The sequence below is a fragment of the Flavobacterium oncorhynchi genome, from assembly GCF_002217355.1.
Taxonomy (GTDB): Bacteria; Bacteroidota; Bacteroidia; order Flavobacteriales; family Flavobacteriaceae; genus Flavobacterium; species Flavobacterium oncorhynchi.
Map to the genome: position 1 here is coordinate 1 of NZ_MUHA01000011.1, position 104442 is coordinate 104442.

Here is a 104442-nt window from a genome sequence, read left to right on the forward strand (position 1 = left end):
AAATTGACCGGTTTTTCCAGCATGGTTCATTGTCTTTAAATTAGGTTATCCTTTTGTTCCCATTACGGTTTCGAATCTGTATTCCACCGCATCGTCCTTGATGACTGGCGCTGAAATTTTGCAGGTTGTCAGGATAGGGTATGTCGGGGCGTAGAAATTCAGCACCGCCTCGACGCTCCATCTGGGTTCGGGGTCGCTCAGCCTTATCTGCTGACCCTTTTCGATGATTATAAAAACCCGCTGTAAGTGTGTTGCTAGTAACATATCGCTGTATTTTTAGTATTAGTATTGCTCTTGGTCTTCTTCGTCTTCCTCATATTCCTGCTCCTCAAAGGACATTTCCTCATCGGGCTGAATCTCTGCATGTTCTGGATAGAGCGCCTCTTTGGGCGGTTCAGGCTTTTCCTGCCCAGCCTCGAAGAGGCTTGGAGTTGAGAACCTGTCGGACAGGGAGGTTCTCTTTCTGCGTATCTCGTCGGCTTTGTCGGGAAACTCCGCCGCTTCGGGAACTTTCATCCATGCCTCACGGAATCTTCCCTGCTTCTCGAGTTCCTCTGCCTTTGCCATTGCATCGCTGAACTTTTTGTCTTTTGCTTGGTGCTGTTTTCTCTCCGCATCGGCTTTTTCCTTCTCCTTTGCAGAATGCTTTTTTGCCTGCTCCAATTGTTTCATAAAGGATTCCATATCGGTCATCAGTCCCGAAGCGCTCTGCATCGGGGCGGTGATGGTCTGAAAGAAACCGCTGTCGAGTTCTTCTGCTGTTCCCCTCAGGTTGAGCGGGGGGATGAGGTCTTTAGCATTGTCCCCGCAGGCTTCGTTTTTAAGCATGACCGATACGACAAGGATGCCGTCGGTCGATTTTGCGATGGTCAGGTGCAGATCCCCTGCAATGTCCATCTGTCTTATCTGATTGAAAAAATTGCTGTTCATGGCTGTAGATTTTTAATGTCCGTATTTTGTCGGCTTCACATATTGAGAAACTGTAAGGCGGCCGCTTTGCAGGCAGTCGCCCATCTTTTTTTAATTCAGCATCAGCGCCTTATCGCCGTCCACGGCAAAAGAGGTGCATAGTTCGAAGGCTTTCTGCGATTTCAGCTGTGCTGTTCCGCCCATCACGATGGACTGCAGTTTGGCTTCATCGTCCTTGTAGGTGCGCACGTTCTGATAATATCCCGTCACGGCATTGTAAGCACCGTAGAGCGTGCCTTTTGTGGTTTCCATCTGTTGGGTGTCGCTTGCCATGGCATAGGCAAAAGCATCTTCCACGGTGTTTCTGAAAATGGCGGAGACGGCATCATCTGCGCCAGTTTTAAGCATTTCCAGAGTTTCCCTGTTCGGGCATAATGCCAACTGAATCAGCTTTTTGACCTCTGAATCCGTAACTTTTACTTTAGCCCAATGGTTGAAGATGTCCTGCAGCTGACTGCTTAGCGTGTTTGCCAGTCCCATGACCTTGTGCGCATCATCAAGGCGCTGTTTTGCTCCCGAAGTGTGTCGGATGCGCACCACGTTGCTCATGTTGCGGAGCGAGGCGTTAAGGGTGTTTTGGCATACGATTCGTATAGGCGTGAAGGCTGCGGTAATGCTTCCGCTTCCATCGTGGGAGGTGGTCAGGAAAATATACTTTTCTGTCACATCATCCCCGCTGCCGACCCTTATGTAATCGGGAAGCTTTGCAGTTATGAAAATGCGTTCCCCGTTGCCCAACGCTCCTGCGGTCTCGTACAGGATGCCTTCGCCACCGCCGACTATGGCGTCAAAGAAGCTGAACGCTTCACGGTTCTGTACGATATGGTAGTCTTTGCCGACTACACCCAAAACCGTATTGCTGTCGGTGCGGATGGTGGAAAAATAATCGGGAACGTGCAGTTCTGCGCGTGCCGTCACAGTACCGTCCTGCATTTCCTCCTTTGCCAAGGCTTTGGTGTATAAAGGCGTTTTGGCGACCTCGTAATCCAATTGGGCGTGCCTGATGGCTTCTGCGCTTGTCGGATAGTCCTGCACCGTCTTTCCGAGATTGTGCCATGCTTTCTGCTTTACGCTGAAAAATGAATAATTCCCTGTGCTGCTGTTGTAATTGATATTGTGTGCCATGATAATTGATTTAAAGTTAAACTTGATATTAATTCCTATGTGCGCCTTAAAATGGAAGGTCTTCCTCAGGCTCCTGCACCGTAGGTTTACTGCTTTGGGTCTGCGTTGTCGTTTCCGCGGTCTGCGCTTTTTTTACTCCTCCGTGCAGTTTAATCTGCGAGGTGTTGAAATTCAGACCCGCATGCAGTTCCCCGTCGCTTCCTTTCCACGCTCTTGCGCTTACCCTGCCTGACAGTTCTACAAGCGTGCCTTTGGTCAGGATGTCCGCTACCTTCGGGCTAATCCAGTAGGCGCAGTCGAAGTAGGTCGTCTGTTCCACTCGTTCTCCCTCTTTGCTTCTGTAGCTCTCATTTGCTGCTATTGAAAAATTCACGACCTGTCTATTTCCTGACAAGGTGCGTACCTCTGCGTCTTTTGTCACTCTTCCGATGATGTTCATGATTTCTAATTTTTAAGGATTAATTTTTTTTTTGAAATTTTATTTATTCGGCAATGACGAGGTGGTGCTGTTTTGTTTCATTTGCCGCTTTCAATATTTGATTTTTCATTGCTGACATTTTTTTTATTCGTTTAAAGAGCCGGTGTATGCTATGTTTTGTTTCATGAGCATAAAAAGGTTAGTGTTTAGCAGGAGCAAGGCTTTGATAAAAAATACGACCCGTACGGGTGGAGATTTTATAGCAAATCCGAAGGACACGGCCTTGCTACTGGGTTAAGAACACGGGGTTACCTTTGCTCGTGAAATAAGACAGAAGCATACAGGCTGTTGGCAAAAAATAAACGGGAAGCCATGTGAATTGGATATAAGAGCGGGAATAAGATGCAATATGAAATTCTCAATTAGATAAATTGTTGTATATTATTGAAAAACAGGTATTTGTACCTGTTGTCTGTTTGAGGTTTTCTCTATATTTATTGTGTGTTTTGTGTTTACCATTTTTCTAGATTTAGAATTATGAATAATTGGGCGCATAAGAGATTCTATACCTGAATCAAACTACAGGTGAGTATTGGTTGCATCATAAATTTTAAATGTCATTTAATCTGATTTGTTATGGGAGAAAATTATAAAATTGAACTGGCGGAAGCTGTTGAGATGGCTAAGCAGGAACTTTATGGTATTCCTGGCGTCATAAATATTGAGCAGGGCTTTAGATTTAAAAATGGATGGATTACGGACGAAGAGGTCATCTCTGTGGAAGTTGCGGAAAAAATTAATGAAAAGACGCTGCTTGAACTGGCGGTGAAACCTCTGCCTGCAGAGTTCATGGGATACGGAATCGATGTGGTGGCTGCGGGATTCGAACAGCAGCTTGAATATCTCGGTGTGGATGTAAGCTTTTGGGCTGCGCCAAAGCCAGGCAATTATCGTGAGCCTGCAAATATTGGGCTGCCCCGTGTAGTTGGAAGCGTTTTTTCATGTAAGCCCTGATTCGGGATGGCCAAATCTGAAGGATTTTCTTAAAAGAGTAAGCAGTAGGCTTACTGCAACCATGTACGAGTGGGAGGCTGAGCACATTAGTTCGGCAATTTTTGAGGCTGTGCAAAACTGCAACGGGAGCCTTAGAATGGTTACCCAAAACGATGGCACTGATAGAGCGGTGAATAATATGAAGAGCCGTCTAGGGAGTAAATTTGAGCATGTCTGGTCATCTGTAGGAAGCGGCAAATTAATTGCGAGCGACTATCATATAAAAGTAGCAGCGCGAGATGATGAGGAGTTCTGGCTGAGCAGCGGAAATTGGAAGAATTCGAACCAAGCCGATATTGATCCGGCAGGCAAGGGCCAGACTATTCCCGGACCGCTTGCGAAACATAACCGGGAGTGGAATGTGGTAATAAAAAATGCGACGTTGGCTACCATTTTCAGAAAGTACATAGATTGGGATTATCAGGAAGCGCTGCGTGTGCCTTTCGATGTTAAAGAAAAGCTAGCAAATTCCTATGTCTTTATCCCTAAAGGGCTCTGTCCTCCAGTACCTCCGATAGTAAGATATTTTAAGCCGTTGACAGTTAAGCGGATACTTGATGTGCAGCCTCTGCTGACTCCGGATAAAAATTCTGAGGGCCAGCGCATGTTCCTTTATCATGCGACAGAAATGGTTAAAAGTGCAAAGGTTAGCATTGACATTGAAAACCAGTCTTTTTCATTATTGGAGAACAACGATCCTGTTTATGAAAGCTTTTACACGGCGGTTGTCGAAAAGCAGAACAATGGTGTGGCGGTGAGGATAATTTTCAGGGATCCGCGTGAATTTGGGCCTAAAGGCCAGGCTGGTCTGGTTAAAACACTCACAAGGCTTAAAAAATTTGGCTTTAATACTGATAATATAAAAGTACAGTGCCGATGCCATACCAAAGCAATAATTGTTGATTCTTCAGACCAAGCCAATGCTCAGGTTTTGTTCGGAAGCCATAATTTAACCACGACGGGAGCCATGTACAACAGGGACGCCAGCTTATTGATAAGAGACAGGCCAGTGGCGCTCTATTTTCAGGAGATTTTTGATTTCGACTGGAGTACTTTAGCGGTTCAGCAAACTGGCGAAAGCCTGACTGCTGTAAATCTTGCTTTAGCATCAGAAGCGGCGCCGGAAGGATTTAGAAAGGTTCTGCTTTCTGAAATTTTAGGAGAAGCTTAGGTAAATTAAACAGATTTATGATTTTTCAAAATCTAAAACTTCGCAAGACGATTACCTTTACTATAAAAGCCTGGCAAAATCCAGGATCTTGCCGCCGTTTATAGCTGCTCCAAGGTTAATTGGCAACTGCGTCTTTACAATCTTTTTCTTTTTGATCGGCACTCTTTCTATTTCTCCTTCAGCGGTGTATTGCGGTCCCTCGTATAAAATCCCAAGCAGGATTACCCGATATTTTAGAAGATAATGGTTTTCATTTCGATCCATATATTGGCCGATATTGTAGATAATGATTGGCGAACCGCTTGAACCGGGAAAGCACGCTGCGTCAATTAAAAATTCATCACAGCCAAGATAAGGGAGTCTGGGGCTGGTTGCAGTAATTCCTTTTCTGACAATGGGTTTATTGTTATGGTCATCCCAAATGTTTTCAGGATATCCTACCATAATTATTTCTTCGATGGCGCATAAGTTTTCAATTTCCTGTTTAGAGGGGATATGGCTGGAGTCGAAAGCTCCGTAAAAAAAATCTTCTTTTAATAAGTGTTTGATTGATTTTATCGGCAGTATGCATAAATCGACCTCAGGGTCGGGATGGGCAATCCAGTGCGATTGGAAGTCTTCAAGGAAAATTGTCAAATGTTCAGTGTTAATTGGATCTCCATTTTGGTCTTTTTTGGTTAAGGTAAACTGACCGTTCTGGACTCCATCTACCACATGCCAGTTGGTTACTATTGCCAGGCTGTCCAGTGTTTCTGGAGTTTGCGGATCGAAATCAAAGAAAAAACCGGTACCGGTTCCGCCATTTTGGTCAAAAGTTTCTATTCTGACAGTTGCAGACGTGATTAGATCGGCAACTGAAAGATCGTTGGAATTCTTGTTTGAAGTTTCTTTTGTCATTTATTTTAAAATTTCATAGGGATTGGTTATTTGCAAAACCGCTGAAGCGATCAGCTGTAAGCAAGCTAGTTGTGGCTGGAATATTTAATGTAGGCTTCAACTTCATGATGGAGCCTAATTATATCTGCGATGAATTTGGATGCTGTTGAATTCCGCTTTCCGAGCAGTGATCTGGCTATTGAACCTTCCGCAGCGCCTCCTTCACCTTGTCCGCTGTAAAGCAGATTCTTTTTTATCTTATTTTTCAAAGATATTAATTCATCTGGAACAGGAGCGCGCAGAGCGCACCTTATCTCAAGTTCAGATTCAATTAATCTTTCCTTTGCGTTGCCTTTTCCAATGCAGATTTTATAAATTGCTGCGGAGCTTTTGCCAATAAAATAATTAAAACTCGGATTCATAATACCATAGCTATTCCGTTTAAAAAAATAAATTGCTGATTATTGTGTTTTTAGAATCGTTTAAAGATATTAAGCAACAATTCGGGCCTGCATTATGTATTGATCATGAGCCGCAGCTTGGCCAAAACTCAAGAGGCTGTTTATCTGCTGGATTCTATTGTAAATATACTTTTTTAAATTACAAAAACAGCTATCTCTCGTTCATAGACAAGAACTTCCGTATTATGCCAGAGAAAGCCGCAATAGGCATCATCTCATTTTATTAAAATAAATTTCTTCCTAGTGTATTTATAATCTAAACGGATAGGAAGATGGAAAATGAGACTGGTTACAATGAATCGAAAATTACAACAGAAAAAGCACTACAAATGCTTAAATCTGAAGGCTTGGAGGTTACTTTTGAACAGGCGGAGGAAATCTTGTATTTCTTGAGAAAAATTGCTAATATCGCTGTGTTGAAACATTTAAATAAAACAGAATGAGTAAGATAGCAGATTTATATATCAGAGTGAGCACCGATGAGCAGGCTGAGAAAGGCTTCTCGCAGCGCAATCAGGAAGAGATGCTTAGAAAGTACTGCAGCATTAACAGAATTCAGATACGCAATGTGATCTACGAAGACCATTCGGCAAAAACTTTCAACAGGCCGCAATGGAAAAAATTTCTCGCCGACATAAAAAAGCACAAAAATAAAATAAGCCTGGTTCTTTTTATGAAATGGGACAGGTTCAGCCGCAATGCGGGCGATGCTTATCAGATGATAAATCAATTAAGGGTTTTAGGGGTCGAACCGCAGGCAATTGAACAGCCGTTAGATCTAAGCGTTCCGGAAAACAAAATGATGCTCGCCTTTTATCTCGCTGCGCCTGAGGTTGAAAACGACCGCAGGGCATTAAATACGTTTCAGGGGCTAAGAAGAGGAAAAAAAGAGGGCAGGCATATGGGGATGGCGCCTTACGGTTATGCAAATAAGGTAACCGAAGATGGAAAAAAGTACATTGCAGTTGTGGCGGAAAAAGCTGCGAACGTAGTTTGGGTATATGAACAGATTGCTAAGAATATTTTCAGTACCGAATCAATATATCAGACTGCCAAAGAAAAGGGCATGGGAATCTCCAAGAATAACATGTGGCTGATTATAAGAAATCCGCTGTACTGCGGAATGATAGTAGTTCCAAAGTATCGCGATGAGGAGGAAAGGCTTGTTAAGGGGCAGCATGATGCAATAATCAGCCAAGATCTGTTCTATAAAGTTCAGGATATACTCAACAGTAAAGCACGGACCTACAGGCCAAAAATCAAGACAATTGAGAATTTTCCGCTCAGGGGCTTTTTTGTCTGTCCTGAATGCGGGCAGAAATTGGGAGGCAGCAAGTGCAGGGGGAGAAGCAGAGACTACTACTATTACCACTGCGATAAATTATGCAAGTGGAGGGTAAATTCCGAAATGGCCAATAGTGTATTTAAAGGGCATTTAAATAAGTTCAAGCCCTTGGTCGAAGTAAGAAAATTATACAGTGCAGTTCTGCTTGAAGCATACAGGGAACATACAGGATTAGTTATAAATGAGAAAAAGAAATCCTTGGAACAGATTGGGGTTTACGAAAAAAAACTGGCTGTTGCCAGAAACCTGCTGGTTACCGAGAAGATAGATGCCGATGACTATCATTTAATGAAGACAGAATACAATGCTGAGATCAGCAGGCTTGAAAATGAGATTGGAAATGTGGATGAAGACAGAGCCAATATTGAATCTTTAATGAACACAGGACTGCAAAACCTAATAAAACTCGGCGAGGCCTTTGGTGACGGGTCTTTAGTGGATTCCAGAGAGATAATCGGTTTAATTTTTCCTGAAAATTTCACATTTCAAAACAATAAAATCCAAACCGCTAGGGTCAACGAAATGTTCAAGTGTATCTATCTGGTAAACAATAGATTACGGGCAAAAAAAAACGGAACAAAAGATGATATTTTTCTTTTGTCCCGAGTAGTGACCTCTACGATACAATTTACAAACCGCCATCTTTTGGACGATTTAAAAGCGCTTTCGAGTATAAATAAATTGAATGATAATGTGCTTGAATGCAGTTGCTTAAGTGTTGCGGCTTAAAAGTTTTTTCTTATTTTGGGTTTAAAATTCGCAACATAAATCGCATAAATTTCTTACAGAAATTTAAAGAGTACAATTGGGTACAATAAAAATTGTACTTGTAGAGATTTTTAGGTATTTGTTCCTTTGTTTGAAACTAAATCATAAAGTTCTGTTTCAAATTAAAAATAATATGAATACAGTAAAAGTGTATAATGAATTATAAAAATAAATGATGAGTGATGATGTAGTAACAAAAGAAGATTTAAAACAGTTTAGTCTTCTTTTATTGGATAAAATAGAAAGCCTTTTAGAGAAATCTAGTTTTGTAAAAAGCGAGACAAATGATCCTGAATGGATTAAAAGTAAGTCAGTGAGAAAATTACTTGATATTTCAGCTGGTTCGGTTCAGAATCTTAGAACTACTCAAAAAGTGCGTTTTAAGAAAGTGCTTGGTTCGTATTATTATAATAGAGTGGATCTTGAAAAACTTTTTACAGATGAAAAAAGATAGTGGATTAAAACAAAGAAATATTATGAGTTACTTATCGATGTATATTGATGATCCCCAACTTAATGTCTGGCATTTATCAATTTTGACAGCGATACTGGGGTTAGGGTATAGGCAGGGGCAGAGTAAGAGGATAAAAGTCAGTCGTAGCAAAATTATGGAGTTGTCGCACGTGAACACGTTACCGACTTATCATAAGTATTTTAAACAGCTTCAGGATTTAGGATACATTAAGTACACTCCATCTTATCATCCCGGCTATAAAAGTGAAGTAAAACTATGTAAGAAGAGGTTGTCTCTGAATATTTGAGACAGCCTCTTTTAGTTTAGAATACACTTTGAAATTATTTATCAAGAAGGAATGTTGTATTTCTTTTTAATTGCCTGAATTTCTTTTTCCAGCCTGCTGAGAACTGCTAGGTCTGGCTTGGACATTTTGGATTCAGTTTTATTTAATTTCTTGTTCAGAATTGACATTTCACGTCCAATTGTTGCCTGCTCTGTTATCGCGTATGCTTCAGTCTGTTTTACTGATGCATGGCCTAGAAGTTCTTTAACTACGTTTATAGGAACGTTATTGTTAAGTGTGACAGTACTGCCAAATGTGCGCCGGGCTATGTGAGTATTAAGTGTAAATGGAAACCCACACAAGACCGCAACCTCTTTAAGGTACTCATTCATTTTCTGATTCGATGAGACAGGCAATACAGATTTGCGCTGTATACATAACGGATGCTCTTTATATTTTTCAACTATTTGCAGTGCCTGAGGAAGAAGTGGTACATTGGTGGTGGAATTTGTTTTCTGTCTTTCAGACATAATCCATAAATTGCCGTCAATGCCCTCTTTTATATCCGTTTTCTTTAATTGATAAGCATCGATGTAGGCCAGTCCAGTGTAGCACTGGAAGACAAAAACATCCCTTACGACATTGAGCCTGTCCGTTGTGAAATAATGCCTTTCTAGTTCATGCAATTCCTGAGCGGTGAGTGGTTTTTTTACCAGTTTTGTTTTACGTCCTTTAAAGTTCTTAAAAGGATCTTTAGTGATTAATTCCTTATCGATCGCGCGGATGACAATCTTTTTGAAATTTGCAATGTATTTAAGGGTGGTGTTATTACTGCAGTCGCGCACGGTTCTAAGGTAAAACTCAAAATCCTTAACAAACTCGAGATTCAAATCCGCAAATTCAAGGTCATCTTTTTTAAGTTTGAATTTGATAAAAGCGGTTAAATGGTTTTTAGTGATTGTAAATCTGTCAAGAGTACCTTTTGCATAGCCTCTTCCAAGCAGCGCTTCCATTTCGTCATTATGCTTTTGAAATTCTTCCAGCACCTTAATCTTAGGTGCTGATCTTCCCAGAACCTCGTCCATAATTTTCTCAGCGGTTATAAATTTGCCGCTGTACATCATTTCGGTTTTGATTTCATTGATTTTTAAAGTCAGGGAATCCAAAAAGAAGTTTATCGACTTTGCATCTTCCTTTGACCCGACTGCTCTTTCAAACCTTTGATCCCATCGTGTATTATCCCATTTTCTTTTAGTTGAACTTTCCTTACGGATACCGTCAACAGTGATTCTGAAATATACGATCCATTCTTTACTTTCTATTTTGGGTCTTTTTAAAAAGAATCCCAAACCAAAACTGCTTTCCAACATAATCCTACTTTTTAAATTAATAAATGTAGAATAATATTACTGCCAAATCAAGTCGTTAACCTCGTTAACCCCTGTATTATAAGGGATTTTTGCGGTTTCTGGTGCACTTTTCTGCGTGCCTGAAAGTGCACCGATTCTGCACCTTTAATTTTGTGAGCTTTTATAAATATTGAAAAAGGTCTAAAACGAAAAAAACCTGCAAATAGTTGAATTTACAGGTCTTCAGACATTTTTTATGGCTTTTTGAAAAGATTGAAAACTTTAAGTTTTCAGGCTTTTCGGCCTTTCCGTGGGGAGAGCAGGATTCGAACCTGCGAAGTTCACACAGCAGATTTACAGTCTGCCCTCGTTGGCCGCTTGAGTATCTCCCCGAAGCTTTGTATTGTTGCGCTTTGTTGTTCTAAGCGGTTGCAAATATAGGAACGTTTTCTACATCTACAAACAAAAAACGAACTTAATTTTAAGTTATTTTTAAATTATTTTTTAATTGATTGGAATTGAATAAAATAAAAATATTCTAAAATGTGTTTTTTTTTAAATATTTTCAAAAGTAAGAATATTTTTATGCAAAATTTACGGTTTTTACTTTTGATTTGATCCTTGATAAAGCTGTCAGTCCTTGCTTTTATGGATATATTAATTAAAATTAAGGGAAGAATATTTGTTTAGTGATGTACTTTACAATTGGCTTATTCTAAATTTTTATTGATAGGTAAAATTTAAGTCATTAGTGCATCACTCTTTTTTTGATTGAATTTTAACTTCTGCTTGATGAAATTTCAATTTTAAATGGGAATGCTGTAAAACAAAAAAAATCTCCACTAGGGAGATTTTTTTATTCTATTTTAAGAATAGTATTATTTAGCTAAAAGCTCTAATACTTTTGCTCTCAATTCTGGGCCTCTTAAGTCCTGAGCAACTACTTTTCCTGATGCATCAAGAATAAAAGTAGCTGGAATTGATTCCACATTATATTGTTTTGCAATTGGTTCGTCCCAAAATTTCAGGTTTGAAACGTGTGTCCAAGTTAAACCATCTTTTGCGATAGCTTCTGTCCACTTGCTTTTGTCTTTGTCTAATGAAACTCCAACAATGTTTAATCCTTTTGAATGCAGTTCTTTGTAAATAGCTACAACATTAGGGTTTTCTTGTCGGCAAGGCCCGCACCATGAAGCCCAAAAATCAACGATAGTTACTTTACCTAAGCTTTCTTTAAGCGAAACTACTTTTCCTTCTGGATTTGGCGCAGAAAAGTCTGCTCTTCATTTAGCGTTACCAACTGCTGGAGCTGTAGCACCAACTGCAGGCATTTTCGCTTGACCTAATTTTGTTTTAACCTCTTTACCAGGAGCAGTGTTTTTTAATGACTCATCTAAAGCATTAAATAAGCTTTCTGTTTTTTTAATATCAGCGCTTGGGTCAGCAGCCATACCTTGAACAATTAAAACTGAGATAAACGATTTTGGATGACCTTCAGCATAAGCTAAATATTTCTTTTTGCTGTTTTCTTGTACTTCTGTTTGAATAGTCATGTATTGTTTCATCAAGCCATTGATAGTTGCTGTATCTTGAGCTTGTTGAGCTTGCTGCATTTTCTGAGTATTTTTTTTCTGAAAATCAATTAAGCTTTTTTGAGTTTTGTTAAGATCTTCTTGGAATTTCACATACTCATCGTTGCTGTAAGTTCCAGAAATTTTTGATTTATGGATACTGTCTTTATCAATTGCAATGTTGATTTCTCCTGTTTCTAAGATAAAAGGAATTGGCCCGTTTGCACCTTGAAGAATTAATGTATGGAAAGCTGGTTCAGCAACTTTTCCTTTTATTTCAAATTTTCCGTTTTCAACTTTTACTGTATCAAGAGCTAAAGGCATTCTTGTAGCTGGGTCTAGACCTTGAAGGATAATGGTTTTTCCGTTTTCAATTCCAGTTGCGGTACCAGTAATTAAGTATTCTCCGTCTTTAACTTTACTGCATGAAATGATAGCCGCAGAAGCTGTAAGTAAAAAAAGTATTTTTTTCATTATAAAAAATTAATTAGTTAATTGATTTGTGCAACAAAAGTATCTAAAATTATAAAACATACAGAATTTTGTAACCTAAAATTTTGTTATAGTTTTTTAGTGGTTAATTTGCCTGTAATCAAGGTGTTTGGTGCTTTAATTTGATTTAAAACTCTAGTTTTGGATTTATTCTGAGGGGTGATTTTGATTTTTTCTAATTTTTAAGCATAAAAAAAGCACTCTGTAAAAGAGTGCTTTTTAGAATATTTTTTAAGAAATCTATTCTTGATTTGTTTTCTTTCTCCAAGTAAAAGAGTTCAAAATGTGTCTTTTTGCAAATCTTCCAGGAGAATCTGCGTTTACCATTTTTACATAAGTTGCTTTAGGAACACTAATGTATTCGTAAACACTTCCGTTAGAAAAATCGATAATTAAACGACCTTCAACAAATTTATAATCAGTAATTGATGAAGTTGCGATAGTTTCAGTGTATTCTGGTAAATTTAGTTTAATCGTTTCAGGATTAATACTTACCAAGAAATGGTACGCTTCAATGATAGCTTTACTTTTTTCTTCTGCCGCTTTTAAACCAGCATCATCACCTTGAAATTTATCAGGATGAGCTTCTTTCATCGCATTACGATAAATGGTTTTCAAATCTTTTAATTCAGCAGTTTTGTCTACGTTTAGTAACTTGCGGTATTCAACTATTTTTTTCATAAATAAAAGGTAACTTCTTGTCTATTAGTTCGAAATGAGTGTTTTTACTTCAAAACGACAAATTTTTTGCAAAGGTACACTTTTTTTTAACTTTTCAGTTTTCATCTAAAAAATATTCCAGAAAGTTATCTGTAAAATGTAAAGAATCATAGAAAGTAATACTGATTTTAACCGCAAAGTTCGCAAAGCTTTGTGTAAAATACAGCTTTGCGAACTTTGCGGTTAAATTTTTCTGAAACTAGAAATAAAACTTACTTGTTTTCTGGTTTATGATTTGCTTTATCAAAATTCCTAGATTTCTTCGGGTATTTATCATAGCTGATATCACTTGGATTTTCGATTATTGATTTTATTGTGATCCAATCACCAACATTAAAATTAGAATGTGCTATTTTATAATCTAAAAGATATTCACCACAGAAATAATTATTGTTTTCATCTTTTTCGATAATACCTGTATAAACTCCTTTTTGAGGCATTCTTTCTTGCGAATCTTTAGACATGATTTTTTTGTTTTAAATTTAAGAGGCAAAGTTAATCAATTTATGTTTGTTTTAGGGAGTTCGAGACAATCTGAGTATATTTGCACATGCAGAAAAACTTTAAGCCACATCCAAATTCTTTTAAAAATACCTTTTGTGTTTTTCATGAAGTGCTTCCAAATGAAATTGAAGGTTTAAAAAAACAGTTCGAAAGCAAAGCAGGAAGTTCTTACTATTATACAGAAGAAGGGATGTACCGCGTTTCGAACCATTGGGGAAGACTGGCAAACAGCAAATGGCGTTTAGTGGCTCGTGAACCTGAGACGGAATCAAAAACAAAAATTGGATTTGCAGCATGGAACGAATTTTATCCTGATAATGCTGAGGAAAAACTATATTATTTAGAAGCAGACTTTGATAAAAACTTAGCAACTTATCAGCATAAGAATAATCCAAAATATGATAAAAAAGCAATTTTAAGAACAAGTTTTGAAACTGCAAAAAGATTAAAACAAATTAGAAATTTGCAGCAATTAACTTCGTGGGCGAAGTATTTTGATTATGATGATCTTGCCGATTTGCGAAAGCAGATTATTGATGAATTGATCTATACAGAGAAAACATTAGAAGAAATTAAAAGAGAAATATAATGGGACGGAATAACGAAAAGAATATTAAAACTCATAATGACAAGTTGCATAAAGCTCAAGCAAAGAAAAAGCAGGCTGAAATCGCTCGTAAAGAAAAGCTGAAAGAAATTGTGAAAAAATTCAACGAAGATAAAAAAGAAGAAAATTAAATATGTTTTGCCTCGAATTTCGCGAATTAGCACGAATTAAATTTTAAGATTTGAGCTCAAATCAAATAAAAACTAGTGTCAATTTGTGAAATTCGTGGTAACTAAAAGATAACAATTATGAATTCAAAATTTGAAACCCTAAAAGCAAACGTTCAAGAAATTATTGATTTGATTGCTGCAAAAAACGACAGAGAAGCTAATAATAAACTGCTTGAAGTAAGTGATGAATTAGACGAAATGTTAGATCACGCTGAAGAAGATGAAGAACTTAGAGAAATCAGCAGATATCAAGTTTTATTGAATCAGCTTCATGTGAAAATTAACGGTGAAGAACAAGTTGACGGCGATGCATAAATGTTATTGTGATACAGGTTTACAGTTTGAAAACTGCTGTGGTTTGTATCTTGAGAAAAAACAAAAAGCGCCAACAGCTTTGGCATTAATGCGTTCTAGATATTCAGCTTATGCGACTCATAATGCTGATTATCTTTTGCAAACCACTTATGTTTCTGAAAGAGGATATTATTCTAAATCAGAAATTTTAAAATGGGCAGCCGCTAATAGATGGCAGAAATTAGAGATTTTAAGTTTCACAGAAAATACTGTCGAATTTAAAGCTTATTTTTTGGATTCGAATAATAGACCACAAACACATTACGAATTTTCTACTTTTAAATTGGAAGAAAACGAGTGGTTTTATGTCGATGGAAAGTTTGAATAATTGACATAATTTGGATAATTTTTGAGTTGTTGTGCCATAATACTTTAACTAAAAATTAATAAACGTTTCGTTTTTCATAATTCTAAAAAACCTTAATTTTAGAATTATGAAAAACGAGTTTAAAAAAGGTTTTTATTTTAAGTCATACGAAGCTCCATTTCAGTCTCCGTTTGAGAAACTTTTTGGTATTTTCAAAGAGTTAATTACCCATACTTCGGGTGATTTTGATGAAGCTATAGATTGGCTTCGGGAACTGGATAAAGAATATAAGCTTACCGACGAAAACTACACTATCGATGATTTTATCGAAGATTTAAAAAAGAAAGGTTACATAAAAGACGAAGTAAAAGGTGATGGTACAAATGGTTTTGGTATTACAGCTAAAACAGAACGTGCAATTCGTCAGCAGGCTTTAGAGCAGATTTTCGGAAATTTAAAACGTTCAGGAAATGGAAATCATAAAACGAAATATGCAGGAAATGGTGATGAGCACACGGGAGAATTTCGAGAGTTTAATTTTGGTGACAGTTTAGAACGTATTTCATTGACGGAAAGTCTCAAAAACGCTCAAATCAATAATGGAGTTGAAAGTTTCCAGTTGACCGAAAATGATTTGGTAGTTGAGGAAGCGCAGTACAAAGCACAAATGAGTACCGTTTTGATGATTGATATCAGTCACAGTATGATTTTGTACGGCGAAGACCGAATTACTCCGGCAAAGAAAGTTGCAATGGCTTTGGCCGAATTAATAACGACCCGTTACCCAAAAGATACGCTTGATATTTTAGTTTTTGGAAATGATGCTTGGACAATTCCAATTAAAGATTTGCCGTATTTGCAAGTTGGTCCTTATCATACCAATACCGTTGCCGGATTGCAACTGGCAATGGATATTTTGCGTCGAAAACGAAATACCAACAAACAGATTTTTATGATTACGGATGGGAAACCAAGCTGCGTGCGCGAACGCGACGGCTCATATTATATGAACAGTAACGGACTAGATGAATATATTGTTGACAAATGTTATACACAAGCACAGCAAGCTAGAAAATTACATATTCCAATAACAACCTTTATGATTGCAAATGATCCTTATTTGCAGCGATTTGTAAATCATTTTACCGAAGCCAATCAAGGAAAAGCATTTTATACCGGATTAAAAGGTCTAGGAGAAATGATTTTTGAAGATTATGAAACGAATAGGAAGAAAAGGATTAAATAAAAGTTGCTAAGGTTCTAAGATGCTAAGATACTAAGGTTTCTTTGTGCCTGAATATACTTTGCGTTTATATTGTAGAGACGCACTGCAGTGTGTCTAACACCACAATTGTCACGCTGAGCGAAGTCGAAGCGCCGCTTCAATTGGGTTTGAGAAAAATTAAAGACAACGTAATCGTAGAAACGCACTGCAGTGCGTTTAGCACAATGTATGACACAATGCTTATTATCTACAGAAAATAATAAAAACAACAAAACACATATTTCAATAAAATGGAAATAACAACTATAAAAACATTAGGGCAGTTAAAAGCCTCGGGATATAAAAGTATTAGTATTAAGGATGAATTAAGAAATAATCTACGAGAGAAGATTAAATCAGGAAAACCCGTTTTTGAAGGTGTTCACGGTTTTGAAAATACGGTAATTCCAGAATTAGAACGTGCCATTCTTTCTCGACATAATATTAATTTGTTGGGACTTCGCGGACAGGCAAAAACTCGCTTAGCGCGTAAAATGGTAGAATTATTAGATGAATATATTCCGTATGTTTCTGGTTCAGAAATTAATGATGATCCATTAAATCCGATTTCGCATTTTGCTAAAGATTTAATTGCTGAGAAAGGCGATGAAACTCCAATTTCATGGCTTCAGAGAAATGATCGTTTCTTTGAAAAATTAGCAACGCCAGATGTTACTGTTGCAGATTTAATAGGAGATGTTGATCCAATAAAAGCGGCAAATTTAAAATTATCTTACGCAGACGATCGCGTAATTCATTTCGGAATGATTCCAAGAGCAAATCGCTGTATTTTTGTTATTAATGAACTTCCAGACTTGCAAGCCCGAATTCAGGTTGCTTTGTTTAATATTCTGCAAGAAGGCGATATTCAAATTCGCGGATTTAAATTAAGAATGCCGCTTGATATGCAGTTTATATTTACTGCAAATCCAGAAGATTATACCAACAGAGGAAGTATTGTAACGCCGCTTAAAGATAGAATAGGTTCGCAGATTTTAACGCATTATCCTGAAAGTGTTGCCATCGCAAGAACAATTACAGAACAAGAAGCAAAGCTGGACGCAAATCAAAGCGACATCGTTTATGTGCCAAGTTTAGCCAGAGATATTTTAGAACAAATTAGTTTTGAAGCCCGAGAAAGCGAATACATCGATAATAAAAGCGGTGTAAGTGCCAGAATGAGCATAACAGCTTTTGAGAATCTAATTAGTACCGCAGAACGTCGTGCCTTAAAATCTGGAACAGATAAAACCATTTTGCGTTTATCAGATTTTATGGGAATAATTCCGTCGATTACAGGTAAGGTCGAATTAGTCTATGAAGGAGAGCAGGAGGGAGCTGCTGTCGTTGCACAGTATTTGATCGGTTCAGCAATTAGAACATTGTTTTCAGAGTATTTTCCAAAAATTGAAAAATTAGAAAAACCAGGCGAAAAAACACCTTATTCAGATTTAATTGAATGGTTTTTTACAGAAAGCGGTTTCGAGTTATTAGACGATGCGTCAGATGCTGAATATAAAGGTATTTTAGATGAAATTACGCCATTAGATATTTTATTAAAAAAATATCAGCCTCAATTAGACAAACAAGATATGCATTTTATGAAAGAGTTCGTTTTGTGGGCATTAGTAGAGTATAAAAAACTAAGTAAAGATCGTTTTGCGCAAGGTCATCAATTTAAAGATATGTACGGAAGTTATATTAGCAAATTATAGTTTATAACTCATTTTACAATCTAACCCGATAGTTATTTTTAATTGTCGGGTTTTATTTTGTGTATTATATTGATATATCAATTATATTTGTATCAAATAAATGAATCATGAAAATTGAAAATCCAACAGGAACAGCTCTTTATTCTATAGAAAAAGCAATTAAAGAATATCGAAAACTGGCGCAAAAAAACATTGCCAAAGTGGTAAAAGATATTACAGTCGATCAATGTTTGGTGCTAATAATACTCCAGCAAAACGAGAGTATTTCTCAAAACGAATTGGCAAATCTTGTTTTTAAAGACAGTGCTTCTATCACAAGAATGATCGAATTAATGGTAAAAAATGATTACCTGACCCGAACAATTCACGCAGAAGACAGAAGAAAATTCAATCTTGTAATTACTGAAAAAGGTTTGAAAACTATTGAATTAATAGAGCCTGTTATTCAATCAAACAGAGAAACAGCTTTGCATGGTTTATCATTAAAAGAAATAACATTATTGGATCAAACGCTGCATAAAATAATAAGTAATTGTAAAAAATGATTGGTATGAAATCAAAATTAATCTTAGTAATGTTTTCGGTATTTGCTATTGGGTATTCGCAAAACGAATTGAGCAGCAAACTAGAAAAGTATATGGATGCGCAATTTGCTGTTAATGATTTTAGCGGTACCGTTTTAGTTTCTAAAAATGATACAATACTATTAAAAAAAGCCTATGGTTTTGCTGATTACGAATGGAAAGTAAAAAACACAATAGATTCAAAGTTTAGTTTAGCATCCGTTTCAAAACAGTTTACAGCGGCAGCAGTTTTACAATTGGCTAAAAATAAGAAACTTTCATTAGAGGGTCCTATAAATGAATATTTTACTGATTTTCCAAAAGGAGAAAAAATAACGATAAAAATGCTGCTGGCTCATAATTCAGGTTTGCAAATGGATTTTGATGAATTGTATTTATCAAAAACAGATTTAGATAAAGATTCTGTTTATCAGTATATCATAAAAAAGCCATTTCTGTTTGAACCTGGCACAAGTACGGCTTACAGTAATATAGGATATTATTTACTAGCAAGAATTATAGAGAAAGTATCAGGGCAGACTTATGCAGCTTTTTTAAAAGAGCAATTGTTTGATAAAGCCAAAATGTACAATTCAGGCATCACAACAAATAGTACAATAGTTGAGAAAATGGCTAAATCATATTATCTCGAAAATGATAAACTGGTAAAAAATCCTTATATCAATTGGAATTTTAATATAGGTCACGATGGTGTTTATTCGACTGTTGATGATTTGTATTTGTGGAATAAAGCCTTGTTTGACAGTGAGATTATTTTGTCGAAAGAATCAAAGAGAAAAATGTTTACTTCATACAACGATCAAGATTTTGGTTTTGGGTTTTTGGTTAATCCATTCTACAGTCAAAATCATCAGTTAATTGCGCATGACGGCGGCTTTTTTGGTGCCATGACATCATTTAATAAATTTACAAACGATAATATATTAATTACTGTTTTATCTAATAACCAGTCAAAGTCTTATTATATTGCGTATGGTCTTGCCGGAATCTGTTTTGGAAAAGAAGTTGAACTTCCGTACAAACACATTCAAACTGCTGTAGATGCAAAAATCTATGATCAGTATGTGGGAGAGTATGAAAATATTAAAATTTTAAAGAAAGATAATAAGCTGTATTATATAGATGAAGATATTGAGTTATTGCCAGAATCTCAAACCAAATTTTTTCGTTCAGACAATAACAATACTACAGTCGAATTTGTAAAAGATAAAAAAGGAAAAGTTACGCAGCTGGAAATTAGAAAGGCAGGAATAAAAGAGGTAAAAGTTAAAAGTAAGAAGGTATAAGTACTATTTTTGCATTCAAAATTTAATTCTATGCTGTTTTTAATTCTAAGTATACTTTGCAGTGTTACCGTTGGTGTAATCTTTAAAATTACCCGTAAATACAATGCTAATCCCATTCAAATTATTGCGTTCAATTATATAGCGGCAATAGTACTTTGTTTTTTTACTTTTAGTCCGGATCTTACTATAGTTCATGAAGATGCTCCGTGGAATATTTATACAGCAATTGGTATTTTGCTTCCTATTGTTTTTCTCTTTCTGGTATTTTCAATAAAACATATGGGAATTGTAAAAACTGATGCAGCACAACGATTGTCATTGTTTATTCCCATACTTGCGGCATGGTTAATTTTTAAAGAAGAGTTTAATTCTTATAAAGTAATTGGTCTTGTAATTGGGTTTATTGCGCTTTTGTTCATTTTAAGAAAACAGATGCAGAACGAGCAAAACAAGTGGGTTTTTCCTGTCGCTGTTTTTGTAGGTTTTGGAGTGATTGATATACTTTTTAAACAAATAGCACTTTATACCACTTTGCCTTATACAACATCACTATTCATTGTTTTTAGTATTGCATTAGCAGTCTCTTTGTTAATAGTGCTTTACGATGTTATTTTTAAAAAGAATGGATTTAGTACTAAAAATGCTTTGTTCGGAGCTTTAGTTGGGATTTTTAATTTCGGAAATATTCTATTTTATTTAAAAGCGCATAAGGCATTTGCTGAAAATCCGTCAACAGTTTTTGCAGGAATGAATATGGGCGTAATTGTATTAGGAAGTCTTGTTGGTCTTTTCTTCTTCAAAGAAAAACTATCCAAGATTAATATAATTGGACTTCTTTTAGCGTTAATCTCTATTGTTTTCATTGTTAGGTCACAATTTTAGTGCATTTTTCATTCTTTTAAAGCTTTAATATTCAGTTAGTTTTGAGTTGAATTGAAAGTTTTTTAAAATAAACTCTACTAATTCTATAGAATTTATAAAATATATTTTATAGATTTGCATTAACAATGAAAAACTCTAGTCTAAATATCATTCCGTTTATGTGCAGCTTGACGATGTGCAGCATGATGAACAATGCAATGAAATGGCGTTAATAGAAAGTACTTGTTAGTTATTTTTTTTTTTAGCCTTTCATGCACCATGAAAGGCTTTTTTTAGAACTAGTAAAAAACAAACAAAATGAGATCAAATAGAAATATCAATATTATGATGCCATACTGCTCAACGAAAGTTCCGTGTTGTACATGCATCAGCTGCTGATTTTTATCAGAAACAAAACAATTTAGTAAACCCAAATTAAGTAAATCATAAAAATTAAAAGTAAATATTATGAGTACAGAAATTATAAAACAGAATCCCTTTCAATCTATGATTGATCGTTTTAATATAGCTGCAGATATTCTAAAGTTAGATGAATCAATCAGGCAAAAGCTGCAGCGTCCTGAAAAACAAATTGTAGTAAATTTTTCGATAACATTAGACAACGGAACCGAGCAGAATTTTGAAGGTTACCGCGTAATACATAATACAGCTTTGGGACCGTCTAAAGGTGGTATTCGCTATGATAATGCCGTAAACCTTGATGAAGTAAAAGCTTTAGCCGCTTGGATGACTTGGAAATCTGCAGTGACTGGAATTCCTTTCGGAGGAGCAAAAGGAGGTATTATTTGCGATCCAAGAACACTTTCAAAAACAGAGCTAGAACGTATTACGAGAGCTTATACGAAAGCATTATCGGATATTTTTGGTCCGCAAAAAGATGTTCCTGCACCAGATATGGGAACTGGCCCAGACGAAATGGGCTGGCTAATGGATGAATTTTCAATAGTTCACGGTAAAACAATTCATGCCGTTGTAACTGGAAAACATCTGCATTCGGGAGGTTCATTGGGCAGAGTAGAAGCAACAGGAAGAGGAGTGAGTATTATTAGTTTATTGGCACTTCAAAAACTAAAAATCAGGCCGGCAAGAGCAACAGCTGCAATTCAAGGTTTTGGAAACGTAGGGCTGCATTCGGCTTTATTTTTATACGAAAAAGGACTAAAAATTGTTGCAGTAAGTGATGTGTCAGAAGCATTTTATAATCCGCAGGGAATTAATATTCCAGAGCTTATTTTATATTATAATTTAAATAATAAAACGATTAAAGGTTATCCAAATTCAGTTGCAATTAAACATGAGGATTTGCTGCTTTTAGATGTTGATGTATTGATTCCTGCTGCCAAAGAAGATGTAATCACTCAGAAAAACGCACATGACATTCGTGCAAAAATTATAATTGAAGCTGCAAATGGACCAGTTTCTTCAGATGCTGATAAAATTTTGCATGAAAATAATGTTTTGGTAGTTCCAGATATTTTGGCGAATGCAGGCGGTGTGACCGTTTCTTATTTTGAATGGCTTCAAAATTCTTTATTAGAATCATGGAGAATTCATCAAATAAACAAACGTTTAGAAGATATTTTAGAAAAAGGATTTGAGACGGTGTTCAGAATTGCTGCAAAACACAATGTAACGCCTAGAATTGCGGCCTATATTATTGCTTTGAAAAAAGTAGCCGAAACACAATCTGTAAAAGAAGTGGCAGCCGAAGCGCCAAAATTCAAACAGAACTAATTCTATTTTAGGCAAGACTAAGATTATTTTCATCGATAGAAAGCCAGTGAGGGTTTTTTATTGGTGAAAATATCTTTTTTAATTTCATATCAATTCATATAATTTTTAAAAATGAAAAACATTAATTTTCTAGCATTTGCAATGCCGGCTTTTTTTCTTTTTTTATTTCTCGAATATAAGCTGGCACAACGAAAAAAAAGACCTGAAATTTTTAATTATGAAAGTTCTGTTTCTAATATAAGCATTGGTATCGCAGAGCGATTGATTAATTTGTTTATTGCCAGCAGTTTTTATCAACTGTATTATTTGATTTATGATGAATATAGAATTTTTGATATTCCGAGTGGTGTATTAGTTTGGATTGCCTTAATTCTCGCTACAGATTTTGTTTGGTATTGGTACCATAGATTAGGGCACGAGGTCAATTTTTTCTGGGCGGCACATATTGTAAATCATCACAGCGAAGAGTTTAATTTTACGGCGGCTGCCAGAATTACAACATTTCAGGCAATAGTTCGAACAGGATTTTGGTGTGTACTACCTTTTATTGGTTTTCATCCCTCAATGGTAATCACAATGCTTATTGTGCATGGAGCCTATTCGTTTTTTACACATACGCAGCTTATAGGAAAAATTAAATGGCTCGAATATGTTTTTGTTACGCCGTCTGTTCATGGTGTTCATCATGCTTCTGACGAGAAATATTTAGACAAAAATTACGGGGATATGTTTACGTTTTGGGATCGTCTTTTTGGTACTTTTCAGGAGGAAGAAGAAAAACCAAAATACGGTTTGACACATCCTTTAAAAAGTTATAGTTTTCTGTGGCAGCACTTTCATTATTATTTTGAAATTTTTGAACTATGGAAACGCTCAAAAGGTTATAAAGCAAAATGGAATGCCATTTTTGGAAGCCCGGCACATATGGATCAAGATATTCGTCCAACATTAGAAAAGCGTTTTTTACAAGATAAAAGCAATCCAAATCAAAGGCTTCGTTTCAGGAATTATCTTTATATTCAATTAGGAATCTGCACTTTATTGTTGACGGTTTTTACCTATTATTTTGATCGCTTAAATGTGTTAGATAAAGGTTTTGTTCTGTCGTTAATACTTATAACATTAATTAACTGCGGAGCACTTTTAGAACAGCGAAAATGGATTTATTACCTTGAATACGCTCGCATTTTAATGATAACCACTTATTTCTTGTATGAAGAAAATCTAACGATATTTTTCTTTGTTCCGCTGGCAATTATGATTTTTGCAGAGCAATTGTTTTCACTTAGTAAATTGTATCAAAATATTATTTTACAATTAGAGACAGCAGATTAAAAAGAACAAATAGTCAACGAGATTCATTATAACTATGACATATTTTTTCATCTCGATTAACGGATATATATTTTAAAACCTGTGCGGCATTATTTAATTAAGTTAATTTTTAGATCATTAATATTTATTCCAATCAATAAATAATTTAGTTGTATCTATCTTGAATTGAGTTTTAGCAATAAACCCGATATCTTTTGGAAGATATCGGGTTTATTATTTTGTTTTAATTCTAAAATTTGGAATTTAAAACTCTAATGCTTGTAAAGTTTAACATGATTACCAAAAGAGTATGTTGCGGCGATAGTTGGACCGTTATAACCCCATTTCAAGAAGCCATTTAAGCGTTCTCTTGTAGTATCGACTTTAAAATTCAAACCAGTGTATCCAGCGGTAATGCTTAAATTTTGATATATGTTATATAAAAGCGATAAATTATAACTGACAATTCGGCCATCGATATTATCGATTTTTACTGCCAAGTAATTGGCATTTACATACAAACCAAAACGTTTTCCAAGTACAAATTCTCCCCATATTCCAACATCAGGTAAAGGAGCTGTAAAATTAAAGCTGTCGTGGTATTCAAGACTGGCTTGGTTGGCATCTAAACGTAAACCTAAATCTGCAAAAAGTACGTGAGCACCAATCAACAGACCGGCTTCATACTTAGGTTTAGATAAAAATGCATATCCGTAAGCGATACGAGCAATTTGTACGTCGAAATTAGCTGATACTCTAGAATTCACGTTATAAGTATGATCGCCAAAATTAATGTCTTTTTGCAGGGTTTTTGAAGAACTTCTATTAAGCGAAAAAAATTCAAATCCTAATCTTGATCGTCTTGAAATACGCCAATCAAAAGTTCCCATAAAGGAAGAACTTGATTTAGAGAAACCTAAATCATCTTCTAAATCTATTTCCGTAGCTCGATTACCATTGTTAGTGCCAACCTCAATTTGTGTATTGTTTACTGGGAAAAAAGCTCCTGCAGTTACTTTAAATCGTCTTGCATGCCAAGGCAAATCGTCAGCGTAATCTTGCAGGTCATCGAAGTTGTTTTGTACGGCGGTTAAAGTGTCTTTTGTTGATGCATCTGCTACAATTTGTGCATGAGATGAAAGATACGAGAACGGAATTATCAAAAAATAAAATAATCTTTTCATGAGGTTTATCTTTAAATTTATTGATGAATTTTTAACAATTAAAGTTAACAAAAAAAATCATTCATTTTGATTTTAGAGCCTTATTATTTGATTATCAGTTATATATTCTGAGGGTTTTGTTAAATACAGCCCATTTGAGGGATAATAACAATCCTGAACTTGCTGGTGCGAATAGCCAGGCGGCATATAGAAAAAGCCCCAATTAACGCAATGTATATTGGGGCTTTTTTTATATGAGACCACGCCCATAGTTTTAAAATTTTGAAACTACTTTTTCTCTTAAACTCTGTGATAATCTGCCCGCCAATGTACAATGGCTTTTTTGATAGAATCGCCCGAGAGGTTATTTTTAAGAGCATCGTCTATTAAAGTGAGAACTTCGTCGTTTGGAGCAAAACGAAGTGCAAATATTTGATCATCGGTAAACTTATATTCAATTTCTTCAAACCTTTTTCCAGTGAGTGTAAAATAGCGATAGCGAAGTTCTAAGCGTATAATTCGGTTTTGTAAAGTAAGTGCGTAATGCTGGCGCAGCATATAAGCGAGAAAAATAAGTAAGCCAAAAAGAATACTTATAAAGGACCAAATAAGCGTATCTGCTGAGGTAAAAGCAAAGTACAAACTGCTGAGAAAAAACAGAACTGCAAGCGGATAAAATACAAAATGATGTGGGGTATAAAATCGTATATGATTGTAATAGGTTTGAATTTTCATGATGAAGAATGTTTGTATGAAAATAAAAAAAATAAAGCTACTCTAAAAGAATAGAATAGCTTTTTTTCTCAAAAATAAACTAACATAACCAATGTCTCCTTTATCGTAAAAACTTTTTACAGTTTTACTTAGTAATATATTTATAAGTCTTATTAAGTGTCAAATTGTCAATGTTTTGACTTTTATTTATACTAGTAAAATTAGGTTATGTGCAGTCATTGTTTGTTATATCTTGAGTATCAAATGTTATATGATTTCAATATAAAAAATTACAGAGTTCTTATAATTTTCCATTCTTCAAGCTTTGACTGCAGTGGTTTACTTGCATTTGCAGGACTTGTTGAGGGCAGTGTTATAAGTTGATAGGGATCTTCAAGTTTAACATATTTCTTGAAAAAATGTGCCGCTTTTTGACCGTTAAACAGTATGGTTTTTATGTTAGGATGTTGTTTTAGAAAGGTTTCAAAATCATTGGCAATTTCATTTTTTATAGCACTGTCTAAACTTCCAACTCGGTCGCAATGTTGTAATACATCCCATAAAGCAATTTTGTTTTGAAGTAAAAAAGCTTTCTTTATTTCGTAATCATTGCTGAAATCTTTACTGAAAATAGTAAATAAAAACTTCCAGAAGTTATTTTGATTATGCCCGTAGTACTGATTGAGTTCTAAAGATTTTGTTCCAGGCATTGTTCCTAAAATTAATATCGTCGAATTTATTGAGCTGATAGGAGGGAAGGAAAAACTTTTCATTTTATAAAATTAGTAAAATAAGGTTCTAAGGAGCTAAGATTCTAAGAAAAAAGCTTAGAACCTTAGCGTCTTAGTTTCTAAGAACCTTCCTCAACGTCCAAATCGATAATACTCTAAATCCTGATTTTTTTTGTTATTGATCGAGTCTAAAATAGAATTCATTCCCATCACGCTGAAAGTAATTCCATTTCCTCCGAAACCTAAAATATAATGCTCGTTTTTTTTCGCGTTTGGTTTCCCAAAGTACGGAAGACCATCTTTGGTTTCTCCAAAAGTTCCTGCCCAAGAATAATCTAATTTAAAGTCAGAATTCGGGAATCTCTTTTGAAATTGTTTTAGCAAAAGCAATTCTTTTTTAGGAAGCAGATTATCTCTTTTTTTAGGATCTTTAAATTCTTCGTCGCCTCCGCCCATTATAATTCGGTTGTCTGAAGTGGCGCGATAGTAAAAGTACGGATTTGCTGTATCCCACAGTATAGCATTTTTTAAGCAAAGCGGAATCTCCTCAATAGATTCAGATGCAATTGCATAAGTACTTTTTAAGTCGACTATTTTCTCATTTAAAGTCTCGGTACTTTCGTAACCTGTACAATGTATAACGTGATCTGCTGTAATGGTATATTTATTTTCTGTTTGAGCAATACATCTTCCTTTTTGATTGCTAATACTGACGATATTGGTTCGATCAAAAATCTGCATGCCATTCTGCTCACAGTAATAAAGTAAGTCACCAGCCAATTTAAAAGGATCAATAACTGCAGCCGTTTTCGATTCTAATGCAGCAAGAGCATTTAACTCTATTTTTTCTAAATCCTGCTTGTTGAGCCAGCTCACGTCAAAACCAAATTGCTTACGAACTTTAAATTCGTTTTTTAAAAATGGAATATCTTTTTTGAGTGACGTAAAATAAATACTCTTTTTAAATTCAAAACCACAGTCGCTTTTAATAGAGTCAATTATTGTTCGAAGATCAAAAATCGCTTTTTTTCCATTGTTGTAACTATCTACAGCGCATTTTTCGCCTCTAAGTTTTATTAATTCATGCAAAGGCACATCAACTTCATATTGAAGTAAAGCAGTACTTGCAGCCGTACTTCCGTTGCAAACATCACGACGATCTGCGAGGACTATTTTTTTTCCTTCAGAAATTAATTTATATGCCATTAAAGCCCCAGTTATTCCGCTTCCAATGATAAGAATCTCAGTGTTGATATCAGAATTGATAGAAGGATAACTAATATTCATGGCATTTTTTAAAGGCCAGAAAGTTTCTGTCGAGCGTAATTTCATTTTTTAGATTTATTTTGTGCTGTTTGATTTGGCTTTTGAGCTAGTTTTCGAGCACCTCTATTTTTATCTTTTTGTTCGTGCTGCTGATGTGCTTCGGCTATAGAATGCGAAGTTCTAATGCTTTCATCTTTTTTAGCAAGTTCACTAAGTCGGCGATAGTATTTCTGAATAATAACCATTTCTTCCTCGGTCATATTTTCAATATCAACCAGACTATTGCTTGAATATTCATTTGAAGCAACTAATTCGTTTAGTTTTAATTGGATAGCAAGGGAATCTTTGTTTTGTGCTTTCTGAATTAAAAAAACCATTAAAAAAGTAATAATTGTTGTCCCAGTATTAATAACCAGCTGCCAGGTTTCAGAATAATTAAAAAACGGTCCACAAATTGCCCAAACAAGTACAATGGCAAAAGCAGAGACAAATGCAGTTGTGCTTCCGGCAGCTTTTGAAACATTTGAAGCAAATTTTTCGAATGCATTACTGCTATTCTGTTTTTTATTTTTCATTGTTTTTACTGTTAAGGTTTACTAGCTTTTTCTTCTTTAGCTTTAGCGGCTTTTTCTTGCTGTTCCTCTTTCTTTTCCTTTATTTCTTCTTTCTTTTTTTCTTTTTCCTTCTCTTTTTTCTTGAAGTAGCCTCTAAATAGGAAATTGCTTTTTGCAGCCTCCATATTATCACTAAAACCTTTTGTTCCTGTTTCTAAATTAGAAAGTGTATTCGAAACGCTGTTTGCCATTTTATCATCGCTTACCAGTCTTGCTAAAGCACCGTTTCCGTTATTCATGCTATGGCTGAAAATGGCTAACTCTTCAGAAATGACGCCAACATTATCAACGCTTTTTTTAACGCTTTTCATAATGTCGTTCATTTCGATACCGTCAATAGAAGCTATTGCGCCATTGTCTTCAATAATTTTTTGTGATTTAGTACCGGGAGAAATAGTCAGTACCTTGTCGCCCATCAATCCATCAGAACCAATACCGGCACGAGCATCTGTTTTTATAAACTCTCGCACTTCCTCTTTTATAATCATTGACACAACAACTGAGGAATCATTAATTAGCCTGATTTCTTCAACCGTACCAATGTTAATGCCTGAAAAGCGTACGTTGTTTCCAACTTCTAAACCGCTGACCGTTTTAAATTTTGAAGTAAGGTGAAATGTTGAGCCAAAAAGATTTTTTTGCTTTCCAATAAAATAAATTGCGGTTATAAAAAGTAACAAACCAACTGTTACAAACATTCCTAATTTCCAAGTATATCCAGATTGTTTCTCCATGATTTCTAAAGTTTTTTATTTAAAAAAAGAACGAACCCATTTGTCTTCATCTTTTTCTAATTCGTCATACGTTCCTTCGGCATGAATTACTCCATCTTTCAGCACTATAATTCGATCTGCCGTCATTTTTGCGCAAGCCATATCGTGCGTGATTATTATAGCCGATGTTTTTTGTTTCTTTTTAATTTCAAGAATTAATTCGCTTATTTCTCTAGAAGTAATTGTGTCTAATCCAGTTGTAGGTTCATCATATAATATGATTTCAGGTTTTAAAATCAATGTTCTTGCTAAACCAATTCTCTTTCTCATTCCGCCAGAAAGTTCAGATGGCATTTTATCTACAGCATCACTTAAACCCACATTTTCCAGAGCTTCCATAACTTCATTTTCAATCTCTTCTGGCGATAAATCTCTTTTATGTTTGCTCAAAGTAAAAACAAGATTTTCTCGTACAGACATCGAATCATACAGAGCACCGCTTTGAAACAGAAAACCAATTCGAGCTCTTATTTTGTTAAGTTCATTTTTTTTGAGTTCCAGTATGTTTTCATCAAAAACAGTTATTTCGCCTTTGTCTGGCGCAATCAATCCAACGATACATTTTATAGTTACTGATTTTCCTGAACCAGAGCGTCCTAGAATCACCAAATCCTCACCTTTATGCAAGTTCAGATTGATGCCTTTTAAGACTTCGTTATCTTCGCCAAAAGTTTTATGTAAATCCTTTATAGTGATTATTACGTTTTGCTTTCTGTTTTTTGACTGTGGTTCTATATTTTCTTTTTCTTTAATCATCTTAAAAAAATAAATCAGTTATCTGTACTGCGAGCATATCGATAATAAATATGGTTAACGAGGCTGTAACAACTGCAGAGTTTGCAGCTTTCCCCACACTTTCGGTTCCATTTGCGGCATTAAATCCTTTAAAACATCCAATCATTCCAATAAAAAAGCCAAAGAAGAAAGTTTTAATTGTGGCAGGAATCAGATCTAAAAATTCCAAAGACTGTATGATCTGCGTTAAGTATCTATAAAAATTGACGTCGCCATGAATGTTTATTCCAACATAACCGCCAATAATTCCAATTGCATCAGCAAAAAACACTAATACAGGGACCATTAAAGTACAGGCTAAAATTCTAGTTACGACCAAATAGTTGTACGGATTTATTGCCGAAACTTCCATAGCGTCAATTTGTTCTGTAACTTTCATAGAACCTAATTCAGCACCAATTCCAGAGGAAATTTTTCCTGCACAAATCAAAGCAGTAATAACGGGTGCAATTTCTCTAATTAAGGAAAGCGCCACCATTCCTGGAAGCCAGCTTTCGGCTCCAAATTTTACTAATGTTGGACGAGATTGTAAAGTGAGCACTAAACCCATAATAAAACCTGTGATCGCTACCAAAGGCAATGATTTGTAACCAATAACATAACATTGTTTCAAGAACTCTTTGGTCTCATAAGGAGGAATTATAACCTCTTTAAAAAACTTCTTTGCAAACAAAGCTGCCTCTCCAATTTCTGTAAATGTATTTTTTAGGCTGAGAATCAAAATGTTTAGTTTTAAAGTTGCTTTAGTATTTAAAATCAATATTTTAACAGTTTTTTCTGCTTTTGTAATTATTTAGGAAAGTTACCCTGATACTTGTTAAAATTATTTACACAACTCTTTCTGAAGTTTATATAATTTTCATTGTGAGTTGATTAAATAAAATCTTGCCGAATGTGATATAACAAAAAATCCCTTTTGTTTAAAAAGGGATTTTCAGGGTTTAATAAAATATTGGTTAGTTTTACTAAGAGTTTATAGCATACCAAGTTCTAGATTTTAGTAACGGAATTACTTTAGATTGCGATTGTGCCAAATTTTCCATTAATAATCTTGCAGTTAAATAACATATGGTAGATTCTGCACCTTGATTTAAGTTTACATTTTCTTTTTCAAGACCGTCGTAACCACCGCCGCTTACCGGGTTATACATAATTTGGTTTAAATGATTTTTTCCTAAAAACCAATTAAAGGCAGTTTTCATTTTATGTTTATATTCTGGAAACTTAAACGCATTGTAAAATGCATTTAAAGTTTGTATGGTATAAGACACATCAATAGGCTGTTCTCCAAAATGCTTTGGATCTGAGCCTTTTTGATACCATCCTTGATTTGAAATTACTTTAAAATTCTTGTTGACAAACATTTTTGATATTAAAAAATCCAATGAATCCATTGCAATTTTTTTATAAATAGGCTTATTGGTTATTTGATAAGCATACAACATCGATTCTGGGAGAATCCCATTAGCGTAGGTTAAATAATTTTCAAACCATTTCCATTCATCAGTGGCTGTGCTTTCATAATTGGTTAGTAATTTTGAGTTCAGTTTATGTATAATGGCAGCCACATATAAGTTTGGAACTGTATTATGGTATAAATACAGTCCTTTTGTGGCAAAACCTATTGCTCTTGGAGATGTAATGTTTTCTGCAGATTTTAATGCATGCAGCAAGCATTTTTCGGCTTTTTTTGAAATACTCTCAGGAAGTATTGCAGCATTAGAAATAACAGTTCCTAAAGCCCAAATAGCTCTTGCATTTGAATCTTCTAAATTAACTTCGGCATTTTGTTCGATATGATCGCGGTAATCCTGATCGACATAATTAATAAAATTTCCTTTTGGTTTTTGACATCTTTCTATGAAATCCAAATAAATCAAAATGTAGGGAAGGTCGCTTTTATCCTCTGTTAACTTATAATGCATACAAAATGCAATTAGGGCGCGAGAATTATCATCTAAAGTATATCCAGATTCTAGATCAGGAATAGAAATTTTACTAAACTGTATGATACCTAGGTCTGTTGTTAATTTTTTAATATGTTTTAATTGTATTTTAGGATAACTGTATTTAATTTCAGCCGGTTTTTCAATTAGTTTTTTGTAAGTGTTCATGTGAATTATTGCCGTATTTTCCCAAGATGAGGCTCTGGTTTTTCTAAAGGCATTGATTCCCATTTCGTGTCTTAGATTTTCATTCGAAATTAATTTAAGAGTCGATTCGGCAAACTGATCAACATTTCCAATATCGACCAAAACCCCGCAATCTGAAGTTAGAACTTCTCTCGTATGCGGAATTTTTGAAGCTACCATTGGGCAGGCACAACTCATTGCGTATGAAAAAGTGCCGCTTACCGCTTGGTTTGGATCTTTTGAAGTAAACAAATAAATATCAGTAGCTTTTAAATAATCTAAAAGTTCATCAGTATCTAAATACTTATTGATAAAACGAACATTATCTTTTAAGTTCAAATCTTCAACAAGTGCTTCAAGTTTATTTCGGTACGCATCAACACCGTCTTTAATTAAATTTGGATGCGTTTTTCCAATTATCAAGTAAAGTACATTTGGCTCTTTTTTAATGATTTTAGCCAAAGCCTGTAAACCAGTTTCGATATTCTTTCCTTCACCAAGTAATCCAAAGGTTGATAAAACTAATTTGTCTTGAATATCATATTTTGCTTTAGCTTGATAGGGAGTTTCATAAATTACAATATGTGTTCCGTGGGGTACAGTTGTTATCATGCCTTCGGAAATATCATATTCTCTGATTAGAATTTCTTTGGACTGATTTGTCATTACAAAAACGGACTTACTATAGCTTAGAAGTAATTTTACAAAAGTTCTTAATTCGTCATTCGGATTTGGAATAACACTATGGAAAGTAAAGGTTATGGGTTTTTTAATTGTATTTAAAAAAAATAATAAATGATCTCCATATTGACCGCCAAATAAACCAAATTCATGTTGAATATGAACTAACTTTATCTTTTCATCTTTATTGATTTCGTTGGCAGCTTTAGCATAATCATCTTTGTTTTTTGTGTTTAAGGTAAAAGCTTGTGTTGGTTTTGTGTTGGGTTTATCGACCAATTCGCAAATTTCGCAGGTAATCGATTTGCCAAAAACATCGGTAATGCCTTTAATAGTATCTTGAGTATAAGTTGCGATTCCGCATTGCGTGGGTGGAAAAGTGGAGAGAAAAACTATTTTTGATTTATTTGATATCGTCTTCATGGGAGTTCTGTTTAAATTTAGTTAATAAGTCTTTTAGGATTAGTGAATCCATTTTAATTTTAGTAGCGGCAATATTTTAGGAGTTGTCAAAAACAATTCTCCTAACACAGAAAATAACATAGTCTGCATACGTGTTTTTAACGCAGCAATCTAGAGGTTTAGTAATTGGTGTTTAGTTTCGAAATTAATTTCGAAAGAGCATTTGGCTCAAATAATGCAATGCAGGCTTATTAGACTTAGTTTTTGTTTTTGTTACCGTTTGATGAATCAAGCGTTAGTTAACAGAAATGGTAATAAAGAAAAAATATGATGACTAGTTTTATAATTAAAGTTAGGTTTTAAGCTGATTAGAAGGTTGAATATTCTTCAAAAAACCTATAAAAATTATAAACCAAGTCTATATTTTCTTTACATAATACAATTGAACCGGTGAAAGTAAATTGTGTATCAAATAGAAGTTTCTTGTTGTTTTTTTTAAATCAACAGAACATTTTATTTTAGTTTTAATAAAAGTATGATTCTTTTTTGAAATGAAAAGCTAAAATTTTGATAATTCTTTTTTTAATGTAAGTTTTTGATAGTCAGTTTTCTAGTTTTTGATTTTAGAATTGAAAAATTAGCGATAAGTGTAATGCTTTTTCGTTATAAATGCTATCGGAATGCCAATACAAAATATCAAAATCAATATGGAAAGCAATAAAGGAAAGTCAAACTGTTTCGATGGAAGTTTAGGAAATGTAATTGGAAGCACAATAAGATTCATCACAATCCAAACAAATATGCCATACAAAATACCAGAAACCATGAAGTTTTTTTGTAGAAAAGGAAAATAAGGGTAGATTTTAAAGAAAAAGTAAGCAAAAGAAAAGGCAATAAAATAATGAAGAAGCAAGCCGTATAAAGCCATTTGAGATCCGCCAATGTACGCTTCCTGTTTAAAAATACCACTGGCAATTGATTGTAGAATTTTTTCGGCTGTTGTTTTATGCAGTACTACAGCATAAATTAAAATTGCTGCCAGAATATCTAAAGTTCCTGCCAATAAGCCCGAAGATAAAACAGTTCTTGATTTTGATTTCATAGCATAAATTTTATATGAGTTAAATTTTCTTTATCGATTTTAAAATTTTGTTTAATTGATTTGTGTGACGCTTTGTATGAACGAGTACAAAATTAATCCACTCGTAAATCGTGAATTTGTCGAAACCAGGAACTTGAAAATCATGACAAGTTAAAGTTAAATCATATTTTTCAGCCGAATCTAATAAATCGAATTCAATTTTATGAAGTTTTTCAGTAAGCGCTTTTTTATCGTAGTCTTTTTTTTCGGGCTGTAAAAATATTGGAGCATCCATTTTTATGTCGAAGTTTAAAAAAAGAGCTTCAAGATCCTTGACTTTTTCTTCGGGATTTCGAGTTGTTTTCTCCGTTTTTCCTGCAAAAAGTTCGGGATAACCAGAGCCAGCCAATACAATATGCTGTACGGTTTGTCCTGCTGTCCAGCTCCCTTCATATGGAGTTTTATTTACCTCATTTTCAGAGAATGACGAAAATATTTCGTTTAAATCATGAAAAGTTTGAACTATATTTTGTTTAACTGCTGCTTTCATATTTTTAACCTTTAAGTGATTACTATACTGATGTTATCCACCAAGTATTCCCGAACGGATCTGTTACACCGCAAGTTCTCCCATAATCCTGATTACTTAAACCCATTAATGAAACGGCTCCATTTTCTAAAGCCTTTTTATAAGTTTCATCAGCATTAGGGACATAAACAAACAAATTTGCGGTTTGTTTGGGCCAGTCTGTGACTTCATCGGTAAACATTATGGTACTTCCATTTAAAGTAATTTCGGCATGCATAATGGTTCCATCTTCGCGTAGTGCCTTAGTATTTGTTTCTGTTGCTCCAAAAACGGTTTTCGTAAAATCAATAAATTTTGATGCGCCCGGTAAAATTAAATAGGGCATTATGGTTTGATGTTCTGCCGGAATATTCATTTTGCGGTATTTTAAAAATTTGGATTTTAAAATTACAAATTTTTATTGTATTATTTTGTAATTCAGTTAATTATGATTTAAGGAAGCACTTCGCAATGAAAACCGTAAGAGTTTACAAGCTCTATTATTTTGTGATTTAAAATTTTGGAATCGTTAACTCGCAGGATTTTATCACAATCTTCAAGATCAAAATTGATAGCGCTGTTAGGAAAATGCTCAAGAAGTTTTCCTACAATCATTACTGATTGCTCAACTTCTTGAACATTTGTTTTGAAAACTTCTATCATCATTAGCGGATTTTATAAAGCGATATTTTTATAACGCTCAATTTTATGATAATAGGTATAAGAAACAGCCAAAATGACTAAAAAGATTAATGGAAAGAAACCTTGAAAGCCAATTCCGTCAACCGCAAAATGGCTGATTGAAGCGAATATAAAATCGAAACCAAATCCGGCATAAGCCCATTCTTTTACATTTTTAGGAACTGACGGAATCACTAAAACCAAAACACCCAAGATTTTAAAAATGACTAATGCACTACCAAAATACTCTGGATAACCTAAATGTCTGATTCCTTCCTTAGCCAGTTCTGTCTGAGAAGTTAAAGCCGGCATAACGCCTTCGAATAAAAAAATAATAATTGTCGTAACCCAAAAAATAATTTTTGCTTTTTTCATGTGGTATTTTTTAAATAGTTATCAGTTAATGTATTACAAATGTAATGATCTTATATTTCTGATAAAATACACATTTACGACTATTTTAGGGGCATTTACGACAAGATTGTGATTTTAGATTCTTGAAGGTAGATTTTAGATTAAAAATAGTTTTCGCAAAGTCGCAAGGTTTTATTTTTAAGCCACAGATTAAAAAGATTAAAGGATTTGTTTCTCTCAGATTTGGCAGATTAAGCAGATTATTTATTTCTTACTTAAAAGTCTAATCTGCTTAATCTGCCAAATCTGAGAGAGGTAAAAAAACTTTGCAACTTAGTTTCTTTATAAGAGATTTAGTTGTTTGATTAATTGGAATTTGGATTTTAAAATTTTGGAATTTACGCTAGTTGGTAATTCGTAATCAAAAACAAATCCTCAAAACCCAATCTTGTATAAATGCCTTTTCCTAAAGCTGAAGCTTGTAATTGTGCATATTCACAGTCAGCATCAATTGCTTTATTGATAGCAAATTTCATGATTTCTTCGGCAAAACCTTTTTTGCGCATTTCTGGAATAACGCCGACACCATGAATTCCCATTGTTTTTTCGGTTTGAAAAAGTGTAAGTGTTCCAATTGGTTTTTCTTCAAAATGAACCAGATAAAACGCTGCATTTTCGTAATTATGAATCAATGTTTCTTTACTAATAACATAACTAAAAGACAGCGGATAAATATCAGACCAGGTTTTGGCATCTTCTTCATTTAAAACTCTTTTAAATGTCAGATTGTTTTGAAATGGGATTTTTTCGCCCAGTTTCAAAGCCATAGCCATCAATTGAATTCGAATAGAAAATCCGTTTTTTTCAAAGATTTCATTTGAATTACTTCCGAAAATGTTCCAATATGGAATAACTAATTTGGGATTTTCTCTCATTGTTTCCATAATCTGCGGAAGATTTTCTTCGGTAATATCTTCTCGAAACCATAAGCGGTTTGGCCAGCCGGAGTTTGCAATTTGAATGAATTCAAAAGGATCGTTTTTATGATAGGAAAGAAGAGGAGTGGCAACAGTTCTCCAAAGCGCTGTCAGGTTGTCAATATTGTCTTTGATGAGGGTTGTATTTTTCATTTTGAATATCGAATTTAAATCTGAAACAAAGATAAAATTAGCTTTCCCGAAAAACCTTTACATATGTTGATTTACAAATCTTTTTCCAGGCTTTTTCTAATTCGGCTTAACTGCGTTGGCGTAATTCCCAAATGTGATGCAATATGTAACAAAGGCACGCGTTCGGCGATACTTGGATGTTTCTCTAAAAGTTTGAGATATCTTTCGGTTGCGTTTTGCATGACCAAGGCGACTTCTCTTTGTTCCTTATCAATAATCCAGTTTTTCTCTAAATGGGCGATATAGAAGTTTTTGAGATCGTCATTTTCATTAATCAGCTCCATATATTTTTTATAGTTGATGTTGATTACAATGGAATCTTCCAAAGCTTCAATTGTAAAATTGGACGGAGTTTGGAGCATCAACGAAACCTTAGAACCAGCAAAATAATTTTCCATAAAAAGGTTTTTATTATAAAAATTTCCCTGTTGATCGGTTATAAAAGCTCTTAGAATACCTTTTGCAATGAAATGAAGGTTTTTAGCGATTTCTCCGTTTTGCAGAAGAATTTCTCCTTTTTTATAGGTTTGGAAATATGTAGTGCTTTCAATCTGTTTCCAGGACTGATCAGAAAGCGGATAGTAACTTTCGATGGTTTGTTTTAGATTGTTGAGGTATATTTCTGGATTGAAAGTCATAGATTGTTTTGGTTTTGCCGCAAAGACGCTAAGGCGCAAAGTTTTTATTGTTTATTTTAAGACACTAGATTTACTATTCAAAAATAAAGAAATAAGCGCAATTTTGTCATTTCGACGAAGGAGAAATCTTCACAAGTAGTTCCGCAATTATTAAAGATTTCCTGTATGGAGATTCTTGCAGATATTCCTCTTTCATCGTGACAAAAAATGAGAAAAAAACTCTCGCAGATTTTGGAGATTAAGCAGAGAAAATCTTTTTAATTTGTTAATCCCGATAGTTATCGGGAGCAGAGACGCAAATTTTTTAAGTATTTGTTTCACGCAGATTCTGCAGATTTAAGCAGATTTATTTTTTAAGTATAAATAAAAGATCGGCACAAATCTGCTAGAATCTTTTTTAAATCTGCGAGAAACCCAAAAAACTTTTGTGTCCTTTGCGTAAACCATTGCGATCTTTGCGGTTAAATAACAAAAAACGCCATGAAACCCAAAGGTCTCACAGCGTTTTCATCTCAAAAAATAAATAATTAACGGGTATTGTAACGAGTATTATTTCCAGCCTCCGCCTAGAGCACGATATAAATCAGTATTAGCGGTTAACTGTTGTCTTTTAAGATCAGCAAGTTCCAATTCGCTTTGTAGTAAATTGGCCTGAGCCGTTAAAACTTCAAGGTATTCTGCCATACCATTTTTGAATAAAAGGTTGGCGTTTTTAATCGCTTGTTGTAATGTTTTTACTTTTTCTTTTAAGAAAGTTTCCTGCTGTTGTAATTTCTCTACTTTAACCAAAGCATCTGAAACTTCGCTTACGGCAACCAAAACCGATTGTCTGAAAGTTAAAACTGCCTTTTCTCTTTCTGCTACAGCGATATTATATTGTGTTTTTAATTTTTTATTATTCAAAAGCGGTTGTGTTAAACCTCCAGCGACAGTTCCAAATAATGAAGCAGGAATGTTGAACCAATTGCTGGCTTCAAAAGAGTTTACGCCGCCTTGAGCTGTGATTCTTAAAGCTGGATATAAATCCGCTTTTGTGATTCCTACGTTTGCGTTGGCAGCTTTAAGAGCCAATTCAGCGCTTTTTACATCAGGTCTTCTGCTTACTAAGGCAGATGGAATTCCAACAGCTGTATTGTGTTTTACCTCAATTGTGCTTAAACGAATTGTTCTTTCTTTAGAATTCGGGAAAGAACCAGTCAACACACTTAATGCATTTTCCTGAATCGAAATATTTTGCTCCAATAACGGAATTAATTGCGCTGAGTTTAATTTCTGTGCTTCAGATTGTTGAATCGCTAAAGTGGTTACTTGACCAGCATCGTATTTTAATTTGATAATATTTGTTGTACTATCATTTAAACGCAAATTTTGTCTGGCAATATCCAATTGAGCATCCAGCATTAAAAGATTGTAATATCCTCTTGAAACATTGGCTACAATATTTGTTTGTAATGCTTTCTTTACTTCTGCAGATTGTAAGTACTCTGCATAAGCGCCTTTTTTCTGATTTCTGATTTTTCCCCAGATATCAGCTTCCCACGAAAGTGAAGCTCCAGCAGAAAAGTCATCAATATGATTTTGACCTAATGCCTGACCTAAATTCTTGCCTGTAAAACTATTGTCAGACGGATTGCTGGTACTTGCGTTTACTAGTAAATTAACCTGCGGTACATTTCCCCATTTTGACTGCGTAAAACGGTAATGTGCAATTTCAATGTTCTTTTCGGCAATCTGCAAATCGTTGTTTCTCACAACGGCGCTGTCGATCAATTTAACAATGTCTTTTTCTGTAAAGAAGTTTTTCCACTCCACATCGGCAATACTGCTTGTATCGTTTGAAACCGATGCATTCCTGAAATTCTCAGGAAATGCATCTTTTGGAGTTTCAATATCCTTAGAAACTTTACAGGATATTAAAGTGGTGATCAAAATGGTGATCATCACGATTTTGGTTATATGATTTTTCATTAGTGTTTTATTAAATTTCTGTACAAGTATCTTTTCTAGTTTCAAGATCTTTTGAGATTCTGTACGATATATATCCAATGCCGATTATTATGGCGACAAGGATTGTTGTGATATAGTTTTCCATATATTATTTTTCTTCGTTATGAATTACGGCAACTGGTTTTCCAGAAACCTTTTCTTGTAAATGCTGGAAGATGATGAATAAAACAGGGATGATAAACAAACCTAGAATTACTCCTGAAATCATACCTCCGGCGGCACCAATACTAATAGAGTGGTTACCTTGAGCTGATGGTCCTTTGGCGCTCATCATTGGCACTAAACCAACAATAAAGGCAAGAGACGTCATGATAATTGGTCGCAAACGTAATTTGGCAGCATCTATTGAAGCTCTAATTAACGCTTGTCCCGATTTCCTTTTCTGTACGGCAAATTCGACGATCAGAATGGCATTTTTGGCAAGAAGTCCAATAAGCATGACAAGAGCAACTTGTACGTAAATGTTGTTTTCAATTCCAGTTAAACCAATAGCTACGAATACTCCAAAAATACCTGCAGGGATTGATAAAATAACCGCTAGAGGAAGGATATAACTCTCATACTGTGCAGCAAGTAGGAAATAAATGAATATCAAACACAGTAAGAAAATTGTAGCCGATTGCCCTCCGGAAGAAATCTCCTCACGAGTCTGGCCCGAGAATTCAAACCCGTAACCTGCAGGTAATTGTTGTGCTGCTACTTCTTCAATTGCTTTAATGGCATCTCCCGAACTAAATCCTGGTTTCGGAATGGCATTAATAGAAATTGAGTTAAATAAATTGTATCGTGAAGCGGTTTCTGAACCATAAATACGAGTCAGTTTTACTAAAGTATTTATTGGTACCATTTCGCCTGTTTTGTTTTTTACAAAAACTCTGTCAATTGCTGTTGGATCTGCTCTGTCTTCAATATCAGCCTGAACAACCACACGGTAATATTTACCAAATCGGTTGAAATCAGATGCTTGTGCGCTACCAAAATAAGCCTGCATCGTTTGTAAAATGTCTTTTACATTAACACCTAATTGATTTGCTTTTTCATCATTAACTTCCAATTGCAACTGAGGATAATCAGCTTTGAAAGAGGTAAAGGCAACTGCAATCTCTGGACGTTTCATTAATTCTCCGATAAAATTTTGAGAAATACCGCTGAATTTATCCAGTTTTCCTCCTGTTTTATCTTGCAGAACTAAATCCAAAGCCTCAACGTTACTAAATCCGGGAACAGTTGGGAAACTAAATACGAAGAAACTTCCGCCAGAAATACTGCCCAGTTTACCACGAACCTGATTCATGATTTCGTCAATATTTTTAACATCGCCACGATCTTCATTAGGTTTAAGCAATACGAAAACTACTGCTGATGATGGACTTGTAGAATTCGTCAATAAGTTGAAACCTGAAATCGCAGTAACGAATCTTGAAGCATCCAAACCTCTTAAAGTATTCTCAGCTTCCGTCATTACTTTTTGAGTTCCGTCTAATGATGTTCCTGATGGTGTATTTACTGCGATCGCAATAAATCCTTGATCTTCTGTAGGGATAAATCCTGCAGGAGTTGTTTTTACCATGATCACTGTTGCAATAGTAATTAAAGCCAATCCGCCTAAACTCAACCATTTTCTTCTGATTAAGAATTTAAGTCCGCCTACATAACGGTTTGTCAATGATTCGAAACTGCTGTTGAAAGCGGTAAAGAATTTCTCTTTAAATCCTTTTTTTGCATAAGGCGCATCGTGATCGTGTGCTCCGTGATTATCTTTTAAGAATAATGCTGCAAGCGCAGGGCTCAACGTTAATGCATTTACTGCCGAAATTACAATTGCAATTGCCATTGTAAAGGCAAACTGACGATAGAAAACTCCTGTTGAGCCTTCCATAAAACCAACCGGCAGGAATACAGCAGCCATTACCAGCGTAATCGAGATAATAGCACCCGTTATTTCGTGCATTGCTTCATGGGTTGCGATTTTTGGAGACAAGCGTTTATGCTCCATTTTCGCATGCACCGCTTCGACTACCACAATGGCATCATCGACCACAATACCAATCGCCAGAATTAATGCGAAAAGTGTTAAAAGGTTGATCGAAAATCCGAATAACTGCATGAAGAAGAACGTTCCTAAAATTGCTACAGGTACAGCAATAGCCGGGATTAATGTTGATCTAAAATCTTGCAAGAAGATAAATACCACAATAAAAACCAGTATAAAAGCTTCTAGTAATGTATGCTCAACTTGTTCGATAGATTGGTCAAGAGATACTTTTGTACTATAGAAAATATTGTGTTTTATGCCTTTTGGAAAGTCTTTAGAAGCCTTTTCCATCATTTTATTGATAGCAATCTGAATTTCATTAGAGTTAGATCCCGCTAATTGAATCACTCCAATTACAACTCCTTTTTTACCATTTAAACGTGTTAAACTGTTGTAAGAATAAGCACCAAGTTCAACTCTAGCTACATCTTTTAAACGAAGTACTGAACCATCTGCGTTAGAACGTATCGCAATATTTTGATAGTCTTCAGGTTTGGTTAGTTTTCCTTTGTATTTAATAACGTATTCAAAAACTTCTTTGCTTCGCTCTCCAAATTTCCCTGGAGCAGCTTCCAAACTTTTGTCTTGAATAGCCGCCATTACTTCATTTGGCGTTACTTTATAAGTTGACATTTGTGTTGGATTTAACCAAACACGCATAGAGTAATCTTTTACACCACCAAAAATACTAGCAGAACCTACACCCGGAATACGTTTTAGTTCAGGAATAATATTAATTTGCGCATAGTTGGCAACAAACGTCTGATCGTATTTTGCTTCATCATCAGTATACATACCAATCGCCATGATGAAACTGTTTTGTTGTTTCGCCGTAATAATACCTTGTTGTACAACCTCGGCAGGAAGCTGGCTTGTTGCTTGTGCAACTCTGTTTTGCACGTTTACAGCAGCTTGATCCGCATCTGTACCAAGTTTAAAGAAAACTGTAATAGCCAAAGTACCGTCGTTACTGGCTGTAGAACTCATGTAAGTCATGTTCTCTACACCATTTATAGATTCTTCGATAGAAGGTGCCACAGAACGTAAAACCGTTTCTGCGTTGGCTCCCGGATATACCGCTGTTACCAAAACCGATGGCGGCGCAATATCAGGAAACTGTTGTAAAGGCAGTTTAGTTAAACCTAATACTCCCAGAATTACCAATAAAATGGAAATTACGGTTGCCAGTACAGGTCTTTGTATAAATATTTTGAACATTGTCTTTTAGAATTATTTTTTATTAGTTACTTCGGCAACTTTAGTTGATTTTTCTGGCTGAATCGCTTGTCCATCCTGAAGTTTATCAATACCGCTTAACACGATTTGGTCACCCGTTTTTACACCTTCTTTAATTAAATAATTGGTACCGCTTTTACCTACAATTGAGATAGGCATTTTAGTCACCTTGTTGTCTTTACCAACAGTGAAAACAAAAACTTTGTCCTGCATTTCAACTGTTGCAGCTTGCGGAACTAAAATTGCATCGTTGTGATTTAATCCTAAACGAATTCTTCCTGTGTTTCCAGAACGTAACGTTCCGTTTGCATTTGGGAAAGTTGCTCTAATCGTGATCGCACCTGTAGTTTTATCAAATTGACCATCAACCATATCGATTTTTCCCGTTTGAGGATAAGCGTTATTATCTGCCAAAATCAAAGTAACTGGAGGTAATTTTTTGATTTTATCACCAAGTGAACTTCCTGCATATTGAGTCTTAAAGTTGATGAAATCTGTTTCGCTCAAAGAGAAATAAGCAAATACTTCGTGAACATCAGATAAAGTAGTAAGCGCTTCAACATCAGATGCCGAAACTAAACTTCCTTGTTTTTTAGGCAGTCTTCCAATGTATCCGCTCACTGGAGCTGTTACGTTTGTATATCCTAAATTAATTTTAGCAGAACCTACCATTGCTTTTGCTTGTTCGATATTGGCAGCAGCAATTTTTTGAGAAGCTTTAGCTGTTTTTAACTGATAATCAGAAACTACCTTGTTCTGAACTAATGGCGTTAATTTATCAACCTCTAAATTAGCGTTGATCAAAGCCGCTTCTGCAGCGTGTAAACTTGCCAAAGCATTGTTTAACTGCTCACGGAACGGACGTTCATTTATTTTGAACAAAGTTTGTCCTTTGCTTACATAAGCACCTTCGTCAACAAAAATTCTGTCAAGGTTTCCGCTTACTTGTGGGCGAATCTCAACATCTACGGTTCCTTGTATAGCAGCAGGATATTCAGCATCAGTTGTTGTATTTGCACTTGTTATAGCCAAAACTGGTAAAACCGGTGGAGGAGGAGCAGTAGGAGCCTGATTTTTATCGGCACAACTGCTTAATACTAAGGCCAGAATTAAACTGGTTATAATTACATTTTTCATTTTCATTGTGGTTTTAATTGGTTGAACATTTTCTCGGATTAAATTCATTGGTATTCTGGCATTCTCGGGATTCATATTTAATTGAATTAAATTATCTAACGTTGTTAAGTAAATGTGCACAAACTTCTATACTTTATATCTTTTTTAATTTATTTTAAATCACTATTAAAATATTTAACAGCGTTAAGTAAAAGTCTAAAAAAAGAGTTTTATTACCTCTATTAAATTTTCTAACAGTGTTAAGTGAAAGTTATAAAAAAAAGGATTCTATGTTATCCCGTTTAAATTATTTTACACTGTTAAGTAAAAAATGAAAAAAAACTATTGTATTGATTTGATGATACCGCCAATGGCATCTTTCAAAATTTGAGCATTTATGGTTTCTAAAATATCACTTTTATTAATGATGTTTATGGCGATTAAACCATGAATAACAGAAAAGAAAGTAAAATATTTTTGTTTAATGATATCTTCACTAGGATTGCTGTCCTTCATAACTTCAGCAATAACACCAGTGAACAATTTGTAAGGTGCTTCCTGAGCCGAACATCGCTGAGCACAGCAAGTCATTTGAACACCAAACATTAACTGGTACATTTCAGTATTAGTAAAAGCGAAGTCCCAATAAGTCATCCACATGGCTTCTAATTGATCTTCGGGTTTTTCAAACTTGTCGATTGCAATTTGCAATTCTTTAGCAAGCTTGTTAAAACCTTTGCCTGTCAATTCTTCTAATATTGCTTCCTTATTCGAAAAGTATTCATAAATAATAGGAGCAGTATATTCGATTCTGTCGGCAATTTTACGCATACTCAAACCATTCCAGCCTTCTTCTTTTACGATATCATAAGCAGCGCCAAGAATGTTACTTCTTGTCTCTTCTTTTTGTCTTAAAATTCGATCTTTGCTAGCCATTTTATTCGAGTATTAAATCGTTTAACACTGTTAGGCAAATGTATGGCGGATTTTCGAATTTCAAAATATTTTTATCATAATATTTTCTTATCGTACAATAAGTGTTTTTAAAATTCTTTGCGAAGTGTTTATTTTATTGAACTTTTGGTTGTAATATTTTTTTTTAGGAGCAGATCTTTTTCGTTTTATAAGACCATTTGTCCCGCTCTACATTATATTTTTTGTGGTGAACCCCACCACAAAAAGATGCCATTTCGATCGGAGCTAGGAGAGAACGTGTATTTTTTCAGTAGAACTTTGTCAAAGTTGGCAGGAACAATTTTCTCTCAGCAAAATTCTAGAGGAATGAAATATTTATAGATTATTGATTACACATTTTAGAAAAAGCTTCAGCGGAGTAAAATATAAATATTGTACATTCAAAAGATATTTCGTCCCGTTGGCGCTTTATTAAAATAAAATTAATTGTTATTATAAATATTTCGTCCCGCTGGGACTTTTCATTGAAATGTTAAATTGTGATCCTTCGTTCCTCAGGATGACAAAACTCGAATACAACTACCTGTACCCAATTTTTTCGTAACATTACAACAAAAAGAAATGAAACTAACAACCATCATAAAAACGACAACTGCAATCTTAATTTTCCAGCAAACCTTTTCTCAGGAAAGTAAAAAAGAAACTGCTCCGCCACAATACACAATCGAAAATTGTGTCAATCATTTTGACATAAATAAAGCCACAAAAACCAAAGTTGGTTATCAATATTGGTTTGCCGATAAAAATTTTACACAAGAAAACACACTCAAAATGAGTATTGTCGAACCCGGAAAATCTACGCACGCGCCGCATCATCATCCCGAAGAAGAATTTTTCTACATCTTAGAGGGAACCGCCGAGTTCTTTTTAAACGGAAAAACCGTTACAGCTGGCCCAAATACCAGTTTTTATTGTCCGCCAAATGCCGAACACGGAATTAGCAATGCAGGAAAAACAGACTTGAAATATTTAGTAATTAAAAAGGATTTGAGGTAGGTTGGCCTGAATTTGTTCATGAAGTTTGATATTTTGACATAAGAAGGCACAAACGATGGTGAATCAACAAAAGATATTTATACAAGAAACTCCATAAAGAATTACCTCAAACTTCGTAAAGTATTACCTCAATCTTGTCATTTCGACGAAGGAGAAATCTTCGCTAGAAACTCACCAAAGATTGGCGGTTTAGATTGCGGAATTTCTAGTGTGATTTCTCCTTCCAGTCGAAATGACAAAAATGTAATAAATGTTTGCTGAAATATAGATTTCTCATGTTTGATAAAAGAAATACATTGTTTGAATGAAAAATCTTTCTTTTTAAAAATGTTTTTCTATATATTTGAACTTCTTAAATCTTCACATTTAAAATAAAGTAAAATTTGCCTTTATGGTTTGATTTGTACTTAAAATTACAATGACACACCAGACTTGGCTTTAATTCACTAAATGGAAGACATGAAAACAAAAACACTTTCCAAAGAAGCCGAAACAAGGCTGATTGATTTTTTTAACCATGTTATAGATCTCGAAGATATGGCTAAAGCATTGCGACAAGTAAATTATATTTTAGCTTTGGGCGTATTGCGAGAACACGAAACCCTCCAAACCAGAATAAATGAATTAGAAAACGGCTTTTTTTGGCTCAATGAATTGGCTGAAGTTTTGAATCCTTATTTGAGTGAGGAATAAGATTTGCAAAATAAAACCTCGGTTTTTAAGATCGAGGTTTTATTATTTGTATTGTTGTTGAGATTTTGATGCGCTTACAGGTCTCATCTTTAGGTTAAAAACAGGTTTTTGTTAGAAATTTCAGGTTGTAATCTTTGTTATATTTAATTCTTAATTTAAATGAAAAATTCAAAAAATACTATAATTCATATTAGTTGTTTGCTGCTACTTCTTGTTGTATTAAATGCTTGTTCTTCAAAGCACATTAAAAAGGTAAATCAAGATATAAAAACAGACTTTGGTATAACGGTGACCTCGCCTTCACAAGGAATATTTTTTGTTGAGAATCAAAAAGTTGCAGCCTCAGAAGAAGAAATTGAGATTCATAAAAAAACGGCAGATTTTATTTATAATAAATATGGTCCAGCAACAGATAACAGATTTGTAGGCAGAACAAACGCCAGAGAATTAAAATTTATTACTGCAAAAAAAACATACCTTATAGATATTACGATGCTTAATAAAAGAACAGCAATGGTTTTGTTTGATGGTAAAAATAAGCCTGTAATAAAGTATAACCCTAAAAAATATAAAAGTATTGTTGAAAAGCATTTTATTGCCAATTCTAACTAAAGTAACACTCATGCAAAAAAGCAAATACAGTATTATTTGTATCATTTTTTTCTTTAGCCTATATTCTTTTTCACAAGAAAAAGCGACCGATAGTCTAACGTACAATTTTTCATCTTATGTAAAAGGAGCAGATAAAACCAAGGACAATACTTATATCCGAAAAGTAAATATTTATAAGTCAGATATATCAGATCAAATCATCAAGTATACTTTTTTGTGTATGGATTTTAAATTTGAAGGTCCAAATAATGTTTCCTACATTCGAAGAGTTGCTTATGTTTTTGATGAAATTACAGTTTTGGTCAATCCAAGCGGAAAGATAATTGATGTTATAAAACCTGAAGATATGGATAAAAGATGGCAGGAAACAAAGGAAAAAATACTGCTTAGTTATTCTGGTTCGGCAATAACAAAATATTTAGAACAAGTAGAAGAAACTATAAATAACAAACAAAAGCTAACTGTTTTTTTGCAGTCAGACGCCATGTATGGACTCCTTTTAAAAGGGCTTTCACAAATAAATAATCCGGATCAATTATCGAAGATAAAAGTTAATAAAAAAGAGGATTTAAAAACAATTACACCAAAATCGTTATCAAAAGATGATAAGGAACAGTTTGTAATCAAGAAAAATACCCTTATAAAAGCTACTAAAGCTAGTGAGTCCGTTAGCTACGAAATTGATTTACTGCCATATGAACAGTAATAATTTTTAAAATATATACATATGACAACACATCCATATTGGGGAAATGTAGAAGAAGATTGGGCTGGTTACTCCTCTGATATTTATTTTTCATATCCGTTTTTTGACAAGCCTAAAACAGAAGTTTTTTTAGGTGATGAATACGATGAAGAGGGCGAAGAAATTGAAACGCCTCCAACCGAAAAACAATTGACAGCATTTGCAGAAACGTATCGAATTTTTATTGATAATATCGAAAACCGTTTGGCAGATTTACAATTAAAATCATTTGAACGATATGAAAGAGTTTATGCAAAATATTATGAAAACAGCGAGCAATCAGGCGAACCGCCATTAAACATTGACAGCATTGAAAAACACAACGACTACATTAAAGATTTAATGTATCTACGGATTTCGGACAATAAAACCATTAGAGTAACTATTCGGTACAAGTTAGATACTGAACATGGCATTGAATTTAAGTTTGTAGATGGGCAAATAGAAGATGTTGGGGGTATTTCAGAGACTTAGATAAAGAAAAAAAACTCGAGTTTGTCGAGTTTTTTTTCTTTATTTTGTGTTTATAAGCGAGATTTTTAGTGTTTGCGCTGTCATTCTTTTTTCTTCTGCTTATTCAATTTCTATATATTCAGAGTTTCCTTTTTCGCTTCCATTTGTCAGCCATTCCCAATCTAAAGACAATTTTATTTTATCATTCTCTGTCAAACTAATTTGTGCCAATGCTTTACCCGCTTTTAGTTCATTGTCTGTAGTCAAACATTGATAAAGCATATTTAATTCGTTGTCTTTTAATTCCGCAATAATTTTTCCGTATTTAATCGTTCCACCAAAATAGTCAGCAGTTACAAGATTACCATCCTGATTATAATTAAAAACAGTTTCTGTGTTTACTTGTCCATTATCTGAATTTTGAATAAGTGCAAATTTTTTATTTTTGAAATTAAATTTACTCATGTTTTTTAGAGTTTTATTTTGGAGACTTTGAGGTAAAATTCTGTTCTTAACCATAACTCAGAGCTAGGTTAGGGCATTCAAACTTGAATAGGTAAAACTATTCGATATTGTGCTTGTGTTTTTCGAAGTACTTTACTGCCATTTCCAGAATTTCTTCTTTTGTAGTGAAGTTGTATTTTATTCCATCATTTGCGACGTATAATTCGCCGAGTTTTGGAGTGTATTGTTCTCCATTTGAAGGAAATGATTGCACAAGTGTCATCCAATGATTTCGGTGTTGATCTTTGAAAGAAAATAAAGTGTTTTCTGATATTATAAAAGTAGTTCCGTTATCGTGATCTAGAATAGAAGCACTCTTACTGCTGTCATAATTGCCAAAAATAGTTACATTGGGGTTGTATTTTTTTGACAATAATTCCGTTATTTTTGGTGTTAGCGGCATGATTAGTGGTTTTAGTTTTTTGAGTAGGTCTCGTAAAATTAAGACTACGGTTTTCAGTTATTTTACTAATGTACGACTTTTTTGTGTCATAATATGTCTTTTTTAAGTCAAAAAGAACAAGCAGTTTCGATTATGAAATTTATAAAAGAAGGTAAAGTTGAGAGACTTTATGTAGTGTAGAGTAGAATTGTATTTTAATTTTATTTGTAATGCAACAACACGAAACCCTCCCAAATCGGATTAACAAATTTTGAAGATAATTAGTATTTGCTTAATGAATTGGGGGAGATTTTTAATTCTTATTTGAGGGAGGAATTAGGTTTGTAAAATGGAAAAAACCTCGCTATCGGACGGGATCGCTCAGCCTGACAAAATGTTTACGTGCCGTTTATCATCCTGAGGAACGAAGGATCACACGCGACAATTGACAAAGATTGGCAATGAATAGCCCCTAGTTTTAACTAGGGGATTTGATGATGTTTATAAAAGATAAGGCTTTAGCCAAAATGAGTGTTTTTTGGCTAAAGCCATTTTCTTGCTTTTATTTATATCTCCAGTTAAAACTGGAGGCAATTGATTTTTTAAAATTACAATGTAGTTTTTAAAGCTACAAAAGAGAATTCCGGAGGAATGAAATATTTATAGATTCATAATACGTGCCGTACCAAAAGCTCCAACGGAGCGACATATAATAAATAAGATTTCACCCCGCTGGGGTTCTTTTGAAATAGGATGAATTGTTTTCTATAACTATTTCGTCCCGCTGGGACTTCTTAAGAAAATGATGTGATTTTTTTTCAGGACTAGACAGATTATGAAATTAAAAACCTCGATTTGTTATGATCGAGGTTTTTGTTCTTAGAGATAAAATATGTTCCTTACTTTGCGGGCACGGATTGCAAATCCGCGCTATCGGGTAAATTTAAATACTTTTGGGATTTTATATACGAATTTTTCTAAGACAAAATCAATTGGACTTGTTATAAAAAAGATTGGGAATAAAACTACAATTCCTACCGGTATCCCTACAAACCAACCAATAAATTGATAAAATTTATTCTGATGGTTTATCAAAAAGTTTATTGGATTAGACAAAAATTCAAACTTATTACTAAGATAATCTTTTGTAATCGCCTTCGATATTTTTTCAGATCCAATTAATGTTCCTTTTATTTCTATGCTATTGTTACTTTTTCCATTATGATAAACATTTAAAACGATACCTTCATGGAAATCTAAAAATTCAAATGAAATGCTTATTGAATTTTCACTTATTTTTTCAGCGACTATGTTATTTACTTGTTTTCTATGGACAATTTCAAAGTCGTAAAGAATAATATCATTTTTAGTACAGATTAAAATTGGATCTGAACTAGCAATATCATTTCTTCGGATCGAGTCTTTTCCGGAATTCCATAGAGCAATTTTTGTTACTGATAAATTAGAAATTATCGAATTGTTATATTTAATCTCAATTTTTTTTAAGCCGGATAAATCATTATTAACTAATCTATTTGTTTCAATATCATAGATAGGTTTTTTTGATTTTACAGCTTTATAATAAAATATTATGGCCAAAATTATACTTATTATGGCTAAAACGAAGAAAATGATATTTAACCATGGATTTCCATTAAAAAAATTGTAAATATTTTCCATATCTGTTCTAAAATTACCGCTAACGTCTCGCTACTATAACGTTTTTTGGGCTAAATTAAGCCATTTTTCGGATTTTGCAAAGTTTCCAAATACATAACCAATTTCAAATTAAGCCTAATGCCTACATTACTTTTAGCCTGTGGGTGCAGTTGCTATTCTTTACTTTTTTTCAAAATTTCTCTTCCGAGATTGCTTAAACTCCACAGAACAGTTTTATCTTCTTTGGAAACAATTTTTTGAGTGACTCCGAGGTTTCTTAATTCTTCCAGCATTTTTATTACGACTGGACGATTTGAATCTGTATCTTTTGCAATTCCATGAGAAGTTCTAAATTTATAATTAGGATCGTCAAATGATTTTATAATTTTGTCAATTAGATCACGAGAATTAATCATTTTGCTTGATAAAAGATCCTGAAGAGATTCTAATTGATTACTTTCTGTTTCTGTTGAATCTATTTCTGCTTCGGTTGATACTAATACATCTACTTTTTCTTCCACTGCTTTTGCCGAGTCTATAGCCTGATTGGCTTTATCTTTTGTGTCTTTTAAATCTTTCAGGATTCTCTCGCCCATTGAATTAATAAATCTATCAGAGAAATAACCAGCTATAAAACAAAATCCTGCGAAAACAAAATAATTTATTGAATCGAATTTGTCGTCATTCTTTATCAAATTGCTAGATAACATATTCAGTAAAAGAGGAACAAGAATCGAAGCTCCAATTCCACTAAGTAAATATTTAATAACAATTTTTTTTTACGTTTTTCTTCTGGTTGCTGAAAGTAAAATGAATAGAAATTTGTAAGACCGGCAAGCCCGCCAATAAAGATGATGATTAATATTAATGTTATTCTATGATAATCTGTTACGCAATTCATTTTTGACTGTTTATGATTTTTTAGCAATATTAACCTAACATTTATTTACTGGCTACAAAGTAGGGGCAATTTATTCAAATTCGCTTGTATTAACAAATGTTTATTCCGTATCTTTCTTTTCAAAATTATCAATTTACCAATCTCAACAACCACGTACTTTTACCTGATTTGTTAAACAAAAAAAAGACAGTCCCTCCAAAAAGAAGAACTGCCCTTTTTAGGCAAATTTTTAAATTTGCATTCCTAAGAATGCGTACAGTTTTTGATAATCACTAAAATGAAGACAAAACGCTGGTTATTCGTTTATAGCATCTCCTTCTTTAGTTTCTTCGCTGGCAATTTTTACCAGTTTATCTTTTGCATTTAAATCGCCAAATATTTCTATTTTATCGTCGATTTCTCTACCTTTTTTTACGTTAACTCTTGTCGCTTTATGATTAAGTACTTTGATTACAAATACTCCTTCGGCAGCATTTACCACTGCTGATTTTGGCACTACAAATGTGCTGTCTTTTGCGTTTAAAGGCAATAAAACTTCGGCAACCATTCCGGGTAATAAATTTCCTTTTGTGTTGTGAACGTCCATTTCTACACGCTCAGAACGTAGTTTTAAATCTAAGGCACCAGACATTCTTGTAATTTTAGCGGTAAAAGTATCAGGCAGAGACTTTACATTAAAACTCATTTCTTCACCGTTATGTAAATATCCTGTATACAATTCCGGAACAGAAACTGCCAAACGCAATTTACTTTGTTCCTGAATCGTTAATAGTGGCAAATCTGAACCTTTTCCTGCCGGTCCGACAAATGTTCCTAAATTGACATTTCTGGCTGCTACAACACCATCAAAAGGAGCACGAATTTCAAGATATCCTCTCATAATTGCGACTTCTTTATGCGCTGCAATTGCCGCTTGTAATTGTGCATAATCAGAGTTCTTTTTTCCGCTTGCCATTTCAAGATCGTTTTTAGAAATCGTTCCTTCCACTTTGCTCGTTTCGTACAAACGATTGTAAGTGCTTTTGCTTGTAGCATAAATCGCTTCCATCGATTTTAATCTCGATTCGGCAGCAGCTAATTGCGAACTGATTTCTGGCGCTTCAAGTACAATTAAAAGCTGTCCTTTTGTAACTTTAGAACCAATATCAACTTTTAATGTTTTTACAAAACTGCTCACTTTTGCGTATAAATCTACTTGCTGGAAACCTGTTAATTCAGCAGGTAAGCGTAGTTCAGTAGTCAGCTTTTCTTTTTCTAAAAGAAACGTTTCTGTTTTAGGTTCAATTTCTGCCGCAGCGGTTTCTTCTTTTTTTGAATTACAGCTGTTCAGGAAAAATAATGCTGCAAAAAACAGCGGGCTATATTTTATAATTTTAGTGTTCATTTTTTGGTTTTATATGATTATTGCCTTGTTTTATAAAAAAGCGTAAAGGATAAAAGTTATTGAAGTTTTTTCACCACGATTAGACTTTCAGCTTTATGATTTTCCAGCTTTCGGCTTATTTAATGATGAGATATAATGGATACTTTCTTCGTCTTCAGGATCTAAAGAAACAGATTGTGTCGATGCTTTTTCTTGTGCCCAGGCAAATATTTGCGGCAGAATTAATAATACGGCAAAAGTCGAGAATAATAAACCACCGATAACCGCTCGCCCTAACGGAGAAACCTGATCGCCTCCTTCGCCGTGACCAATTGCCATTGGTAGCATTCCCGCAATCATCGCAACTGATGTCATAATAATTGGACGAAGACGCAGTGCTGCGGCTTCACGCGCTGATTCTAATGCGTTGCCGTTTATTTTTCGCAATTGCTCTGCATTGGTAACTAATAAAACAGCATTTGCAATCGAAACTCCTACAGACATAATAATTCCCATATAAGACTGCAAATTTAAAGTTGAGCCTGTTAATGTCAGCATAATTAAGGCTCCTAAAACCACCGCTGGAACTGTTGTTAAAATAACCAGCGAAACTTTGAATGACTGGAAATTAGCGGCCAACATTAAGAAGATTACAAAAATGGCAACCAATAATCCTACTTGCAAACTGCTTAATGTTTCTTCCAATACTTTACTTAAACCAATAGGATTAATGAACAAACCACGAGGAAGTTCTCCTAAAGATTTAATTGTTACAGAAACATCTTTCGCTGCCGTCCCCAAATCGGTTTGATTGATGTTTGCTGTAACTGTAATGTATGGCATTGCCCCTAAATTGTCATTTTCACCGCTTACAAAGCCGGGTGTAATTTTTGCAACGTCGCTCAAAACAGGACGAAGCGAATTTTTTAATAACGGAATTTCTCCCATATCCGTTTTGCTTTTCATTTGATTCAATGGTACTTGAACCTGAACGTTGTATGATAATCCGGCTCTTTCATCAACCCACATATTTTTTTCGGTATATCGAGATGATGAAGTCGAAGCCACAAGAGAACGAGAAATATCATTCATATCAACTCCAAGTTCAGCAGCACGGGTTCTGTCAATATCAATGTTCATTGCTGGGTAATGAATAGGCTGACCAATTTGTACGTCTCTGAAATACGAAATCGCTTTTAGTTTATCGACAATTTGATTGGCGTATAATTCATTTCGTTTTTTGTCTTTTCCTGCAATTCTAATTTCAATTGGAGTAGGAGAACCTTGGCTTAATACTTTATCCGTTAACTCGATTGGCTCAAAAGAAACTTTAGTGTCTGGCAATACTTTTTTAAGTCGTGCTCTAAAGTCATCTTTAAAATCATCCATATCAACGTGATAATCTTTTAAACTTACCTGAAAAACGGCTTCATGCGAGCCTGCCATGAATAAATAAATTGGATTGATAGAGAATAAAGACGGGTGCTGTCCTACATAAACAGAAGAGATTCCGATATGCTCTGGTCCAACCATTTTTTTCAATTCTTTTAAAACAATTACGGCTTGTTCCTCTGTTCGTTCCAAACGTGTTCCATCTGGAGCACGAAGTCTTAATTGAAACTGACTTGAATTTACTTTTGGAAAAACATCTTTTCCGATAAAAGTAAGTAACACAATAGCTAAAACTGTTGCAGAAACCAAATAGACAATACTCGTGGCTTTTTTATGAACAAACAATCGATCTAGAGTTCTCATAAAGCGAACTCTGAAACGCTCAAAAGCACTTATTTTTCCGTCTTGATTGGTATCTTCTCTTTCAACCATTACTTTTTTCTGGCTGATTAAGTCTTTTTCAGATTCTGGTGTTAAACCGCAAGCATTAAATTCGGCTTCATCGTCTGTGATTTCTGGCGTGTGCTCATGTTTTGGATGGGCTTTCATTAACCAGTTTGCCATTACAGGCACAAATGTCTGCGAAAGCAAAAATGAAATAACCATCGAAAATCCAATGGCTAAAGCCAAAGGCAAGAATAAAGCTCCCGGAATTCCAACCATTGTAAATGCAGGCGCAAAAACGGCAAGAATACAAAGCAAGATCAATAATTTTGGTAATGCAATTTCTTGACAGGCATCCCAAATAGCAAGTGCTTTTGGTTTTCCCATATCGAGATGCTGGTGAATATTTTCGATTGTTACCGTACTTTCATCGACCAAAATTCCAATTGCCAGCGCTAATCCGCTTAAAGACATTAAGTTGATAGTCTGTCCGAATAATTTCAAGAATAAAACTCCCGAAATAATCGAAATAGGAATGGTTAGGATTACGATTAATGCGGCACGTTTATCTCCAAGGAATAATAAAACCATTAAACCCGTTAAAACAGCTCCAATAATTCCTTCGGTAATTAAACTTTTAACAGAATTGATTACATAAACAGATTGGTCAAATTCATAAGATAATTTTACATCTTCGGGTAATGTACTTTGAATTTTAGGCAGTTCGGCTTTTAATTTCTGAACGACATCCCAAGTCGAAGCATCTCCGGCTTTTGCTATACTAATATAAACTGAACGTTTTCCGTTTACTAATGCGTAACCTTGCGTAATATCGGCGCCGTCTTTTACGGTCGCGACATCGCCTAATTTTAAGTTTTGAACACTTCCTTTAAATAACGGAATGTTTTCAAAATCTTTAACTTCTTTAATCGTATTGTTAGTTGGTGTAATGTAGTTTTTATCACCCATTCTCACGTTTCCAGAAGGAGCTGTTTGATTGTTTACACGAATAGCTTCTACAATTTGATCAGGTGTCATATTGTGCGAACGCAATAGATCTGGATCAACGTTTACCTCAATTGTTCTTGGGCTTCCGCCGAATGGTGCCGGCGATAATAGACCAGGAATCGAAGTAAACGAAGCACGAACATAAACGTTAGCTAAATCCTGTAATTCATTATTTGATCTGATTTTACTGCTCAATACCAATTGACCAATTGGCAGTGAAGAAGCATCAAAACGAATGATAAACGGAGGCTGTGTTCCTGGAGGAAATGCCGCCTGAATCCTGTTCGAAAGCGAACTTAATTCGGCTGCAGCCTGCGCCATATTTGTGTTTTCATAATAGGTTAATTTCATAATCATTAACCCCTGAATATTTTTGGTTTCTACTGATTTTACACCATTGGCAAAAGGCAGAATGTTGACATAAGTCTTAGCAAAATAAGCTTCCATCTGGTCTGGAGTATAACCTCCAAATGGATGTGCAATATAAATAACCGGCAAATTCATTTTTGGCAGAATGTCTACCTTAATGTCTTTGATGGCACCAATTCCGAAGAAAAATAGACCCGCAACCAATACTAATATGGAGATGGGTTTGCGGAGTGCAAAACGTATTAAATTCATTAGGATCTATAATTAAAATTCATTTATAAATAAGTCAAAATTGCCCGTTGCTGCCACTTTCAATAAATACGACTGCCATACATTATTATTGACAATATCTCGGTCGATTTCGGCACGGTTTAAAGTGTAAATTGTTTGAGTCAAATCTGTTAAATCCGTTAAACCATTTTTGTATAAAGTCGATTTTTGAATGTAAGCTCTCTTTGCCGCATCAACCTGAATAGGAGTTTCAGCATAATTATCCATGGTAATTTTGATCTTATCTTCGGCAAATGTCAATTGCGATTTCAATTCTCTGTCAGCCTGATTGTATTCTTCCTGTAATGCTTGCGAAACAAATTTTTGAGCGCTCACTTGTTTGCTTGATCTAAAAGGAGTAGTTAAATTCCATGTAATTCCAATTCCAACTAAATAATTGCTGCGATCGGGATTTACGCCATCCCAATAATTTCTGCTGAAAGCATGTTGATCTGTTGCATAACTATTCTCAAACCCTGAAGCTCTGGTTTGCAAAACACCAAAAGCACTCATAGTTGGATAATAAAAGCGTTTGTACAATTTTACCTGCTGATTGCTGTAATCGATTTTGGTTTTATAAAATTGCAATAAAGGGTGAAGACTGTCTGTTGCAGTGTTTTCTTTTACAAGTTCTTTTGGAATTTGAGTTACAAAAAGTGTGTCTGCAGCAAAATCCTGAGGAGCAACGCCCATTAAATCAACTAATTTATTGTTTTGTTCTTTCACGAAATTCTTTGCAAGATTCAAAGCAATTTTAGCTTTCGAAACTTCGGCAGTTGCCAATGTTGAATCTACGCCGGCTAATAATCCGTTTTTAACCCTTGCAACAGCTGTTTTTTTGAAAACCTCTGCACGGCTTAAATTCTTTTGCTGAGAAATCAACAATCTTTGGCTTGCCAATAGATTTAAATAAGCGGCAGAAATTTTGATTTCTTGTTGGAATTTTTCCTGTTCTAAATCTTTTTCCTTGGCCTGAACATCAATTTTAGACAGGTTGATTTTTTCCTGTGTTTTTCCAAAAGTGAAAAAATCCCAGTTCATGTTGACCAAATAAAGTGCTCCAAATGCCGAATTCCAGTTTTGTTGCGGAAGCGGAAGTCCAGACGAAGCAACTCCAAGTCCGCCAAAACCATAAAGCGGTCCGTTTTGTCCGTTTACTGTTCCGTAATCTTGTTGAGCCGATAAATTCAAGTTAGGCAGATAATCACGACGAGATTGTTTTAAAGTCTCTTTTGAAGCATTCGTGTAATTGTTTTTTGCTCGAATCGAACCGTAGTTTTCAAGCCCTGTTTTTATTGCTTCTTTTAAAGACAAGGTTTGAGAGTAACCGATCGAGGCAAAAATCAAGAAAAATAATAAAGTAATTTTTTTGAAATACATAAACTCAAGTGTGAAATTATAGAACAAATTTATTTACCTTGAACTGATAAAAGTCAGGTTAAGTGATGTACTGCAATTATAAATGACAAATTCAATTGGTCATTTTTACGAAATAATAATTAAAATTTTGTCCGTACTTTGTATCCTATTTAAGTTTTAAAAATGAACGAGAAGTTTGATAGTATAGTGGATAATAAATGGTGGCAGGAAATTGCCGTCGTCGCTTTTTCTTTTACCATTTATACGTTAAAAAACGATTGGATGTTGTTTAGTTCTATGGCATCCATTTTAATGGGTATTTTTTTCTACCTGATTCTTTATCTTCACGCTCAGTTTAATCGCTTCTTTCTTCTTCCGATATTATTTAAAACCCGTCGTCCTGTTACTTATATATTATTAACGCTTTTTGGAGTTGTCGTTTTCTCAATTGTTTTGTATGAGATTACAACTTTAGATATGTTTAATAATTGTCGTTTATATCAAAATTCGCATCAACGAAGTTATGTTTATCAACTCGCAAGCGTTTTGGGAACATTAGTTTGTATTTTGAGTCCAATTATTGTTTTCAAATTTTATAGAATTCATAAAAGAAGAACGGATGAAGCGCTGCTTTTTAATCAAATGCAGTTGAACTCTTTAAAAGGACAATTGAATCCACATTTCTTGTTTAATACTTTCAATACGCTTTACGGAATTAGTTTGGAGTTTCCAGACAGAACGCCGGATTTGATTATGAAGGTTTCGCAGTTAATGCGTTATCAGTTAGAAAGTAACAGCAAACAATGTGTATCTTTAGAAGATGAACTGGAGTTTATAAACAGTTATGTGCAACTGGAAAAAGAACGAGTAGGCTATCGTTGTGATGTTACTTATGATTGTAAAATCGATAACGAGAATGCCTATAAAATATCACCAATGCTTTTAATTGCTTTTATCGAAAATGCTTTTAAACACGGCACCTGCGCAATTGAAAAATGTTTCGTAAGAATTTTTATAACGGTCGAAAAAGGAGATCTTCATCTGCATGTAGTAAATTCTATTCCAACGAAGAAAACTGATGTTGTTTCAACCAAAATTGGTTTAAAAAACACAATCGAAAGGCTGAATTTGATTTATGGAAAAAACTATAAACTCGATATTCAGGAAGAAAAGAATACGTATATAGTCGATTTGAAACTGCAGCTGAAAAAGTTTGTCTAATGAAAGATCCAAAAAAGTGTATAATTGTTGATGATGAGCCGGCAGCACATTATGTTTTGGCGAATTACATTAAGCAGAATCCGCAATTAGAATTGGTTTTTCAAGGTTATAACGGCATTGAAGCGATGGACTTTTTAAGAGAAAACAAAGTCGATTTGATGTTTCTAGATATCAATATGCCCGAAATTTCTGGAATGGAATTGCTCAAAATAATTCCGAATCATCCTAAAACTATTTTAACAACCGCTTATTCTGAATTTGCGCTGGAAAGTTATGATTATGGAGTAATTGATTATTTACTGAAGCCTATTTACTTTCCGAGATTTCTAAAAGCAGTTGAACGCTTTTTCTCTACAGAAAATATAAAAGGAAAAGAAGAGGAAGTTGTTATTGATACTCTAAATGTAAAAGTTGATGGTTATTTTATCGACATAGAATTAGATCAGCTTTTGTTTGCGCAGAGTTTTGGAAACTACGTAAAACTGCATACGCAAAAGCGAACTTATTTAGCTTCTATCACTACAACTGAACTTGAAAAATGCCTGCCGGAAAAGAATTTTATACGAATACATAAATCTTACATTGTGGCTTTGGATAAAGTGGACAGTACCGAAAAGGATTTTGTTACGATTAAAAATGAAAGGCTTCCAATAGGTATTACTTATAAGAGAGAACTTTCAGATCGTTTGAAAAAGTAAAAATTGTTAATAATATTTTGTTTAAAGTTTAATAAAAAGTAGTAATTTTAATACGGTTAGATTATGGCTTTTTAATTTGAAACTGAGGAAGTATGAAGAAAATTTTGCTTGTAATGCTCTTTTTGTACAGTGGTTTATTGATTGCTCAGAATGGATTGTCTGAAAACAAGATTGTTACACCGCCAGAAAAAGTGCTGTTTACTTTTCAAAAAGAATATCCAAATAAAGAAGCAGTTTGGTCACTCAATTATGTTGGAGATGACGATGATGAAATAAGATATGAAGCTAAATTTAATACGGATAAGAATATTAAAGCACTTGCAGTTTATGATAATTTAGGAATACTACGAGCATTTGAACAGCAAATTCCGTTAAGCCAATTGCCGTTGAAGGCACAAAACTATCTGAAGAAAAATTATCAGTCAAAAGCAATACGAGAAATTGCGGTAGTTGTAGATTATAAAAATATAACAACCTATGAAGTTGGAGTAGAAAAAGAGGGAAAATTTTATGATCTTGTTTTTGATAAAAACGGAGGTTTTGATGTGAGCATCGAAAAAAACTAAAATGTTTACTTACTAATTCAATTATATTTAGAACGACAAACCCGATAAGATTTTAAAGCTTATCGGGTTTTGTTTTTTAGATTAATTAAAAGACTGAACAGTTTTATAATTAATTTATAGAGTTGTGAGCTAAACTACAAATTCATACCGCCGGAAACCTCAATTCGCTGTGCGTTTACCCAGCGTGCTTCTTCAGTGCATAAAAAAGCAACTACTGCGCCAATATCGTCTGGCAGCCCAACTCTTCCTAATGCTGTTACGCTCGCTATATTTTTATTCAATTGCTCATTATCACGAACTGCGCCGCCGCCAAAATCGGTTTCAATAGCACCGGGAGCGACCACATTTACTTTAATTTTTCTTTCGCCTAATTCTTTTGCTTGATACTTAGTTAAGGTTTCAATTGCTCCTTTCATAGATGCGTAAGCGGCATAACCTGGAAATGAAAATCGTGTTAAACCAGTTGAAATATTTACGATTCCGCCTCCGTCGTTCATTATATTCAGCGCTTTTTGAGTTAAGAAAAAAGGACCTTTAAACTGAATATTGGTCAATTGATCAAATTCGGCTTCTGTTGTGCCAATAAATGAATTGTGAATTCCAATTCCGGCATTATTTACCAAGAAATCAATTTTTTCTGTTTTAAAAGTGCTTTTTAAAGTGGTTTGCACTTCTTTAAAAAAAGTATCAAAACTTGCACTATCCGCTACGTTTAGTTGAAGAGAAGCTGCTTTCTGACCTAAATTTTCGATTTCTTTTGCAACCAAGTCAGCTTCATCTTTTTTGCTGTTGTAAGTTATAATTACATCGATTCCTTTTTTTGCAATTGCAATTGCCATGTTTTTTCCTAAACCTCTGCTTCCGCCTGTAACCAGAGCTATTTTTGTTTCTATTGCCATTTTATATTTGTTTTAAATTGATACTGCAAAGATAGGAGCGGGGTAGATTTGGAGAATTGTAAATATCAAATCAATGTTTGCAAAATTCAAATCAAAAAATGAATTTTCTAATTTTTAAACTCCAAACTTGAAACTTGAAACTTGAAACTTGAAACTTGAAACAAAACAATTAACACCTAAAAGCCAAAGGCGTTAAAGAAGTTTGCTTTTTAAAGAAATTAGAAAAATGAGCTAATTCTTCGAAACCAAGCGAATAGGCAATTTCAGAAACGTTCCAGTCCGTTTGTTTTAAAAGGATTTTGGCTTCGTTTGTTAATCGTGTACTGATTAATTCAGTTGTGGTTTTTCCTGTGTTTTCTTTTAAAACCTTATTTAAGTGATTTACATGAACAGATAGTCGTGCGGCAAAGTCTTTTGCAGTTCTTAATTCTAATCGTTGATGAGGAGATTCTATAGGAAATTGCCTTTCTAATAATTCAGCAAATAATGATGAAACTCGCGCAGCAGAATTGTGTTTAGAATAAAGAGCAGAAATGGGTTGTAATTTTTGACCAAAATGAATCAATTCAGCAACATAATTTCGGATTAAATCATATTTGTAGATATAATCAGAGTTGATTTCTTTTTGTATTTTATTGAAAATCAATTCAGCTTCTGAAACTTCTTCATCTGAAAGCTGAAAAATAGGATAACCGTCTGAAGCAAAAATTGGAAGTTCGTCAAGATCAATTCCACTTTTATTTTTAGATAGAAATTCGCTGGTAAAAACACAGAATTGTCCTGATTGATTAGTGTCTTGCGGAACGTAATTGTATGGAATTTTGGGTGTTGCAAATAATAAACCCTGTTTTTCGATTTCGATTATTTTATCGGCATATTCAGCTCTGTTATTCCCTTTTATCAAACTTATTTTATAATAAGCTCTTCTGTCATAAGGCATAACCGATTTTCCCTGCAAACGTTCTAATAGTTCTTTAATATCAAAAATATTAAAATGTCCAATCTCTTTTTGAATATCATTTGGCAGCAGCGAAGCAGGATTCACATTTGAACCTTCGGTAATATCCTGATAAAATGAATCTAGGGATTTCATATTGTAATGAATTGCGAAATTCAAATATACAAAAAATAAGTTTCGTGAACTTAACCGCGAAGAGCGCAAGGTTTTTCGCAAGGTTCGCAAAACATACACGCATTTTATGTCATTTCGAGGAACGAGAAATCACACGCGGGATTGGGGAAAGATTAAAAATTACTGAATAATTAAAAAAGACTTCCCTGTACAAACTCAGGTTCTGGATTACTTCCAAAAGGAAAAGCATCAAGTACAAAAAACTGTTTTATTTTGGGATCAAATTCTCTTAGAACAATTTCATTGCATTCAAATTGAAGATCAATTTTTGTAAACAGCTCAGAAGCAATTTTAAGATTTTCGGGAGTTAATCTTCTTCCTATTGATAGATGCGGATTATCGCTTTTCTTAAGATTTAAAGACTTTAGTGTTTCATGAATTTTTTTCATGATTGGCACAAGATTATTTTTTGAATCTTTGGTTACGCCAATAAAAAAAGCACCGCTATTTGGGAAAGAATCAAAATGATCTAAAGATACTTTAAAAGGCGTAAAAGTATCAGAAATTTTAGAAAGCTTTTGTTTGATCGAATCCAATTGAGATTCATCAATTTTGAATTCGCAAATCGTAATGTGCGCTTCAGAATTACAGCTGTTATACCATTCTATTTTACTCCGTAAAAAGTCTTTTAGCTTTTTAACGGGCTCAACTACTGATTTAGAATAGAATACAACTGAATATGTTTTTTCCATTTTGAGGCTTTAAATTAGACAAATTTATAGCTTTCCTTTTAAATGTAATCGATGGAGAATTTCAGATTTTAATAAACCGCTTCCTCCTCCAAAATGTTCAATTACTTCTACTTCGGGTTGTTTTTTTAAGCAAAAAGAAGTGAATTCTTTCTCGATATGGTTTTCGATTCCAGAACTTAAAAGAACGATGTCGATTTTGTGATTTAAAAAGTGTTGCTGAGCCTCTTTTTCATTATTGAAAGCAATAGCATTCCAATTTTCATCGGCATTTACAAGACGAAGCAAAATGGCTAGAATTTCTTCGTTTTTGCCCAAAAGCAAGAATTCGAGAGTTTTCATAATCTTTTATTTAGATAACAAATTTACGAGTATAAAGGCAATGGTAACTTAATCTAGGACAAGAAATCAGCTTGTATCTTAGTTAATTACGTGATTTTTATTTAGAATTTGCACTTTTTTTTAAATACAACATTTTGAGACACAATGCTCTAGGATTTGTTAACATAAAAATAACGTAAAATAGTACAAAAATGAGGAAACCCGTAATGAAATCTGAAAAGACGGCTGTAGATTTGTCTTATAGAAATACCAAGATTATTTTTTTATTTTTCTATGATTAAACTGTTTTTGGAGAAACTTTTTAAAGGAAAATTAAAGCACATTCATTTGTGTAGACTGCATTGTATAAATTTGCAACAATACAATAAAGTATAATTTTCTTAAGGTTTTTAGATTTGGTTATTTAGTTAATCATATCTAAAAACCTTTTTTTATTAAAGCAGTCCATTGCTTTTAAGCCATTCTGCACAGTCTTTAGTCCAATATTTACTGGTGTCTTGTACGCCTAATCCAAAACCATGTCCGCCTTTTTCATATAAATGTAACTCCGCTGCAACATTATTTTTTTTAAGGGATAAATAATAATTAATGCTGTTTTCTGGTAGAACTGATTTGTCATCTGTAGCATGAATTAAGAAAGCTGGTGGTGTTTGAGGTGTGATCTTTTTGTCACTAGAGAAAGTATCAATAAGTGCTTGCGGTGGATTATTTCCTAATAAATTTGTTTGTGAGCCTTTGTGTGTTATTTGATTTTCCATTGAAATTACAGGATAAATAAGAAGTGAAAAATCAGGACGTGCACTTGTTTTAAAAGAGGATTCGTATACTTTATCATCATAGTGGGTTGATAATGTTGAAGCCAAATGACCGCCTGCAGAAAAGCCCATTATTCCAATTTTTTTCGGATCAATATTCCATTTGGCAGCATTTTGACGTACATAACGCATCGCTTCTTGTGCATCTTGAAGCGGACCTATATTTTTATTTTTCATTATCAAATCGCTAGGAAGACGATATTTTAAAACAAAAGCTGTAATTCCTAAACTGTTGAGCCAAGCTGCTACTTTGGTTCCTTCTTTATCAATCGCCAAATGCGAATAACCGCCGCCGGGAAGAATAATTACAGCAGTATGATCGGGATTGCTTACAGCGGGAAAAAAGGCTGTAAGAGTAGGTGTTGAAACTAGACTTGTACTTTGAATAACTCCGTTTTTAAAATCTGGTTTTTCTTTATAATCAGAAGATTTTATTTCGTCAGGAATTTGCTCCCAAAGATTTATAGTTTGATTTTGTGCCGATGTTGAAGCTAAGTTTCCAAGTATTAAAATCATAAAAAATGCAGCTTTTTTGAAGTATTGTTTTTTTGTGCTTTTCACGGTAAATAAAGTTGTTTAGGATTAATTTTAAGGAAACAGACAGATTAAGAATGTTAAATTTCATCAAAACTTAAATAATTAAAACCAAAATTGAAACATTCTGTTTTTCAGCGGACAATTTTGATGCCGAAAACAGGTTATTTTTGCATGCTCGCAATTAACAAATATATTGTTTAATATTTAATTTAGTAGTCATTTTTTTAAGTGATGTGTTTATTTATGCGACAAATATAAATTTTTATATAATTTATTTGGAATATAAAGATTTAAAACTATATTTGTGCAATCGATTACATTATTTTCGTTTGTTTGTTTTGGATTCTTGATTTTGATCTTTCGAATTTTACTTAATAGTGTGTTGATTTTCCAAAAAACTTTATAACTATAATAAGCCGTTACCATGAATCAAACCGATGCCGTTACCGTAAATCAAACCGTCAAATCCTCAGGAAAATATCGTTGGAGCATATGTGCGCTGCTATTTTTTGCAACGACTATTAACTATTTAGATCGTCAAGTTCTATCGTTAACATGGAGCGATTTTATAGCTCCTGAATTTCACTGGACAAATAATGATTACGGAAATATTACAGCATTGTTTTCTATATTTTATGCTGTTTCTCTTTTGTTTGCAGGACGATTTGTAGATTGGCTTGATACAAAAAAAGGATTCCTTTGGGCAATTGGTATTTGGTCTGTAGGAGCTTGTTTGCATGCATTTTGCGGTATAGCAACTTCAGGAATTATAACTGGTAATTGGTTCGTAGGGTTTCACGGCTCAAAAGAAATAATCAGTACAATAAATGACACTGCGCTTGTAATCAACGTGAGTGTGGCTTTGTTTATTTTTGCCCGCTTTGTCTTAGCAGTTGGTGAGGCAGGAAATTTTCCTGCAGCGATTAAAACTACAGCAGAATATTTTCCTAAAAAAGACCGAGCATTTTCAACAAGTATTTTTAATGCGGGTGCAACTGTAGGTGCTTTAGCGGCTCCCATTACCATTCCGTTTATTGCAAAATCATTTGGCTGGGAAATGTCTTTTATTATCATAGGAGCTTTAGGATTTGTGTGGATGGGATTTTGGGTTTTTATGTATGATAAACCAGAAAGACATCCAAGAGTAAGTGCAGAGGAATTGGCTTATATTCAGCAAGATGATATTGCAGATAGTAAATTAGAAGGTTATGTACCGGAAACAACTTCAAAAGTTTCTTTTGTAGACTGCTTTAAATACAAACAAACTTGGGCTTTTGCTTTTGGTAAATTTATGACAGATGGTGTTTGGTGGTTTTTCTTGTTCTGGACGCCTGCTTATTTGAGCTCTGTTTACGGAATGGATTCTACAGAAGCGGCATTGCCATTATTTGTATTGTATATGATTACATTATTGTCAATTATTGGCGGATGGCTTCCAACTTATTTTGTTGAAAAGAAAGGAATGAACCCTTATGAAGGAAGAATGAGAGCAATGTTGATTTTTGCCTTCTTTCCTCTATTAGCATTGATTGCACAGCCTTTAGGATATATCAGCTATTGGGTTCCAGTTGTAATTATCGGAATTGCAGGCGCGGCGCATCAATCTTGGTCGGCTAATATTTTTACGACTGTTGGAGATATGTTTCCTAAAAAAGCGATTGCAACTATTACAGGAATTGGAGGTTTAGCAGGTGGGGTTGGATCGACTTTAATTAATAAAGGTTCGGGAGTTTTATTTGATCATGCTAAAGAAACGAATATGGTTTTTATGGGCTTTAAAGGTATTGAAGCAGGGTATTTTATAATCTTTTCAATTTGTGCAGTTTGTTATTTAACTGGCTGGATTGTAATGAAATCGCTTGTTCCAAAATACAGCCCAATTACAAATCTCTAACAAAGATTTTTTAAAACTAACTAACCAACCTAAACCAAAAGCTAATCATGAACCAAGCTAATGCAGCAATAGGAAAATACCGTTGGACTATTTGCAGTTTAGTTTTTTTTGCTACAACTGTCAATTATCTGGATAGAAATGTAATAAGTTACCTACGACCTTTTTTGGCAGAAGCTTTTCACTGGACGCCAGAACAGGAGGTAATAGATTATTCAAATATAGAGCTGGCTTTTAAAATCGCGTATGCTTTAGGGATGTTGGTTGCAGGTGGAATTATTGATAAATTAGGAACTAAGCTAGGTTATGCAATTGCAACCGGTTTATGGAGTTTGGCCGCAATTGGACATGCTTTTGCGACAGGAACTGGAGGTTTTTTGATCGCTAGAGTATTTTTAGGAGTTACAGAAGCAGGAAATTTTCCAGCGGCAATAAAAGCAACAGCGGAGTGGTTTCCACAAAAAGAAAGAGCATTAGCAACTGGGATTTTTAATTCAGGGAGTAATATAGGGGCTATCATTGTGCCGTTGTCAGTGCCTTTTATAGCAGAGAATTATGGATGGCAATGGGCGTTTATTTTAACCGGAATTGTTGGCTTTATTTGGTTAGGATTGTGGTTTCTTTTGTATGAAGTGCCACAAAAACAAAAACGTCTGTCTCAAGCTGAGTTAGAATATATCACATCAGATCAAGCTGAAATTGCTGAAGTCGAAGATACAGGAAAAGTTTCTTGGTTAAAGTTGCTTTCATTTCGCCAGACTTGGGCTTTTGCAATTGGTAAGTTGTTGACAGATCCGGTTTGGTGGTTTTATTTGTTCTGGCTTCCAGATTTCTTGATGAAACAATACAAACTGACAGCAACAGAAATTATATGGCCTTGTGCGCTGGTATATATGATTGGAAGTATTGGAAGTATTGGCGGCGGCTGGCTTCCTTTGAAATTAATAAATAATAATTGGCCGGCTTATAAAGCAAGAAAAGCAAGTATGCTGTTGTATGCTTTAGCAGTTTTACCAGTTTTGTTTTCGCAGTACTTAGGAGCAATAAATATGTGGTATGCAATTTTGGTTATTGGTTTTGCAGTTTCTGCACATCAGGCTTGGAGTGCAAACATTTTTACGACTGTTTCTGATATGTTTCCTAAAAAAGCAACAGCTTCGGTAACAGGAATGGGAGGGATGTTTGGAGCGCTTGGCGGAATTTTATTAACCTTGCTGGTACAGAAGAATATGTTTGTTTATTATACTAAAATAGGTAAAATAGAAACAGGTTACTTTATTATGTTCTGTATCTGCGGTGCTTCCTATTTATTGGCTTGGCTGATAATGCATATACTGGTTCCGAGGATGAAAAAGGTAGAATTATAAAGAAAAATGTAATTCAAGTTAAATAATTGTTGGTTTCAATTATGCTATTTCAATATAAAAAATTAATTTTGTGCAATCGATTACATTAAAATAAAAATTATGACAAAATATAGTTCAAGATACGCGTCAAGCCCTGAAGCTGTTAAAAAATATGATACACAGCAGTTAAGAGAAGAATTCTTAATTGATGATTTAATGCAGGAGGATGAAGTTGTATTGGTTTACTCTCATTACGACAGATACATTGCAGGTTCTGTGGTTCCAGTAAAAGGTGATTTGGCTTTGGAAACAATTGATCCGCTTAAAGCACCGTATTTCTTAGAAAGAAGAGAACTTGGAATTATTAATGTAGGAGGAAGCGGTTCTGTAGTTGTAGAAGGAACTTCTTATGAGTTAGGTTTTAAAGATGCTTTGTATATCGGAAGCGGAAATAAAGAAGTTATTTTTAAAAGTAACGACAGCAAAAATCCAGCAAAATTTTATCTAAACTCTGCACCGGCTCATACGACTTACCCAACGGTAAAAGTAAGTTTGGCAGAAGCAAATAAATTAGAATTGGGTACGATGGAAACGGCTAATCACCGTACAGTAAACCAAATGATTATTGGAAGCGTTGTAACAACCTGTCAATTGCAAATGGGTATGACGGAGTTAAGACCAGGAAGTGTTTGGAACACCATGCCGGCACACGTACACGATCGTAGAATGGAAGTTTATTTTTATTTGGACATTCCAGAAAATCAAGCTGTTTGTCATTTTATGGGACAGCCGCAGGAAACAAGACATATTTGGATGAATAATCATCAAGCAGTTATTTCTCCGCCTTGGTCGATTCACTCAGGCTCAGGAACCAGCAACTATACTTTTATCTGGGGAATGGCTGGTGAAAATTTAGATTATGGAGATATGGATGTTTGTAAAATTACGGACTTAAGATAGAATCATGACAAACCTATTTGATGTAACAGGAAAAGTTGCCCTAATTACAGGAAGTACTCACGGACTGGGAATGGCAATGGCAAAGGGATTAGGAAATGCCGGTGCAACAATTGTTGTTAATGGTAATTCGTCTCAACAAAAGATTGATGAAGCTGTAAAAGAGCTAAAAAATGAAGGTATTAATGCTTTTGGATACAGGTTTAATGTAACAGATGAAAAGGAAGTTGTAGAAGCTGTAGAGAAGATTGAAAGCGAAGTTGGACCAATTGCTATTTTGATTAACAATGCTGGAATCATCAAAAGAATTCCATTACTTGATATGGAAGTTTCTGATTTTAGAGAAGTTATTGATATTGATTTGGTAAGTCCTTTTATTGTTTCTAAGCATGTTGCAAAAGGAATGATTGAGAGAAGACAAGGTAAAATAATCAACATTTGTTCAATGATGAGCGAATTAGGCCGCAGTACGGTTTCGGCTTATGCTGCTGCAAAAGGCGGTTTGAAAATGTTGACCAAAAACATGGCAACAGAATGGGCAAAATATAATGTACAAATTAACGGAATTGGACCTGGTTATTTTGCAACGGAACAAACAAAACCAATCAGAGTTGACGGACATCCGTTTAACGATTTTATTATAAGCAGAACACCGGCGGCAAAATGGGGAGATCCAGGTGACTTGGCAGGAGCTGCAATATTTTTATCATCGAAAGCAAGTGATTTTGTAAACGGACATATTTTATATGTTGACGGCGGAATTCTTGCCACAATTGGAAAACCTTCAAACGAAGATTAATTATCAAATTTTATTTAAAAAGACATGAGCAATCAGACATTCATAAACGATAATTTTTTATTAGAAAATAAATTTGCTGAAGAGTTATACCATAACTACTCAAAAAATCAGCCTATAATTGATTACCATAATCACCTAAATCCTCAGTTTATTGCCGAAGATAAAATTTTTGACAATATAACTCAGGTTTGGATCAACGGGGATCATTACAAATGGCGTGCAATGCGTACATTAGGAATCAATGAGCAGTTTGTAACAGGAAATGGTTCAGATAAAGATAAGTTCTTAAACTGGGCGAAAACAGTTCCGTATACAATGCGTAATCCTTTGTATCACTGGACGCATTTAGAATTAGCGCGTTATTTTGATATTTACGATTTGTTGAATGAAAAAACAGCAGAGAAAATTTATATCGAAACCACTGAGAAAATTAATTCTCAGGCTTACAGTACACAAAACCTGCTTAAAAAAGTAAACGCTGAATTAGTTTGTACTACAGAAGATCCAATTGATTCTTTAGAGTTTCATCAGAAATTGGCAAAAAATCCAATTGGAACAAAGATGAGTACAGCTTTCAGACCAGATAAAGCTATCTTAATTTCTAATGATGGTTATAATGCATATCTAGACACATTAGGGGATGTGTCTGGAGTTGCAATTAATACTTACGCTGATTTACAAACAGCATTAAGAAACAGAATTGAGTTCTTTAATGCAAACGGATGTAAATTGAGTGATCACGGTTTAGATCAAATTTATTTTGAAGAATTTACAGAATCTGAAATCAGTTCAATTTTCAAAAAGAAAAGAGAAAACAGAATTATAACTCCAGAAGAAGCTCTAAAATTCCAAAGTGCTGTTTTAGTATTCTTATCTGAAACTTATCATGAATTCGGATGGGTACAGCAGTTTCACTTAGGGGCATTACGTAACAATAATGCTCGTATGCACAGAATTTTAGGCCCTGATACTGGTTGGGATTCTATTGGAGATTATCCACAGGCACAAAAATTATCAAGCTTTTTGAATGCATTAGACAGTAAAGATAAATTGACAAAAACAATTATCTACAACTTAAATCCTGCTGATAATGAAGTTATGGCAACAATGATTGGAAATTTCAACGATGGAAGCGTTCGCGGAAAAGTACAATTTGGTTCTGGATGGTGGTTTTTAGATCAAAAAGACGGAATGACAAAGCAGTTAAATGCGCTTTCAAATATGGGATTAATCAGCTGTTTTGTTGGAATGCTTACAGATTCAAGAAGTTTCTTATCATTCCCAAGACATGAGTATTTCAGACGTATTTTATGTAATCTTTTGGGAGACGAAATTAAACGTGGAGAACTTCCAAATGATATGGAATGGATTGGGAAATTAGTTTCTGATATTTCATATAACAATGCTAAAGAATATTTCAAATTTTAATTTTTTTTGAACCATTAAGATATTAAGGAAATTAAGTTTTGAGCTTAAAATTTATTTTTAAGATGAAAAGATAATAAAGCAGAAATGCTTAATAAACTTAATTTTTTAAAGTATAGAATTAAAAAAGTAAAGCTTAATTCTCTTAATGTCTTAATGGTGAAAAAAAATATTTTTACTGGTAAAAACAATAAAAAATATGAGTAGAGTAGTTGCATTTGGAGAAATCATGCTGCGTTTATCAACAGAAAGACACTTACGTTTTTCACAATCTACAGCATTTGGTGCTACGTATGGTGGCGGAGAATTCAATGTATGTGTTTCCTTGGCGAATTATGGTGTAAATGCTGAATTTGTCACAAGACTGCCTGAAAATGAAATCGGTTTTTCTGCATTAAAAGAAATCAGAAAAATGAACGTAGAGTCTAAAAATATTCTTTACGGAGGAGAACGTTTAGGGATTTATTTTCTTGAAACAGGTGCAGGAACACGAGGAAGCAATGTAGTTTACGATCGTGCTCACAGTGCAATGTCGACTATTGAGAAAGGACAAATTGACTGGGAAAAAGTTCTTGAAGGTGTTGAATGGTTTCACTGGAGCGGTATTACGCCGGCAATTTCACAAAGCGCTGCAGAAGCATGTTTAGAAGCTATTAAAACGGCTCATAAACTAGGGATTAAAATTTCATGCGATTTAAATTACAGGTCAAAACTTTGGCAGTACGGTAAAACACCAAGTGAAGTTATGCCAGAAATGCTTAAATATAGCAATGTTATTTTAGGCGATATCGATACAGCATATTTTATGTTAGGAATTCCTAAAGTGAATCCGAATTATCAGGATGAAAAAACGCTTCCGGTTTTATATACAAAGTTGTTTGAGTTGATTCCAAATTTAAAAGTGGCGGCGACAACATTACGTTATTCTGTAAGTGCATCTCATCAAAGAATTGGCGGGATTTTGTTTGATGGAAAGGCAGTTTATCAAGCGGCTGTTAAAGAAGTAACTCCGGTTGTCGATAGAGTAGGAAGTGGTGATGCTTTTATGGGAGGATTGATTTACGGATTGTTAGAATATCAAAATAATAACCAAAGAGCATTAGATTTTGCAGTTGCAGCTTGTTGTTTAAAACATACAATTGCAGGAGATTATAATTTGGTTACTTTAAAAGAAGTTGAAAATATGATTGATGGTGATGGTTCTGCATTGGTATCAAGATAATTAAGAGAAATATGGCAAAGTTTTCAAGAATAGAGGTTGCGCAGACAATGAAAGATAACGGAATGGTTCCATTGTTTTTTCATTCTGACATCGAATTAAGTAAAAAAGTTTTAAAAGCATGTTATGATGGTGGTTCTAGATTAATGGAATTTACCAGCAGAGGTGACTTTGCTCATGAAGTTTTTGGAGCTTTAAATAAATATGCTTTGGCTGAACTTCCGGGAATGATACTTGGAGTTGGTTCAATTACAGATGCAGCATCGGCTTCATTGTACATGAGTTTAGGGGCTAATTTTATTGTTACACCAGTTTTTAGAGAAGATATAGCAATTGCCTGTAATCGACGAAAAGTATTGTGGTCGCCAGGCTGTGGTACGCTGTCGGAAATTGCAAGAGCAGAAGAATTAGGCTGTGAAATTGTAAAATTATTTCCCGCAGATACTTATGGCCCAGAGTTTATTAAAGCAATAAAAGGACCGTGTCCGTGGACAAATATTATGCCTACAGGCGGGGTTTATCCAACGGTTGAAAGTTTGAGCTCGTGGTTGAATGCTGGGGCAACTTGTGTTGGTTTAGGATCACAATTGATTTCAAAAGACATATTAGATAATAAAGACTTCGAAGGACTGACTGCAAAAGTGAAGCAAGTTCTTGACATTATAAAAAATATAAAAAAATAAATAAGGAGTAATCATGTCAATCCTTATTTAGATGCGTTTTTTTTAGATTTTAGAGATTGTAATTGAACATTACGCTTGCAAAATAATTTCTGTCACTCCTCACAGCGGGTTTTATTTTACATTCAAGTGTAATGTTTCATTTACAATTTAAAAGGCAGAAATAAAGATATAGGGTTTATAAATGGTTATTTATAACGTATTAAAGAAAATTTAAAATGAAAAAATTAAATAGAATAAATACAGGATTAGAAAAGTTACAGCCAATTAAGGTAGTTCAGTTTGGAGAAGGTAACTTTTTAAGAGCCTTTGTTGATTATGCTTTTTACAAACTAAATAAAGAAGTTGATTTTAATGCTGGTATTGCAATAGTTCAACCTTTGAAGGACGGTATGGTAAATATGATTAATGATCAGGACGGTCTTTATACCTTGTTTATGAACGGAATTAAAAAAGGTGAAAAGATACAAGACATTGAGTTAATTACTAATATCGTAAAAACTATAAACCCATATACTGAATTTACAAATTATTTGGCTTTAGCTAAAGAAGAAGAACTTCAGTTTATTGTTTCTAATACTACAGAAGCTGGAATTGAATTTATTGAAAGTGATACTCCAGATATGCAGCCACCAGTGTCATTTCCTGCAAAATTGACTGTTTTATTATATGAAAGATTTAAGCATTTTAATGGAGATGCTTCTAAAGGAGTTACAATAATTCCTTGTGAATTAATTGATTATAACTCTGAGACGCTTAAAAAATATATTTTACAATATGTTGATTTATGGAAATTAGAAGATACATTTAAAACTTGGGTATCAGATGCTTGTACCTATCATAGTACTTTGGTTGACAGAATTGTTCCTGGATATCCAAGAGCTGAAATTGAAGAGTACAATAATAAATTAGATTATGAGGACAATTTAATTGTTGCGGCTGAACCTTTTTTCCTTTGGGCTATTGAAGGTGGAGATGATCTAAAAGCAAAATTGCCTTTTCATAAAACAGATTTGAATGTAAAAATCGTTGATGATATACGTCCTTTTAAAATGATTAAAGTTCGTATTTTAAACGGTGCGCATACGGCAATGGTTCCTTTTTCACTTTTGCATGGTAATAAATTAGTAATGGAAACTGTTAACGGAGATTTTACTGGAAAATTTGTAAATAGCGTTATTAGTGAAATTAGTGAAACTCTTGATATGGACAAAAATGAAATTACGGCCTATTCTGAGGAAGTAATGGACCGATTTAAAAATCCATTTATCAAACATGCGCTTGCTGATATTGCATTAAATTCTGTATCGAAATTCAAAGTAAGAGTTTTGCCTAGTTTATTAGGATATTATAAGGCTAACCAAAAATTGCCTGTTAATTTGACTTTTTCATTAGCGAGTTTAATTCGTTTCTACAAAGGAACTTGGAATGGTCAAAGTTTACCGGTTAAAGATGGTGAAGATATTACAGCTTTCTTCAGCGGACTTTGGAAATCGGATGATTACGAAAAAATCGCTCGTTTAACATTACAAAATAAAAGTTTCTGGGATGAAGATTTAACAGAAATCTCTGGATTGACAAAAGCCATTACAATTGCATTAGAGGAAATTGATGCAAATGGTATTGAAGCTGGCTTTGCTAAGTTTCAAGAAAGAATAAAATAAAAAAAAGATAAAAAAATAAAGAACAAGGGTTAATTATGGCAACGCAAAAAAAACTTATAAAAGTTCACCCAACCGACAACGTAGCGGTTGCTTTGGTGAATCTTACAGCGGGCGAAGTAATTGATTTCGAAGGAGAATCAATTACTATTGAGTCTGATGTAAAAATGAAACATAAGATTGCAATGGTTCCTTTTAATGTGGGAGACAGAATCATTATGTATGGTGTTTTGGTAGGAAAAGCAAGTGCAAGAATCGAAAAAGGAGGATTGCTTTCTACTGTAAACGTGAAGCACGAAAGCGATAAAGTTACTGGTAAAACAGAAACTATTGGCTGGACAGCTCCAAATGTTGATAAATGGAAAGATAGAACTTGGCAGGGTTTTCATAGAGAAGATGGTCAGGTTGGAACTGAAAATGTTTGGTTGTTTTTTCCATTAGTATTTTGTGAAAACAGAAACATCGAAATCTTAAAAGATATTTTTGAGAAAGAATTGATGAAACCAAAGGAAAACGACTACCAGTTATTATTGCGTTCTTTGGTAAAATCGGAAACAGGTGGAGCAGGAAATGAAGCAGCTTCAAACGATGCTAACTTGTTTAATAATATCGAAGTAAAATTTATTACACATCAAGGCGGCTGCGGGGGAATTCGTCAGGATTCTCACAGTTTAGCTAAATTATTAGCAGGTTATGTAAATAATCCAAATGTTGCTGGTGCTACTGTTTTGAGTTTAGGATGTCAGAATCTGCAAATTCAAATTTTTAAAGACGCTCTAGATGCAATAAATCCAAATAGTAAAAAACCAGTTTTAATTTACGATCAGCAATCTATTGGAACAATTGAAACCATGTTGAGCAGTGTTGTAAAAGATACTTTTGAAGCGATTAAAAAAGCAAATGAAATAAAGAGAGAACCAGCTCCATTATCTAAACTAAGAATTGGTTTAGAGTGTGGTGGATCTGACGGATTTTCTGGAATTTCAGCAAACCCTACTTTGGGAGTGTTATCTGATCATTTAGTTGCTTTGGGAGGAACTACAATTCTTTCTGAATTTCCTGAATTATGTGGAGTAGAACAAGAATTAGTAAATCGTTGTGTAGATGATAAGGATGGAAAACGTTTCTTAGACTTAATGCAATGGTACGAAAAAACAGTTGTAGATGCAGGTTCAGGATTTGACATGAATCCTTCTCCAGGTAACATTAAAGACGGTTTGATTACAGATGCTATGAAATCAGCTGGTGCTGCTAAAAAAGGAGGAACATCGCCAATTACTGGTGTTTTCGATTATGGAGAATATATTAACGAACCAGGCTTTACGTTGCTTTGTACACCAGGAAATGATGTAGAATGTACTACGGCAATGGTAGGTTCTGGTGCAAATATGGTATTGTTTACAACAGGTTTAGGAACGCCTACAGGAAATCCAATTGCTCCAGTTGTAAAGATTTCATCAAACACGCAATTAGCGGCTAAAATGTCTGATATTATTGATATTGATACTGGCGGCATTATTACTGGCGAAAAATCAATTGATGAAATGGCTGATGAAATGTTAGAATTCATTATTGATGTTGCAAGTGGTACAATTAAAACCAAAGCAGCAATTTTAAATCAAAACGATTTTATTCCTTGGAAAAGAGGAGTTTCTTTATAAGAAGAGATTTAAGCATATGTATAAAGACGCACTGCTGTGCGTCTTTATTTTTTTAAACCCTATAAATTATATAAGTTCATTCTAGATTGTACTTACAATAAAAAAGCAGCTCTTACGGAGCTGCTTTTTTTGTTACATTTTAAACTAAACTTAAATTTACTTATATAACTTATATGGTTTGACAAGAAAAAACTAAAAGGTAGTTCTGGATGATGATTTACGGATGTGTAATTCTGGTGCAAGAACCACCTTTTTTTCGATTTTAATAGTATCTGTTTTGTCTACTTGTTCTAAGAAAACGCGAGCAGACATTTTTCCCATTTCCAACGGAGATTGATCAACAGAAGTGATAGACAACTCCATGAATTTGGTAAATGGTTCATTACTGAATCCTGCAACACAAAATTCTTTTGGAATGCTGATGTTTCTCTCTTTTAGCTCTTGTATTGCACCTAAAGCAGCAAAATCACTCGAAGAGAATATAGCATCAGGAGGTGTTTCTAATTGTAATAATTTGTCAACTGCTTCTTTTCCGGCATCAACACTACTTTTTACAGGGATTACATATTCTTCTCTAAATATCATTCCGTTATCAAGTAAAGCTTGTTTGTAACCTAAAAACCTGTTTTTAAATATATCTAAAGATTGATCACCAGATAAGTGGGCAATGCATCGGCAGCCTTCATTAATTAGGTGTTTTGTGGTTAAATAGCCGCCTCTAAAGTCGTTAATAGTTACAGAACTTACTCCGTCGATATGTTTACTTCTATCAAAAAAGATTAAAGGAACGTTTTTTTGCAGTACGTTATGAAAAGCATTGTCGTTTTCAGAGGTAACATCAGTAACAGACATGATTATGCCGTCGACCTGTGCATCTATTAAAGTATATAGATTTTCATTTTCTCTTTTTTTGCTTTCATGAGTCTGGCAGATAATTACCTGATAACCGTGCGGATGCAGTTCTTCTTCAATACCTCTAATAACAGAGGCAAAAAAATTACTGTCAATTCTCGGTACAATTACGCCAATATTATTGCTTCTGCCGCTTTTTAATGCTAATGCAAGCTTGTTTTGCTTGTAATTCATTGAAGCAGCTGTTTTAATAACCAATTCCCGAGTGCTTTCTTTTATTTTAGGATTATTATTAAGTGCTCTGGAAACAGTAGCTGCAGTGATATTTAATTTTTCGGCAATATCATAAATGGTTACTTTTTCGCTCATTAAAAAGAGATTTTACAAATTAATTTATAGACAAAAATACATTTTTTTTATATAATGTAATATTTAATGTTATCGATTACCATAATTCATTACTCAAACGATTTCTGTTTTACAATGATAATAAATTATAATATTTTTTGCATTAAATGTAATAATAATTATTAATAAAAATTAAAAGTATAAATTTTTTCTAAATAAATTTGGTTCGTTGGAACATATTTTCTAATTTCGTGTAATCGATTACATAATTGTTGATGTTTTCGCCTGTTAAACTATAATTTCCATTTACATGATTGCAAATAAGAGTATAACGTATAGAGAGGTTGTTTTTTATAGCATAATGATCATGATGGTTATATCATGTTCAAAGAAAATTACTACTGTAACAGAGGTGGATCCTTGGAAAAGAATGGAATCGATAATAAAAAGTATTCCAGAAACTCATTTTCCAGACAAAACATATAATGTAAACGATTTTGGAGCAGTAGCCGATGCAAAAACTTCAAACACTTTAGCTTTTGAAAAAGCAATTAAAGCTTGTGCATCTAATGGAGGAGGAAAAGTTTTGGTTCCGAATGGTAAATACCTTACAGGCCCGATTCATTTAGAAAGTAATGTAAATCTGCATTTAGAAGATAATGCTGAAATTCTTTTTAGTCTGAATCCTAAAGAATATCCAATTGTTCATACTTCATGGGAAGGAACAGAAGTAATGAATTATTCACCACTTATTTATGCTAAGGGTAAAACAAATGTTGCTGTAACGGGAAAAGGAACTCTAAACGGACAGGCAGACAGTACAAATTGGTGGATTTGGTCTGGCGGAAAAAACTACGGATGGAAAAAAGGTATTCCGTCTCAAAATGATCCAAACAACCGTGAAGTTTTGGTTGATATGGCAGAAAAGGGAGTTCCGGTAGCGGAAAGAGTTTTTGGAGAAGGAAGATACTTGAGACCTAATTTTATTGAGTTTTTTGAATGTAACACCGTTTTAGTAAAAGATATAACAGTAATAAATGCTCCTTTTTGGATTTTACACCCTATCAAAACAAACAATATGATTATTGATGGTGTAACGGTAAACAGCCACGGACCAAATAATGATGGCTGTGATCCTGAGTATTCACAAAACATAATAATTAGAAACTGTACTTTCAATACTGGTGATGACTGTATAGCTATTAAAGCAGGTCGTGATGCTGATGGAAGAAGAGTGGGATTACCAAGTAAAAATATCATTGTGCAAAATTGTAAAATGATCGACGGGCACGGAGGCGTTGTTATTGGAAGCGAAATATCGGCCGGTGTGAATAATGTTTTTGTAGAAAACTGCAATATGGACAGTCCAAATTTGGATCGTGCCATTCGAATCAAAACCAATTCAAAAAGAGGCGGTGTAATCGAAGATGTTTATGTTAGAAACCTTGAAGTAGGAACTGTGAAAGAATGTGTATTGAAGTTAAATATGTTTTATAATGTTTACGGATCACAGACAGGAAATTTTATACCAACGATCAGGAACATAAGTCTTGAGAATGTAAATGTAAAAAATGGTGGAAAATACAGCGTTTGGGCAGAAGGTTATAAAGAGTCTCCAGTAGAAAATATAACTCTTAAAAACGTAAAAATTCAAAAAGTAGATTCGATCTATAAATTAAAAAATGTTAAGAATATAAAATTTATTAATACCTATATCAATGAAAGAAAAGTAAATAATTAACGACGAGTAACTATCAATTAACCAAAAAACCACTAAACAAAATTATGAACATTAAACAATCATTAAAGAAAAAAATAAAATACAATATTGTATTTTTATTTTTCCTAAATTTCCTCTTGAGCTTTTCAGCAAAAGCGCAGTCTACCACAATAGAAGGGAAAATTACAGATGCGTCGGGATTGTCACTGCCAGGGGTAAACATTAACGAGAAAGGAACCAAAAATGGAACTTCGACAGATTTTGAAGGAAGTTTCAAGATAAATGTAACAAGTAATAAAGCAGTTTTAATAATAAGCTATCTGGGTTTTCAAACTCAGGAAGTAAGTGTTGCTGGAAAAAGCAAAGTAAATGTTAGTCTTGTAGAGCAGTCAAATTCATTAAATGAAGTTGTAGTAGTAGGATACGGTTCTGTTAAGAAAACAGATCTTACCGGTTCAGTAAGTACAATTAATGCGGCTACAATTACAGAAAGAAACACCATCAGCCCTCTTGAAGCAATTCAGGGAAGTACTCCCGGAGTTCAAATTTCATCTAGTACAGGTCGTGCGGGTGATGGATTTAAAGTTGTAATTAGAGGAAATAACTCTCTAATCGCAGATTCTAGTAATCCAAGTATGGTTGGTTCTTCTCCACTATATGTAGTTGACGGAGTTCCTATGGATGGAATTGATTTCTTAAATCCACAAGATATTGCCAGAATGGATGTTTTAAAAGATGCATCTTCAGCGGCAATTTATGGTTCTAGAGGATCTAATGGAGTTATTATTGTTACGACAAAAAGTGGTACAAGTGCAAAAGCAGGTATCAGCGTAACATTTGATACTTCTTATGGAAATAAAACAGCAGCGAGACTTCCAAAAATGATGACGGGAGAAGAATGGTGGAAATTTCACCAAGTTGCTTACATGAGTGCTACTCCTGCAACGCAGACTCCGGCTCAATTAGCAGCATTAGCAGGAAATCAAAGTCCATTATTAGTTTCTCGTGCCAATAGCGGTTACAATTATGACTGGTATGATGCAGTACTTAAAACTGGAATGACTGAGAATAACTACTTAAATATTTCTGGTCGTTCAGATTCTGGTTTGAGTTATAACTTAGGATTTGGTATTCAAAGTGACAGAGGTCTTATCGATAATGATTCAACAGACAAATACTCATTTAAATTAGGATTAAATCATAAAATTAATGACAAGTTTTCTACAGGTGTAAATGTTACAATTGCTAGATTAGACAATCAATTAGGAAGTGATTTAGCTATGCAGGATGCTTTTAGACTAAGTCCTTTAATGTCTCCTTGGGCTGTTGATGCGGCTGGAAATGAAAAAGTAGGAACTTTATTTTTCTTACCTGGTAAATTAACATATCCTGATGGTTCTTGGGCAATTAATAAAACGTCTACAGTAAACCCATTAATGGAGATTGCTAATTCTTCTCAAACAGAAAAAACATGGCAGACAGTTGGTAATGCTTATTTTCAATATCAGCCTTTAAAATGGCTTTCGTTCAAAACGACATTTGCGGCAGGTATTATGGATACACAAGGCTCAAAGGCTTATACTGCACAAACAAATGCTGGTGTAACATTAAATGGAAAGAATTCTGCAACTCTTGAAAACTCAAATAACTTCAATTATACGTGGGACAATCAAATTGATTTAAAACATACTTTTAACGATGTACATGATTTTAGTTTATTGTTATTACAAAGTTTGTACTCAAATGTTGATGAGTTTTCTTCTTTGTATTCTAACAATCAGCCTTTTGATGTAGGAACAGATAACATGGGTTCTGGAGTACAAACTAGTTATGTAGTAAAATCATCTTATGCAAAGAATACTTTAAACTCTTATGCAGTTCGTTTAAACTATGCTTATAAAGACAAGTATTTAATTACAGCTTCTACAAGATGGGATGGTTCTTCTGTTTTATCTGAAGGTAATAAATGGCAGAGTTTTCCTTCTGTAGCATTAGGATGGAAAATCAGCAAAGAGTCTTTCTTAGAAAACAGTTCAGTAGTTTCTGATTTAAAATTACGTGCGAGTTTAGGTTATACAGGAAATGATAACGTTGCACCATATACTTCTCAAGCATTACTAAATCAGCAGACATTTTATGCTGCAGGAGCAAATGTTGTTTCTGGATGGCAGTCAGAAAATTTAGCCAACCCAAATTTAACTTGGGAAAAAACAAGAGAATACAATTTAGGAGTTGATTTTGGATTCTTAAAAAACCGTATTAGCGGTAGTGTTGATGTTTATGACAGATTATCAGATGATTTAATTTACAAGCAGCAATTACCAGCAGAAACAGGTTGGAAAAATACATTTGCCAATGTTGGATCTGTAAGTAACAAAGGTATTGAGGTTTTATTGACAACAAAAAACATTAAATCTAAAAATGTAAATTGGGAAACAACTTTTACATTTACTAAAAACGTAAACAAATTAGAGTCAATTTACAATCAAGATAAAGTAAGTGATATTGGTAATAAACTGATACTTGGAGCACCTTTGAATCCTAACTACAATTATGTTTATGATGGAGTTTGGCAGGAAAGTGAAGCAGCTCAGGCAGCGACTTACGGAATGGCTCCTGGACAAGCAAGACCAAAAGACTTAAATAATGATGGTAAATTTAATCAGGACGATAGAACTGTAATTGGTAATCCAAACCCAGAATGGCAGGGAAGTTTTTATTCAAAGTTAACTGTTGGACAGTTTGATTTCAATTTCTCAGTTTTAACTAGCCAAGGACAAACTGTTTTGAGTACTTTTCACCAAAACTTTGCTGATGTAAGCGATAGAGGACGTCAGAAAATTGCAATGGACTATTTTATTCCAACTAATGGTACAGGAATTCCTGCTAACGCTAACACTCAAAATCCAAGACCAGGACCAGTTGCAACAGGAGCTGGAGCTTATTGGACTTCTTTATTTGGATATTATAGAGATGCTTCTTACGTGAAAATTAAAAATATATCTTTAGGTTATACACTAGATTCTGAATTGTTGAAAAAACTAAAAATCAGTAATCTAAGAGTTTATGTAAATGTTTTAGACCCATTTGTATTTACAAAATTTGACGGGTACGATCCAGAGTGGGCAGGTTCGCCATTTGGAGTAAATCGTCCAGCATCTGTTACTACACAATTGGGATTAAGTGTTAAATTTTAATAAAGATATCAAATGAAAAAAATAATAATAATGTTAGGAATAATCGCTGTATCTGTAAGTTCATGCAGTGATTATATTGAAGAAGAAAGCCGTTCTTTTGTACCCGCAGATGCAACCTATAAAACCGCATCTGGATTTCAATTATTGGTAAATACAAATTACGCTTGGTTAAAAGGTATATATGGAGGAAATCCATGGCTTTTTGAGTCAGGAACAGATATGTATGCAGAAGGAAGAGGGCCAGAACCTGCAGGTTTAAGTCAATATACACTTTTAATACCTTCATCAGATAATGTGGCAGATTTATACAATCCTTGTTATCAGTTGATTCAGGCGGTAAATAAAACAATTCATTTTTCGACTATAACAGAGCAGACTTCAATTTTAAATGCTCAGGTAGGTGAGGCAAGATTTTTAAGAGCACAAGCTTACTTTTTGTTGGTGCAGACTTATGGTGGTGTTCCTGTTGTAAACGATTATATTTCAACACCAATTTTATCTTTTACCAGAAATTCAGCCGAAGAAGTATATACACAAATTATAGGAGATTTAGATTTCGCATTGGCAAATGTTGGAACTGCAGCTTATAGCTCAGCAGGAAAAGTAAACAAAAGAGCCGTAAATGATTTATTGGCAAAAGTATACTTAACTAGAGGATACGAAACATTTGGTAAAGCAGATGATTTTACTAAGGCTGCATCTTATGCTGATGCTGCGATTGCAGGACAAACTTTGGCAATTGCTTTTGATCAATTATTTAAACCTGGAAACGATTTAAATGCTGAAACGATTTTTTCTGTACAATATGATAAAGCTTCAACAAGTACAGACCCAACAAGATTGGGGAATAATCAGTTTTATTATTTTAGTTCGTACTTAGGTGGAGCAGAAACTGGAGCACCGTTAAGAAGCTACAATTTATGCCCGACAGATTATGCTTTAGGATTATACGAAAAAGGAGATAAAAGATGGGATGCTACTTTCATGACTGAAATTCTTGAAGGTCCAGAAACTACAAATGGAGTTACTAAAACTATTTTGTACTATCCATACTATAGAAGTTCAAATCCAGCATCATTAAAAGTAAGACACTTTTACGAGCCAAAATGGTTTACGCCTGCTGACAGAACAGCTTGGGAAACTGCAAATGCCTCAAGAAAAGCGGCTACGTTTGTTTACCACCCTTGGGGAGAGTATTCTGCAGCTCATACTTTAATTAAAAATTTAGACTGTTACACTATTCCAGTGAAGAAGTTTGACGATCCAGATCCAACTACACCTTCAAGTACAGGACCAGTAAGTACAAGAGATATTATCGTATCTCGTTTGGGAGAAACTTACTTAATTGCTGCAGAAGCGTATTTTAAAGCAGGACAACCAGGAACAGGTTTAGCTCGTTTAAATGAAGTAAGAAGAAGAGCGGGAGTTGCAAATGCAACAATCGGACAATTCACTATCGATTATATTCTTGATGAAAGAGGTAGAGAATTGTTAGGCGAATATAAAAGATGGTTCGATTTGAAGCGTACAGGAACATTAGTTGACAGAGCTTCAGCATACAATTATAAAATTAAAGCATCCAACTTTGTTGGAGTAGGCGGTAAACTTAAAATCTTAAGACCAATTCCACAATCGGTTTTAGATTTAAACCAAAATAAAGATTTTCCTCAGAATCCTGGTTATTAGTAATTGATTAATATTTTGAGACTATTGTTTTTTTGAAGCAGTTAAAAAGGAGTTTGGCCAAAGTGCCGAACTCCTTTCTTAACTAAAAAGTAAAAGGATTTTAATGCGAAAAATTGTATTGATTTTATTAGGGTTTATAAGCTTTGCAAATGCACAGCAGACTTATAGTGTCGACACTTCGTACACCGTAAAAAGCACCTATGCTAAATTGATAAAAAAATACCCGTCGATTACGATTCCAGTTATCGCAGAGAATGAAAACGTCGATAAAATTGGCGATGTGACTTATTTTACATCAAAAGAAAGAACACTGCATTTAGATGCTTTTGTAAATAAAAAACAAAAACAAAATCCGGCTGTAATTATGATTCATGGCGGCGGATGGAGATCAGGAAACAAGAACCAAATGAATCCTTTGGCGCAAGAAATAGCTTCAAAAGGTTATTCTTGTTTTACAATAGAATACAGATTATCGCTTGAAGCAAAATATCCATACGGCGTGTATGATGTAAAAAATGCGATTAGATTTATAAAAGATAATGCAAAGAAATTCAATGTAGATCCAAACAAAATTGCGGTTTTGGGCTGTTCTTCGGGAGGGCAGATGGCAGCTTTGATTGGTACAACAAATGGAATTTCGGCTTTTGATGATCCTTCAAATAAAAGTAAATCATCTTCAAAAGTAAATGCAATCATCAATGTAGACGGCATTTTGGCATTTAGGCATCCAGAATCTTCAGAAGGAGAGATGGCATCGTTTTGGCTTGGAGGTTCTTATGAAGAAAAAACAGAGAACTGGAAAAATGCATCGGCTTTAAGCCATACCAATAAAAATACACCTCCAATATTGTTTATAAACAGCAGTATCAACAGGTTTCATGCAGGGAGAGATGACATGATAAAAATTCTAGATCAATATAAGATTTATAGTGAAGTTCATACAATCGAAAATTCACCTCATTCCTTTTGGTTTTTTCAGCCTTGGTTTAATCCAACCGTTGATTTTATAACTAATTTTTTAAAAAAGACATTCAAATAATTGCAATAAAATGAAAACAAAAATCACAGTCGCAGCCTTATTTTTAATTGGTTTGACATCAGTAAATGCTCAAAAGTATGATATTAAAACCGCTAAAACATATGCCGAAATTTCTGCTAAAACAGATGGACATTGGGAGGGAAGAAAATACAAAGGCGGAACCGTTTTTAAAAATGTAGACAGACTAAAACTAGCTCCAGAGCATACAGATCATTCTTTTGATATTCGTTACGAAGGTCCGGGATGGGAAAGTAACCGAATTGGATACCGATTGTATCTAGACTGGAGAAATGCGATTGATATTTTTGGAAAGAAAACTTCAAAAATGATTCTGCCAATTGTAGGTCAGGATAATTTTGATTCGTATCACGAAATGAGCGATTGGGGAGCGGATATTCTAAAAGCAGGAAAAGGAATTGGGATTGGATCAATTGATCGTTATTTAAACAACGAAAAACTGCATTTCCGTGAAGTAGATTCTACAATTGCCACTGTTGTAAATAAAAACAACGAATCTGGCGTAAAAGTGAATTATTATGGATGGAAAACAGCTTCTGATAAAATTGATTTTACTTCAACTTTAACGATAAAACCAGATCAGCTTTATACAAAACATACCATTCAGGCTTCAAAAGAAATTAAAGGAATTTGTACTGGAATTGTAAAACAGAAAAATACAGAACTTCTTAAGAAAGAAAGTAAAAATAAAAAATGGGCATATTTGGCAACTTACGGCGTACAGTCTTTAGTTCCAGATAAATTAGGAATGGCTATTTTTTATGAAGTAAACACGATCGAAAATATTGCTGATACTGATTTAGATTATTTATTAGTTTTTAAACCAACAACAAAAGCGACTTCATTTTACCTTTTAGGTGCTTGGGAACAAGAGCAAAATGGAATAAAATCGAAAGAAGATTTCGTGAAATATTTAGACGCTCAATTAGAAATTCTGAACAAAAAAGGAAAAATGTAGTTTTTTTTGCCACAGATTATAAGGATTAAAATGATTAGAAAAAATCTGCTGGATCTGCTAAATCTGCGTGAAAATATTTAAACATATAAACATAGAATTATTGTATTTTCAAAGGAGTATAAAAGAAACAAGTCTAATGTTTGTTAATACAAGTGAAACGCCTTTTATAAGTTTTCATCCCGATAGCTTTCGGGAATGTTTCTATGTGTTTAAAACAAGCAAAGAATAATCCAAATAATCCATTATCCTGATAGCTATCGGGAGTGGCAAAACAAAATATAAGAATGAATTATAAAAAAACAGTCTTTGCGTTTTTCTTGTTGTACAGCATTTTTACAACTGCTCAGAACAATGATAATCAGAATAAAACTGCAGTTTCAGCCAATTCAAAATGGTCAGAGAAAACAGCAGTGACAATTCTGAATAAATACCCGAAAGCCTGGCAGATCGACGGAACCGAGAAACCAAAATGGGATTATAAAATGAGTTTGATTTTGTCTGCTTTTGAGAAATTGTATTTGAAAACAAAAGACAAAAAATATCTCAATTATATCAAAGATTATGCGGATGAACTAATTGACGGCAATGGAAATATAGTCAAATATGATATTAAAGAGTATAATATTGATTATGTAAATCCTGGAAAATTACTGTTTAATTTATATGAGGAAACAAAAGACAATCGCTATTTAACGGTTATCAAACAATTGAGAACACAGCTCGAAAGTCAGCCAAGAACACCAAGCGGAGGATTTTGGCACAAACAAATTTATCCAAATCAAATGTGGATTGACGGTTTGTACATGGCAGAACCTTTTTATGCCCAATATACAGTTAAGTACGAAAAAGGTAAAAGCTTAGGTGATATTGCGAAACAATTTGAATTGGTTCACAATCATTTATTAGACAAAAAAACAGGATTGCCTTATCAGGCTTGGGATGAAAATAAAGAAATTGGCTGGGCAAATCCCGAAACAGGAACTTCGCCAACAATTTGGAGCAGAGGAATTGGCTGGTATATGATGGCATTGGTAGAAACACTGGATTATTTTCCTAAAAGCAATCCAAAGCAAAAAGAATTAGTAAGTTATTTGAATGAAATAGCAAAGAATTCGGTTAAGGCTCAAAGCCCTTCAGGATTGTGGTATCAAGTTGCCGATAAACCAGAATTGACAGGCAATTATTTAGAATCCTCAGGTTCTGCAATGATTATTTATGCTTTGGCAAAAGGAGCAGATAAAGGATACTTGAATGCATCGTATAAAAAAACAGCGCAAAAATCTTTTGATGCATATGTAAACGAATTTGTCAAAACAAATGAGAACAATGAGATTACCATTTCAAATGTTTCATCCAATGTAGGATTGGGTGGAAAACCTTTCCGAGATGGTTCAAATGAATATTATGCAAAAAGCAAGACAAAAGACAATAGTTCGCCGGCATTAGCGGCATTTTTACTGAGTGCAGTAGAATTAAATAAATAACAAACGATTTATTATGATAAAGAAAAGTCATTTTAGTTTTGCCCGAATTGTACTGATAAGTGCGATTGTATTTTCGGTTAGTACAATTTCGGCGCAGTCTTCCAATACTATTTCAAAAGATCTAAAATGGTCAGAGCGAATGGCGCTTTCTATTATCAAACGTGCTCCAAAAGCTTGGCAGGTCGATAATAACGAAAAACCAAAATGGGATTACAAATTGGGTTTATTGATGACTTCTTTTGAAAAACTGTATCAAAAAACAAATAATTCTGTTTATGGCGATTACATTAAAGCTTACGGAGAAACAGTAGTTAATCCTTCGGGAGAAATTATGAATTACAAACTCGAAGATTATAATATCGATTATGTAAATCCGGGTAAGTTTTTGTTTGAACTTTACAAAAGAACAAATGATAATCGTTATCTAACAGCTATGCAGACTTTAAGAAAGCAGTTAGAAACGCATCCAAGAACAAATTCAGGAGGATTTTGGCACAAAAAAATATATCCGTACCAAATGTGGCTCGACGGTTTGTATATGGGAACACCATTCTATGCACGTTATACGGTTGAATTTGACAACGGTAAAGATTTAGATGATGTTGCCAAACAATTCGAACAAATTCACCTGCATACGCTGGATAAAAAAACTGGATTGCTTTTTCATGCTTGGGATGAAAGTAAAGCGATGCCTTGGGCAAATAAAGAAACAGGAACTTCACCCAATTTCTGGTCGCGTTCTATTGGCTGGTATATGATGGCTTTAGTTGATGTTCTGGATTATATGCCAAAAGAGCATCCAAAAAGAAAAGAACTAATTCAGTATTTAAATGATATTTCAAAAGCTGTTGCAAAATATCAAGACAAATCAGGATTATGGTATCAGGTTACCGATGCAGGAAATAAAGAGGGAAATTATCTTGAAGCTTCGGGATCTGAAATGTTTGTTTACGCTTTTGCGAAAGGAGCAAAAAAAGGATATTTACCAGCATCGTATAAAAATCTCGCTTTAAAAGGTTTTGACGCCATTACTAAAAAATTGGTTACTGTTGATGCTGATGGCGAAATTCATATTACACAAGTTTGTGCCAGTGCAGGATTAGGAGGAAATCCGTACCGCGATGGTTCTTTTGAATATTATATAAAAGAGAAAATAAAAATAGATAACTCACACGGTTTAGGGCCATTTATTTTGGCTGCATTAGAAGTAGAACAATAGTAGAATTTTTAAATATATTTTGAAATGAAAAATAGTAGGAAACACAGTTTTATGTCGGTTTTATTAGTTTGCGTAATGGCTTTTACAGGCTGTAAAGTAACTTCACAGGAAACTGCAAAAAAGGAAATCGTTATTTCGAAAGACATGAAATGGTCAGATAAAATGGCTTTAACCTTGATGAAACGTCATCCAGAAAGTTACATGATCGACGATTCTAAAAAACCAAAATGGGATTATGTTCATGCCTTAGTATTACACTCTATCGAAGAATTGTACAAAAAAAATCCAGATCCGCGTTACAAAGCCTATATAAGAGGTTATGTAGATGAATTGGTGCAGGAAGACGGTACGATTAAAACGTACGAACTAGACAAATACAATATTGATTTGGTGGTTCCGGGGCGTTTACTTTTTGCTATTTATGCCGAAACAAAACAGGATAAATATTTAAAAGCGATGCAATTGGTTCGCAAACAATTAACAGAACAGCCTCGTACAGCGAGCGGCGGATTCTGGCACAAACAAATCTATCCAAACCAAATGTGGTTAGACGGTTTGTATATGGGAGAACCATTTTACGCAGAATACACATTGACTTTTGAAAATGGAAAAAGTTTTGATGACATCGCAAAACAATTTGAGTTGATTCAATTGCACGCAACAGATCCTAAAACAGGATTATTGTACCACGGTTGGGATGAAAGTAAAGCAATGCCTTGGGCAAATAAAGTTACAGGAAACTCACCAAATTTCTGGTCAAGAGCTTTAGGCTGGTATGCAATGGCGCTTGTTGACGTTTTAGATTATATGCCAAAAGAGCATCCAAAGAGAGCAGAGTTAATTAAGTATTTAAATAATGTATCTGCAGCTTTGGCTAAATATCAAGATAAATCTGGATTGTGGTATCAGGTTACAGATAAAGCAGGAGGAAAAGGAAACTATTTAGAAGCTTCAGGATCATCAATGTTTGCTTATGCTTTTGCAAAAGGGGCAAACAAAGGATATCTTCCTGCAAAATATAAAAAATTAGCCAACAAAGCTTTTGACGGATTAACAACTGTTTTAATCAAAAAAGTTGATGAAGACGGCGGTATTACATTAACAAACTGCTGTCAAGTTGCAGGTTTAGGAGGAACTCCATACCGTGATGGTTCTTATGAATATTATGTAAACGAAAGAAAAAAAGACAACGATCCTAAAGCAACAGGACCATTTATTTTAGCTGCTTTAGAATTAAATAGATAACTTATAATTGTTAATTGTGAGTTATGAATTATTAGCTATTAGTTATTAGTGAAGATTTCCTGCTTTGTCTTGCTGAACGAAGTCGAAGCATCGAACAGAAACTCCAATTACAAATTAAGGTACAAACCCGATAGGTTTTAAAACTTGTCGGATTTAAAACACAAAACTTGTCATTTCGACCGAAGGGAGAAATCTCACTCGTAATTCGACAAAGATTGAAGACATTCTGTACGGAATTTCTAGTGCGATTTACTTCGTCTATTCGCTATCGCTCGAGTCTCCCTTCGATCGAAATGACAAAAAAAACAAAACAAAACAAAAATGAAAAGTATAAAAATCGCAGTTCTTCTCCTTTCCGTATTTTCATTTCAGAAAAATGCAGCACAAGTATGGACACCAGATAATGGAGATGGAACGTATACAAATCCAATTATTCATGCCGATTATTCAGATCCTGATGCAGTAAGGGTTGGAGATGATTTTTATATGACGGCATCGTCTTTTAATTGTATTCCAGGATTACCAATCTTACATTCGAAAGATTTGGTAAACTGGAAAATTATAAGCTATGCGCTGCCAAAACAGCCGCCTTTTGAAACTTATGACAAAGTGCAGCACGGAAACGGTGTTTGGGCGCCAAGTATTACTTTTCATAACAACGAGTTTTATATTTACTATCCAGATCCTGATTTTGGGATTTATATGATAAAAGCTAAAAAAGCCGAAGGACCTTGGTCAGAACCGCTTTTAGTAAAAGCCGGAAAAGGACTTATTGACCCGAGTCCGCTTTGGGATGACGATGGAAAAGTTTATTTAGTGCACGCATTTGCAGGAAGCCGCGCGCAGATTAAAAGTTTAATTGTGGTGTGCAGCATGAATACCGAAGGAACAATTGATAATAATGATGAAGTAATGGTGATTGACGGACATGACGGCGAAGGCACGATTGAAGGTCCTAAATTCTACAAAAGAAACAATTACTATTACATTTTTGCACCAGCAGGAGGAGTACCAACAGGCTGGCAGACTATTTTAAGATCTAAAAATGTTTTTGGACCTTATGAAAAGAAGAAAGTTTTAGAACAAGGATCAACCAAAATAAACGGTCCGCATCAAGGAGCGTGGGTGCAGACTCAAACAGGCGAAGACTGGTTTATTCATTTTCAGGATAAAGGTGCTTACGGAAGAATTGTGCACTTGCAGCCTATGAAATGGGAGAAAGACTGGCCGGTTATGGGACAGGATTTTGATAAAAATGGAATAGGAGAACCGGTTACAACCTATAAAAAGCCAAATGTTGGCAAAAAATATCCAATAGAAAATCCAGCAACATCAGATGAATTTAATGAACCAAAATTAGGATTGCAATGGCAGTGGCACGCAAATTCTCAGATCAACTGGGGACTGCCTACAAGTCTTGGTTATTTGAATTTGTTTTGCATGACGACAATTAAGGAGAGTAAAAGAATTTTTGATGCACCAAATTTACTGCTTCAAAAATTTCCTGCTGAAGAGTTTTCGGCGACAGCCAAATTAACTTTTAATACAAGATTAAACGGAGAATCGACAGGACTGATTATTATGGGATTGGATTATAGTTATTTGTGCTTTAAAAACGATAACGGAAAATTATATCTAAATCAAAAAACGGGAACTTTTAATAAAACCGTTTCAGAAACAGAAACAAAACCTATTTTAATTTCAAGCAATACAATTTATTTGAAAGTAAAAGTAAAAAAAGGCGGAATTTGCAGTTTCTTTTATAGCTTAGATGATAAAAACTATAAGCCGATAGGAAGTGATTTTACTTCAATTGAAGGAAAATGGATTGGTGCAAAAATGGGACTTTTTGCTTTAAGCGAAAAAGTAACAAACGATTCAGGAAGTGTGGCAGTTGATTGGTTTAGAGTAACAAAATAAAATTTAGAATGGTTCAGTTAAAAAAAATCCTATTGCTTTTTAGTATTGTTTTGAGTTTTAGTATTCAGGCACAAAACACCTATAAAAACTGGCAGGATATAATTCGTAAAAACGATGCTTCATGGTTTGGTACTGAAGAAGCTAAAAAGATTGCCGAAAATGTACTGCTTTACCAAAGAGATATTGGAGGCTGGCCAAAGAATATTCAAATGCAGAATGAGCTGACTCCTTCGCAGAAAAAGGATTTACTCGACATTAAAAAGACCACAAAAGAAACCACAACAGACAATGGAGCAACCACTCAGGAAATGCTTTATATGTCTAAAATGTATGCTCAGGTAAAAGACGAGCGTTACAAAGAATCATTTTTAAAAGGGTTAAATTATTTACTGGAAGCGCAATATGCAAATGGCGGCTGGCCTCAATTTTATCCTTTAAAAAAGGGATATTACACACATATTACCTACAATGACGATTCGATGGTTCGTATTTTAGAGGTGATGAAAGAAGTAAGCGAAGAAACAGATTTCTACAGCATTAAACCTTCAAAAGAAAGTATTGCAAAAACAAAAACAGCTTTTGATAAAGGAATAGACTGCATCATCAAAACACAATACAAACAAAATGGAGTTTTAACGGCTTGGTGCGCGCAGCATGATGAAGTTACGCTGCTTCCTGCAAAAGCGAGAGCATATGAACTGCCTTCGCTAAGCGGAAAAGAATCGGCTAAAATTGTACTGCTTTTAATGGCAATTAAAAAACCGTCACCAGAGGTTATGACGGCTGTAAAAAGTGCCTACGCGTGGTTTGAGAAAACAAAAATTACCAATCTTGAAGAAAAGCGTGTTTTAAACGATGCAGGAAAAGTTATTGATAAAAAGATGATTCCAACTCAAAATGCGGCGCCAATTTGGGCAAGATTTATGGAATTGGACAATAACGAACCTTTCTTTTGCGATCGTGACGGAATCAAAAAGAAATCACTGGATGAAATTGGTGCAGAGCGCAGAAATGGTTATGCTTGGTATACAGATGAACCAAAAGAAGTATTGAAAAAATATACCGCTTGGGGAATTAAAAATGGTACAAAAGTTTCAGAAGCAGCATCAGAGAAAAAGAAAGTTGTTTTTTTTACCGTAGCACAGGATGGTTCTGGAGACTTTACCAAAATACAAGATGCCATATATGCGAGCCCCTCTTTTCCTTATGAAAAAGTAACCATACTCATTAAAAACGGAACATACAACGAAAAGCTTAGAGTGCCCGAATGGAATAACAATTTGATTTTATTTGGCGAAAGCAAGGAAAAAACAATCATTACTTTTGATGATAATTTTTCGAAAATCAACTTAGGACGAAACAGCACTTTTTATACCTCAACACTTTTAGTAGAAGCAGACGATTTTACAGCATTTAACCTAACGATTAAAAACGCTTCGGGCGATAAAGGTCAGGCGATTGCATTATCAGTTACCGGCAATCGTGCTAAAATTACCAGCTGTATTATTTCAGGAAATCAAGATACTTTATATTTATCAGGAAAAAATGCCAAGCAGTATTTTAGAAACTGTTATATAGAAGGTACAACCGATTTTATTTTTGGAGGAGCTACAGCTTTATTCGAAAACTGCGTTATTCACAGCATTAAAAGTTCGTACGTAACAGCTGCTTCAACTCCCGAAGGTGTTGCTTATGGTTTTGTTTTTAAAAATTGTAAACTAACCTCAGAACCTGCTGTAAACGCTGTTTATCTGGGCAGACCATGGCGTATTTATGCCAAAACCGTTTTTATCGACTGCGAATTAGGCAAACACATAAAACCCGAAGGCTGGGAAAATTGGTCAAAACCCGATGCAGAGAAAAATGCCTTTTATGCTGAATACAATAACAGCGGCGAAGGATTTCAACCAAAGAAAAGAGTCACATGGTCACATCAGCTTACAAAAACAGAAGCAGAGCAATATTCGATAGAAAATATTCTAAAAGATACAGTGCCTAATTGGTACCTTTAATTAAGGTGCTGAGGGACTAAGGTTCTAAGATGCTAAGTCTTAGACGAAATATCTCAGAACCAAAAAGACGAACAGCACGGCGTCTCTACAAGAAAAACCTTAGAACCTCAGTCCCTCAGAACCTTAGAACCTTAAAAAAAATGAAATATCTACTTCTCCTCTTAATATCCTGCGTTTCCTTTGCTCAGAAAAATGATTTTCCAACAGCAAAAGTCGATTCGATAGTAAACAGAATTCAGCTTCCTGTATTTCCTGCTTATCAAGTTAATATTTTAAAAATAGGAGCAAAAGGCGACTCTATTACAAACAATAAAGCTGCGTTTGATAAAGCAATGGCGCTTTGTAAAAAGAAAGGGGGAGGAACCATTATTGTACCAAAAGGAATTTATAAAATAAACGGACCTATTCATTTTGTCAGCAATGTAAATTTGAAAATAGAAAAAGGCGCCAAAATAAAATTCAGCGACAATCCTCAAGATTATCCTTTGGTTTTAACCAGCTGGGAAGGCACCATGCTTTATAATTACAGTCCGCTTATTTATGCTGCAGACTGCACTAATATTGCACTGACTGGCGAAGGAACTATTGATGGAGAAGGCGGGAAAGTTTGGAAAAGCTTTAAAGCAAAAGAAGGTCCAGGCAAAGATTTAAGCCGTGACATGAACCATAATAATGTGCCGTTAAAAGACCGAAAATTTGGAGAAGGTTATTTTTTACGTCCGCAGATGATTCAGTTTTTAAATTGTAAAAATGTACTAGTTGAGAATGTCAGAATAGAGAATTCGCCGTTTTGGTGTCTGCATCTTTTAAAATCACAAAGTATTACCGTTCGAGGTATCAGCTATAAATCATTAAACCATAATAATGACGGAATCGATCCTGAATACGCAAAAGATGTTTTGATCGAAAATGTAACCTTTAATAACGGCGATGACAATGTTGCCATTAAAGCCGGACGAGATCATGAAGGCAGAGCGAATACAGCAACACCAAGTGAGAATATTGTAATTAGAAATTGTAATTTTAAAGGACTTCACGGAGTTGTAATAGGCAGCGAAATGTCGGCAGGAGTGCAGAATGTATTTGTTGAGAACTGCAAAACGATAGGTTATTTAAAAAGAGGAATTTATTTAAAAACAAATGCAGACCGCGGCGGTTACATTAAAAATGTTTTTGTTAGAAACATACAATTAGATCAAGTTGAAGACTGCTTGTATATGACCGCTAATTATCATGGAGAAGGAAAAGGTTATCAATCGGATATTTCAAACATTCATTTTTCTAATATCACTTGTAACAAAGCATCAGAATCCGGAATTGTTATTCAGGGTTTTCCCGACAAAAAAATCAGAAACATATCGCTGAACAATATCGAAATAAAGGAAGCAAAAAATGCCCTGTCAAATGAAAATGCAGAGAATGTTTTGATGACAGATGTTTTTATAGGTAAAAGAGCAGGAGTGCCTACGGCAGTTTCGAAACCTTAATTTTTTTAGGTTCAAAGTGGCAGAGGAACAAAGGGACAAAGGGACAAAGGTTTTTGTAGATACATACTGCAATGTGTCTACGCAAAGTATTATCCTTCTGAGCGAAGTCGAAGGATTTCCGAGCTGTGAAGATCTTCGACTTCGCTCAGACTGACAAACGGAGAATACAACAAATTGTGGTAAAAAAGGAGCAAAAAAATTTGCTAAATCTGCGAGAGTAAATTTTTTGACGCGTCCGATGGCTCTTAGGAACAAAGGTTTTTTGTAGAGACACACTGCAATGCGTCTATGCATAGTATTGTCCTCCTGAGCGAAGTCGAAGGATTTCCGAGCTGTGAAGGTCTTCGACTCCGCTCAGACTGACAAGGGGAGAATACAACAAATTGCGGTAAAAAAGAGCAAAAATTAAATCAGTTCAAATAAGCAATCCCAATAGCTATCGGGAGGGTGAAACAAAAAAACAAATAAAAATGAAAAAATACATCTTCTTAACACTACTTATTACATCAGTTTGTTTTGCACAAAAAACAACCTTATACACAATTGGCGATTCGACAATGGCAAATAAAAAAGACCCGGACAAAAATCCAGAACATGGATGGGCGCAGGTATTACAGCCTTTTTTTAAAGATGATATTGTAGTTGTAAATAAAGCCGTTAACGGTCGAAGCACCAAAAGTTTTATCAACGAAAAACGCTGGGATTCTATCTATAAAAAGCTGAAGAAAGGAGATTATGTTTTTATCGAATTTGGACATAATGATGAAAAAATTGAAGATTCAACACGTTATACAAATCCACATACGACCTATCGATACAATCTGATTCGTTTTGTAAAAGAGAGTAGAGAAAAAGGAGCAATTCCGGTTTTATTAACTTCAATTGCCCGACGCAATTTTAATGAAAAAGGAGTTCTCGTACCTACGCATGGCGATTATCCCCTTGAAACCCGTTTGACGGCGCAGGAATACAAAGTCCCTTTTATTGATTTAGAGTATTACACAGAACTGTTAGAGCAATCTTACGGTCGTGAAAAGTCAAAGCAGCTGCATTTACATTTTAAAGCAGGCGAGAACCCTTTTTACGATAAAGATAAGGCCGATGATACGCACCTCTCTTTGCTAGGAGCCACAAAAATCGCACAGATCGTGATCAACCAGATCAAACAATCAGAAGATCCATTACTTAAAAGACTTAAAGATAATTGTAAAATGTAGAATGTTTGTAGTTTATGGTTTATGGTTGTTGAAATTTGGCAGTTGTTAATCGTTAGATTTCTACATTCAGCACTAACAATTAACCATTATCCATTGACCATTATTTTTTTTGTCCTAAAATGCTATATTAAAACCTTTTAAGGGTAATGTAGAAGTTGTCAAGAAGCTACATTTGCATTAGTAAATATCAGACTGGCTGTGAAATTCTCAGTAAGATTTTTTACCTTTTTACGTAATATGATGAAAAGAGAAAACATATTGTTTTCTCTTTTTTTTGGATTCACAAGGTATGTTTCTATGTATTGAAAGGGTATACCTGTGCAGTAAGTTTTTTAAAAATAAAAAAAAAAAGACTTAAAATGCTGTATAAAAAACTTTTAGCGTATTTTTTGTAATGATTTAGTAGCTACATTCGTAAATGAAACTGTTGTTATTATTTAGTTGTTTTTTGGAATTTATAGCAACTCAGTTTTATAGGCTACAATAATTTTTTTTTAGAAATGAGAGAATTTGTATTCTCTCATTTTTTTTATTCTGCTTTCAGAAAACCAGCTTGGATCTTTTCTTTTTTTGTCTTTTTATATTGTTTTATTATGTCTTTGTTTATTAGAAACATAAAAAAGCAATAACCATATTCTTCTAAAAGCCTTTTCTATAAATCGCATTTTTTTTTGTTCCCAGTTTTTCATTCGAAACAAACCCCAATACACCCATACTGAACAGCGAAATGTTAAGAAATGTCCTAAACTGCTATATTAAAAACTTTTACTGGTAATATTAAAAATGGAATAACTGGAATTTTGCTCAAAATATTTATTGATAATCAGGTTGTTGTGAAACAATGGTTAGGAGTAAATAAAATCCCAGGCCATGTGAGTTCTAAAAAAATGAACATGGAGTGTTAATTTTTTTTTAATTAAAAACCAATTTATGAAAACAAAAGTTACATTAATTTTATTGTTATTGTTGTTGTCATTGACAGGAGGGGCTGCATTTGCACAGGTGCAGATTAATACACCTACCTCTTATCAGCCGGTAAATTTAAATCAGGGCGGAGCCCCTGGTGCTTATACGGTAGACATTGTTAATAATAATCCAGCCGCACTCAGCGGCGCGACATTTTCGCTGGCATTGCCTGCGGGTATGGAGTATGTGGCAAACAGTATAGCTGGGGGGGCAACCCAGTTAAGTATTGCAAACCTGCAAAATCCTACCTTTACTTTAAACAGTATTCCTGTGGGGAATACACTGCAGATTACATTTAATGCTCGTATTAATTGTGGGTTTTCGACACCCACTATAAATTATAGTGTGATCTCTTCAGGATCTACAACATTAGCAACAGGTTCCAGTGCCGTTGCAGGTAATACACCTGTTCCAGCTTATGCCCTTACTACTGTGCCGCAGCCTCAGTCACCTTTGGTAGCGTTAAAAACAAATTTGCTTAGAACCATTAAATTTAAAAATAGTGGAAATATAGCGGCTACTTCAGTTTATATTGAAAGTGCTGTAGTGACACCGGCGCATTACGCCTCTTATAAAGTAATGAGTGCCGATAATGGAACAGTATCTGCTGTAACCAATGGTTATCGCGTTACTTTAACAGGGGCCGCACTTCAAAATGCAATTACAACTGCAGTAGGTGCAGCAAATACGAGTTTTGATCCAGGTGAAGAAATTACCGTAGTGCTTACAGAACAAATGTTGAGCTGTGCTGCAACAAGCTCTATAGCACTTAATATGAAAGCGGGTTCAGGCGATACAAAAGGCAGTTTGTGCTTTTTTGACGGTTCAAGCGCTTCTATTTCAACACCAGTAGGTAATCCGGCTATTTCGATTACACGTTTAGCAGGAACTACTTATCCTGATTTTTGTAACAGCGGTAAAGTATCTTACACCATTGCTAATACAGGTACAGGCTCCGCTGAATCTAGTCTGCATAATGTGAAGTTTCCTTGGAGTATGAACTATGCTAATTCTGGTCTTGCGCCAACAGTAGAACCTTACGCTATTAATATTAAAAAAGTACTGCTGAACGGTAATGATGTTACCAGTTTAGTATTAACCCGTAACGGAACAGGCGGAACAGCTTTGATTCCAGTTTCAGGTATAGGAAATTGTGTTGTAATTAATTTGGCTGGCCTTACTAGTGCTTATGGAACTTCTTTGCAGAGTCTAGATGGTGACGGAAAATTTGATGATTTATTGGCAGGACAAAGTTTTCAGCTGGATTTTGAATATGGGTTTGATATTTCGTCTTACAAAACCTGTTCTTTAAACAGCCAGACTTTACCCAGTACAACGGAGAATTATTTTTCTATTGGTACTTCTTTTATGGACCAATGCGGTACACGAACCAATCGAATCAATTATTTAGCAGGCCCTATATCAGATTATGCCAAAAGTACTTTTCAAATAGGATCACAGCAGTACAATTCTTTTTCAGCTTCTTTAAGTACAGCAGCTTTATATCCTGGAGACAAAATTAAATTAACTACTAATTTTGGGGGGTCTCTGGGAAGCGGATTTGGTCAACCAGGAAAAATATTGAAAACGTTTACTTTTATACTGCCTGATGGTTTAGAATTTGACGCTGCGGGAATAACTAAATGGCTTTATGGGTCTACTGGTTATACAATTCCTGTAAGTGCAATAAACTATAATGCGGCAACTAAAACATTGGTTATAACACCTGCGTCAAGTTTTCAGAATATATATGCTTCTAACGATTTGTTTGAAATTCCTTTAGTGGTAAGCAGTACAGGAACAGTTACCAATAAAACACTTGAATATAGTGCCACTTTTGGTTTTGTAGGCTGTGGTATTACGCTGCCGTACGGCTGCAGCAGTCAGGCACTTAATTATTCTGTTATCAGCGGCAGTTGTGCTACAGTGGGTACAACTAGTTTTGATATGACCCGTGCTACTTTTGGATATGCACCAGCACCAAGTGGCAGCAACGTCTTTTATATGCCTACTGCATATGTGAATGAAAATACCCCAGGAATTAACCTGCATGGAGCAGTTTCTAAAGATAAAGTAAAAACTACTTTTAAAGGGGTGGTGAATTCTACTAATTTCACTGAACTGTGGGCTAGAGTAAGGTATACTTCTAATGCTGCAACTTTAGACCTATCAAATTTCGATCCTTTAAGTGCTAACGGAACAGATGTTGCAGGAGCAATTACAATTACTAAAGCCTCGGATGGCAGTACAGTAACTGGAAACATTGTAGTAGGAGATATTGTATTCAGCTATGATTCGGCAGCAAGTCTTCAGGTGCAGCAAGTAAATTTAGGAGCTAAAATAGGAGCAGGTAAAGATATCAATTATATCTTACAGGTTAGAGATCAAATTGCTGTAAATTGGCTTACTAAAGTTTCAAAGGATAAATTAAGTTACATCTACAGTCCATTGGCAAATTTAGAAGGAGATTTGTATACTAAAGACGCTGGCGGTATAGTGTCTGATTGTCAACATATTCCTGTTGGTTTTTCTATTCAAGGACTTTATATGGTTCCGAATAATACTGCAGGGGTTCAAGCTGTAGTAGGAACTAATAGTATGCGCGTACAGGCGAGTATTATTAATGGAAATCATCCTACAGACGTTGTAGGAGATCATTTTCCTAAGGAAACAAGAAATTATGCAGTTTTTAGAAGTGTTAAAGCTACTATACCTGGTACATGGATTTTAGATAATGCTGCAGGTAAAGAACCTTATTACAACACAACTAATCTTGCTGCTAATGGGCAATATATTATAGACAGGTCTTTACTTTCAGTTACTTATAGCGGCGGAAATACAATTGTAACGTTTGATAATGCTGCTCTAGGAAGTGATGGTATGCCATTGGCAACAGCAAATCTTCCTGTTGTGGCTGACTGGACTGGGGTTAATGGAAATACAAGTTTGTTTTTCTATATGCTGCCAGTTTGTGCTGCTCCAGGTAATGTTACAGTAACTGTCGTACATTATTACGATAAATATACAACTGAAGCAGATAATAGTAATATAGAAAATATATCAAGTACAGGCACACAAGGAGGAAGCAGTACTACTATATTTAATTATACAGCTAGTGCAGTACCAACATTGCAAAACGTTGATGGAATTGGCAGTACAGTAACCTGGCAGCTTAAGGTAACCAATACATCTGATACCGCTGCTATAGCTGCTGCAGGAGGAAATGCGAATCTGCCAAATAACTGGATCAGTTTTACAGCACCCAATAATAATATTACAGTAACTGAAGTTAAAGATATTAGTACAGGTACAACATATCCTGTATCAAGTTACGGAGCAGGTAAATACTGGGTAAAACTGGGCGATATTGCTACAAACGCAACTTATGATGTAAAAGCAACTTATAATGCTTGTTCAGATGATAAACTGCAGACTACTTATAGTTTTGGTGCAACAGGATACCCGGTTGATCCAGATGAAGCTTTAGGAGCAACTGCAAGTGTCTGCACAGCGAGTCAGACTAAATTTAATCTTAATCTTGCTCCAAAAGATATTGCTTTGAGTATGACGGTAACGTCTCCGTTAAATCCAGTACAGTTTTGTACTAACACAACTGCAGGCGAACATCTTATTGATTATACAGCAACGGTAGCTAACACTGCGGTAGGTAATGCAGAAGGGCTTATATTTGAAGCTGTTTTCCCTGCGGGTTACAGCGCTAGAGCGGGTACAAGTAAGTTTACGTACAATGGTAGTACTAAAACGTTAAGCAATCCGGTATACAACAGCACAAGAGGAACATGGGAGTGGAATATCTCGACAGATCTTAATGGTACGCCATTTTTACCTGGTGCTGCCAGCGGAACTAATAGTTTTGCATTTGAATATCAAGGCGAAACCAGTTGTGGTTTTGTTTCAGGAACAGCAGTAAGTTATAACATGCGATCAACCAGCGGCTGTGGTAAAATTATAGAGTACAAAGCCGCGGGAGCTGCGATGGAGTTAGGTATGAAACCATCATCACTTAATACCTATTATTTGGCACCGGGAGTTGTTACTTTAAAAAATGATGGCAGCGGTTCTGCTTATCAAATAGAGGTAACCAATCAGGGAACGCAGGATTTAAGTGCAGGGGAGGCTATATTTGTTACAGTACCAAAATCGATAGATTATGTCGCGGGTTCTATAACGCGTGTAACAGGAGCTACCAATGTGGGTGAGCCTTTAAGTAATACCGTATTAGGGAACAACCGTATTTTAAAGTTTCCTTTACCAACAGGGGTTATTGATCCTGCAACACTGAAACAAAACGAAACGGCTAAATTTAGCATAGGTTTAAAAATTGTTGATGCACAGCCATTAAGCTGTGGTGTAACAGCAGATGCTATAACACTTGAGGCGATTTATTCTGTTGTGGGGGTAACCTGTGGAGCTTCGCCTTGCGATGTTAGTGTAATTACAGGAAATGTAAAATCAAATATTAATGTTATCAAAACCGCATTTACAATTAATCCAGTAAGTGCTGTGGCAAAATATGTCTCATCAACAAATAATACAGTAACTGTAAAATATAAGGTTACAAATTCAGGAACTATTGCCAATAGTACACCAATCGTGGTAGATTTCTTTAATGATATTAACGGAGACGGCATATATACAACAAATGAGTCTATTTTATACACACAAACGATAAATGGTGCTGCGGCTAATCTTGCAACGGGAGCGTCAACTGCAGAGCAAACCACAGCAGCTTTTACAGCGCCGGAATCTGGTTTCTGTACCATTGCAGCTGCAATTCGTGTGGTCGATAATGTACAGGAATGTTCTGATGCAGTAGTAAAAATTCCTCTTGTATCAGAGGCTGTTGTTACAGCTTTTAATGTTTGTAAAGCATCAGATATTACTATTGGAACACCAGCATCTACTGGAGCAACAGTAAGCTGGTCGCCAGCGACTTATTTAAGCGCGGCAAATATTTCGAACCCGGTATTCAATTATACGGGGCCAGTATTAACTGCATCTACAATTTTTGTGTATACAGGTACTATAACACATCCGGGAGGCTGTACAAGTACAATTACTAATAATGTTACAGTAAATCCTGATCCAGGACTTATTATTACTAATCCGGCACCAGTATGTGCAGGAACGACAGTAAATCTTGGCTTAGCCGCAGTTACGGCAGGCAGTGATGCCAGTTTAACTTTAACCTATTTTGCAGATATGGCTGCAAGTATATCACTGACAAATTATACAGCGGTAACAACATCAGGTACTTATTATATAAAAGGCACCAATGCAAATGGCTGTTTTACAGTAAAACCAGTTGTGGTAACCATTAATCCTTTACCAACGGCAAGTGTAGGAGCAACAGGACCAGTTTGTCAAAACGGTACAGCACCTGTAGTTACCTTTACAGGAGCAGGGGGTACAGCACCTTATACATTTACCTATAAAATTAACAGCGGCAGTAACTTGACGGTAACAACAGTGTCAGGAAACTCAGTAAATGTTCCAGCGCCAACTACAACGGCAGGAAGTTTTGTTTATACTTTGGTAAGTGTTAAAGATGCAAGTACAACAGCTTGTACGCAGGCACAGAATGGTTTTACAACAGTTACAATAAACCCGCTGCCAACAGCAGCGATTTCTGGAACAACAGCGGTTTGTTATAACGGAACTGAGCCTTTGGTTACATTTACAGGATCAAATGGTACAGCCCCTTATACATTTACCTATAAAATAAATGGAGGAGCAAATAATACTGTAACCACAACAAGTGGTAATTCAGTTACAGTGGAAGCTCCAACAGATGCAACAGGAACTTTTGCTTATACTTTGGTGAGTGTAAAAGATGCAAGTTCAACAGCTTGTGAACAAACACAGACAGGTACTGCTACTATTACAGTAAAAGCACTTCCAACTGCAACAATCAGCGGTACAACTGCAGTTTGTCAAAATGCAGCAACACCAAATATAACTTTCACAGGAGCAAACGGAACAGCACCATATACATTCACTTACAAAGTAAATGGCGGAGCAGACCAAACGGTTACTACAACAGTAGGAAATTCAGTAACAGTTGCACAGCCAACTGGTACAACAGGAAGTTTTGTTTATACTTTAGTAAGTGTAAAAGAAGGCAGCACAGGATGTGAGGAACTGCAAACAGGTTCTGCAACAATCACCATAAACGAACTGCCAACAGCAGTTATCTCTGGAACGGATAATGTATGTCAAAATGAAGCATCACCAAATATTACTTTTACAGGATCTGGAGGGACATCTCCTTACACATTTACCTATAAATTAAACGGTGGAGCAGATCAGACTGTTAGTACTGCTGGGGGAAGTGTAGTTTTACTACCAGTTTCAACAACTGCAGCAGGAACATTTACCTATACTTTAGTAAGCGTAAAAGATGCCAGTTTAACTACTTGTATACAAGCACAGACAGGAACTGCGACGGTTATCGTTAATTCTAATGCAACAATTGCTTTGACATCGGCAGTGGCTACAGCAAGCCAGTCATTGTG

General features: G+C 34.7%; 89 protein-coding genes, 1 tRNA gene and 1 pseudogene. 46 read left to right on the forward strand and 45 right to left on the reverse strand.

Annotated elements, in window-relative coordinates:
- Positions 1-45 precede the first annotated feature (45 nt).
- The 4 genes from B0A75_RS09300 to B0A75_RS09315 form a co-directional block, all read right to left on the reverse strand.
- Positions 46-264 (reverse strand): PRTRC system protein C, encoded by a 219-nt coding sequence (locus B0A75_RS09300; protein WP_089054013.1) that lies wholly within the window; start codon positions 262-264, stop codon positions 46-48.
- 18 nt (positions 265-282) lie between these two features.
- Positions 283-930 (reverse strand): PRTRC system protein E, encoded by a 648-nt coding sequence (locus tag B0A75_RS09305; RefSeq protein ID WP_089054014.1) that lies wholly within the window; start codon positions 928-930, stop codon positions 283-285.
- A 90-nt stretch (positions 931-1020) separates the two neighbouring features.
- The gene (locus B0A75_RS09310) at positions 1021-2094 is read right to left on the reverse strand and encodes a DUF932 domain-containing protein (RefSeq protein WP_089054015.1); all 1074 of its coding nucleotides are present in this window, start codon (positions 2092-2094) and stop codon (positions 1021-1023) included.
- 46 nt (positions 2095-2140) lie between these two features.
- Positions 2141-2533: a single-stranded DNA-binding protein gene (locus tag B0A75_RS09315; RefSeq protein ID WP_089054016.1), complete on the reverse strand. Its 393-nt coding sequence runs from the start codon at positions 2531-2533 to the stop codon at positions 2141-2143.
- A gap of 615 nt (positions 2534-3148) precedes the next feature.
- Here B0A75_RS09315 and B0A75_RS20690 point away from each other — a divergent pair.
- Together B0A75_RS20690 and B0A75_RS09320 are read left to right on the forward strand one after the other, a co-directional pair.
- Positions 3149-3526, forward strand: coding sequence for a hypothetical protein (locus B0A75_RS20690; protein ID WP_244284371.1), 378 nt, complete (start codon positions 3149-3151; stop codon positions 3524-3526).
- Between the two features lie 136 nt (positions 3527-3662).
- Positions 3663-4736 (forward strand): phospholipase D-like domain-containing protein, encoded by a 1074-nt coding sequence (locus tag B0A75_RS09320; RefSeq protein WP_244284372.1) that lies wholly within the window; start codon positions 3663-3665, stop codon positions 4734-4736.
- Between the two features lie 60 nt (positions 4737-4796).
- Here B0A75_RS09320 and B0A75_RS09325 read toward each other — a convergent pair whose 3' ends face one another.
- Together B0A75_RS09325 and B0A75_RS09330 are read right to left on the reverse strand one after the other, a co-directional pair.
- Entirely contained in the window at positions 4797-5633 is an 837-nt protein-coding gene (locus B0A75_RS09325) for a S1 family peptidase (RefSeq protein WP_089054017.1), read from the reverse strand.
- 65 nt (positions 5634-5698) lie between these two features.
- Positions 5699-6034, reverse strand: coding sequence for a hypothetical protein (locus B0A75_RS09330; RefSeq protein ID WP_089054018.1), 336 nt, complete (start codon positions 6032-6034; stop codon positions 5699-5701).
- Between the two features lie 311 nt (positions 6035-6345).
- On the opposite strand from B0A75_RS09330, the gene B0A75_RS20500 reads away from it, so the two are divergent.
- From B0A75_RS20500 to B0A75_RS09340, 3 genes are all read left to right on the forward strand, one after another.
- Positions 6346-6516 (forward strand): hypothetical protein, encoded by a 171-nt coding sequence (locus B0A75_RS20500; protein ID WP_165765108.1) that lies wholly within the window; start codon positions 6346-6348, stop codon positions 6514-6516.
- Positions 6513-8147 (forward strand): recombinase family protein, encoded by a 1635-nt coding sequence (locus B0A75_RS09335; protein ID WP_244284373.1) that lies wholly within the window; start codon positions 6513-6515, stop codon positions 8145-8147. Before B0A75_RS20500 ends, B0A75_RS09335 begins: the two co-directional genes overlap by 4 nt.
- Before the next feature lie 211 nt (positions 8148-8358).
- Positions 8359-8640: a hypothetical protein gene (locus B0A75_RS09340; RefSeq protein WP_052480039.1), complete on the forward strand. Its 282-nt coding sequence runs from the start codon at positions 8359-8361 to the stop codon at positions 8638-8640.
- A gap of 348 nt (positions 8641-8988) precedes the next feature.
- Here the strand turns inward: B0A75_RS09340 and B0A75_RS09350 are convergent, their stop codons facing one another.
- The 6 genes and pseudogenes from B0A75_RS09350 to B0A75_RS09375 all read right to left on the reverse strand — a co-directional run bounded on the left by B0A75_RS09350 (position 8989) and on the right by B0A75_RS09375 (position 13522).
- Positions 8989-10296 carry a site-specific integrase gene (locus B0A75_RS09350; RefSeq protein ID WP_041515765.1) on the reverse strand — a complete coding sequence of 436 codons (1308 nt, stop codon included), beginning with the start codon at positions 10294-10296 and terminating at the stop codon, positions 8989-8991.
- A 290-nt stretch (positions 10297-10586) separates the two neighbouring features.
- Positions 10587-10667: transfer RNA gene (locus B0A75_RS09355), tRNA-Tyr, on the reverse strand.
- 486 nt (positions 10668-11153) lie between these two features.
- Positions 11154-11540: pseudogene (locus tag B0A75_RS09360) on the reverse strand (peroxiredoxin family protein); the annotation flags it as partial.
- Positions 11541-11558: 18 nt separating this feature from the next.
- Positions 11559-12320: a DUF4369 domain-containing protein gene (locus tag B0A75_RS09365; protein ID WP_089054019.1), complete on the reverse strand. Its 762-nt coding sequence runs from the start codon at positions 12318-12320 to the stop codon at positions 11559-11561.
- Between the two features lie 258 nt (positions 12321-12578).
- Positions 12579-13019 (reverse strand): KTSC domain-containing protein, encoded by a 441-nt coding sequence (locus B0A75_RS09370; RefSeq protein ID WP_089054020.1) that lies wholly within the window; start codon positions 13017-13019, stop codon positions 12579-12581.
- A 251-nt stretch (positions 13020-13270) separates the two neighbouring features.
- A complete protein-coding gene (locus tag B0A75_RS09375) occupies positions 13271-13522 on the reverse strand; it encodes a hypothetical protein (RefSeq protein ID WP_089054021.1) in 252 nt (83 codons plus the stop codon).
- A gap of 86 nt (positions 13523-13608) precedes the next feature.
- Between B0A75_RS09375 and B0A75_RS09380 the strand changes: the two genes are divergently transcribed.
- The 11 genes from B0A75_RS09380 to B0A75_RS09430 all read left to right on the forward strand — a co-directional run bounded on the left by B0A75_RS09380 (position 13609) and on the right by B0A75_RS09430 (position 23800).
- Positions 13609-14151: a hypothetical protein gene (locus tag B0A75_RS09380; RefSeq protein ID WP_089054022.1), complete on the forward strand. Its 543-nt coding sequence runs from the start codon at positions 13609-13611 to the stop codon at positions 14149-14151.
- Positions 14151-14300, forward strand: a complete 150-nt coding sequence (locus tag B0A75_RS20505) for a hypothetical protein (RefSeq protein ID WP_089054023.1) — start codon at positions 14151-14153, stop codon at positions 14298-14300. The genes B0A75_RS09380 and B0A75_RS20505 overlap by 1 nt, the downstream gene beginning before the upstream one ends.
- Before the next feature lie 117 nt (positions 14301-14417).
- Complete coding sequence (locus B0A75_RS09390) at positions 14418-14654, forward strand: hypothetical protein (protein WP_089054024.1); 237 nt, start codon at positions 14418-14420, stop codon at positions 14652-14654.
- Positions 14647-15021 (forward strand): YchJ family protein, encoded by a 375-nt coding sequence (locus tag B0A75_RS09395; RefSeq protein WP_089054025.1) that lies wholly within the window; start codon positions 14647-14649, stop codon positions 15019-15021. Before B0A75_RS09390 ends, B0A75_RS09395 begins: the two co-directional genes overlap by 8 nt.
- A 106-nt stretch (positions 15022-15127) precedes the next feature.
- Positions 15128-16246 (forward strand): vWA domain-containing protein, encoded by a 1119-nt coding sequence (locus tag B0A75_RS09400; protein ID WP_089054026.1) that lies wholly within the window; start codon positions 15128-15130, stop codon positions 16244-16246.
- A gap of 269 nt (positions 16247-16515) precedes the next feature.
- The gene (locus tag B0A75_RS09405; protein ID WP_089054027.1) at positions 16516-17979 is read left to right on the forward strand and encodes an AAA family ATPase; all 1464 of its coding nucleotides are present in this window, start codon (positions 16516-16518) and stop codon (positions 17977-17979) included.
- 107 nt (positions 17980-18086) lie between these two features.
- Entirely contained in the window at positions 18087-18524 is a 438-nt protein-coding gene (locus B0A75_RS09410) for a MarR family winged helix-turn-helix transcriptional regulator (protein WP_089054028.1), read from the forward strand.
- Between the two features lie 5 nt (positions 18525-18529).
- Complete coding sequence (locus tag B0A75_RS09415) at positions 18530-19849, forward strand: serine hydrolase (protein WP_089054090.1); 1320 nt, start codon at positions 18530-18532, stop codon at positions 19847-19849.
- Positions 19850-19879: 30 nt separating this feature from the next.
- Entirely contained in the window at positions 19880-20731 is an 852-nt protein-coding gene (locus B0A75_RS09420; protein ID WP_089054029.1) for a DMT family transporter, read from the forward strand.
- A gap of 447 nt (positions 20732-21178) precedes the next feature.
- Complete coding sequence (locus B0A75_RS09425) at positions 21179-22465, forward strand: Glu/Leu/Phe/Val family dehydrogenase (RefSeq protein ID WP_241687456.1); 1287 nt, start codon at positions 21179-21181, stop codon at positions 22463-22465.
- A 111-nt stretch (positions 22466-22576) separates the two neighbouring features.
- A complete protein-coding gene (locus B0A75_RS09430) occupies positions 22577-23800 on the forward strand; it encodes a sterol desaturase family protein (protein WP_089054031.1) in 1224 nt (407 codons plus the stop codon).
- Positions 23801-24051: 251 nt separating this feature from the next.
- Here the strand turns inward: B0A75_RS09430 and B0A75_RS09435 are convergent, their stop codons facing one another.
- The 20 genes from B0A75_RS09435 to B0A75_RS09530 form a co-directional block, all read right to left on the reverse strand.
- Positions 24052-24963: a hypothetical protein gene (locus B0A75_RS09435; RefSeq protein ID WP_089054032.1), complete on the reverse strand. Its 912-nt coding sequence runs from the start codon at positions 24961-24963 to the stop codon at positions 24052-24054.
- Between the two features lie 279 nt (positions 24964-25242).
- Positions 25243-25677, reverse strand: coding sequence for a DUF6526 family protein (locus B0A75_RS09440; protein WP_089054033.1), 435 nt, complete (start codon positions 25675-25677; stop codon positions 25243-25245).
- 269 nt (positions 25678-25946) lie between these two features.
- Positions 25947-26429 carry a DNA-deoxyinosine glycosylase gene (locus tag B0A75_RS09445; protein ID WP_089054034.1) on the reverse strand — a complete coding sequence of 161 codons (483 nt, stop codon included), beginning with the start codon at positions 26427-26429 and terminating at the stop codon, positions 25947-25949.
- 90 nt (positions 26430-26519) lie between these two features.
- On the reverse strand, positions 26520-27719 hold the full coding sequence (locus tag B0A75_RS09450) for an NAD(P)/FAD-dependent oxidoreductase (protein WP_089054035.1): 1200 nt from the start codon (positions 27717-27719) through the stop codon (positions 26520-26522).
- On the reverse strand, positions 27716-28228 hold the full coding sequence (locus B0A75_RS09455) for a low affinity iron permease family protein (RefSeq protein ID WP_089054036.1): 513 nt from the start codon (positions 28226-28228) through the stop codon (positions 27716-27718). Before B0A75_RS09455 ends, B0A75_RS09450 begins: the two co-directional genes overlap by 4 nt.
- An 11-nt stretch (positions 28229-28239) precedes the next feature.
- A complete protein-coding gene (locus B0A75_RS09460; protein WP_089054037.1) occupies positions 28240-29001 on the reverse strand; it encodes an MlaD family protein in 762 nt (253 codons plus the stop codon).
- 15 nt (positions 29002-29016) lie between these two features.
- Entirely contained in the window at positions 29017-29796 is a 780-nt protein-coding gene (locus B0A75_RS09465) for an ABC transporter ATP-binding protein (protein ID WP_089054038.1), read from the reverse strand.
- Position 29797: 1 nt separating this feature from the next.
- Positions 29798-30556, reverse strand: coding sequence for an MlaE family ABC transporter permease (locus B0A75_RS09470; RefSeq protein WP_089054091.1), 759 nt, complete (start codon positions 30554-30556; stop codon positions 29798-29800).
- Between the two features lie 244 nt (positions 30557-30800).
- Positions 30801-33071 (reverse strand): glycosyltransferase, encoded by a 2271-nt coding sequence (locus B0A75_RS09475; RefSeq protein ID WP_089054039.1) that lies wholly within the window; start codon positions 33069-33071, stop codon positions 30801-30803.
- 616 nt (positions 33072-33687) lie between these two features.
- Complete coding sequence (locus B0A75_RS09480) at positions 33688-34152, reverse strand: DUF1440 domain-containing protein (RefSeq protein WP_089054040.1); 465 nt, start codon at positions 34150-34152, stop codon at positions 33688-33690.
- A 19-nt stretch (positions 34153-34171) separates the two neighbouring features.
- The gene (locus tag B0A75_RS09485; protein WP_089054041.1) at positions 34172-34681 is read right to left on the reverse strand and encodes a DinB family protein; all 510 of its coding nucleotides are present in this window, start codon (positions 34679-34681) and stop codon (positions 34172-34174) included.
- 22 nt (positions 34682-34703) lie between these two features.
- The gene (locus B0A75_RS09490; protein WP_089054042.1) at positions 34704-35075 is read right to left on the reverse strand and encodes a VOC family protein; all 372 of its coding nucleotides are present in this window, start codon (positions 35073-35075) and stop codon (positions 34704-34706) included.
- A gap of 77 nt (positions 35076-35152) precedes the next feature.
- Positions 35153-35365 carry a hypothetical protein gene (locus B0A75_RS09495; protein WP_244284374.1) on the reverse strand — a complete coding sequence of 71 codons (213 nt, stop codon included), beginning with the start codon at positions 35363-35365 and terminating at the stop codon, positions 35153-35155.
- Between the two features lie 9 nt (positions 35366-35374).
- Positions 35375-35755: a DoxX family protein gene (locus B0A75_RS09500; protein ID WP_089054043.1), complete on the reverse strand. Its 381-nt coding sequence runs from the start codon at positions 35753-35755 to the stop codon at positions 35375-35377.
- A 377-nt stretch (positions 35756-36132) separates the two neighbouring features.
- Entirely contained in the window at positions 36133-36864 is a 732-nt protein-coding gene (locus tag B0A75_RS09505) for a GNAT family N-acetyltransferase (RefSeq protein WP_089054044.1), read from the reverse strand.
- Between the two features lie 71 nt (positions 36865-36935).
- Positions 36936-37541: a Crp/Fnr family transcriptional regulator gene (locus B0A75_RS09510; protein WP_089054045.1), complete on the reverse strand. Its 606-nt coding sequence runs from the start codon at positions 37539-37541 to the stop codon at positions 36936-36938.
- A 549-nt stretch (positions 37542-38090) separates the two neighbouring features.
- Positions 38091-39509 carry a TolC family protein gene (locus tag B0A75_RS09515; protein WP_089054046.1) on the reverse strand — a complete coding sequence of 473 codons (1419 nt, stop codon included), beginning with the start codon at positions 39507-39509 and terminating at the stop codon, positions 38091-38093.
- Positions 39510-39636: 127 nt separating this feature from the next.
- The gene (locus B0A75_RS09520; RefSeq protein ID WP_089054047.1) at positions 39637-42801 is read right to left on the reverse strand and encodes an efflux RND transporter permease subunit; all 3165 of its coding nucleotides are present in this window, start codon (positions 42799-42801) and stop codon (positions 39637-39639) included.
- Between the two features lie 12 nt (positions 42802-42813).
- Positions 42814-44031, reverse strand: a complete 1218-nt coding sequence (locus B0A75_RS09525) for an efflux RND transporter periplasmic adaptor subunit (protein WP_089054048.1) — start codon at positions 44029-44031, stop codon at positions 42814-42816.
- 246 nt (positions 44032-44277) lie between these two features.
- On the reverse strand, positions 44278-44871 hold the full coding sequence (locus B0A75_RS09530) for a TetR/AcrR family transcriptional regulator (RefSeq protein ID WP_089054049.1): 594 nt from the start codon (positions 44869-44871) through the stop codon (positions 44278-44280).
- Between the two features lie 600 nt (positions 44872-45471).
- On the opposite strand from B0A75_RS09530, the gene B0A75_RS09535 reads away from it, so the two are divergent.
- From B0A75_RS09535 to B0A75_RS09555, 5 genes are all read left to right on the forward strand, one after another.
- Positions 45472-45906, forward strand: a complete 435-nt coding sequence (locus B0A75_RS09535; RefSeq protein ID WP_089054050.1) for a cupin domain-containing protein — start codon at positions 45472-45474, stop codon at positions 45904-45906.
- A gap of 459 nt (positions 45907-46365) precedes the next feature.
- The gene (locus B0A75_RS09540) at positions 46366-46599 is read left to right on the forward strand and encodes a hypothetical protein (RefSeq protein ID WP_089054093.1); all 234 of its coding nucleotides are present in this window, start codon (positions 46366-46368) and stop codon (positions 46597-46599) included.
- A gap of 159 nt (positions 46600-46758) precedes the next feature.
- Positions 46759-47211: a hypothetical protein gene (locus B0A75_RS09545; RefSeq protein WP_089054051.1), complete on the forward strand. Its 453-nt coding sequence runs from the start codon at positions 46759-46761 to the stop codon at positions 47209-47211.
- Between the two features lie 10 nt (positions 47212-47221).
- The gene (locus B0A75_RS09550) at positions 47222-47917 is read left to right on the forward strand and encodes a hypothetical protein (protein ID WP_089054052.1); all 696 of its coding nucleotides are present in this window, start codon (positions 47222-47224) and stop codon (positions 47915-47917) included.
- Between the two features lie 21 nt (positions 47918-47938).
- Complete coding sequence (locus tag B0A75_RS09555) at positions 47939-48430, forward strand: DUF6985 domain-containing protein (RefSeq protein ID WP_089054053.1); 492 nt, start codon at positions 47939-47941, stop codon at positions 48428-48430.
- Positions 48431-48529: 99 nt separating this feature from the next.
- Here B0A75_RS09555 and B0A75_RS09560 read toward each other — a convergent pair whose 3' ends face one another.
- The 7 genes from B0A75_RS09560 to B0A75_RS09590 all read right to left on the reverse strand — a co-directional run bounded on the left by B0A75_RS09560 (position 48530) and on the right by B0A75_RS09590 (position 58021).
- Positions 48530-48874: a hypothetical protein gene (locus B0A75_RS09560; RefSeq protein WP_123872351.1), complete on the reverse strand. Its 345-nt coding sequence runs from the start codon at positions 48872-48874 to the stop codon at positions 48530-48532.
- Between the two features lie 97 nt (positions 48875-48971).
- Positions 48972-49316 carry a hypothetical protein gene (locus B0A75_RS09565; protein WP_089054055.1) on the reverse strand — a complete coding sequence of 115 codons (345 nt, stop codon included), beginning with the start codon at positions 49314-49316 and terminating at the stop codon, positions 48972-48974.
- Between the two features lie 909 nt (positions 49317-50225).
- Complete coding sequence (locus tag B0A75_RS09570) at positions 50226-50975, reverse strand: hypothetical protein (RefSeq protein ID WP_089054056.1); 750 nt, start codon at positions 50973-50975, stop codon at positions 50226-50228.
- A gap of 152 nt (positions 50976-51127) precedes the next feature.
- A complete protein-coding gene (locus tag B0A75_RS09575; protein ID WP_317044186.1) occupies positions 51128-51727 on the reverse strand; it encodes a YEATS-associated helix-containing protein in 600 nt (199 codons plus the stop codon).
- Between the two features lie 423 nt (positions 51728-52150).
- Positions 52151-53239: an efflux RND transporter periplasmic adaptor subunit gene (locus B0A75_RS09580; protein ID WP_089054058.1), complete on the reverse strand. Its 1089-nt coding sequence runs from the start codon at positions 53237-53239 to the stop codon at positions 52151-52153.
- Between the two features lie 93 nt (positions 53240-53332).
- Complete coding sequence (locus B0A75_RS09585) at positions 53333-56623, reverse strand: efflux RND transporter permease subunit (protein ID WP_089054059.1); 3291 nt, start codon at positions 56621-56623, stop codon at positions 53333-53335.
- Between the two features lie 12 nt (positions 56624-56635).
- The gene (locus B0A75_RS09590; protein ID WP_089054060.1) at positions 56636-58021 is read right to left on the reverse strand and encodes a TolC family protein; all 1386 of its coding nucleotides are present in this window, start codon (positions 58019-58021) and stop codon (positions 56636-56638) included.
- A 162-nt stretch (positions 58022-58183) separates the two neighbouring features.
- Between B0A75_RS09590 and B0A75_RS09595 the strand changes: the two genes are divergently transcribed.
- The 3 genes from B0A75_RS09595 to B0A75_RS09605 all read left to right on the forward strand — a co-directional run bounded on the left by B0A75_RS09595 (position 58184) and on the right by B0A75_RS09605 (position 60485).
- Positions 58184-59221, forward strand: a complete 1038-nt coding sequence (locus B0A75_RS09595) for a sensor histidine kinase (protein ID WP_089054061.1) — start codon at positions 58184-58186, stop codon at positions 59219-59221.
- Positions 59221-59919: a LytR/AlgR family response regulator transcription factor gene (locus B0A75_RS09600; RefSeq protein WP_089054062.1), complete on the forward strand. Its 699-nt coding sequence runs from the start codon at positions 59221-59223 to the stop codon at positions 59917-59919. The genes B0A75_RS09595 and B0A75_RS09600 overlap by 1 nt, the downstream gene beginning before the upstream one ends.
- 92 nt (positions 59920-60011) lie before the next feature.
- Positions 60012-60485: a PepSY-like domain-containing protein gene (locus B0A75_RS09605; protein WP_089054063.1), complete on the forward strand. Its 474-nt coding sequence runs from the start codon at positions 60012-60014 to the stop codon at positions 60483-60485.
- 134 nt (positions 60486-60619) lie between these two features.
- Here the strand turns inward: B0A75_RS09605 and B0A75_RS09610 are convergent, their stop codons facing one another.
- From B0A75_RS09610 to B0A75_RS09630, 5 genes are all read right to left on the reverse strand, one after another.
- A complete protein-coding gene (locus B0A75_RS09610; protein ID WP_089054064.1) occupies positions 60620-61384 on the reverse strand; it encodes an SDR family NAD(P)-dependent oxidoreductase in 765 nt (254 codons plus the stop codon).
- A gap of 169 nt (positions 61385-61553) precedes the next feature.
- On the reverse strand, positions 61554-62477 hold the full coding sequence (locus tag B0A75_RS09615) for a helix-turn-helix domain-containing protein (protein ID WP_089054065.1): 924 nt from the start codon (positions 62475-62477) through the stop codon (positions 61554-61556).
- Positions 62478-62647: 170 nt separating this feature from the next.
- Positions 62648-63208 (reverse strand): 2'-5' RNA ligase family protein, encoded by a 561-nt coding sequence (locus B0A75_RS09620; protein ID WP_089054066.1) that lies wholly within the window; start codon positions 63206-63208, stop codon positions 62648-62650.
- Positions 63209-63232: 24 nt separating this feature from the next.
- Entirely contained in the window at positions 63233-63547 is a 315-nt protein-coding gene (locus B0A75_RS09625; RefSeq protein WP_089054067.1) for a hypothetical protein, read from the reverse strand.
- A 434-nt stretch (positions 63548-63981) separates the two neighbouring features.
- The gene (locus B0A75_RS09630; protein WP_089054094.1) at positions 63982-64878 is read right to left on the reverse strand and encodes an alpha/beta hydrolase; all 897 of its coding nucleotides are present in this window, start codon (positions 64876-64878) and stop codon (positions 63982-63984) included.
- 445 nt (positions 64879-65323) lie between these two features.
- On the opposite strand from B0A75_RS09630, the gene B0A75_RS09640 reads away from it, so the two are divergent.
- The 9 genes from B0A75_RS09640 to B0A75_RS09680 all read left to right on the forward strand — a co-directional run bounded on the left by B0A75_RS09640 (position 65324) and on the right by B0A75_RS09680 (position 76538).
- Complete coding sequence (locus tag B0A75_RS09640; RefSeq protein WP_089054069.1) at positions 65324-66793, forward strand: MFS transporter; 1470 nt, start codon at positions 65324-65326, stop codon at positions 66791-66793.
- 47 nt (positions 66794-66840) lie between these two features.
- Entirely contained in the window at positions 66841-68157 is a 1317-nt protein-coding gene (locus B0A75_RS09645) for an MFS transporter (protein ID WP_089054070.1), read from the forward strand.
- A gap of 99 nt (positions 68158-68256) precedes the next feature.
- The gene (gene kduI, locus B0A75_RS09650; RefSeq protein WP_089054071.1) at positions 68257-69096 is read left to right on the forward strand and encodes a 5-dehydro-4-deoxy-D-glucuronate isomerase; all 840 of its coding nucleotides are present in this window, start codon (positions 68257-68259) and stop codon (positions 69094-69096) included.
- A gap of 4 nt (positions 69097-69100) precedes the next feature.
- Positions 69101-69892: a gluconate 5-dehydrogenase gene (locus B0A75_RS09655; protein WP_089054072.1), complete on the forward strand. Its 792-nt coding sequence runs from the start codon at positions 69101-69103 to the stop codon at positions 69890-69892.
- A 24-nt stretch (positions 69893-69916) separates the two neighbouring features.
- A complete protein-coding gene (uxaC, locus tag B0A75_RS09660; RefSeq protein ID WP_089054073.1) occupies positions 69917-71320 on the forward strand; it encodes a glucuronate isomerase in 1404 nt (467 codons plus the stop codon).
- 196 nt (positions 71321-71516) lie between these two features.
- Complete coding sequence (locus tag B0A75_RS09665) at positions 71517-72539, forward strand: sugar kinase (RefSeq protein WP_089054074.1); 1023 nt, start codon at positions 71517-71519, stop codon at positions 72537-72539.
- 11 nt (positions 72540-72550) lie between these two features.
- Positions 72551-73219: a bifunctional 4-hydroxy-2-oxoglutarate aldolase/2-dehydro-3-deoxy-phosphogluconate aldolase gene (locus B0A75_RS09670; RefSeq protein WP_089054075.1), complete on the forward strand. Its 669-nt coding sequence runs from the start codon at positions 72551-72553 to the stop codon at positions 73217-73219.
- A 215-nt stretch (positions 73220-73434) separates the two neighbouring features.
- Entirely contained in the window at positions 73435-74880 is a 1446-nt protein-coding gene (locus B0A75_RS09675; protein ID WP_089054076.1) for a tagaturonate reductase, read from the forward strand.
- A gap of 35 nt (positions 74881-74915) precedes the next feature.
- On the forward strand, positions 74916-76538 hold the full coding sequence (locus B0A75_RS09680) for a UxaA family hydrolase (RefSeq protein WP_089054077.1): 1623 nt from the start codon (positions 74916-74918) through the stop codon (positions 76536-76538).
- Positions 76539-76730: 192 nt separating this feature from the next.
- On the opposite strand, the gene B0A75_RS09685 is transcribed toward B0A75_RS09680, so the two are convergent.
- Positions 76731-77759: a LacI family DNA-binding transcriptional regulator gene (locus tag B0A75_RS09685; protein WP_089054078.1), complete on the reverse strand. Its 1029-nt coding sequence runs from the start codon at positions 77757-77759 to the stop codon at positions 76731-76733.
- Between the two features lie 346 nt (positions 77760-78105).
- Here B0A75_RS09685 and B0A75_RS09690 point away from each other — a divergent pair, with 346 nt between their 5' ends.
- The 13 genes from B0A75_RS09690 to B0A75_RS09750 form a co-directional block, all read left to right on the forward strand.
- Positions 78106-79479 carry a glycoside hydrolase family 28 protein gene (locus B0A75_RS09690; protein WP_394335284.1) on the forward strand — a complete coding sequence of 458 codons (1374 nt, stop codon included), beginning with the start codon at positions 78106-78108 and terminating at the stop codon, positions 79477-79479.
- Positions 79480-79523: 44 nt separating this feature from the next.
- Positions 79524-82655 (forward strand): SusC/RagA family TonB-linked outer membrane protein, encoded by a 3132-nt coding sequence (locus tag B0A75_RS09695; RefSeq protein ID WP_089054080.1) that lies wholly within the window; start codon positions 79524-79526, stop codon positions 82653-82655.
- A 12-nt stretch (positions 82656-82667) separates the two neighbouring features.
- Complete coding sequence (locus tag B0A75_RS09700; RefSeq protein WP_089054081.1) at positions 82668-84341, forward strand: RagB/SusD family nutrient uptake outer membrane protein; 1674 nt, start codon at positions 82668-82670, stop codon at positions 84339-84341.
- A 103-nt stretch (positions 84342-84444) separates the two neighbouring features.
- Positions 84445-85380 carry an alpha/beta hydrolase gene (locus B0A75_RS09705; protein WP_089054082.1) on the forward strand — a complete coding sequence of 312 codons (936 nt, stop codon included), beginning with the start codon at positions 84445-84447 and terminating at the stop codon, positions 85378-85380.
- Between the two features lie 10 nt (positions 85381-85390).
- Positions 85391-86356 (forward strand): DUF4861 family protein, encoded by a 966-nt coding sequence (locus B0A75_RS09710; RefSeq protein ID WP_089054083.1) that lies wholly within the window; start codon positions 85391-85393, stop codon positions 86354-86356.
- Between the two features lie 284 nt (positions 86357-86640).
- Positions 86641-87840: a glycoside hydrolase family 88/105 protein gene (locus tag B0A75_RS09715; RefSeq protein ID WP_089054084.1), complete on the forward strand. Its 1200-nt coding sequence runs from the start codon at positions 86641-86643 to the stop codon at positions 87838-87840.
- A 13-nt stretch (positions 87841-87853) separates the two neighbouring features.
- Positions 87854-89059, forward strand: a complete 1206-nt coding sequence (locus tag B0A75_RS09720; protein ID WP_089054085.1) for a glycoside hydrolase family 88/105 protein — start codon at positions 87854-87856, stop codon at positions 89057-89059.
- 24 nt (positions 89060-89083) lie between these two features.
- Positions 89084-90304 (forward strand): glycoside hydrolase family 88/105 protein, encoded by a 1221-nt coding sequence (locus tag B0A75_RS09725; RefSeq protein WP_089054086.1) that lies wholly within the window; start codon positions 89084-89086, stop codon positions 90302-90304.
- A gap of 321 nt (positions 90305-90625) precedes the next feature.
- Positions 90626-92224, forward strand: a complete 1599-nt coding sequence (locus B0A75_RS09730; protein ID WP_089054087.1) for a glycoside hydrolase family 43 protein — start codon at positions 90626-90628, stop codon at positions 92222-92224.
- A gap of 8 nt (positions 92225-92232) precedes the next feature.
- The gene (gene pelA / locus B0A75_RS09735; RefSeq protein WP_089054088.1) at positions 92233-94236 is read left to right on the forward strand and encodes a pectate lyase; all 2004 of its coding nucleotides are present in this window, start codon (positions 92233-92235) and stop codon (positions 94234-94236) included.
- 140 nt (positions 94237-94376) lie between these two features.
- Positions 94377-95723 carry a glycoside hydrolase family 28 protein gene (locus B0A75_RS09740; protein WP_089054089.1) on the forward strand — a complete coding sequence of 449 codons (1347 nt, stop codon included), beginning with the start codon at positions 94377-94379 and terminating at the stop codon, positions 95721-95723.
- A 470-nt stretch (positions 95724-96193) separates the two neighbouring features.
- Positions 96194-96940: a rhamnogalacturonan acetylesterase gene (locus tag B0A75_RS09745; RefSeq protein WP_165765109.1), complete on the forward strand. Its 747-nt coding sequence runs from the start codon at positions 96194-96196 to the stop codon at positions 96938-96940.
- Positions 96941-97870: 930 nt separating this feature from the next.
- Positions 97871-104442: beta strand repeat-containing protein (locus B0A75_RS09750; protein ID WP_394335285.1), on the forward strand; the 6572-nt coding region annotated here is incomplete at its 3' end.

Bases quoted from the DNA above. Each gene is read 5' to 3' on its own strand.
- B0A75_RS09725 (WP_089054086.1), top strand. From the start codon at position 89,084: ATGAAAAATAGTAGGAAACACAGTTTTATGTCGGTTTTATTAGTTTGC.
- B0A75_RS09400 (WP_089054026.1), top strand. From the start codon at position 15,128: ATGAAAAACGAGTTTAAAAAAGGTTTTTATTTTAAGTCATACGAAGCT.
- B0A75_RS09655 (WP_089054072.1), top strand. From the start codon at position 69,101: ATGACAAACCTATTTGATGTAACAGGAAAAGTTGCCCTAATTACAGGA.
- B0A75_RS09525 (WP_089054048.1), bottom strand. From the start codon at position 44,031: ATGAATCCCGAGAATGCCAGAATACCAATGAATTTAATCCGAGAAAAT.
- B0A75_RS09350 (WP_041515765.1), bottom strand. From the start codon at position 10,296: ATGTTGGAAAGCAGTTTTGGTTTGGGATTCTTTTTAAAAAGACCCAAA.
- B0A75_RS09595 (WP_089054061.1), top strand. From the start codon at position 58,184: ATGAACGAGAAGTTTGATAGTATAGTGGATAATAAATGGTGGCAGGAA.
- B0A75_RS09510 (WP_089054045.1), bottom strand. From the start codon at position 37,541: ATGACTTTCAATCCAGAAATATACCTCAACAATCTAAAACAAACCATC.
- B0A75_RS09365 (WP_089054019.1), bottom strand. From the start codon at position 12,320: ATGAAAAAAATACTTTTTTTACTTACAGCTTCTGCGGCTATCATTTCA.
- B0A75_RS09600 (WP_089054062.1), top strand. From the start codon at position 59,221: ATGAAAGATCCAAAAAAGTGTATAATTGTTGATGATGAGCCGGCAGCA.
- B0A75_RS09530 (WP_089054049.1), bottom strand. From the start codon at position 44,871: ATGGCTAGCAAAGATCGAATTTTAAGACAAAAAGAAGAGACAAGAAGT.
- B0A75_RS09390 (WP_089054024.1), top strand. From the start codon at position 14,418: ATGAATTCAAAATTTGAAACCCTAAAAGCAAACGTTCAAGAAATTATT.
- B0A75_RS09550 (WP_089054052.1), top strand. From the start codon at position 47,222: ATGCAAAAAAGCAAATACAGTATTATTTGTATCATTTTTTTCTTTAGC.
- B0A75_RS20690 (WP_244284371.1), top strand. From the start codon at position 3,149: ATGGGAGAAAATTATAAAATTGAACTGGCGGAAGCTGTTGAGATGGCT.
- B0A75_RS09375 (WP_089054021.1), bottom strand. From the start codon at position 13,522: ATGTCTAAAGATTCGCAAGAAAGAATGCCTCAAAAAGGAGTTTATACA.
- B0A75_RS09565 (WP_089054055.1), bottom strand. From the start codon at position 49,316: ATGCCGCTAACACCAAAAATAACGGAATTATTGTCAAAAAAATACAAC.
- B0A75_RS20505 (WP_089054023.1), top strand. From the start codon at position 14,151: ATGGGACGGAATAACGAAAAGAATATTAAAACTCATAATGACAAGTTG.
- B0A75_RS20500 (WP_165765108.1), top strand. From the start codon at position 6,346: ATGGAAAATGAGACTGGTTACAATGAATCGAAAATTACAACAGAAAAA.
- B0A75_RS09490 (WP_089054042.1), bottom strand. From the start codon at position 35,075: ATGAATATTCCGGCAGAACATCAAACCATAATGCCCTATTTAATTTTA.
- B0A75_RS09450 (WP_089054035.1), bottom strand. From the start codon at position 27,719: ATGAAATTACGCTCGACAGAAACTTTCTGGCCTTTAAAAAATGCCATG.
- B0A75_RS09420 (WP_089054029.1), top strand. From the start codon at position 19,880: ATGCTGTTTTTAATTCTAAGTATACTTTGCAGTGTTACCGTTGGTGTA.
- B0A75_RS09535 (WP_089054050.1), top strand. From the start codon at position 45,472: ATGAAACTAACAACCATCATAAAAACGACAACTGCAATCTTAATTTTC.
- B0A75_RS09430 (WP_089054031.1), top strand. From the start codon at position 22,577: ATGAAAAACATTAATTTTCTAGCATTTGCAATGCCGGCTTTTTTTCTT.
- uxaC (WP_089054073.1), top strand. From the start codon at position 69,917: ATGAGCAATCAGACATTCATAAACGATAATTTTTTATTAGAAAATAAA.
- B0A75_RS09340 (WP_052480039.1), top strand. From the start codon at position 8,359: ATGATGAGTGATGATGTAGTAACAAAAGAAGATTTAAAACAGTTTAGT.
- B0A75_RS09610 (WP_089054064.1), bottom strand. From the start codon at position 61,384: ATGGCAATAGAAACAAAAATAGCTCTGGTTACAGGCGGAAGCAGAGGT.
- B0A75_RS09500 (WP_089054043.1), bottom strand. From the start codon at position 35,755: ATGAAAAAAGCAAAAATTATTTTTTGGGTTACGACAATTATTATTTTT.
- B0A75_RS09695 (WP_089054080.1), top strand. From the start codon at position 79,524: ATGAACATTAAACAATCATTAAAGAAAAAAATAAAATACAATATTGTA.
- pelA (WP_089054088.1), top strand. From the start codon at position 92,233: ATGGTTCAGTTAAAAAAAATCCTATTGCTTTTTAGTATTGTTTTGAGT.
- B0A75_RS09515 (WP_089054046.1), bottom strand. From the start codon at position 39,509: ATGAAAAATCATATAACCAAAATCGTGATGATCACCATTTTGATCACC.
- B0A75_RS09325 (WP_089054017.1), bottom strand. From the start codon at position 5,633: ATGACAAAAGAAACTTCAAACAAGAATTCCAACGATCTTTCAGTTGCC.
- kduI (WP_089054071.1), top strand. From the start codon at position 68,257: ATGACAAAATATAGTTCAAGATACGCGTCAAGCCCTGAAGCTGTTAAA.
- B0A75_RS09680 (WP_089054077.1), top strand. From the start codon at position 74,916: ATGGCAACGCAAAAAAAACTTATAAAAGTTCACCCAACCGACAACGTA.
- B0A75_RS09310 (WP_089054015.1), bottom strand. From the start codon at position 2,094: ATGGCACACAATATCAATTACAACAGCAGCACAGGGAATTATTCATTT.
- B0A75_RS09485 (WP_089054041.1), bottom strand. From the start codon at position 34,681: ATGAAAGCAGCAGTTAAACAAAATATAGTTCAAACTTTTCATGATTTA.
- B0A75_RS09670 (WP_089054075.1), top strand. From the start codon at position 72,551: ATGGCAAAGTTTTCAAGAATAGAGGTTGCGCAGACAATGAAAGATAAC.
- B0A75_RS09685 (WP_089054078.1), bottom strand. From the start codon at position 77,759: ATGAGCGAAAAAGTAACCATTTATGATATTGCCGAAAAATTAAATATC.
- B0A75_RS09675 (WP_089054076.1), top strand. From the start codon at position 73,435: ATGAAAAAATTAAATAGAATAAATACAGGATTAGAAAAGTTACAGCCA.
- B0A75_RS09720 (WP_089054085.1), top strand. From the start codon at position 87,854: ATGATAAAGAAAAGTCATTTTAGTTTTGCCCGAATTGTACTGATAAGT.
- B0A75_RS09620 (WP_089054066.1), bottom strand. From the start codon at position 63,208: ATGGAAAAAACATATTCAGTTGTATTCTATTCTAAATCAGTAGTTGAG.
- B0A75_RS09710 (WP_089054083.1), top strand. From the start codon at position 85,391: ATGAAAACAAAAATCACAGTCGCAGCCTTATTTTTAATTGGTTTGACA.
- B0A75_RS09435 (WP_089054032.1), bottom strand. From the start codon at position 24,963: ATGAAAAGATTATTTTATTTTTTGATAATTCCGTTCTCGTATCTTTCA.
- B0A75_RS09320 (WP_244284372.1), top strand. From the start codon at position 3,663: ATGGTTACCCAAAACGATGGCACTGATAGAGCGGTGAATAATATGAAG.
- B0A75_RS09705 (WP_089054082.1), top strand. From the start codon at position 84,445: ATGCGAAAAATTGTATTGATTTTATTAGGGTTTATAAGCTTTGCAAAT.
- B0A75_RS09330 (WP_089054018.1), bottom strand. From the start codon at position 6,034: ATGAATCCGAGTTTTAATTATTTTATTGGCAAAAGCTCCGCAGCAATT.
- B0A75_RS09410 (WP_089054028.1), top strand. From the start codon at position 18,087: ATGAAAATTGAAAATCCAACAGGAACAGCTCTTTATTCTATAGAAAAA.
- B0A75_RS09605 (WP_089054063.1), top strand. From the start codon at position 60,012: ATGAAGAAAATTTTGCTTGTAATGCTCTTTTTGTACAGTGGTTTATTG.
- B0A75_RS09460 (WP_089054037.1), bottom strand. From the start codon at position 29,001: ATGGAGAAACAATCTGGATATACTTGGAAATTAGGAATGTTTGTAACA.
- B0A75_RS09590 (WP_089054060.1), bottom strand. From the start codon at position 58,021: ATGTATTTCAAAAAAATTACTTTATTATTTTTCTTGATTTTTGCCTCG.
- B0A75_RS09730 (WP_089054087.1), top strand. From the start codon at position 90,626: ATGAAAAGTATAAAAATCGCAGTTCTTCTCCTTTCCGTATTTTCATTT.
- B0A75_RS09415 (WP_089054090.1), top strand. From the start codon at position 18,530: ATGAAATCAAAATTAATCTTAGTAATGTTTTCGGTATTTGCTATTGGG.
- B0A75_RS09665 (WP_089054074.1), top strand. From the start codon at position 71,517: ATGAGTAGAGTAGTTGCATTTGGAGAAATCATGCTGCGTTTATCAACA.
- B0A75_RS09630 (WP_089054094.1), bottom strand. From the start codon at position 64,878: ATGATTTTAATACTTGGAAACTTAGCTTCAACATCGGCACAAAATCAA.
- B0A75_RS09545 (WP_089054051.1), top strand. From the start codon at position 46,759: ATGAAAAATTCAAAAAATACTATAATTCATATTAGTTGTTTGCTGCTA.
- B0A75_RS09645 (WP_089054070.1), top strand. From the start codon at position 66,841: ATGAACCAAGCTAATGCAGCAATAGGAAAATACCGTTGGACTATTTGC.
- B0A75_RS09315 (WP_089054016.1), bottom strand. From the start codon at position 2,533: ATGAACATCATCGGAAGAGTGACAAAAGACGCAGAGGTACGCACCTTG.
- B0A75_RS09465 (WP_089054038.1), bottom strand. From the start codon at position 29,796: ATGATTAAAGAAAAAGAAAATATAGAACCACAGTCAAAAAACAGAAAG.
- B0A75_RS09615 (WP_089054065.1), bottom strand. From the start codon at position 62,477: ATGAAATCCCTAGATTCATTTTATCAGGATATTACCGAAGGTTCAAAT.
- B0A75_RS09425 (WP_241687456.1), top strand. From the start codon at position 21,179: ATGAGTACAGAAATTATAAAACAGAATCCCTTTCAATCTATGATTGAT.
- B0A75_RS09625 (WP_089054067.1), bottom strand. From the start codon at position 63,547: ATGAAAACTCTCGAATTCTTGCTTTTGGGCAAAAACGAAGAAATTCTA.
- B0A75_RS09305 (WP_089054014.1), bottom strand. From the start codon at position 930: ATGAACAGCAATTTTTTCAATCAGATAAGACAGATGGACATTGCAGGG.
- B0A75_RS09555 (WP_089054053.1), top strand. From the start codon at position 47,939: ATGACAACACATCCATATTGGGGAAATGTAGAAGAAGATTGGGCTGGT.
- B0A75_RS09505 (WP_089054044.1), bottom strand. From the start codon at position 36,864: ATGAAAAATACAACCCTCATCAAAGACAATATTGACAACCTGACAGCG.
- B0A75_RS09690 (WP_394335284.1), top strand. From the start codon at position 78,106: ATGATGGTTATATCATGTTCAAAGAAAATTACTACTGTAACAGAGGTG.
- B0A75_RS09495 (WP_244284374.1), bottom strand. From the start codon at position 35,365: ATGATGATAGAAGTTTTCAAAACAAATGTTCAAGAAGTTGAGCAATCA.
- B0A75_RS09640 (WP_089054069.1), top strand. From the start codon at position 65,324: ATGAATCAAACCGATGCCGTTACCGTAAATCAAACCGTCAAATCCTCA.
- B0A75_RS09480 (WP_089054040.1), bottom strand. From the start codon at position 34,152: ATGAAATCAAAATCAAGAACTGTTTTATCTTCGGGCTTATTGGCAGGA.
- B0A75_RS09455 (WP_089054036.1), bottom strand. From the start codon at position 28,228: ATGAAAAATAAAAAACAGAATAGCAGTAATGCATTCGAAAAATTTGCT.
- B0A75_RS09395 (WP_089054025.1), top strand. From the start codon at position 14,647: ATGCATAAATGTTATTGTGATACAGGTTTACAGTTTGAAAACTGCTGT.
- B0A75_RS09570 (WP_089054056.1), bottom strand. From the start codon at position 50,975: ATGGAAAATATTTACAATTTTTTTAATGGAAATCCATGGTTAAATATC.
- B0A75_RS09475 (WP_089054039.1), bottom strand. From the start codon at position 33,071: ATGAAGACGATATCAAATAAATCAAAAATAGTTTTTCTCTCCACTTTT.
- B0A75_RS09445 (WP_089054034.1), bottom strand. From the start codon at position 26,429: ATGAAAAGTTTTTCCTTCCCTCCTATCAGCTCAATAAATTCGACGATA.
- B0A75_RS09745 (WP_165765109.1), top strand. From the start codon at position 96,194: ATGAAAAAATACATCTTCTTAACACTACTTATTACATCAGTTTGTTTT.
- B0A75_RS09585 (WP_089054059.1), bottom strand. From the start codon at position 56,623: ATGAATTTAATACGTTTTGCACTCCGCAAACCCATCTCCATATTAGTA.
- B0A75_RS09380 (WP_089054022.1), top strand. From the start codon at position 13,609: ATGCAGAAAAACTTTAAGCCACATCCAAATTCTTTTAAAAATACCTTT.
- B0A75_RS09370 (WP_089054020.1), bottom strand. From the start codon at position 13,019: ATGAAAAAAATAGTTGAATACCGCAAGTTACTAAACGTAGACAAAACT.
- B0A75_RS09740 (WP_089054089.1), top strand. From the start codon at position 94,377: ATGAAATATCTACTTCTCCTCTTAATATCCTGCGTTTCCTTTGCTCAG.
- B0A75_RS09560 (WP_123872351.1), bottom strand. From the start codon at position 48,874: ATGAGTAAATTTAATTTCAAAAATAAAAAATTTGCACTTATTCAAAAT.
- B0A75_RS09440 (WP_089054033.1), bottom strand. From the start codon at position 25,677: ATGAAAATTCAAACCTATTACAATCATATACGATTTTATACCCCACAT.
- B0A75_RS09715 (WP_089054084.1), top strand. From the start codon at position 86,641: ATGAATTATAAAAAAACAGTCTTTGCGTTTTTCTTGTTGTACAGCATT.
- B0A75_RS09580 (WP_089054058.1), bottom strand. From the start codon at position 53,239: ATGAACACTAAAATTATAAAATATAGCCCGCTGTTTTTTGCAGCATTA.
- B0A75_RS09405 (WP_089054027.1), top strand. From the start codon at position 16,516: ATGGAAATAACAACTATAAAAACATTAGGGCAGTTAAAAGCCTCGGGA.
- B0A75_RS09520 (WP_089054047.1), bottom strand. From the start codon at position 42,801: ATGTTCAAAATATTTATACAAAGACCTGTACTGGCAACCGTAATTTCC.
- B0A75_RS09700 (WP_089054081.1), top strand. From the start codon at position 82,668: ATGAAAAAAATAATAATAATGTTAGGAATAATCGCTGTATCTGTAAGT.
- B0A75_RS09300 (WP_089054013.1), bottom strand. From the start codon at position 264: ATGTTACTAGCAACACACTTACAGCGGGTTTTTATAATCATCGAAAAG.
- B0A75_RS09540 (WP_089054093.1), top strand. From the start codon at position 46,366: ATGAAAACAAAAACACTTTCCAAAGAAGCCGAAACAAGGCTGATTGAT.
- B0A75_RS09335 (WP_244284373.1), top strand. From the start codon at position 6,513: ATGAGTAAGATAGCAGATTTATATATCAGAGTGAGCACCGATGAGCAG.